Genomic DNA, 115,343 nt, shown 5'->3' with positions numbered 1-115,343 from the left:
ACCCAGGCGACCTTCGCGACCTTCGAGAGCCGCGGATTCGACACCACTCCCTGAATCGCGAACAGCAGCAGCACGATGTTCAGCACGACCAGCAGGGACTGCGGATTCATCGGGTGCTCCACGGGATTGTGCGCCGCGGTCGACCGGCGCCGAAGCGCCCGACCGGGCAGGACGTCCCACGACGTTTCGCGGGACAGGGCATTGTCGCACGCGGCGTAGGATGGAGGGCTCATGTCAGACGTGCTCAGCATCCGCTACCCGCCCGAACTGCCCGTGTCGGCGCGGCGCGAGGACATTGCCGCGGCAATCCGCGACCACCAGGTGGTCATCGTCGCCGGAGCCACCGGATCCGGCAAGACGACCCAGCTGCCCAAGATCTGCCTCGAGCTCGGGCGCGAGAGCATCGCGCACACCCAGCCGCGCCGCATCGCGGCCCGCACCATCGCCGAGCGTATCGCGGAGGAACTCGACGACGAGGTCGGCGGGCTGGTCGGCTATCAGGTCCGGTTCACCGATAAGGCGTCCGCGTCGACCCGGATCAAGCTGATGACGGACGGCATCCTGCTCAATGAGATGAACCACGACCGGATGCTCAGCCGGTACGACACGATCATCATCGATGAGGCGCACGAGCGCAGCCTGAACATCGACTTCCTCCTGGGCTACCTGCACCGCCTGCTGCCGCAACGACCCGACCTCAAGGTGATCATCACCTCCGCGACGATCGACCCGCAGAGCTTCGCGGCTCACTTCGCCGACGCCGCGGGCGAGCCGGCTCCGATCATCGAGGTGTCCGGCCGCACCTACCCGGTCGAGGTCCGCTACCGGCCGCTGGTCGCCGAGGAGCCGGAGGAGGACGACGACACCGACGTCCCGGACGCGACGAGCGGCAGCCGCGACCTGATGACCGGCATCACTGACGCCCTGGCCGAACTGGCCCGCGAGGATCCGGGCGACGTGCTGGTGTTCCTCTCGGGCGAGAACGAGATCCGCGACGCCGAGGACGCGATCCGCGGGCGGAACCTGCCCGGCACGGAGGTGCTCCCCCTCTACGGCCGGCTCTCCGCCGCCGATCAGCACCGCGTCTTCGAGAAGGGGCGCACCCCTGGCGTCCGGCGCCGCGTCGTCCTCGCGACCAACGTGGCGGAGACAAGCCTCACGGTCCCCGGGATCCGCTACGTGATCGACGGCGGCACGGCCCGTATCTCCCGTTACAGCGCGCGATCGAAGGTGCAGCGGCTACCGATCGAGGCCGTCTCGCAGGCGTCGGCGAATCAGCGCTCGGGCCGCTCGGGTCGCACCAGCGCGGGCATCGCGATCCGCCTCTACTCCGAGGAGGACTACCTCCGCCGCCCCGAGTACACCGACCCCGAGATCCTGCGCACGGGCCTGGCCGCCGTCATCCTGCAGATGATCTCGCTCGGCCTCGGCGACATCGCCTCGTTCCCCTTCCTCACGCCTCCCGACTCCCGCGGTATCAAGGACGGCCTCGACCTGCTCACGGAACTCGGCGCCCTCCGCACCCCCACCTCCCCCTCCCTTCCGCGAGATGCCACTTCGGTACGCGACACGCCGCAGAAGGCGTACCCAAGTGGCATCTCGCGGAAGGGGGACGAGGCGGCGGCGCCGCAGCTCACGCGGATCGGGCGGGATCTCGCGCGGCTCCCGATCGATCCGCGCTTCGGGCGGATGGTCATCGAGTCGCGCCGGCACGGCGTCAGCCGCGAGGTGATGGCGATCGTCGCGGGTCTCACGATCCAGGACGTCCGCGAGCGCCCGCTCGAGCGCCGAGCGCAGGCCGACCAGCAGCACGCGCGCTTCGTCGATCCGACCAGCGACTTCCTCACCCTCCTGAACCTCTGGAACTACCTTGAGGAGAAGCAGGACGAGCTCTCCTCCAGCGCCTTCCGCCGCCTGTGCAAGGCCGAGTACCTCAACTACCTGCGCGTGCGCGAGTGGCAGGACGTGTTCCGTCAGCTGCGCCAGCTCGCGCGTCCGCTCAAGCTCGAGCTCGGTGAGCCGAAGGTCGACCCCGACGGGATCCACCGGAGCCTGTTGGCCGGCCTGCTCTCGCACCTGGGCATCAAGGACACCACGTCGCAGCAGGCGCAGCGTGCGGCGAAGAACCGCGAGCGCCAGAACGTGCAGTACCTCGGCGCCCGCAACGCGAAGTTCTCGATCTTCCCCGGGAGCGCCCTGGCCAAGAAGCTGCCCGACGCGGTGATGAGCGCCGAGCTGGTCGAGACGAGCCGCCTCTTCGCGCGCTCGAACGCGGCGATCGACCCCGCCTGGGTCGAGGCGATCGCCGGTGACCTGGTGAAGCGGCAGTTCAGCGAGCCGCACTGGGAGAAGTCGCAGGGCGCTGCCGTCGCCTACGAGAAGGTCACGCTCTACGGAGTGCCGATCATCGCGCGCCGCCGCGTCCAGTTCTCGCGGATCGACGCCTCCTACGCCCGAGAGCTCTTCATCCGGCACGCCCTCGTCGATGGCGAATGGGAGTCACGGCACGCGTTCGACAAGAAGAACCGGGCCCTGCGCGCCGAACTCGAGCGCCTCGAGGAGCGCACCCGCCGCCGCGACCTGCTCGTCGACGACGAGGCGGTCTTCGACTTCTACGACCGCCGCCTCCCGCGCGACATCACCTCCGTGCGCTCCTTCGACTCCTGGTGGCGCACTACTCAGCACGACGAGCCCGACCTGCTGACGATGACGCAGGAGACTCTGCTGCCCGAGGACGCGGAGCAGGTCGATGAGACCGCGTTCCCGACGCAGTGGCGCCAGGCAGACCAGCGCCTACGGCTCTCGTACCGGTTCGAGCCGGGGACGGAGGAGGACGGAGTGACGGTGCACGTGCCGCTCGCGCTGCTGCCGCGCGTCACTCCGCTCGGCTTCGACTGGCTGGTGCCGGGGCTCCGCGCCGAGCTGGTGACCGCGATGATCAAGGCGCTGCCCAAGCACCTGCGCCGGAATGTTGTGCCCGCGAACGACTGGGCGCGGAAGCTCACCGCCGCCCTCCCGCACGACGTGCCGAATCCGCCGACGGAGTCGTTCGCCGCGACCCTCGCCGGAGCGATCCGCCGCGAGGCCGGAGTGGTAGTGCAGCCCGAGGACTTCGACCTCGAGCGGATCCCCTCGCACCTGCGCGTCACCTTCGCGGTCGCCGACGAGCGGGGGCGCACGATCGCCGCCGGCAAGGAGCTCGCCCCGCTGGCCGAACGGCTGCGCGGCCGGGTGCGCGACGAGGTCGCGCGCGTCGTCGAGGCCCGCGTGCCCGACGCGCTCGAGCGCCGGGGACTGAAGACGTGGGACATGCCGGAGCTGCCCCGCGTCACCGACACCCGGCAGGGCGGAAACACGATCCGCGCCTACCCGGCCCTGATCGACGACGGCGACTCGGTGTCCATCCGCCTGCTCGCCACCGCCGAGGACCAGGCGCGCGAGCACCCTCGGGGCGTCCGCCGCCTCCTCCTGCTCGGGACGCCGAGCCCCGTCGCCTACGTGCAGCAGCACCTCACCTCGAACGAGAAGCTCGTGCTCGCGCAGAGCCCGTACCAGAACACCACAGCGCTCTTCAGCGACTGCTTGCTCGCCTGCGTCGACGCGGTGCTCTGGCGGATGAAGCCCGACGGCATGCTCTTCCTGCGCGCCGAGTTCGATGCCGTGCGCGACCGCGTCTCGGCGAGCGTGATGGATGCGATGTTCGAGACCGTGAAGACCGTCACTACGATCCTGACCACCGCCCGCGGCGTCGAGAAGGCGCTCAAGGCCTCGACGAGCATGGCGCTCCTGCCTGCGCTCACCGACGCGCGCGAGCAGCTCTCGGGCCTGGTCTACCCCGGCTTCGTCTCGGCGACCGGAGTGGAGCGGCTGCGGCACCTCCCGCGCTACCTCGCGGCGATCACCGAGCGCTTCGGCAAGATCGCCGAGAACGTGGGCCGCGACCGCATCTGGCTGAACGAGGTGCAGGCCGCGCAGGAGCTCTACCGCTCCGCCGGCGGCGGCGTACCGCTGCCCGCGCACGCCCCTGAGCGGATCGAGCGCGCCCGCTGGCTCCTGGAGGAGCTGCGGGTGAGTTTCTTCGCGCAGTCGCTCGGCACCGCCGAGAGCGCCTCTCTCCAACGCATCCGCAAAGTCCTGACCCCCTGACCCCCTCTCCTCCGCCGAGGGAACCCCGACCCGTCGAGGGAGCCCCCTAAAGCAGGCTCCCTCGACTGTGAAGTCTCGGGACATGGGTGACGGTTCTGTCTCAGGACATCGGTGACGGTTTGGCGGATTTGGTGGTGACGGTTCTTTCGGTCGTGATCGTGGGATGGCTGCTGTCACCCCGATCTCCTCGTCCGTTCGTCTCGCTATCGTTCAGTGGCCACAGGACGCTCCGCGGGGCGCGGTGACAGCGTTCTGCGCGGAGTGCGGGATCAGCCGGAAATCGTTTTACGCGATCCGCGCGCATGCTCGGGACGAGGGCCCGGTCCAGGCGCTCGCCCCGCGCTCGCGTCGACCCCGGACATCGCCCACGAGAACAGGGGAAGCTGTGATCGAGCAAGCGATTCGCGTGCGGGCATCGCTGGAGCAGTCAGGGCTGGACCACGGTCCGATCAGCGTCCACGACCGGATGGTGCAGCTGGGTCTTGCAGCGCCGTCGCGGGCAGCCCTCGCGCGAGCGTTCCAGGCGGCCGGAGTGATCGTGCCCGAGCCGAAGAAGAAGCCCCGATCCGCGTATCGCCGATTCGTGTATCCGGCGCCGAACTGCCTCTGGCAACTCGACGCCACCCAATACGCGCTCACGGGCGGCCGGACGTGTGTGATCTTCCAACTCATCGGAGCCTGTCAAGTTGTGTGTGTAAGTGCGTGGTCCTCGGGGGTTTAGAGGTAGCGGTGGATTCGTTCGGGAAACGCGATCGAGAGCTGCTCGAGAGCCTTCTTCCAATTCGTGACGACTTGTCCTTCGACGAGGCGTCCCTCAGCTCGACGTTCGGCGGCGGGGCGTCCTCGGTCGCGGGCTCGGTCGCGGGCGCGTTTGTCTTCGATGTCGCAGATCGCGAGCCAGAGCAGCTTGATCACGGCCGCGTCGTTGGGGAAGTGTCCGCGGTTCTTCGTGACTTTGCGCAGCTGGAAGTTCAGCGACTCGATCGCGTTGGTCGTATAGATCACCCGGCGCACCTCGGGCGGGAACGCGAGGAACGGCGTGAACCGCTCCCACGCGCTCTCGAACACCGCTGCCGCGTGCGGGTTCGCGCGCCCCAGCTCTGACGTCGTGAACGCCTCCAGCGCGGTCCTGGCGGCGTCCGCGGTCGGCGCTTGATAGACCGGCTTCAATGCGGCGGCGACGGCCTTGCGCTGCCCGTAGGCGACGAACCGCACGGCATTGCGGATCAGGTGCACGACGCAGGTCTGGACCATCGAGTCCGGCCAGGTCGCCTCGATCGCTTCCGGGAACCCCGTCAGCCCGTCGCAGCAGACGATGAGCACGTCACGGACGCCGCGGTTCGCGAGTTCCGCGCAGACCGACGCCCAGAACTTCGCGCCCTCGGCCTGCTGGACCCAGATCCCGAGAACATGCTTGATGCCGTCCATGTCAACGCCGACCGCGAGGTGCGCGGCCTTGTTGCGCACGTGCCCGCCGTCGCGGACCTTCACGATCAGAGCGTCGAGGTAGATCACCGGATAGAACGCCTCCAACGGCCGCGACTGCCAGGCGAGGACCTCGTCGGAGATCTCATCGACGATCTTCGAGATCGTCTCGCGCGAGAGCTCCGTGCCCACCGTCGCGGCGAGGTGATGCTCGATATCGCGGACAGTCATCCCACCGGCATACAGCGACACGATCATCTCGTCCAACTGCGACAACCGCCGGCTGCCCGTCGGGACCAGCCGAGGCGTGAACGTTCCCTTGCGATCCCGCGGGATCCGCAGCTCAACGTCGCCGACGTTCGTGGCGACGGTCTTCGGGAACGACCCGTTCCGGGAGTTCTCGTGAAACGCCGCGTCCGGGTCGCCCTTCTCGTATCCGACGTGCTCGGTCAGCTCCGTCTGCAACCCCCGCTCGAGCCCGGACTTGATCAGCTGCTGGATCAGCCCTCCAGCGCCCTCCAACTCGATCTCGCCCGCGTCGATCTTCGCGAACAGGTCATCCATCACGCCCGACTCGACCAAACGCGCAGCGCCCGCCTCCTGGGTCCTGCGCCGCGCTTCACGTGACACCCTATCGATAGCCAACAGAGTCATTCCTTCCATCAGGAGGCCCACTCCTTACACACACGATCTGACACGCTCAGAAGGACCCGACCGATCACCGCCTCGGTCAGAGCTACACCGGACAGACAGCACGCTTCCTCGATCAGCGGGACGATCCGTGACACGGTCGGCTGTGAGACGCAGAACAGGTCACCGACCGCCATCTGGTTCAGGTTCTGCCGCACCAGCACGAGAGTCACGATGATCTGTTCCGCAGATTCAGGATCGCCACTCTTCCCGTCGACGTCGCGCGGGACTGCGTGATCTACCAGATCCGGGAAACGAGTTCCGTGATCTGCTCCGAATCAAGTCCTGTAGTAGAGTTGTAGTGCATCGGCTTCTTGCTCCGAGAAATAGAGATTGTAGGAAATCCTATTCTCTCCCGCGAGAAGCCGATGCCTTCACAGCGACACGCGCCAATCAGAGCTTATGAATAAAGCTCTACGAATGGCGCGACCGGAAAACCTCGAGAACAGCGAAGTGGCAGAGGGAGATCACCTCTCTTATCCCGACAAAGTTCGAGGCGTACGACGGCACTTACGGCTACCGCCGCATCGCCGCACAACTGGCGCGCTGGGGCCGCCCCGCGGCGCACGAAACCGTCCGACGGCTCATGCGCGCCGCAGGACTGGAGCCCTGCCAGCCCAAGCCCTGGCGGCCCACTACGACGATTCCCGGTGATCCGGCTGGCATCCCCGACCTCGTGAAGCGTGACTTCACAGCACAACGACCCGGTTACAAGTGGGTCGGTGATATCACCTATATTCGCACCTGGGAAGGCTGGGTGTACCTCGCGACCGTTCTCGACTGCTATTTGAAGAAAGCCGTCGGATATGCCCTCGCTGACCACATGCGAACCGAGCTGGTCATCGAAGCACTCGAGATGGCTGCCCGCAATCGACCTGACGGGTTCAGCGAAACCATCTTTCACAGCGACCGCGGATCTGTCTACACCTCGGCCGAATACGGACAGGTCGTGAGAAAGCTCAATACCAGACAATTGATGGGTCGAACCGGCGTCTGCTGGGACAACGCGTGGGACGAATCCTTCAACGGCACCCTCAAGAACGAACGATGCAATCGGACCCACTATCCGACGAAGGAGAAAGCGATCCGCGACGTGGCACGATACATTGAACTGCGCTAAATTAACAACGACTTTACCCGGCACTTAACTACCGAACACCGAACGAAGTTGAACAAGAGTGGCATGACATGGATCACGCCGCATAGACAACTATTCATATGGTCCAGAAGACGTTGGGCGGCTCAACTGGGATTCGACGATCACCCTGGAACTGAAGAAGCGCCTGCGCGACTGGGAGCGGTTCTTCCAGGAAAACGCCGACATCGACACCAGCCTCTTCGGCTCGGAGCAGAAACGGCGATGGTTCCAACGAGTGGGCTTCCGCCTCCTCAAGGAGCTGCAGCAGGCCGGAGACGAGTTCGACTTCACCATCGACCTCTGCTTCTGACCCGTGCGGAGGGAGGGCGCGGTCCCTCCCTCCCCCGGCACCGCGTACCGTGGTCGTGCCACACAAAGCGGCCGTGAAGGGTTCGGGATGAAGATCAGCCAGCTGCGTCACTTCGTGGCGGTCACCGAAGGGCTGCACTTCGTGCGCGCCGCCGAGCGCCTCGAGATCTCGCGGCAGAAGCTCGACTCCTCTGTCGCCGCCGTCGAGCTCGACCTCGGCAAGCCGCTGTTCGAGCCCGGAGCGGCCGCCACGGCGCTCACGGCCGCGGGCCGTCAGCGCCTCGATCGTCGAGGGCCAGCCGAATCCCTACAAGTGCCGCCAGTCCCGCTGATGTGATGTAGGCCCTACCGAACTCGAACCGATGACATCCACGGTGTAAAGGACCTTGTCCTCGGACTACACGGGACTCGATGGCAGATATCCGTCGGTATCGATGGCTGCTACCGCGATGCGGTTCGCGGCCATTTGCGGCGCGATGCAGCCCTTCACCGACACCACACCGACCCGAACCTCCGGAGTCTCGGCGTTGAGGTCGTCTCGCGGGCAGACGACATCGTCGGGCTCAGAACCGATCATTTCACCGCCGTGGGGCAGATGCGCGCGGACGCGCGATCCGCAACAGCCGCGCGTCCGCACCTCCATGAACCCGTCACGCCACTACGGCGTCGATCACCCTCCGGCGAGCGCAGTTCGAGGTGAGGCCCGACCGACGGCGCACGTCGCCGACGTTGGGAAGGCGGAGCCAGGGTGTTGACCATGACGCGCGGCCTCTGCACCGGGTCATCCGCTGTCGACTGCACCGGCGCTCATGGATCATGACCAGGGACGGAGCAGGTCGACCACGCCCGCCATCGTCGCCGAGTTCTTCCCGAATCGATTCATCGCCGCCGAGCACGAGAGATCGGGCATGCCATGCCGCATCGCGTTGGCGAACGAGCCGGTGGCGCTGAGGTCTACGAACCGCGTGCCCAGAGAACTGGAAGCGACTCGTCTGAGCGCCTCTTCGTTGTAGGTCGGCCGCCGCAGGGCGTCCCAGAAGAAGGAACCTGACTGCGAAGACTGATCGGGGGCAACTCGACCGTCCCGTGCGAACGAGAACAGAGAGATTCTCGGCATCGACCACGGCACCGACGCTCCCAGCTCGGAGACCGGGCCTCGCAGCCGATCGAGCAGAGAGGAGTGGAACGGGCTCCGAGCAGGCAACTCCACGGTGACCAACCCGTCGTCATCGAGCGCCCGCCGTGCCTCGGCGAGGGCCTGGACGCCACCCGACAGCACAAAGTTGCCCGAGAAGGACACGCTCGCCAACTCCACCGACGGGAACAGGTGTCGACGCGACTCCCACTCGCTGGGTGCAGCGAGGACACTCACCATGCTCCCCTCCGGCCCCGACCCGATCAGGTCCGCCTGTCGCACGAGCATGCCCACCGCATCGTCGAGATTCAGTGCTCCCGCCACGACAGCCGCGACATACTCACCCAGGCTGTGCCCCATCACCGCGTCGGGGCACACGCCTCGCCCCGCGAGCGCCTCGGTCAGCGCAAAGCCCAGGGTGAACAGGGCCGCATGACTGGCCGACGGGTCGATCAGCTCCCCGGCGCCCACGGCCGGGTCGTAAAGCTCGGCGACGACGGACGGGCCGCCCCGTGCGACGAACAGTTCGCTGACCCGGTCGACGGAGTCCCGGAACGCCGTGTCCGACGCGTAGAGTTCGACACCCATCGAACGGTACTGGGTCCCGTAGCCACCGTAGAGGAACACGAGGCGCTCCGCCGCCGGCGACGAGACGGGACGAGGCACCGGAGGAGCCGGTACCACGCGCCTGGACTCCGCGTCCATCGTGACGTCGGTCGACGCGGTGTCCTCGGGCACCGGTGCCGGGTGGCGCTTGATCTGCGTCACCAACTTGGTCAGGACCGTTCCCGGGCCGACTTCCTCGAACTCCTCGTACCCCTGGTGGAGCAGCCACGAGATCGACTCGTGCCATCGAACGGGCTGCGAGATCTGTCGAGAGAGGTACCGGACGAAGTCGTCTCGGGGGTATGGCCGCGCTGTCCAGTTCGAGACCACGGTCGCACCCAGAGGGCCCCACTCCACCCTGCGGAGGTCGGCGGCGAAGGTCGCTTCGACGTCGGCCATCGCACTCGAGTGGAAGGCAGCGCTCACGGCGAGCGGGATGAGTGCACCCCCGTGGCCCTCGACGGCGTCGACGAGTCGTGCCGAGGCCATCTCGTCACGGGGTCCGGACAGGACGATCTGCGAGTTGGAGTTGATGTTAGCCATCTCGACGCCCGAGATGCCGCCATTATCGAGGATCTGCTCGACCTGCTCCACGCTGCACCCGAGCACCGCAGCCATCGAACCCGCGGGTGCTTCACTCATCAGGGCGCCGCGACGCGCGACCAGCCGGAGACCCGTCGCGAAGTCGACCGCACCGGCCGCGAACAGGGCGACGTACTCACCCAAGCTGTGACCGGCGTAGACCTCGGGGGCCACCCCGGCGTCCTCGAGCCGTGCCAGGTGGCCGAGCGCACTGACGGCGTACAGGGCAGGCTGCGTGTACTGCGTGCGTCCGAGGTCTCCGTCAGGATCGTCCAGGCAGAGGTCCCTGAGCGACCAGCCGAGCACGTGATCAGCCTCCGCGACGTGACTCGGGAACCGACCGAAGAGTTCGGCTCCCATGCCCTTGTGCTGGGACCCCTGACCGGGGAACAAGCGGACTGCCGTCATCGTGCGTGCCTTTCAGTGGTCAACCCGTGGCTCGAGCCACTGAGCAGGCGGTCGGCGACGGCGCGCACCGTGCGGGCCCGTCGATCCTCGAGCGACGTGCCCGCAACGGACTCGTTGAACGCACCCATTGCGGGGCCGCAGTGGATCTGGAAGTCGGTGATACGGGTGGCATCACCCTCGCGTGCCAGCCTGGAGGAGAGGACGAAGTACCAGCGCAGGACGTGGCCGAGGCGGCGCTTCGGGCTGTCGGTGATATCATTCAGCGCTTCAGGACGTCTCCGCTGGAGATGGTCGCGAGTCTCCGCCCACACCGATCCGAGGTCACGCCGGAACCATCGTTGTTCGAGGAGGTCCCGAGTCTCGGGTGTCAGGTCATCCAACGACCCGTGCGCGAGGTAGAGTTCGCGCAGGCGTTCGGCTCGGGCGCGGAACAACGTCCCCTTCGTCACGACCTGCATCCGGCCCCCTGTCTCGAAGCCGTCGCCAGCGGGAGCGTACCCGGTGTCGATCGGACTGAGGCCCTGCAGAAGGTCCTTCACGGCGTCGCTCGTCCCCGCCTCGACCGTGCACTGGTTGACCGACCCCGAGAGCACGAAGTCGGCCCCAAGGGCGAAGGCGGCATCGACGGTGGCAGGGGTACCGATGCCACCGGCGGCTCCGACCCTGACGCGCCGCGCCCCCGAAGCCAGGCCCGCCGCGGCGCGTGCCCGCAGGATCGACGGGAGCAGGACGAAGGGGTTGCGCCCGTCGGTGTGCCCCGCCGAGTCCGCCTCGGCGCAGATGTCGGTGGCCAGGGGCACACCGGCGACGGCGACCGCCTGTGCCCAACTGATGAGTCCCCCTTCGAGGAGTCGTGCCACGATGTCCGGCGGTGCCGGCGCCAGGAACCGCTTCGCCACCTCGACCCGCGAGACCTTGGCGATGATCCGGTGGCGCTCCTGGCCGGGAGCCGTGCCGGACAGACCGAGCGCCCGGTACAGGACAAGGGCATCGGTGGGCGCGGTGAACGCCGATGCCTCGATCGCTCCAGCGTCGTGACGGATGGCAGACCGCACCACTGCCTCCTCGTCCCCGGGCGTCTCCGGCGAGTGCAGGACACCGACGGCGAATGACTCACCCCGGGGGAGCCGTCCACGGATGCGACCGACGGCATCGTCGACCTCCTCCGGTGGCAGTCCCCCGCTGCCGAACGACGCCATCAGGCGGTCCTGAGCGAGCGCGACGACCAGGTCGACCGAGGAAATGCCCCTGTACATGGCACCCGCCATGTAGTCGGCCCGCAAACCGTACGCCTCGTGGAACGTGCAGGTGCCGGGTGCTCCAGCCTGGCGCCACTCACGCACTGCCGCTGCTGGCGGGACGACCCGGGGCACGGGTCCGTCGGCCGGGGCGGCCGGTGGTGCTGCCCGGTCGCGCTCCCAGGGGAACACGCCGGACTCGGAGAACCGGCGTATCGCGTCGATGGCGTCGGGGTCGCAGAACGAGGCTCGGTTCGCGGCCAACGCCCGCTGCTCGACGTCCTCCGGGATCGGGAACTGATCGGCCATGTACGACTTGTACCGCGCCAGCGCGGGTGCGGACAGCCTGCGTGCGCGCTGCAGGTGCCGCTGCAGCATCCGCTCGGCATCGGTCGTGACGTCGTCGACGAGTCCCCACTCTGCCGCCCGGGGCGCCGTCACGCTGGTCGCCGTCAACGCGAGGTAGCTCGCCCGCTGCCGTCCCACCCGGCGCACGAGGAACGGGAGCACAACGGCCGGGAGCACGCCGAAGAGCAGTTCCGACAGGCCGAAGGTCGCTCCGGCGTCGGCGATCACGACGTCACACGCGGCGACCAGCCCCACGCCCCCGGCGTTGACACGACCGCGGACGGAGGCGATCGTCATGATCTCCCCCAGGGACAGCAGGCGGAGCAACGCGAAGAACTCTGCCGGGTCGGACACCGTGTCACCCCCGTCGCGCGCGGCGTCCGCGATGACCCCGAAATCGGCGCCCGAGCAGAACACCGACGGCAGCCCCTCGAGAACCAGGACGGACAGTGCGGTGGACGAGACGGCTCGGCGCACCACCTCGGTCAGCTCCCGGACAATCACCGTGTCGAGGGCGTTGTCCGCTTCGGGACGGTGCAACATCACGCGGCACACACCGTCCTCTTCCGTTACGACCAGTGAGCGCAGGCTGCTCAGGTCCATTCGTACTCCCGGTGGTGGTCGGTGATCCCTCGCAGGACCAGTCTCGGCACGGTCGACGCTTGGACGACCTCGGCCAGGAGCGGATGGTCGACACGGGCGGTCCGCGTGCCGAACCGCACAAACTCGGCACGGTCGACGAGATCGTCGTAGTCGGCGACATCGAGACGGAGGCGGCTGTCGAGGTGCTCCGAGATGCTCATCGCCGCGAGCGTCGAGACGGACTCCGGTGAGACGACCCCGCTGTAGAACTCCGAGGCGCACCCTGAGCCGTACGAGAAACACCCAACGCGGCGTGTCGTTGTGATGTCCGCGTTCGCGATCGTGCTGGCGAGTGAGAGGAACACCGTCCCTCCCATGATGTTGCCCACCCGCCGGCACCAAGCCAGTCCCGGCTCGACCCGCCGCTCGAAGTCCGCCGCCGTGAACTCGGGGGACGCCTGGGCGAACTTCCGCATCATCGACCGGTGTGCCCCCTTCACCATCCCGCCGAACGGCGTGTGGAAGGCCAGATGGTCGAACGTCGAGTCGTACCGGACGTCTGCCACGGATCGCGCGTAGTCGCGGTAAGCGTTCTCGCAGCAGTCCAGGTACGACAGCAGCGAGAGGTCCACGTCGCCGAACTCCGTGTCCGGGGCGGGCCGACACGTGTCCATCACCTCAGCCGCGTGCAGACCGCTGGCACCGATGTCGAGGTCGAACACCCGGGGGTCCCTGCCGACGAGCAGTGCCACCGCGCCGGCACCGCCACTCGGTTCTGCGTACGACCAGTCCTCTGCCGCTCCTGCCGCATCGGCGACGGGTGCGTACCGGGAGAGGTCGGTTGCGACGACCAGGGCACGGGTCCCCGGCGCGGCCTGCGAGAGGACGAAGGCCGCGGCCATCTGGAGCCCCGCTGTGCCGGAGTAGCAGGCCTGCTTCACCTCGAAGACCCGACACTGCGACGACAGGCCGAGCACGTCATGTAGGTAGGACGCCGTCGACTTGGAGAAGTCGATGCCGGACTCGGTGCACGTGATGAGCAGTCGGATGCTCTCGACCTCAGCGCGAGTCAGGGCGTCGAGGACCGGCCGTGCGGCGCACGCAGCCAGGGTGACGGCGTCTTCGAACGGCAGGGCCACGGCCTTCTCGTCCATGAGGAGACCGGCCGCGCGCGACGAAGCGAGCCCTCGGCGCTCGGCGAGCTCGTGGACGTCCACGACCGCCGTCCCTCCAAAGACGTTCAGGGCTTCGATGCCGACCCGGTTCACGGTGTCCCCTCTCGTGCCTGTTCCGCTCCCGGGTCGGTGCCGGAGGAGCGACCCGAGGACCGGGACGCGAACGGCGTCGGTGTCGCGAAGCACAGTGCAGTGCTGATCCCACCGAAACCGACGCTGGTGCTGACGCTCGCCCGGAGCTCGGCCGAACGGGCGACCGGCCCGACCCAACGGAGCTCGGGGTCGATGGGCTCCTCGAGGTGGGCGGTGGGATGCAGGAGCCCAGCCTCCATCTGCAGGAGCGTCGCGACGGCCTCTACGGTCCCTGCCGCCGTGAGGCCGTGCCCGGTGATGGCCTTGGTCGCGTTGAGGGCGGCACCCTCCAAGCCGGCACGGCGGATGGCCCCGACTTCGGTGCGGTCGCCGAGTGGCGCACCCGACCCGTGCGTGTTCACGTAGTCGATGTCGTCGGCTTCCAGACCGGCCGCTGCCACAGCGTCGTGCAGCACGCCTGCCTCTCCCTCGAGCGACGGATCCGGTCCTCGATGGGCGTCCGACCGCACAGCCCATCCGGCGAGGCGTGCGTAGCGCTCGCCGGACGGGAGACAGCGCCCCCCCGGTCGTTCCAGCACGATCGCCGCACATGACTCGCCGAACACGAAGCCCCTGCTACCGACGTCGAACGGACGCGGAGCGACGTCGGTGCCGTCCGGCGCCATCGCGCCCATCGACTGCAGCGCGAAGACCTCCCAGTAGGAGATGTCGGCGAGGGCGCCGACTGCGACGCAGATGTCGACACGGCCGCTCTGCACGGCCTCCGCGGCCTCCGCGACCGCAAGCCCCCCGCTCGCAGACGCACCACCGACCGTGTGGGCGAAGCCCCGGATGCCGAAGACCTCACTGCACAGGGCGGACACGTCCGTGTCCCAGACGGACATCCCGTACCTCGGCCGCACGAACCGGGGGTCGGACGCCTGCCGTTCCCTGGCGAGCAGCGATTCTCGCTGCTGCACGTTGCTGCCACCGACGACCAGGCCCATGCGATCGGCGTCCATGGAGTCCAACCGTGCCTCCTGCCAGGCCTCGTCGAGTGTCGCCACGGCGACACGCGCGGTCAGGGAAGCGCTGGACCACGACGGGAGCTCGTCGAAGCGACCCGCCAGTGGGTCGGCCATCTCGGCACCGACCACGGAACTGCCGTGCTGCCGACCGGGACGGGACATCGGCGTGAACGTGCCTCGACCAGCGAAGAGCCCTCGCGCGAAGTCCACCTTGCCCACACCCACCGCCGAACTGACGCCCAGACCGGAGACGACGAGGGAACCACCGTCAACCACGGCGCTGGGCGCTCTGGCCGGACAAGGCGTGCAAGCGGGTCGCCAGCTCGCCGATGTCTCGCGGTCCAAACGTCTCGACGAGCGGGACGCGCAGCTGCATGCCGGCCAGGACGTCCATCACGATGTCGGCACGGTCCATCGAGTCCGCCCCGAGCGCCTCGAGCGAGTCCGAGGCGTCGATCCGGCGCTCGCCGATGCCGGGCACCACCTGACGCACAGCCTGTTCGATGAGTGAGCGGATGTCGTCGACGGTCATGTTCGCTCCTTGTATCGCGGGCTGGGCGCCCGACGTTTCCCCTGGTCCGAAGGAAACCCCCCGGACGACGCATGATCCGAGGCGACTCGTGCCAGCATTCTGTCGTACCTGCCGACGAGGCTCTGCACCGTCGCCCGGGCGAAGAGGTCGCAGCTGTACTCGACGGTGACGGCCAGGCCGGCCGGTCCGGGCAGGAGCGTGACCTGCAGGTCGGACCTGAGGCCCGGACGGGTGGTCTCGACGGGGACGAAGAGCGGTGCCTGCGGTCCGATCAGTTCTCGCTCACCCGGTGTGTCGCGCGACGGGAGGACAGTGAAGACCGTGTGGTGCCTCGTGACGGTCGACTCGGCCTGGCCCGGGACGAAGCGACCGAGCGGAACATCGTCGTTCTCGGTGGCCTCGGCGATCCGGTCGGCGATCACGGCCAGGACGTCCCCGAACGGCGTGCCTGTGCCGATCGGTAGCCGGATCGGGGCCGCCTGGACGAAGTACCCGACGATGTCGTCCGCCTGCTCAGGAGGCCGGTTCGACACCGGGACGCTGATCACCATCTCGTCGTCGTCGCAGACATCGCCCATCGTCACCGCGAACGCCCCGAGCAGCAGGGTCGCCAGACTGACCCCGGAGTCCGAAGCCCGTCGGACGAGCGCCTGCGCCACCGTCTCGTGCACCGTGCACTCGACCATCCCCGATGACTCGGAACGCTCGGCGGGTCGCTCGTAGTCGGAGCGCCAGGCCGGAGCTGCAGGGGCCCCGGCAAGGTGATCACGCCAATGGGCTTCCTGCGCTCGACGTACGGCGGGACCGGTCGATCGGGCCTGTCGGCTCGCGAGTTGCCCCGGCGTCGGACGATCGTGACCGGGTTCAGGTGTCCTGCCGAGTCGTCGATCCCGGTAGAGCTCATCGAGGTCGGCGAGCAGGATGCCGGTCGACCAGCCGTCGAAGACGCCCCACGGTCGTGTCAGGACCGCCACGTGCTCGTCCGGTCCCAGCCGCAGGAGGTGGGACCGCACGAGGAACGGCCCGTCGTGGCGGAACGGCCGGAGCCGCTCTGCTGCCAACCACTCGCCCAGCGCGGCCTCTCCGCCGACCGCTTCGCGGCGCGTCACGAAACCGTCAGCGGGGTTCGTGATCTGCTCCCAGCCCGCTGGCGTCGTTCGGAACGACGTGCGGAGGGCCGCGTGTCGCGCGACGAGGTCGGCCATGGCGGTGACGAAGGCAGCCGCGTCGAGGTCCCCCCACACGCGGTGGGCCATCTGCACGTTGCGGCTCCCGGTCCTGTCGGCGAGGAACCACAGGTCGCTCTGCTGCGCCGACAGCGCGTCCGGCGCGTCGTCGGCGGTCGGGATCGGGGCCGACTGCGTCTGCGGGACAGACGACGACCGTTCGAGCAGGAGCGCCATCTCACGCACGGTGGCGCCACTCAGGACCACGGCGAGCGGCAGCGACGCCCCCGTCCTCGTGCTGACGAGGGAGCTGAGGCGCGCCGCGAGGAGGGACTGCCCCCCGAGATCGAAGAAGCTGTCGTCGAGATCGACGTCGGACCGCTCCAGGACCTCGGACACGAGCGCCGTCAGCAGCACCTCGGTCGGTGTCCGTGCGGGTGACGCCGGAGGGCGCTCCTGGGCGTCGACCGGTGGAAGGGCGCGACGATCCGCCTTGCCCTGCACGGTGATCGGCATCTCGTCGACCACCATCCACAGACTCGGCACCATGTACTCCGGCAGCCGCTCGGTGAGGCGAGGCCGGAACGACTCCGCGGCGAAGGGTCCGAGCCCGGCGAGGTCCGGGATGCTCGCGACCGCACGCCAAGCACCCGCGTGACGGGGTAGCGCCAGCGGCCGACCGTCACGGGCGCAGACGATGTCGACCGATCCGCGACCGTCCCCGCTGCGGGTGACGGCCACGTGGTAGCCCAGTCGGAGGGCGTCGGCGACGACGGCGTCGAGACGCCGCGCGTCTTCGGCGTCCTGCGGCGACGTCCTCGGCTCGACCGAGAGGGGCTCGACCGGGTCGCCGCCACCCGACCGCAGGCGGGACGCCACCACGATGTCCGCGCGGATCCGCGGGTCCGGTAGCCCGCTGAACCCGACGGAGTCCACAGCCTGGTCGGCCAGCACCGCCGAGACGTCGTCGAGTCCCGTGGCGTCCATCCAGACGTTCACGGGCCGGGCGGTCGACGACCCGCGCGTGATGACGACGTCGTAGCGGTACGCGCTGAGTTCGTCGTCGTGCGCTCCTGGTTTCCTGAGCACCTCGACGGAGCCGATCAGCGGATGCCGCCGGGCGAGGGCTGCGAACCACCCGGGGCCGACGAGGAACTCTGACTCGCTGCGTCGACGACGCTCGACCAGGTCGGCAACGACCTCCGGTGCCGTGGCAGTGGTCAGTCCCGACCTGACCACTGCGGTCAGGTGCTCACGGTGCAGATCCGCGTCGCGCACATCACCGATGAGGATCCGACCGTCGTCGGCAAGCGCGCCGAGCCACACGTCCAGCGCCTCCTCGAGGTACACCGCGCCCGGGAAGTACTGCACGACCGAGTTGACGAGAACCAGGTCGAACGGCGCCGTCCCGGAGGAGGGAGCCATCCGCGCGTCCCCCACGCTCGACTCGACGTAGTCCCAGCCGGCCCGGCGGCACGTAGCCCCGAGCACCGCGACCGCGCTTGCCGAGACGTCGGTCGCTACGACCCCGTCGACGTGCGATACGTACCGTTCGAGGAGCACACCAGATCCGCACCCGACTTCCCAGACCCGGCGCGGAGCGAGATCGAGGACGCGGTCGACTATGTTTTGCGCCCAGTCCTCCATGACGTCGTCCGGGATCGGCTCTCCGGTGTAGCTGCTCGTCCAGCCCCGCAGGTCGGGGCCGGCGTCGGCGTCGGCGTCGTACTCGTTGTCGAATACCGTCGCCCACTGCCCGAGTCGGCTGCGCTCGCGGTCCGCGGTGGCCGCAGCGAACCAGCGATCCGTCGGCTGGACGTACGCGACGAGGCGCGATGTCTCCCCGGAGCCCGTCACCGTCACGACGGCGTCCCGGACGTCGGGTTGGGAGACGAGGACAGACTCGACCTCACAGAGCTCGATGCGATGGCCACGGACCTTAACCTGGTCGTCCACCCGTCCGACGAACTCCAACAGCCCGTCCCGACGCCAGCGCACCAGGTCTCCGGTGCGGTAGAGCCGCGCCCCCGGCCGCGGGTCGAACGGATCGGGGACGAACGAACGAGCGGTGCGCTCGGCATCACCGAGGTAGCCGCGCGCGACCCCGCGACCTCCGACGCGCAGCTCACCGACGACGCCCGTCGGAACGAGCCGGCCACGCACGTCGGTCACGTAAACAGTCGTGTTGGACACCGGCCGGCCGATCGGGATGAGGGAGTCGACCGCGGTCCCCGGCGGCATGACGTGGCAGGTCGTGGCGACGCTGTTCTCCGTCGGACCGTACGCGTTGACGACGGTCAGTGCGGGATGGTCGTCCCGCAGGACCTCGACCTGACGCGCTGCGAAGGCCTCGCCGCCGATCCCGATGTACCGCAGCGAACTCGCACGACCCCTGGCGGCGTCGACGAATGCCGGGAGGAAGGCCGCCGACAGGCACATGCTGGTAACGCCAGCCCTGTCGACCTCGCTGACGAGTTCCGACGGATCGCGCGGATCGCCGTCGAGCAGCACCAGGCGCGCGCCGACGGCCAAGGGCCCGAGGAGCTCCTGGACCGCCACGTCGAAGGACCAGGAGCTGTGCTGCAGCATCGCGTCGTCGGGTGTGAGCGGGAAGTACCGCGCATTGCGCACGAGACGGACGAGCCCTCCGTGTTCCACCTCCACGCCCTTGGGCCGTCCTGTCGAGCCGCTCGTGAAGACCACGTAGGCCACGTCGTTCGGGGTGGTACCAACGCGCCGACGTCGGCCGGTCGGGGCCTCGGGCGGACCGTCGGTCGACGTCGCGACGGGCAGAAGCGCGACTTCGACGGGCAGCGGGCTCGGTCCGGGATCGCCGACGAGCACCCGCGGACGTGACTGCCGCAGGATGTCGTGCAGCCGCTCCGCCGGGAGGGCTGGGTCGACCGGCACGAACGCTGCGCCGGTCCGCATGACTCCGAGCAGCGACGCCACAGCTTCCACCGACCGTGGCGCCCGGACGATGACTCGGTCCCCCGGCGTCGTGCCGAGGCGCTCGAGGGCCAGCGCGACGGTATCCGCCGCCGCGTCGAGTTCGGCGTAGGTCCAGCGGCGAGCACCGTGCTCAACGGCCGTCGCGGCGCCGTGCGTGCTGACGACGTCGTCGAACAGGTCGATGTAGGACGCCTCCGACGGGTAAGGATCCACCGTGTCGTTCCACACCGTCACCAGGCGCTCACGCTCGCCGGTGGGCAGGACTGGGACGTCGAGGGCGGCCGTCGATGCCCCGCCGTCCGCGGAAGCGAGCAGCTCCACGATTCCCTGCACTGCCGACTGCATGTAGTCGAGCACAGCATCGCCGTCGACCCGGTCGTCGACTTGGACGTTCATGGAGAACTCGGTACCCGTGTCGTCGACCGACAGGCCCAACGGGTAGTTGGTGCGGTCCGACGATGCGTCCCAACGGATGCCGTAATCCGCGAGGGACCTGCCGTGCGACGCTTCCTGTTCGACGTGCCGCACGTTGATCATCGAACTGAACAGCGCTTCGTCGGCCGCCACGCCGCTGGCCGCCTGCGCCTCGACGAGTGAGTGCTGCTCGTGCACGACGAGCGCCCTGAGATCGGCGTCCACGTGCTCGACGAGTCCGGCGACGCTTAGCCCGCGCAGGTCGACGCGGACGGGCAGGGTGTTGATGAAGTTGCCGACCATGCGGTCGATCCCTGGGACGTCCTGCAGCCGCCCGGAGAGGACGGTCCCGAACACCACGTCGTCCCGGGCCGCAGTCGCGGCGACGACCAGCGCCCAGGCCGCGTGGAGGACGGCCGTCGAGCTACGGCGTCGACGCCGAGCCTGGGCGCGCAGTTCCGCCGACAGTGCGTCAGGGAGCGACCGCCGCAGGTCCACCCGTCCGCCACCGGTGTCGCGGATGTCCGACAACCCGAACGGGGCAGTGGGCTCGGTGACGTCCGCCAGTCGCTCCCGGAAGTAGCGGTCAGCGGGCACTCGAGACGACGCGAGGGTCGTCGCGACGAAGTCGCGGTATGCGGGCGCGGGACCGAGGTCCGTTTCGCCGTCGAGCCTCCGGGTGAGCTCCTCGAGCAACGTCTGGATCGACGTCGCGTCCTCGATCAGGTGATGTGCCCGGAGGACGATGTGGCACTGCGGCGCCTGGTCTGCGGTTACCACCGTCACGTCCATCAAGGGTGCCAGGTCGAGCGACATCGGCCCCGGCGCACGCACGAGCGACGTCGCGTGGTTCCTGGCGGCTCGGGCGGACGCGATGTGGACGCGCCCGACACGCAGGTCGGCTGAGCGGAAAACGACCTGGAGCGGCGACTGGAGGCCATCCCGCAGCACGGCGGTCCGGAGCGCGTCGTGACGGTCGACGGTTGCCCGCAGCGCGGCCAGGAACGCCTCCGCCGACGCCTCGTCGTCGGCGGTCAGGAGGATGGGGATGACGTACGGATCTGCGTCCGGGTCGAGGAGGTGGTGGAACAGGATCCCCTCCTGGGACGGGACGAGGGGGTAGACGTCCTGCAGCGCTCCTCCTGCCCGTTCCACAAACGCGTGCACCACCGATCGGTCGGGTGCGGGCAGCGCGTCGAGCGCCGCCGCCGCACGTCGGTCGGCATGGTCGGCCCACGGAACTGTCGAGTCGGATCTCGGCGGAGCCTTCCCGGTGTCGGCAGCGGCGTCTGCCGATGCCGCCGACTCGGCGACGTCGTCGATGATCGACGCGAGCGCGCCGAGGCCCGACGCGTCGAAGACGGACCGCACGTCGACCGCGCGTCCGGCGTCGCGGAGCCGTGCCACGAGGACCGTGATCAGCAGGGAGTGCCCACCGAGAGCGAAGAAGTCGTCGTCGCTCGAGAGCTCCTGGCCGTCCAGGCCCAAGAGGTCCGTCCAGATCTCCGCGAGGAGCCGTTCCGTCGCGGTCGTAACGGGAGTGGGAGCTGCCCGCGCGAAGGCATCCGGGGAGACCGCGGGCAACGCCGCCCGGTCCAGCTTCCCGTTCGGTGTCGTGGGCAGCTCACGGACCCAGACGTAAGCGGACGGCACCATGTACTGGGGCAGGACCTTCTCGAGTCGTGCCCGGACCACGCTGGGCGCCGGCGGCTCGCCCTCGGCGACCAGGTACGCAACGAGCTGGTCGGCGTCGCGCTCGTCGCGAAGGACCACGACCGCCGCTCCCGCTGTCTCGGGCTGCTCCAGGAGGCGCGTGGCGATCTCGCCAGGCTCGATGCGAAGACCTCGCAACTTGACCTGGTCATCGATCCGCGAGATGTACTCCAGCACACCGTCGGCCCGCCACCTGGCCAGGTCGCCGGTCGCGTAGACCCGCTCCTCCCCGACGGCGGGCGCAGCGCGGAAGACCGCCGACGTCCGCTCGGGGTCGTTGAGGTAACCACGCGCCAGGCCCACCCCGGCGATGTGCAGCTCTCCGACCTGCCCCACGCCGAGCGGCGTCCCCGAGGGACTCAGCACGTGGAGCCGCAGGTTCTGGATGGGGCGACCGATGGGCACCGTCGCGAACTCGCTCGTCGCCGGGCACGACCACGAGGTGACGTCGACGGCCGCCTCCGTGGGCCCGTACAGGTTGACGAGCTCGGCGGCGTGTCGACTCTGGTGCGCGCGCGCGAGTGCTGCGGACAGCACCTCGCCGCTGCAGGCGACCAGCCGGAGCGAGACGCAGTGCTCCCACGCTGCCTGCCGCAGCACGACCGCGAGCATCGACGGAACGAAGTGCACGACCGTCACCTGCTCCGACTGGATCAGAGCGGTCACGTAGTCGGGATCGCGGTGTCCGCCGGGCTCGGCGACGACGAGCCGGGCCCCCGTGGTCAGCGGCCAGAAGAACTCCCAGACCGACACGTCGAAGGTCGACGGTGTCTTCTGGAGCACTGCGTCATCGGACGTGAGACCGTACGTGGCCTGCATCCACTCGACTCGGTTCACCGCGGCGCGGTGTTCCACCGCGACGGCCTTCGGGGTCCCCGTCGAACCCGATGTGAAGATGACGTACGCGAGATCGGTGGGACCGGCGGGACGAGCGGGTCGAGGCGAGGTGCAGACGCTCGGGTCGGTCCGCGCCCGCCCCTCGTCGTCGAGCACCACGACGGATGCACCCAGCAGGGCCGGTGCCGCCTCGTACTCGTTCGTCGTCAGAACCGTTGCCACGCCCGCCTGCCTGAGTTGCGCCCGGATCCGTTCCTCGGGATGCTCGGGGTCGAGCGGCACGTAGGCTCCGCCGGCCTTGAGGATGCCCAGGAGCCCGCTCACCATCTGCCAGGACCGGTCCAGGTGGAGACCCACCGGGGTGTCGGGTCCGATGTCGAGTCCCCGGAGCGTGGCGGCCACCTGGTCCGAGGCGTCATCGAGTTCCCGGTAGGTCCGAGACCGACCGGCGGCGGTCACGGCGGCTGCGTCCGGGTGCAGGCGCGCCGCGGCGCTGACGAGGCCGTGGAGGGTGTCCTCGTCGGAGAACGGGTGTTCCGTGCTGTTCCAGCGTGCGATCTCGAGCCGCTCGGCATCGTCCGTCCCGTTCAGTTCCGAGACCCTGCCGTCGGGTGTGGCGATCATCGCGCGCAGCATGACCTCGAGGTGTCGGACGTAGCGGCGGATCGTGGTGGCGTCGAACAGTGCCGTGTCGTACTCGACGGCCCCGACGACCCCGAGTCCGGTCTCTCGGAGATCGAGGGTGAGATCGAACTTGGACACGTCGAAGGCGAAGTCGACGAGGGAGGTCTTCAGGTCCTCGAACAGGGACTCGCGGTCCTGGTGGCCGTCCTGCAGAACCACCATCGTCTGAAACAGCGGCGCGTGCGCACGGCTGCGCGCCAGGTCGAGCGCCTCCACCACGGCCTCGAAGGGCACGTCCTGGGCGTCGAGGGCAGCCAGCACGGTCGTCCGCACCCGCGTCAACAGCTCGCGAACGGACGGAGCCCCCGACAGGTCGGTCCGGAGGACGAGCGTGTTGGCGAAGAACCCGAGGAGGTCCTCCGTCTCCAGGCGCCGTCGGCCTGCGACTGGTGACCCCACCGCGACGTCGTCGGTTGCCGCGTACCGGTGGAGCAGGACGGTGTGGGCTGCGAGGTAGACCATGTAGGGCGTGGTGTCCGTGGTCCTGGCGAGCGCCCGCACACCGTCTGCGATCATCGCGCCCCAGCGGAACCGCTCGTGCGCGCCCACGTACGAACGGACGGCAGGCCGGGGTCGGTCGATCGGGAGGGTGACGAGCGGGTCGACGCCGTCGAGCGCAGTGACCCAGTGGTCGAGCTGAGCGTCACCGACCGGTCCGTCGAGCCAGCCGCGTTGCCACACTGCGTAGTCCGCGTACTGGATGGGCAACGGAGCCAGCGGCGACGTCCGTCCTGAGCGGTGGGAACCGTACAGTGCGCTGAGTTCATCCAGCAGGAGCTGCATCGACCACCCGTCGGAGATGCTGTGGTGGATCGTGACCAGCAGCGCATGGTCGTCGTCGCCGAGTCGCAGCAGTCGGACGCGCAGCAGCGGACCGTTCGCGAGGTCGAAGGGCTCGAGGGCTTCACGTGCGCAGGTCTCCGCGAGGAGACCGGGGTCGATCGACTCGACCTCTCCGAGCAACGATGGCCCCGCGGGGTGGATCTCCTGACGCGGGACACCGCCCACCACGACGAACGAGGTGCGCAGCACCTCGTGGCGGGCCACAACGTCTCGGAGTGCGAGCGCCAGGGCTCCGACGTCGAGGTCTCCGGAGATCCGGAGTGCCAGCGGGATGTTGTAGTGCGCGCTCGTGCCGTCGAGCTCCGCGACGAACCAGAGCCGCTGCTGCGCCGCTGACAGCGGCACGAGGTCACGGAGATCGAAGGGACGGCGCTCGATGGGTCCGTTGTCGCCCCCCGCGTCCACGATGCCGCCGACTGCCCCGTCGGGCATCGTCTCGTCATCGCCGAGTTCGGGAACGACAGCGCCCAGGTCCGGAACGACAGCGCCCTGCTGGGCCAGCAGGGCCTCGAGTGCTCGTCGCCGCTCGGGCGACAGCCTCCGGATCTCCTGGAGGATCTTCTCCGAGAGCGGAGCTCCGGTCGGTGTGTCGGTACCGGTCATGACACGTCTGCCTCTCGTTCGTTACCCGCCAGGGTGTCGAGCTCGTCGTCCGCAAACGCGGCGAGGGAGTCGAGCGCGCGACGCAGCACGTCGTCATCAGCAACGTCTCTCGCGGTCGGCATCGGTGTCGGCGTCGTCGCGACGTCCGCCGGCACGGTCGTGGCGGACGCGACCTCGGCGAGGGTCGGTCCGTCGAACACTGCCTGGACCCGGAGCGTTCGGCCCGTCGCGCGGTCGAGGCGGTTCACCATGCGCGTGACGAGCAACGAGTTGCCGCCGAGTGCGAAGAAGTCGCTCTCCGGCCGGAGCGACGCCTCGTCGACGTGCAGCACGTCGGACCAGACCGAGGCCACGGCCTGCTCGGTGGCGGTGAGCACTCGCCCGTCGTCGACGTGGCCTGGCACAGCACGCTCGGCCTCCGGCAGAGCCGCTCGATCGAGCTTGCCGTTGCGGGTCAGCGGGAGAGCGGCGATGAAGACGACAGCTGACGGCATCATGTAGTCGGGGAGGGCATCGCGCAGCCGCTCGCGGACGTGAGCGGCGAGCGCGGCGCGCGAACGTCCCGGAGCGGGGGGCGACGGTATCGCCGATCGCCGATCGTTGTCGGCGTCCGCGCGGACCGCGTAAACGGTGAACAGGACGGTGTGCTGGAGCACGGTCGTCCCGCGTTCCCAGGCCACGGTGAACCCGAGGGCCCTCAGGAGCGTCGTCACATGCTCGAGACGTCCGCCGATGTCGTGGACCTCCACCACCACCTGGCGGACACGCGCCCAGTCGGTGGCGGACACCCCCTTGAGGACGTCGTACTCAGCATTCTCCACGTCGATCTTCAGGAGGTCGACCCGGTCGAGGCCGGTCGAGACGAGCGCGTCCGAGACGGTGGTGAGCTCGCAGACGAACTCGTCCGATCCCAGCCGGGCGTCGACGAGACGACCGACCAGGGGCACGTCGTCGACGTCGACCGAGCCCTGGCCGTCCTGGCCGAGCACGTAGGAGGACATGAGTTCGTGGGCCTCCTCCGGTGATGTCCGACTGCTCGAGATCACGGTGTTGTGCCGGTAGAAGGTGAATGTCGCTTCACCGGGCTCCGCGGACACGCCGAGCGGATGCACGACAGCTCGCGGAGCGTGCAGCGCGACGTTCCGCCGCAGGGTGTCGACGAGGGGCGGGATTGGCTCGAATGCGTGGACCACGGCGCCGGGCGCATGGCGCGCCACGAAGAGCGTGAACAGGCCGATGTTCGCGCCGATATCGAGGACCCGGTCGCCGTCTCGGATGGTCACCCCGTGTCGGAGGTACTCCTGCTGCACGAAGACCTCGTCGTAGACGAAGTCGGTCTCTCGCGCGTTGTGGTGGAACACCGTCGTCCCGTCCGGGAGGTCATGCACGTGTACGAGAGCACCGGGGTCGTCGCGTTCGAGGTCGAGGAGAGCGGCCACCGGAGCAGCGACCGTCCGGTCCGGCACGACGTAGGCCACGAGCCGGACGTCGCCGTCGCCGTGGTCGACGGGCACCACGCGAGCGACGTCCACCTCGGCCAGACTGGTGAGCGCCGACTCGATCTCGCCTGGTTCGATGCGGAACCCGCGGACCTTCACCTGGTCGTCCGCACGGCCGACGAACTCGAGCTCGCCGTCCGCACCCTGTCGGACCAGGTCGCCAGAACGGTACATGCGCGCAGCCGGGTCGGCGATGAACGGGTCGCGCAGGAACCGCTCGCGCGTGAGTTCCGGCAGGTTAAGATACCCCCGCGCCACTCCGCGGCCTGCGACGTAGAGTTCACCGACCGCGCCGGGAGGCACCCGAGCGCCGCGGGCGTCCAGGACGTGGACGCGCATGTCGTCGAGCGGGATGCCGATGGGGCTCCCGCCGCGGGCTGTGTCCTCCTGCTCGATGACACGGCGGGTCACGTGCACGGTGGTCTCCGTGATGCCGTACATGTTGACGACCGTCACGTCGCCGTTCTCCTCGAGGCCCATCCAGCTCGCGAGGTCGCCGACGCGCAGGGCCTCACCCCCGAGCACGACGAGACGGAGTGCCCGTTCACGGCGCCGCGAGGTCTGCACGGCCGCCAGCCGGAGGAACGCACCCGGCGTCTGGCTGAGCACGGTCACGCGGTGCTCCTGGAGGAGATCGTCGAAGGCGAAGGGGTCACGTGCGACGTCGGCGGGCACAACGACGAGGCACCCGCCGCTCAGGAGCGCACCCCAGACCTCCCAGACCGAGAAGTCGAATGCAGCGGAGTGGAACATCGTCCACACGTCCTCGCGGCCGGCCCTGGTCCACGAGGACGTCGTGGTCATCAGTCCGGAGACATTCCGGTGCTCCACGACGACGCCCTTGGGAACGCCGGTCGATCCTGACGTGTAGATCACGTACGCCGGGTCCTCCGGAGTGGCGAGCGGCGCGGCCGGCGCAGCGTCGGGGAGCTCCTCGTCGGCGGTCCCCGGGGCGCTGGCCGACTCGCCAGCCGTCCTCGCCTCGACCACGACGCAGCCCCCGGCGACGGCAGCGGGCACGACGCCGTCGACGAGGGCCACGGACGGACGACTGTCCTCGATGACGTGCCGGAGCCGTCCGACGGGGGAATCGGGATCGACGGGGACGTAGGCTGCCCCGCTCTTGAGCACGGCGAGCATCGCAACAACGAGGAACTCGGACCGCGGCGTACACAGCAGCACGAAGTCACCGACGCCGACCCCGAGCGCTCGCAGTCGAGCCGCCAGACGAGACGACCAGGTGTCGAGCTCCCCGTAGGTCAGTCGAGTGCGGCCTGCGATGACCGCCGTCGCATCCGGGTGGGTGGCGGCGGTCAGCGAGAAGCGAACGTGCAGGCACGTCGCCGCGTCGACCGTGTCGACCGACGCGCCCCGCTCCTCGGCCGTGCTGGGTTCCTCTGCCGATCCCGACTGCACGACGGGCAGGAAGGACAGCGCGAGCGCCTCGGGGAGCGCCACCGGTACGGCGTCGACGATGCGGTGGACTGCCGTCTCGAGGTAGTCGACGATGGTGGCGGCATCGTGGCGCGCATCCAACTGCGCCTCCAGCGAGAAGGCTTTTCCCAGATCGTCCACTGACATGGCGACGGGGTAGTTGCTGCGCTCGATCACACCACGGAGCGACGTGACGCCGGCGTCCCGCAACGCCGTCTCGACCACCTGGTCCCCCGAGTCGAAGTGCCGGAAGTTGAAGATGGAGTTGAAGAGGGGCTGACCCGCAGCCAGGCCGGAGGCTCGGTGTGGGACGTCGAGGGGAACGGACTCGTGCATCGCGAGCATCCGGAGCGTGCCGTCCATGTGTCGGATCACCCCATCGACAGCGAGTCCGGCGAGGGCCACTCGAACCGGGACGGTGTTGATGAAGTTGCCCAGCAGACGGGCCATCCCCTCGGGACCGTGCAGACGCCCGGACATCACCGTGCCGAATACGACGTCGTCCCGCCCGCTCAGCGATGCCACCACGAGGGCCCAGGCCGCGTGGAACACGGTCGCTGGACTTACCCGGAGGTGTCGGGCGAGGACACGCACCCGCTCACCGAGCTCGTGATCCAGCTCCCGCCGGGAGGTCAACACGGTCCGACCGTCGCCGTGGACGTCCTGCAGGCCGTAGACCAGGGTGGGTTCGGTGATGCCGTCGAGCAGTTCCGCGAACCAGCGCTCCCGGGCTTCGATCGCGGGTCGAGCCGCCTCGGCGTACGCCCGGTACCGCACCGGCGCGGCGAGCGACGCTGGTCCGTACACCATGTACCGGGTGACCTCGGCGAAGAGGAGCGCGAGCGATGTCGCGTCGTCGACCATGTGGTGGAGGTCGAGCACGGCCAGGTGTTGCCCCAAGCCCGGACGCCGCGCGACACGGAGCCGCAGCAACGGCGCCTCGTCGACGGGGATCGGACCGGAGTCGGCCAGGATCTCGTCGACCTCGTCGTCGAGGGAGGTCCCCGGCGAGACGGTCGTGACCCGGACGCGGAGATCGGCGCTGCGGAGGACGACCTGGACCGGATGCTCCAGCCCGTCCCAGAGGACAGCGGATCGGAGTGCGTCGTGTCGTGCAACGGCGCTCCGCAGGGCCGCCACGAAGCTGTCGAGGACGTCTTCGTCCCGGAGCAGGAACGCGCCCGTGAGCACGTAGGCGTCGTGGTCGTCCTTGAGGTGGTGGAAGAGCATGCCCTCCTGCAGGCTCGTCAACGGGAAGACGTCCTGCAGGTTGTTGAGCCCGCCCGCGACCGTCCGTCCGACCACGTCGAGTTCATCAGCGGCGAGGGACAGGAAGCGCTGACGGTCGTTGCCCTCCTGCGACTGGCCACCTGCTGAAGTCGGCGCAGTGGAGACCGATGCGTCGTCCGGTACCCCGTCGCCGGCGGAGATCGCCCGCGCGAGGTCACCGAGGGACGATGCCGCGAAGACCGTGGCCAGCGCGACCCCGAACCCCGCAGCCTGGAGGTCCGCCACGAACCGCGGTACGAGCAGCGAGTGGCCACCGAGGCCGAAGAAGTCGTCGTCGAGGGCAGCGCTCCCCTGCGGCACAGCGAGCACGGAGCAGCAGATCCGCAGGACTGCCGAAGCTGTCGCGTCGTCGACACCCGTCGACGGTGCCGGATCGAGCACTGGCGTGGACACGCCCCCGGGCATAGGTGTCGAGTCAGGAGCCCCGGCCGATCGGACGAGGGCGGCGCGGTCCAGCTTGCCGTTCACCGTTAGCGGCCACGACGTCACCTGGACCACCGAGCGGGGCACCATCACATCGGGCAACTTCGCGCTCAGCGCTGCTCGTGCCCGGGTCTGGAGATCAGGCTCGAGGTCGTGGCCCGTTCGCGACCGGACGAAGGCCACGACGCGGTGGTCGTCCTCGACGGCGTCGTCGACCAGCACCACGGCTGTCTCGATGCCCGGCAGGGACTCGAGGTGCGTCCGGATCTCTCCGAGTTCGATGCGCTGGCCCCGGATCTTCACCTGGTCGTCCGTCCGCCCGAGGTACTCCAAGACGCCGTCCTGACGACGCCGGACGGAATCGCCCGTCAGGTAGACGCGTGTGCCCGGCAGCGCGACGCGGTCCGTCACGAAGGAGGCGGCGGTGAGGTCGTCCGCGCCCGCGTATCCGCGTGCCAGACAGACGCCTTCGATCGCCAGTGCGCCGACGTCGTCGATGCCGGTCAGGGCACCGTCACCGTCGAGCACGTGGAGCCTGGTGTTCTGGACGGGACGCCCCAACGGGACCGAGCCGCCCGGCTGCGCTCCGGCCTCGGCGGCCAGCCAGCTGCTGACGTCTATCGCCGCCTCCGTCGGCCCGTATAGGTTGTACAGCGGTGCCCCGTGGACCTGGTCGTGGCGTCGCGCGACGTGCTGTGGCAGGGCCTCCCCGCTGCTGAACACGAGCCGCACGCTCGTGCAGGCGGCCCACCCGGGACGTGCGAGCACCGCGTCCAGCATCGACGGGACGAAGTGCAGGCAGGTCACTCGGTGTCGACGGACCAGGTCGACCACGGCTGATGGGTCTCGGTGCGCTGCAGGGTCGAACACGACGAGCCGCGCTCCGACGAGGACGGGCCAGAGGAACTCCCAGACCGACACGTCGAAGCCGAAGGGCGTCTTCTGCGCGACGACGTCGTCGGGCCGGAGACCGTACTCGTGCTGCATCCACTCGATCCGGTTGACCACCGAGCGGTGCTCGACGAGCACGCCCTTCGGCCGTCCAGTGGACCCGGACGTGAAGATCACGTACGCGAGCGAACTCGGCAGTGCGGGGGTGCCGCTCTCACGCTCAGGGCACGGTACGCCGTCGGTGCCGGTGAGGTGTCCGTCATCAGCGACGAGCAGGGTCGGTCGACTCGCCTCGTCGAGCCGCCCTGCGAACGCGGACGAAGTGACGAGCACAGCAGCATCCGCCTGGCGTACCATGTCGACCAGCCGCTCGGACGGCAAGTCGGGGTCCAGGGGTAAGTAGGCTCCTCCGGCGGCCAGGACCGACCAGATCGAGACGACGATCGCGATCGACCGCTCGAGGTGGACCCCGACGACGACGTCCGGACCGACACCTGCTGCCCGCAGCGTCCGGGCGGATCGCTCGACACGGTCGGCGAGTTCGGCGTACGACAGGGTCACCTCGCCGAAGGTGACCGCAGGCCGGTCGGGATGGCGTCGGACACCGTCGGCGAACAGGTCGGCGAGGGTCGCATCAGCAGAGAACGACCGTGCGGTGTCGTTTGCGCGGGTCAGGATGTCGAGTTCGGCCTGCGGGAGGTGCGTCGCACGCCGCACGGGCGCGTCCGGGTCATCGGTCAGGACACCGGCCAGCGTCTCGAACCGCTCCAGGAACCGCTCGGCGGCAGTGGCCGTGAGCCGACGACCGTCGTACCGCGCATGCACGTCGTACCCGTCTGCCCGCTCGACCACTTCGAGCCGGAGGGTGAATTCCCCCGCTTGCGCCACGTCGTCGTCGAACGTCACCCGGGCAGCCAGTCCGCCGGCATCTCGCGGGTCGGCTCCACCCATCAGCGTGCGGTTCTGAAAGGCGAAGGCGAACGACAGCGCCGGTTCGCTCGAGCCCCGGGAGACCGTGAGAGAGTCGCGAACGATGACCGGGAGCGGGACCTCCCGGTGGTCGAGAGCGGACGCGACCGATGCCGAGACGCTCCGGAGCGCCGCAGCGAAGTCCTCGCGGTGGTCGACCACCGCAGGCAGGGGCAGCAGGTTCACGAAGTACCCCACCGCCCGCGCGGACCCGTCGTCGGCCCGCACATCGGTGGGGACACCCACCAGGAACGGCGCCTGAGGGTCGGCTACAGCGCCAGAGCGGTGCAGCAGGACCTCGTAGACCGTCAGGAAGACCGTCGCCGGACTTACTCCAGCCGTCCTCGCCGACGCGAGCACGCGGGTCACCACATCGGGTCCAAGGCGCCGCGTCGCGCTGGCCCCGACGGGTGAGGTCCCCGCTTCGACGGGCGTCTCGACGTCCAGCACGGGCCTCGGTCGGGTGTCTCGGAGAACGCCCTTCCAGTACTCGCGAGCGCTGCGACCCCGATCGCTCCCGAGGAACGCGACCTCGTCCGCAACGAACTCTTCGTGTGCCCACCGCTCCGGCCCGAGCGCCGGTGCCTCGGCCCGCAGCAGGGAGTCGTACGCCCGGAACAGGTCTTTGACCAACACGCGCATCGAAGCCCCGTCGACGACGAGGTGATGCGCTGCGACGACGACGAGAGTGTCGCCGGAAGGCAGGCTGCGCACGGCCACACGGGCAAGCGGGCCACGCTCCAGGTCGAACGGCCGCCGTGACTCGTGCTCGACCCACCGCACCGCGTCGTCCGCGAGTGTCTCCGACGCTCGTGGGACATCGGTCTCAGACGCGACGGAGACCTCGGGCTGGACGCTGGCCGGGACGAGGACAGGGTCACCGTCGCGCCCGTCCACGCGCATCTGCAGGAGCGTATGCGTCGCGACCACCACGCCGAGTGCGTCCCGCAGCACCGTCACCTCGAGCCCGCCACGCACCACGAAGCACACCGGCACCACGAAGACCGACGACAGGGGCTCGAGTGACTGCGCGAGCCAGATGCCCTTCTGCCCCTCGGAGAGCGGCAGCCGGGACCGGTCGGAACGCTCGTAGTACGCAAGGACGTCGTCGACGTCAACACGCCCGAGGGCGAGGTCGGCCAGCAGGGTGTCTTCGTCCGTCATCCGTCGTTCCTCAACAATGTCTTGGCCGTCTCCACGTCGATCTCGCCGTCGCGGAGCGCCCGCAGGGTGCGGAGGCGCCCCTCGCGAGGAGCGACGGACGGGTCCGCCGGACCGCACGCCTCCTCCGTCGGTGCCCCGCTGCCGTCCGGCAGGGTCGCGAGCATCTGGGAGAGCGTGCGGTGTCGCGCAATCTCCCGTGCTGAAAGCTCCACGCCGAAGCGTTTCCGGAGACCGCGTTGGAGGCGCGACCACACGATCGAGTCCACGCCCCATGCGCGGGCATCGCCGTCAGCCGACAGCTCGCTGACAGTGGTCCCGAGCGCATCGGCCAGGAGGTCCAGGGCGAAGGCTAGGACCGATGCGCGGTCTGCGGGGACCGCCCCTGGGCCGGTCGGGCGCTCCGACGTGTTCGGCTCGCGCTCGTCCACGGTTCGGTCCGGGGTGGCACTCGCTCCCGTGACGTCCTCGACGTCGATCCAGTGGCGCCGACGGAGCAGCGGCGTCGTTGGCAGATCGATCCGCCGTGCATGCTCGTTCGAGGCGAGGTGCTCCCAGGGGACGACGGCCCCCCGGACCCACGCCTCAGCGAGTGTCCCTGGGTCGTGCTCGTCGAGCAACGTCTCCACGAGCGCTCGACCGGCGGCGCCGGTGAAGACGTGGCTCAAGGGATTGGAGCCCTCGGGACCGGTCGCGAACACCCCTCCGAGCCCCGCCGCGAGGACTGTCTCGACACCGCCCGGACCCGCAGCCACCAGGTCGCGCCAGGCTTGCAGCAGCTCGGCGCGTGACGACGCGACGATGGCGAGACGGTGCGCGGTGTGCTCCCGCGCGGTCTGGAGCGTGAACGCGACGTCGGCGAGCAGTGCGTCCGGGCGTGCCTCGAGCCCACGAATGGCTGATCCCACGGCAAGCCGGAGGTGCTCGGGGGTCAGGCCCGAGAGCACGACCACGCTCGGCACCGAGGAACTCGGCATACGACGGGGCGCGCGGACCGGCGGGGACTCGACCACGAGCGCCACGGAGGTACCGCCTGCCCCCACCGAGTTGACGAGGGCCCGGAGCGGCGTGCCCTGCACCTTCCCCGCGGGGGCCTCCCAGACCTCGTCGGACTCGACGAGTTTGAGCATCGTGCCCTGCCGGTCGATGTGCGGGTTGTCGTCGCCGGCCGTCGTCAACGGGACCAGACGACGGTGGCGCAGCTGCAGCAGCACCTTCGTCAGCTGAGCGATCCCAGACGCCCCTTCCGGGTGCCCGAGCGCTGACTTGACCGTGCCGACCGCGACACGGTGCTGGACCCCCTCGAAGACCTCGCGCAGTGCTCCGAACTCGACGGCGTCGGCCAGGGCGGCGCCGTTAGCCGCGGCCTCGACGTACCCGATGTCCTCCGCTGTCAGCCCTGCCATCACCAGGGCCTGGTCGAGCGTCGAGACCTGCGCCGCGCGGCTCGGGGTCATGAAACCCGAGGCTCGCCCGCCGTGCCGAGTCGCGCTCCCCGTCACCAGGGCGAGGACGTCGTCATCGTCCTGCTCGGCTTCGGAGGCGCGCTTCAGCAGGACAGCGCCGACGGCCTCACCTGGGAGGTACCCGTCACCGTCGCGGAAGCTCCGACTGTCCGGCGAGCTCGCCAGCATCTGCGCCTGGGAGAGCGAGACGAACTTGTCGGAGTCGAGGGTCAGGTTCACGCCGCCCGCGATGGCCAGGTCGCATTCGCCCGCGCGGAGCGCCGCGCAGGCCAGGTGGATCGCGAGGGCCGATGACGAGCACATGCTGTCGACGGCGGTGCTCGGTCCCTCCAACCCGAAGTGGTGAGACACGCGGTTCGCGATCATGTTCAACGACGAGCTCGACACCAGCGCGCGTCGTGCGAGGTCGGTGTCTCCGCGCCCGTACATGCGGTACATCGAACCCACAAAGACCCCGACGCGGCGCGCGTAGCGGTCCTCGAGGACTGCCTGCGTGACCCCGGCGAACTCTAGGAGGCGGAGGCTCGTCTCCAGGAAGAGCCGCTGCTGCGGATCCATCGCTGCTGCCTCGCGAGGCGATGTACCGAAGGTCACGGCGTCGAAGCGGTCCACGTCGATGAGGAACGACCCCCACTTGCCGACAGATGTCCCTCGGCCGTCGCGATCGGCGTCGTGGAGCGCATCGGCGTCCCAGCGGTCAGCCGGTACCTCCGTGATCGCGTCGCCGCCGCTGCTGAGCATCTCCCACAGCCCGTCCACGCCCCCGGGGCCCGGGTAGTCGCCGCTCACAGCGATCACCGCGACCGGTTCCGCCGCCGCTGTCCGACGCGGAGGCGCAACCGGATGCGTGGTGACGCCGCCGGAGTCCTCGGCGTCCGATGCATCGGGCTCCGGCGTCGCGGCGGGTGCAGACTGCGTGGCGGGGTGGAGCGATGTCCCGGCCGCAGGCTCTGCGACCACCCCGGCGCGCCGGATGATGTGGCGTGCAACGGCCCGCGCCGTCGTCGCCTCGAAGAAGAGCGTCGCCGGCAGCGGCCAGAAACGACGTCCGAGGTCGCTCGTCACCTTCGCCGCGACAACCGACTCGAGCCCGTAGCGCTCGAGGGGGACGTCGGCCTCGATCCGGCGAACGTCGAGCTTGAGTGCCGCTCCAATGCGCTCCCGCACGGCCCCCAGGACGACGTCCTCCGAGAGGACCCGGGAGGGCGTCGCGGGGCTCGTCGCCTCGGGCGCGGCGGCGCGGTCGATGGACACCGGTGGTGTCGCGGAGGGCCCCTCGACCCAGGCGCCTGGCGCATCGACGAGTCGGTCGCGCAGGACGTCGAGGTCACCGACCAGGACGACAACGTGTGACACCGTCGGCAGGTGGACGAGGTCCCGGAGCACGTCGAAGCCCTCGTCCGTCGTCAGCCTGCGCTGACCCGACCTCGTCAACCAGGCGTCCACGCTGTCGGGTACCGCCATGCCTCCGTCCGCCCAGAGCGGCCAGTCGACGGCCAAGGTCCGCCCCTGCCGCTCGCCACGGTGGACGAGCGCCGCCCGCTGCGACGCGAAGTCCGAGACGAACCGGTTCGCAGCTGCGTAGGAGGTCTGGCCCGCGTTGCCGAAGCTGCCCGAGGAGGACGAGAAGGCGAGGAACAGCCGCAGGGGATCTGCCCGGGTTGCCTCGTCGAACGCCACCACCGCGGTGACCTTCGGGGCGAACACCTCGGCGAGATCAGCGGGGTCGGATCGCACGAGGAGGGCGTCACGCAGCACCCCTGCTGCGAGGACGACGCCCGTGATGGGCCCGTGGGCAGCGCGGACGGCATCGCAGACGTGCTCGACCTCGTGGGCCCGGCCGACGTCTGCGCGTCGGTACTCGACGACGAGTCCGGGCCTGCGCACCGTCGCGATCGCGTCCTGGACGGCGGAGGACGGTCCGGACCGGCCGACGAGGACGACGACGGCTCGCTCGACGTCGGCGGCGATCCGGCGCAGGACCTCCAGCCCAAGCGCCCCTGCGCCCCCTGCAACCACGTACAGTCCGTCGTCGTGCCATGCGGACGCGTCGGAGGTCGGGATATCGATCGCTCTTCGTCGACGGACGTAACGGCGACCGCCGCCGCGGTGGACGATCTCTGCCGCGGTTGACCCCGCGTCGGCCAGCAGGCGCTCGGCGAGCTCGCCACCCGTGGCTCCGTCCGTCGAGGTGACGCACTGGACGCGCAGGTCGTCACGCTCCTGTTGTGCCGACAGGAGCATCGCCGCGAGGGCGGATCCGGGCACGAAGTCGGCTTCGACCGACGCCACCGTGAGCACCTGGACGAGGTCCGGCGCTGTGGCGGACGAGGAGTGCTGGAGTGACTGCAGCAGGAGCACGAGGGCGTCCGCCGCGCGGCGGAACTCGACGTCCACAGGGCCGCCGCGTGGACGGACCCGTTCGATCCGCACACCACGCGGCGACGCGGCGACCAGCTCGGCGAAGCCATCGTCGTCGAGCTGGCCGACGACCAGGACGATGCGCTCGGCGGCAGCCAGTGCACGATCGGGATCAGCGGTGACCGCCTCGGGCACGAGGACCGGGGCGAGCACCAGTGGGGCAACCGGCGGGCGTGCGCCGAGGGTGTGGGAGCCGATGCCCGTCCCGTGGGCGGCATCCATGCCGCGGTCCGTCGCCAGCGCCGGACCGGTGTCCGTGCCGTCGTCGGTGTACCAGTACCGCTCACGTGCGAAGGGATACCCGGGCAGGCTCACGCGCGCTCGAAGGGAGGAGGACGGCAGCTCGTGCCAGGCCACGGTCGCACCCGATGCCCATGCTCGGGCGAGACGCAGCAGGGCGCTCGGCGAACCGTCGAGCTGGACGGCGGCGACGGCAGCGACGCCGTTCTGGACCGCGTCGCTGGTCTGGACCTCGCCGCACGCCGCGCGACCGGCGACGACGGTCGCCGGTGTGACGCCGTCTCCGAGGTCGGCGAGCACGGCGCGCGCTTCGGTGAGTGAGGACGCGACGAAGGCCCGACGGTGTTCGAGGGCGGCCCGTCCGTCCTGCAAGGTCCACGCGACGTCGGCCAGGGCCGACTCGGGCAGTTCCTGCAACCGTGCCGCAAGCCTGCGCGCGACGTGGACCAGCTCTTGCGGCGTCCGGGCAGAGACGACGAAGAGCTCAGGCTCCGGCCGCTCGGCGGTCAGCGCTCGCTCGGGAGCGTCAGCTTCCGAGACCACCATGTGCGTGTTCGAGCCACCGGCACCGAAGCTCGACAACCCCGCCACACGCCCGGCCGTCCGGCCCGGCGCTGCATGCCACACGTCCAGACGCCGCTGGATCTCGAGCGGGTTCCCGTCGAGGTCCAGGAAGGGGTTCGGTTCGTCCGAGTGGAGGCTCGGGACCAGCTCGTGGTGCTGGAGCTGAAGCAGGACCTTCGTCAGCCCCGCGACACCGGCGGCGCTCTCAGTGTGGCCAATGTTCGACTTCACGGAGCCGACGGCACAGCGGTCAGGGGCTCCGCCCGCCGCACGGGAGAACGCCCGAGCGAGTCCTGCGATCTCGATGGGGTCCCCCAGCGCGGTGCCCGTGCCGTGCGCCTCGACGTAGTCGATCTCGCGAGCGTCGATGCCCGCATCCTCCCAGGCACGGAGGAGGACGTCGCCCTGCGCCACGGGATCAGGGACCGAGAAGCCGTGAGTCCGACCGCCGTGACCGACGGCCGAGCCCTCGATCACCCCGTAGACATGGTCTCCGTCATGACGAGCCTGGTCGAGTCGTTTCAGCACGACGGCGCCCACCGCCTCGCCCGGTACGTAGCCGTCACCGCCTGCTCCGAAGCTGCGGCAGTGGCCGTCACTCGACGCGAAGCCGCCCTGGTCGAGCAACAAGTACTTGTTCGGGTGCACGGACACGTTGACACCGCCAGCGAGGGCAGCATCGATCTCCCCACGCCGGAGGGCTTCGCAGGCCAGGTGGATCGCCGTCGACGAGGACGAGCACATGGTGTCGACCGCCAGGCTGGGGCCGGAGAGACCAAAGGTGTACGAGACGCGGTTCGCGATCGACGCGGCGCTGCCGGACAGCGCGATCGGCCGCCCTCGCTCCTGGGCCTGCGCGCCGTAGAGCTGGTACTCCTCGTACATCACGCCCACGTACACGCCGGTCTGCTGGTGGACCCGGCTGAGCGAGGTCGCGCTGTACCCGGCGTCCTCGACGGCGTGGTGGGCGCACTGCAGGAACAGACGCTCCTGGGGGTCCAGGAACTCCGCCTCGCGCGGCGAGATGCCGAAGTGGAGCGGGTCAAACTCGTCGACTCCGTCGAGGAAGCCGCCGGACACACCACCCGGTGTGCCCGAGGGCGCGGTCAGCCCGCCGCGCAGGAGGCGCCACCGGTCTCCTGACACGCGGCTGACGCTGTCGCGTCCTGCTCGGAGGTTGTCCCAGAACGCCGCCACGTCATCCGCCGCGGGGTACCGGCCCGCGAGACCGACGACCGCGATCCGCTCCCGATCCGGTCGCCGCCCAGGGGAGGCCGCCGCCGCCGACGACACCGCCGTGGACCGTGCGGCCATCGAGTCCTGCACACGGGTCACACCGGTCGGCGTCGCCGCCTCCGTGGAGACGACCTCCTGCAGGGCCGTCCCAGGCCGGTTCTCGACCAACCACTCATGCAGACCCCGGATGTTCTTCACCTCGAAGAGCAGCGTCTTCGGCAGGGTGCCGTAGGCCCGCTCGAGCACACGTGTCAGGGACATGGCAAGCATCGAGTCCATGCCGTAGCGGTCGAACGTCGCGTCTGTCTCGACGCGAGCAGGGTCGATCCCGGCGGCGTCGGCCACCATCGTCCGGAGTCGGGTGAGCAGTCCGGGTGATGCGTCGCGCCGGGTCAGCGGCTGCGGTCTCCGGCGCGCGGTGAGGCCGAGCAACTCGGTCGTCAGACGTCCACGGTCGTCCCAGATCGACACGTCGACCACTGCGAGGTCGGGGGTGACGGCACCTCCGCCGAGCCTGACCGTGACGGTGGAACGCTCGGACGACGGCGCATGGACGCGCACGTGCCGCAGCGCGAAGGGCAGCGCGGACTCCCCTCCGACACCGGCGCCACCCCGCCACGTCATCATCAGGGTCGACTGGAGTGCTCCGTCCACCAGACCCGGATCGAGGACAGCACCGCCGCCTGCATGCTGTCGGACGAGGTCCGCCACCACGGTCGGTGGACCGCCTGCGGCCTCCGACAGACCCGCCCGGCGTACGGTACGGTGCGTCGTTCCGTAGCCCATGCCGCGTGCGGCGTAGGCGTCGTAGAACGCCGTGTCGTCGACTTGCAACGTGGTGTCGGCCCAGAGCGCCGCCACGTCGATCGTCTCCGACGGGGTCGTCGGGGCCCGGCCGACCGTTGCGGAACAGCGGCTGCTCTCCATGGTCACTCCATCGACGACCGTGCTGATGCTGACCGAGAAGCGGTCCGTCTCGACGAGCTGCACCTCGACCACGACGTCGAGGCCGGTGCTGACCTGCGCAGCCGGGCGGAGCCACGAGAAGTCGTGGAGCTCGACCGCCGACGGCGAAGTCCGTTCGGCGACCCACGCGACGGCTCGGCGCGCGACCTCGAGGTGCGCCGACGCCGGGAGCACGGCGGTACCCCCGATCCTGTGGTCCCGCAGGAACGGCTCGGAGCCGTCGAAGGCGTGCAGGAAGGCGATGCCTCCCGCACCCGCGGTCGTCCGCTGCCCGTCCAACGGGTCGTGCGGAGCGCCCGCTCCACCGGTGTCGGGCTGGGCACCACCACGTCGTGGCCAGTAGGACTCGTCGGCCAGGACCGATGGCGGCAGGCTGGTCCGGCGTGGTCGGTCACCCGCCGGGTGGAGTTCGTACCAGTCGACGTCCTCGCCGGCGCACCAGGCGGCGGCGAGTCCCTCAATGTCGCCGCCGGGCTCGAGGACCCCCCGCCACCGCGACGTAGTCGTCGAAAGGTCGCGGATCGCGCCGATCGGCACGTGTGCGGCCACGCCGCGCTGCCAGCGAGGACCGCCAGGGGAACCGGCTGAGGCTTCACCGTCGGCGAGGCGCCCGAGTGCGCCGAGCAGCTCGGCGCGGTCGGACACCACGATGGCGGCCCGGGATGACCTGTGGTCGCGACCGACCTGGAGCGTGAACGCGACGTCGCCGAGCGCTGGAGCGTCGTCACCGGCCCGCGCGAGGACCTGCTCCAGCCTGGAGGCCGTGGCTCGCAACCGGACGTCGTCGTCCGCGGACAGGACCACCAGGACCGCTCGACCGGCGTCGCTGCTGGGAACGCTGTCGTCGACGTACTCCTCCAGGACGGCATGCGCGTTGACGCCACCGAAGCCGAAGGAGCTGACACCTGCCCGCCGCGGGACGTCACGCCCGTCAGGCCCGCTCAGCCGTGTCCATGGGCGCAACTCCCCCGCCACGGTGAACGGCGTCTCCGCGAGCCGGAGGTGCTCGTTCACCGGCGAGCTGTTGAGCGACGGGACGATGATCCTGGACTGGAGCTGACGGACCACCTTGACGACGCTTGCGACACCCGCCGCCAGTTCAAGGTGCCCGATGTTGCTCTTGACCGATCCCAGCACGCACCATGGCTGCTCTGGCGCATCCGAACCACCGAGAAAGGCCTTGCTGAGCGCTGCGACCTCGATCGGATCGCCCAGCACCGTGCCCGTACCGTGCGTCTCGACGTACCCGATCGACTCGGCATCCACATCCGCATCGTCGAGGGCAGCTCGCACGACGTCCGTCTGAGCGGCGGGGTTGGGCGCCGTCAGTGAGTGGGACCGACCGCCGTGGTTCTCGGCCGTCCCACGGATCACGCAGAGGATGCGATCGTGGTCTTGCTCGGCGTCGGCGAGCGGCCTAAGGACCAGCACGGCGGCACCTTCGCCACGCACGTAGCCGTCGGCTCGCGATGAGAAGACCTTGCAGCGGCCGTCTTCGGCCAGCATCCCCGCGCGACCGTACGCGCTGTGCAGGCTGTCGTCCACCATCGTGTTGACGCCGCCGACCAGTGCGAACCGCGACCGTCCCGAACGGAGGGCCGTCACGGCACGGTGCAGCGCGACAAGCGAACTCGAACAGGCGGTCTCGACGGGCTCGCTCGGGCCGTGGAGGTCGAGCAGGTAACTCACTCGGTTGGGACCGATGGAGCCGGACAACCCGGTGGCCGGATGGCCGCCGTCGCTGGTGGAAAAGTCGAGCAGCGCGGCGTAACCGCTGGGAGCCGTACCCGCGAACACGGCCGTGTCGCTGCCCGCGAGGGTGGACGGTGCGTGACCGGCATCCTCCAGGGCCTGCCACGCGTGGGTCAGCAGGAGCCGCTGCTGCGGATCCATGCTGCGTGCTTCCCGGGGCGAGATGCCGAAGAACAGGGGGTCGAAGCGATCGATGCCGTCGATAAACCCGCCCCACCGCTGATGGTCAGGAACGGTGTCGGTGCCGATCGATCCCGCGCGCCAGTCCCATCGCTCAGCGGGTACCTCGGTCACCGAGTCCTGGCCGGCGACCAGGCCCCTCCAGAAACCGTCGATGTCGTCCGCGCCGGGGAAGACTCCGCTCATGCCGATGACAGCGATGTCCTCGGGGCGGGTTGCCGGACGGGACGACCTGGACGACCCCACTGCCGGCTGCGGCGCGTCTTGTTCGCCGAGCCCGGTGTGCGGAGGCGCCGGCGGACCTGGGGCGGGGACCACCGAGGCCGGCGGGGTCGGGTTCGGGGTGCTGCCTGTCGGGAGCGAACCGCTCGCGGCGAGATGCGCCGAGAGGCTGCGGATCGTGCGGAACTCGAAGAACACCGTCGGCAACAGCGACGTGCCGTGGATGCCGTTCAGGGTGTCCGCCAGCTCCGTGAGGCTGATGGAGTCGAAGCCGAAGGCACCGAGTTCGTCGTCCGTGGTGAGGTCGTCCGGCGAGACGGCGAGCTGGGCTGAGACGGCCGCGGTGACCGCGGCTGCCCAGACCTCGGTCGCATCGGGGCCGGGCGTCGTGGAAGCAGTCGACTGCGCTGCGGTCGCGGTCTGCGCGGACCAGCGCTCCAGGAGGGCGGTGGGATCCCCAGCCACGACGACGGTTCCCGGGCGCCCCGAGCGCACCGCCGAGTCGAGTGCACGCAGGACGTCATCGACACCGAGCGGACGGAGCCCGAGCGCTGCAAGCGCCGCACCGGCGCCGTCCGACGCGGTCATGCCGCCGCCGTCCACGAGCGACAGCGCGAGGGCGCAGGAGACGCCTGCGCTGCCGCCAACCGCCGTGCGCTCGGCTCTGCCCCTCATGTAGGCGTCGACGAAGGCGTTGGCCGAGGCATAGTCGGCTTGGCCGACGCTGCCCCACGTCCCCGCGGTCGACGTAATGCCCACAAAGAAGTCGAGGGGCTGGTCCCGTGTCGCCGCATCGAGTGCGGTCGTGCCTGCGACCTTGCTCTCCAGGACGGTCCGGATGTCTGCGGGACCCTTGGTCGTCAGGAAGCCGTCTCGGAGCTCCCCCGCGCAGTTGATGACACCTGTAATCGGCCCGTGCGCGGCAACGAGGCGTTCGACGAGCCGAGCGACGCTGAGCGGATCCGCGAGGTCGGCGGTCTCGAAGACGATCCGACTGCCGACGGCGGTGGGCGTGCTGTCGGGCGCGGCCGTCCGGCTCACCGCGACGACGACACCGTCCGGCATCGCCGCAGCGAGGTGCTCGGCCACAGCCCTCCCGATCCCTCCCGTGCCTCCTGCGACGAGGACGACGCCGTTGCGCCGCCACGGGAGCGCCCGACCGGCGGCCTCGCTGTCTGCGACCGCAGCCAGGCGGAGCTCCTCTATCCGTGGGCCGTCGATGCGGACCCTCGCCGTTCCTCCGATCTGACAGCCCACGACGTCGGCGATCTCGCGCGCCGACGGCGTCCCGGTGAACTCCGTCGTGCGGCAGCGGAGCGTGGGGTGTTCGAGCGACGCGGAGCGGAGGAGGGCGTCGAGTCCGGCGAAGGCGCGAACGGGTGCTTCCGATGCTCCGACGACCACGAGCTGGGCCGTGACGTCGGCAGCGTCACCTCGTGCCACCAGCGCGGCGAGGTCGTCGTGCATCTCGACAACGGCGTCGGCGTAGCCTTCTCCGAGCGCGCCGACGGAACGGAGCGTGCGGACGCGTGAGCCCGGTGGCAGGAGTGCGGCGACGTCGTCCGCCTGCTGCAGCGTCGTGCCGGCCAGCCACAGGAAGGTCCTCCTGGGACGCTGCACCCGGTCACCGACGACGGGCTCCCACTGCGGCTGCAGCGACACGACGTCGGTGGCGGCACCTCCGACGGGCTCCGAGCGTCGACCAGTTGGGTCGACGAGCCAGTACTCTTCGCGAGCGAACGGGTAGCTCGGCAAGGCCACCCGCTGCGGCTCGGATCCCGCGAACAGGGTATCTGCATCGACCTCCTGACCGACGGCCCATGCACGCGCGGCCCCGACCGGCACCGTCGTCATCACGACAGGGCCCGGCGTGGGCACCCGTGGGGCGACACCGGTGATGACGGCCGGGTGGCTCCCCGTCCTCGTCCAGGCGTCGAGCACGGAGGCCGCGACGCCGGCATCGGCCGCGGTGAATGCGAGCCGATGGGCGAAGTGCGCGCGGCCCACGAGGAGCGTGAACGCCACGTCGCGCACGCGCTGCTCCGACGTGCGCAGATGGTCGCGGAGCTGCTCGGCTCGACGCCGCAGCTGTTCCGGGGTACGGGCCGACAGCACGATCGCGACGTCGCCGGCATCGTCGTCCGGCCGCTCCGTCGCGACCGGCGACTCCTCGAGCACGAGGTGCGCGTTCGTCCCGCTGTAGCCGAACGCGTTCACCGCCGCGGTGCGGGTGCCCTCGACGACCCATGGGCGCGCGACGGTGTTCACGAAGAACGGCGTTCCCGAGAGGTCGATGTGCGGGTTCAGTTCGGAGAACTCGACGGTCGGCGGCAAAACGGCGTGTTCGAGGGCCGACACGGCCTTGATCAGCCCGGCGACACCCGCGGCACTGGCCGTGTGGCCGATGTTGCTCTTCACGGACCCAAGGGCGCACCTTGCGTCGTCCGTGGGTGGGATGGCGAACCCTGCCACGAGCCCCTCGATCTCGACCGGGTCCCCGAGTGCCGTGCCGGTTCCGTGCGCCTCGACCAAGCCGATCGTCGCCGGGTCGATGCCGAAGCGCAAGTGCGTCCGCGACACGAGGTCCGCCTGCGCTTCCGACCGCGGCGCCGTGATGCCGTTGGACCGGCCGTCCTGGCCCGTGCCCCAAGCGGTGATGACCGCACGGACGCGGTCGCCGTCGCGGATCGCGTCGTCGAGGCGCTTGAGCAGCACCACGCCGACTCCTTCCCCTGGGACGAACCCGTCGGCGCGAGCGTCGAATGCGGAACAGTGCCCTCGTGGCGACAACGCCCGGAGCTGGCTCATGGCGACGTGCACGCCGGGTCCCGGGAGCACCATGACGCCGCCGGCGATCGCGGTCTCGCTCGCCCCCGTCAGGAGGCTGTCGCAGGCGGTGGCGATCGCGACGAGCGACGACGAGCACGACGTGTCGATCGCCTGGCACGGACCGCGGAGATCGAAGGTGTAGGAGACGCGCCCGGCGAGGACGGCGTTGCTCATGCCGAGGTTCTGATGTGCACTGAGCCGGTCCGGATAGACCGGGCCGCCGTAGCCGTTCGCGGTGCATCCGACGAAGACGCCTGTCTGGGTCCCGGCGAGGTCCCGGGGGGAGCGCCCCGCGTCCTCGAGGCACCGCCAGGTCTCGCGGAGGAGGAGGCGCTGCTGCGGATCCATCTGTTCTGCTTCTGCCGGGGAAATCCCGAAGAAGAGCGGGTCGAACTCAGCCGCGCTGCTGAGCACGCCCATCCACTTGCTCGACGAGCGACCGCGGACCCCGGGCTGCGGGTCGTAGAGGTCGTCCACGCTCCATCGGGAGAGCGGCACCTCGCTGACGGAGTCGCGGCCGTCGACAATGTTGCGCCAGTACTGGTCGACATCGTCGGCGCCGGCGAAGGCCCCAGCCATCCCGACGATCGCGATGCGGACCGACTGCCCCGCGGCGGCGGCCGATGTTGTCCGTGCGAGCAGGGGCTCGTGAGCCTGTGCAGTCTGCGGCTGCGTCTCCGCTGCCGGGGGGGCGGCTTCCTGGGCGGGTGCTTCCTCGACGGTCGGCGCATCAATGGTCGGTGGACCGACGGTCGTCGACTCGGCGACGGCCCCGTTGCCTCCGTCGCCGACGGCAGCGGCCAGGTCGGCGAGCGTCGAGTGCGAGTAGACCGACGTCGCGGTTAGGGAGAGACCGAACGAGCGGTTGATCGCTCGGGTCCAGGTCACACCCGTCACGGAGTCGACGCCGAGTTCGACGAACGGCACATCCACGTCGAGGTCATCAGAGTCGACCTCGAGTTCCCGAGCGAGACTGTCGCGCAGCCGGATGAGGAACGGGTCCAGAGGACGGGGCGACGAGTCCGGCGCTGACGAGTCCTCGGGCAGCGAGTCCGATCCCGAGACGACCTCCTCGGACGGCAGTGCCGAGAGGATGCTCGCGGTGAGACCAGCAACGGTGGGATGGCTGTATACGTCCCCGACGGTGAACGACGTGCCGAGGTCCGCGTTCAGACGCCGGATCCAGATCACGCCGGCGATGGAGTCCAGTCCGAGTTCGACGAAGGGAGCGTCGACGTCGAGTTCTTCGGGCGACAACTCGAGCTCGCGCGCGAGCGTGTCACGGACGTGGCGGAGCATCCGCGCCACACGATCGGCGTCGGTACTGTTCGTGATTGTGATCCTCCCGGAAGATCGTGACGTGACGAGGATGCCTCCGAGCGACGGTGACCTGTCCTGCTTCGGAGACATGTTTAGCATTCCTCACTCTCAGATGACAAAGCGCCCACCGACCGCCGCACGTGTCGTCGAAGGATCTCGGCGAAGCGGGTGGGCGACTCGAGCATCGGGAAGTGACCGACGTCGTCCATCAGGTCGACGACGACCCCGCGGCGTCGGGCGGCGTGGCTGTCGGTCGGCGCAAACGCCGACGAGTTGATGATCGACACTGGTGTGCCGAGGACGACGGGGAACGGTCCGGCCGTCGCGAGCAACTCCCGGAAGGCGGGGACGATCACGCCCTCCCCCACTCGCGCTCGCTCGTGGTCGATCTGCTCCACGAGGGCCGGCGCCGCGGGTGCCTTCACCAACTCCACGGCGCGGGCCGGCTCCCGGGCGAGGGACCCCGCCAGACGCTCGACCTGTCGCTGGGACAGCGCTGACCCGTCCATGTCATGGAACGCCTCGACACCGATGACAGCGACCACACGAGCATGGTCTCGCTCCGCCACCCGCTGCGAGACAGGCCCGCCCAGCGAGTGCCCGACGAGCACGACCCGCTCGGCGCCGATCCTGTCGAGGACGGCGATGACGTCATCGGCGAACGCATCGACGCTCCATCGCTTGCGCGACGCCGACCCGGCTGCGGGTCCGTGGCCCGCGAGGTCGAGGGTCACGACGGTGTGTTCGTCGCGGAGCGCCGCGATGGTCTCGCCCCAGAAGGTCGACCGACAGCCGAGACCGTGGACCAGCACGACGGTCGTCGGTGCGGAACCGACGACGTCGAACGGGATGACCTCGCCGTCAGCGCTCGCGACGGCTCGTGGACCGGGGTCTGACAGGGGCTTCCGGGCGATGACTCCCACGTGCTCCATCCCCGGTCCTGGTGCGCCTTCGGCCCGCGGTCCGGGTCCGACGGCACCGAACCAGCCGGCCTGTTCGATCTCGAGGCCGACCGATCGACACTCCCGGACCGCGACCTCGGGGTCCCAGGGGTTGATGACGCTGGGGCCTCCCTCCACCAGGGCTGCGTCGAACGCGGTGTGGACGTCGGGCACGTACCCGGGCCAGGGGTGACCAGCCGCACGACGGTGTTCGTACTCGTGTGCCGCCGAGGCCCAGTAACCGAAGTACGGCGAATCGGTGCTCAGGAAGAGCCGACCACCCGGCTCCAACCAGGTCACCATCTTTTGGAGGGCCGTGCGCAGGTCGTCAGGGCTCAGGAAGTGCAGTACCCGACTCGCGTGCACAGCGGAGAACCGTCCCGGGGCGAAGTCGACGTCCGGGAGCATGCCACGTACCAGACTGAGCCGGTCCGCGGCCTCGTCGGTAACGCGCTCCCACAGGATGTCGAGGTGCCGTTGCTCCATGTCGAGAGCGACGACGCGGGCACCCGCTTCCAGCGCAGCGACGGTGGCGACGCCGTACGCACACCCGAGGTCGAGGACCTCGCCGCGAACCGATCCGGCGTACTCCGCGAACTCCTCGGAGTAGGGGATGAGGTCCTCCACCATGACACCGGTGCGGTTGAGCGTCACCACAAGACCATCGTCTCCGAACCCACTCGCGGCCTTGAGGTCGGTGAGGACGTCGTGCTCGACGGTGGCCCGCGGTCGGCCGACCGAGCGCAGGTGGACCGGGCCGCCGTCAAGATCGACGCTGGCCGGACGCTGCGGCACCTCGGCGCCGCCGACGGGGCGCAACCGTATCGGGGAGCTCGCCGACTCCGGCATCACTCCGGATACTGGCGTCGGTTGTGCGACGGGGTCGCCGTCGGCTCGTGGCTGCATGCCCACCCAGTATCGCGTCGCCTCGAACCGGTACGTGGGCAGTCGCACCCGACGGCGTTCCGCAGATGGCAGACGGGGCCCTGCCGTCAGACCCTCGCGACCGGCGACCCAAGCGGCAGCCGCGCGCTCGAGGGCGCTCCGACGCTCGTCCAGCGACACGCGGGGATCATCCAGGAGCGCCTGGATGTCGTTCAGGTCCTTCGTCGCTCCGGGGTCGACGGTGCGACTGCGCTCCAGCGTCCCCTCCCAGATGGTCGCATCGTGTGCTCCGATCCCGCGGTCGGCCCAGGCGCGGGCCGCCTCGGTGATGGAGGTGGCGACGACAGACGTGCGGTGGCGATGGTGGTGACGCCCACGGCCCAGCGTCTGAGCGACGTCGGAGCTCGCGACTCCACGCAGTTCGTCGGTCTCGGCCGCCGCGACGAAGGCAGCGACCGCGCGGTCCAGCGCCGCGGGCGTCTTCGCCGACAGCACGTAGAGCTCTGCGCCGCCGTCCATCGTCGGTGTCCGGGTGTCCGGGACCGGGTGCTCGCGGACGACCGCGTGCGCGTTCGATCCGCTGATGCCGAACGCACTGACGGCTCCGACCCGCAACCCTCCGTCCGGCACGGTCCAGGCCTCGGTGGTCCGCGGCAACCGGAGCGCAGCAGCGTCCCAGTCGAACGCGCGGGTCGGCTCGTCCACGTGGACGGCCTTCGGGATGATCCCTCGGCGGACGGACTCCGACAGGACGACGAGTCCCGCCAGGCCCGCAGCTGCGAACATGTGGCCCGCGTTCGCCTTGATCGACGTCACCGCACAGGAGGTGCCGTCTGGTCGTGGGACGCCCACGAGTTCTGCCAACGCTGAGAGTTCGACCGGGTCCCCGAGGGGAGTGCCCGTTCCGTGGGCCACGACGTGGCCCAGATCCGCACCACGCAGACCGGCACGGTGACGGACGTCGGTCATGAGTCTGGCCTGGGCAGCGCCTGACGGTGCCGTGATGCCGTTGGTTCTCCCGTCGTGACCGATGCCGCTGGCCACCACGACACTGTGGATCGTGTCGCCTGCTGCGATCGCGGCGTCGACCGGGCGCACGACCACGGCGAGCGCAGCCTCCCCCGGCACCATGCCGTCTGCGTCGGTGTCGAACGGGCGCGACACCCCGGAGACGGACGTCATCCCAGCAGCATCGAGGGCATCGAAGGTGTCCGGAGCCGTGACGAGGTTCACGGCCGCCACCACGGCGACGTCGCATTCGCCGGCACGGAGGCTCGCCCCGGCCAGGTGCAGCGCCGTCAGCCCCGAGGAGCAGGCCGTGTTGACCGTGAGCACGGGCCCGTCGAGGTCGAGGAAGTACGACAAGCGGGCGGCTAGGACCGAGTCGCTGTTGCTCGTCACGCCGCCCGCGCTCCCGTCGAGCAGGGCGTAGTCGCCGTGCTCGGCCCCGACGAAGACGCCGACCGTCAACTCGGCGAGGTCGTCCAGACCGATCCCGGCGTCCTCGAGGGCTCGCCAGGACTCCTGCAGCAGGAGCCGCTGGCGCGGATCAGTCCGGCGTGCCTCCTTGGGAGCAATCTCGAAGAAGGCTGCATCGAACGCGTCGACGTCATCGACAGCGCCCAGCACTCGCGGACGCTCCCCCGACCGCGAGTCCGACGCGGGGAACCGCGACGCGGGGAGCGTCGTCACCAGGTCTTCGCCGTCCACGAGGGCGTCCCAGAACGCATCGACACTCCCGCGCCCGGGGAAGACCCCGCTCGCGCCGATCACGGCGATGCCCGAGCTGACGTCTGCAGCGGTCCCGAGTACCGCTGCCCGGTGTGGCAGCTCCGACTCGAGCGTGCCCGTGCGCGCACGTGAGCACTCAGCTGCCGCGGACGCAGGCACCTCGTGGTCCCCGACGGGACCCTCGGCAACGTGCTCGATCAGTCGTGCGAGTGTCGGGTGGTCGAAGAGCTCCGTGGTCGTGACCGCCCGCCGAAGCGCCGCGGACAGCCGGTTGCTGGCCTGCGTCAACCGGATCGAGTCGAGTCCAAGGTCGACGAAGGGACTGTGGTCGTCCAGGTCATCGATCGACGTGCCGAGCACGTCCGCCACCACGCTGCGGACGACTGCTGCCGGGTCGTCGACGGCGGGCTCCGACCGCGCGACCGGGACGTCGTCGACGAGGGCGAGGAAACGGGCCGTCTGAGCCGAGTGACCAGCCAGCACGAGCGGGGCGACGCCCTCCTGCACCACGAGCTGCTCCAACAAGTCCAGACCCGTCCGGAGGCTTAGAGGCGCTTCGTCGGCTGCCACTGCCCGGGTTCCGGCGCCGAGGGCGCCGTCCTGCCAGAGGGGCCACTGAATCGCACGCCACCGGAGCCATGAGCCGGCGCGCCGCCGAGTCCGCGCCAACGCAGCCTGGAAACGGTTCGCAGCGGCGTACGTCCCCCCGGTGAGGTCGCCGACTACGGCCGAACTCGACGAGAACGCGCTCAGGAGCGCCGGTGGTCCGTCGAAGCAGCGGGTGAGCGCGGCTTCGAGCGCGAGCGTCCCCGCGACCTTCGGGGCGAGGACGCCCCGCGCCGTCTCGATCGTCTGCTCGGCCGCGGGCATGGGATCGCCGGATCCGGCGAGGTGGAACACCCCGTCGAGGCGTGGGAACTCCGCAGCGACGACGCCGAGCGCGGCGACCAGCGCCTCCCTGTTCGTGATGTCGACGGTGATCGTACGACCGTCGCCGCCGAGCGCCCGCAGCCTGTCGATGAACGGACCGCCGTCGCGTCCGGCACGACGGCCGAGCAGGAGGAGCGTCGCGCCGTGCCGTCGAGCCAGGTGCTCGGCAAGGCCTCGTCCGAGTCCGCCGAGACCACCGGTGATCAGGTAGACGCCGCCCTGGACGAACGCCGGTCGGGTCGGCTCAGCAGCGTGCTGGTCGGTTCCGCCCTGGCGTTCCCGGCGACACAACGCCATGCGGGTCTCCGAGCGCCACAGGACCGCCTCATGTTCCGAGCCGAGTTCGTCCAGCAGCATGCGGGCCCACCCGTCCGCATCGAGTTGGTCCTCGCTCGCGACGATCTGCACCCTCGTGCCCGGGAGCACCGTCCTGCTCGAACGCGCGAACGCCACCGCCGCATCCGCGACCGCCGCGGACACCTCGTCGCCGGCAGACGCAGCGACCACCAACGACGGAGTGACGACCCCGGATCGCGCCAGCGCACGTTCCACCGCCGCGATGGACGCCAGTGCCGCCGCGGGATCCGATGCAGCGTCGTGCACGAGACCACAGTGGATCACCGCCGAGACCCGTTCGCGCCGCAGGCGGATCGACGAGAACGCTCCGACCCACGACGGGGTGTCGGGCTGGGACACTGCGACCACGCGGGCAGCGCGCCCGGACGAACGAACCGCGTCGGCGATCCGGCTGTCGTCCCCCACGACGACGACGACGTCGAGCGACCGGTCGCGGCCCATTAGCGCGCCGGAAGCCGCAACTGGTTCCCAGTCCTCGTCGAAGACCCGGACGTGCGGGGGCGCATCGCGGACGCCCTGGAGACCGAGGTCGTCATCGCTCCTGCGGTTTTCGGGGCCCGCCCGGTTAAAGCCAGACCCATCAGAGCCAAGTTCGTCGTGGCCGGGCTCGTCGTACCGCCGGCGAGCGAACGGGTACCCCGGCAGATGGATCCGGCGGCCGCCCACCGCAGACCCCGCTGCAGCCCAGTCCACATCGGCACCGTCTGCCCACGCGCGGGCGAGCTGCTCGACGCCGTCATCGGCACCGGATCTGGCGCCGACCGAGACGAGACCCCCGGTCGAGGCGGCCCGGACGTCCGCTGCGAGTCCACGGAGTACCTCGACGAGCTCGTCGAGGGACGACGCGACGACGGCGGCGCGCACACGGAACGGGGACCGGGCGTTCTGGAACGTGAACGCGACGTCGGCCAGCCGCATCTCCGAGTCGACGGCCCGTCCCGCCAAGCGGTCGGCGAGCGACGTAGCGTACTGCGCCAGCGAGCCTCCCTCCCGGACCGAGATCGGCACGATCTCGCGCCGCTCTGCCGTCGCGGGCCGGACAGCTCGGGGAGGTGCCTCCTCCAGCACCGCGTGCACGTTCGTCCCTCCGATGCCGAAGGAGTCCACTCCGGCCCGCAGGGGACCTCCGTCCGGAATGAGGGGTGTCACAGCGGTCAGCAGGCGGAAGGGTGACGTCGCGAAGTCGATCAGGGGGTTCGGTGTCGAGACGTTGATCGTCGGCGGCACGACGCGATGGTGCAGGACGAACGCCGTCTTGACCAGGCCGATGAGTCCCGCGGCAGCATCGAGGTGGCCGATGTTCGACTTTACCGACCCGATGCCACAGAACCCGCGATCGTCGGTCCAGCCGCGGTACGCCTCGCTGAGCGACATGACCTCGATGGGGTCGCCCAGCGTGGTCCCCGTGCCGTGCGCCTCGACGTACGAGACCGACCGAGCGTCCACACGTGCGCTGCGGAGGGCTGCTGCGATGACCTCGGCTTGCCCTGCCGCGCTGGGTGCGTGGTAGCCGGCCTTGCGGTCGCCGTCATTGTTCATCTCCACCGAACGGATCAGCGCGTAGACGTCGTCACCGTCACGGATGGCGGCGACGGCGTCCTTGAGCACGACCGCGACGACGCCCTCGCCGCCGAGCATGCCGGTGGCATCGGCGGAGAACGCCCGGCAGCTGCCGTCGGACGACAGCGTCATCCCCTGCTCGTAGTGGTGGCCCACGGCATCGGGTCCGAACATGCCGCTCCCCCCCACGATGGCGTGTGTGGTGGCACCGGACCGGATGCCCTGGACTGCGAGCGCCAGCCCCGCCAAGGATGACGAACAGTTGCTCTGCACATGCAGACTCGGGCCTCGCAGCCCCATTCGGTGCGACAGCATCGTGGGTGTGGTCCCTGGCTGGGCCTGCAAGAACGCCACGAGGGCGTCCGAGTCCCGACGTCGGTGTTCCCGACCGACGTGGTGCGACGTCGTCGAGGTCGACACGTAGACCGCAGCATCGACGATATCAGCAGGGAGGCGGGCACTGTCCTCGACCGCGAGCCACGCCTGCTCCAGCAGCAGACGCGCCTGCGGGTCCATCAGTCGCGCGTCGCGGTCGGACACGGCAAAGAACGGCGCGTCGAACGACGTCGGGTCAGCCAGGCCAGCCCGTGCGGGGACGAACGAGGCCTCGCGGAGCTCGTCCGGGTCGACACCGCGCTCGATCAGCTCGGCTTCGGAGAGCCGCTGGACGCTCTCGACGCCGTCCAGCAGGTTCTGCCAGAACGCCGGGGCGTCCGCCGCACCCGGCACGCGGCACGCGACGCCGATGACGGCGACACACCCGGTTCCAGGCGGCCCTTCGTCGGGATCGGGCACGGCGGGGAGTGCTGGCGCCGGATCCGCGGCCGCTCCGACAGAATGCTCCCTCGCGGTCGCGGAGGAGCGCTGCGCGCTCGATGACCCGACCGCCGTTCCCGTCACGCGGCGCGCCGCGAGCTCAGCGGCACCCGAGGCGTCGACCGTCGCGTAGACGTCGGCTGCGGTGAAGGGGACGCCGAGCACAGTCCGCAGCTGCTGCGCGAGGACTGCGGCGAGCACCGAGGTGCCTCCGGACTCCGCGAACCGGTCGTGTTCGTCGAGGTCGGCCACGCCCAGCACTTCTCGCCAGAGGTGAAGGACGGTTGCCGGGTCGACGGTGGCGGCTGGCGCCTCCGTCGCCACGGCCTCGGCAGGTTCCGTCGAGCTGGCAGGCGCTCGCAATGCTATCGGACGAGCGGCGAGCGCGCGCCGGTCGACCTTGCCGTTCGCTGTGGTGGGGAATCCGGCGACGACGATAGTGAAGTCGGGCACCATGTAGTCGGGCAGTCGAGTCGAGGTCCATCGGGCGACGTCGCGCGGTTCGACGTCGTGCCCATCGACAGCGACAACGTAGGCGACGATCTGCTGGCTCCCGGACTGCTGACGCGCCACGACGACGGCCGAGGCGATGGTCGGCACCGTCTCCAGGACGTGCTCGATCTCAGCGAGCTCCACCCGGTGTCCCCGCACCTTGACCTGGCTGTCGACCCTGCCCAGGTACTCGATCGACCCGTCTTCGTGCCGTCGGGCGAGGTCCCCAGTCCGGTGTACGGTCTCGCCAGCTGCGAACGGCATTCGGACGAACCGGTCCGCCGTCAGGCTCGGCTGGTCCCGGTAGCCGAGAGCCAGGCCCGCGCCGCCGATCCAGAGCTCGGCGATCTCCCCGTCCCGAGCCCGCCGGCCGTCGGCGTGCGCCACGTGGAGCTGCGTGTTGGCGATCGGGCGACCGATGCGGACGGGGCGACCCGGATCGAGACGTTCCGCGCTCGACCACACCGTCGTCTCCGTCGGCCCGAAGAGGTTCCACACCTCGGTCGAGATCGCGGTCAGCGACGCGGCGAGCGACGGCGGGAGCGCCTCGCCGCCGACGAGGAGCCGAGCCCGCTCGGGATTGGCCCAGCCTGACGTCAGGAGCATGGCCCACGTCGACGGAGTCGCCTGCACGACGGTCGGCTGGACACGCTCCAGCTCGGCTGCGAGGAGCACGGGGTCCGTCGTTGCCTGCGCAGCGACGAGGTGGGTGGATGCGCCGACGGCGACGGGCACGAGCAGCTCCAGGACCGAGATGTCGAAGCTCGGTGTGGTCAGGGCCAGCACCCGGTCCGACGGGCCGATCCCCGGCCGGTCCGCCATCGAGCCGACGAAGTTCTGAAGTGCACGATGTGGGATGACGACACCCTTCGGCTCGCCAGTGCTTCCGGAGGTGTAGATGACGTAGGCCGGGTCGTCTAGGCCGACGGCCGGGAAGGCTTCGGGGGACGGGTCGGTTGCCGTGGCGTCACGCAGGTCGACGATGACTGTGTGGTCCGGTACCGCTCGCTGGGCGATCGCGCGGGTGGCCCCGTCGACCACGATCGCATCGCACCCCGAGCGCTTGAGGACGGCCGCCAGGCGCTCGGCCGGAAGTGCAGGGTCGAGCGGCACGTAGGCGGCTCCTGCCCGGAGACTGCCGATCAGCGCAGGGACCAGGTCGAGGGTGCGGTCGAGCAGGACGGCCACGGTGCTGCCCCGACCGATCCCGACGTCACGGAGGCGGGAGGCCACGGTGGACGACCTGCGGTTGAGTTGCCCTCGGTCGAGCGAGCCGTCCGGCGCCGCGACCGCCAGCGCCGAAGGATCGGCCGCCGCGCGCAGTGACACCGCGGCTGACACCGTCATCCCCGGGTCGGTCGCGACCGACCCGATCTCCGGGTCGATGCTGGTCGCCGCCACACCGAGTTCGTGCTCGAGGGTCCCGACGAGGCTCGCGATCAGCAGTCTCGCCGATGGAGCATCCAGGACCCTCGTGTCGAACTTCAGTGTCATGCCGAACGTGCGGCTCGCACCCCGCGGGGGTGTCACTTCGAGGACGACCTCGTACTCGCCTTCCTGACGGACACCGTCCACGTGGACGAACGCGTCGTCACCAGCTGCAGACGACGCGTCCCAGTCCTGGTACATGAACGCGTGGCGGAAGAGGGGGCGCGCGTCCGCGTCGTGTCCGAGGTCAGCCACGATGGTGGCGAGCGGGACGGCGTGTCCGAGCGCCTCCAGCAGGACGTTCTGGACCTCCCTGGCTTGCTCGCGAAGAGCGGGAGCAGGAGTGCTCGGCAGCCGGAGCGGGACCATCGTCACGAAGTGTCCGACGGTCCCGGCGAACCGTCGGGTACGAGAACCGCCGGAGGGGACCCCGATCACGATCTCGTCGGCACCGACCCTGCTGCCGATGTCGCGGGCGAACAGGGACAGGAACAGGGCGCCGGGACGGACTCCCCAGTCGGACGCGGTCGTTGCGATCGCGGCCGAGAGCGCCGGCGACAGCCGGGACGAGATGCTCAGGGATGCGGGCGCGGATGCCGACGCCGATGCCATCGCCTCGACGGCATCGGCTCGCACCGGAGGGAGTCCCGGCACGCGGGGAGCGTCCATCAGCTGTGTCCGCCACCAGGCTCGGTCACCGAGTCCGGCCGGACTCGACGAGTTCGCCGCCTCCTCTGCCACGAAGTCGTCGAAGGGCACTGGACGAGCGAGCGGACTCGGCGTGCTCTGACCGGTGAGCTGACGGTAGGCGGCGAAGACCTCGCCGACCACGAGGACGGCTGACACGGCATCGAAGACGATGTGGTGCCCCTCCACGAGGACCCAGGAGGTGTCGGCTGCGCCGCGGAACACGGTGATCCTGAAGAGCGGACCAGCGGCGAGGTCGAACGGGCGACGACAGGACGCCCGGAGATGGGTCACGGGCACGACACCGGCGGGGAGGTCGGAGACGTGGAACCAGGGCTGCTCACGTTCGGGCGCGACGAACACCAGACGTCCGTTCCGCACCGTGACGACGCGGCTCAGGAGGTCGTGACGACGACGGACGGTCCCTGCTGCCTCCTCGAGGACCACCACGTCGAGACCGTCGACCATGAAGGCGAGGGGCACGGTGTAGGCAGAGCCTCCGGGGGCAGCCTCGTGCAGTGCCCAGAGCCCGCGCTGACCCGTCGATAACTCGCAGCACTGCTGACCACTCGCGTCCGCGGGAACCTCGCCGGGCCGGTCGTCGTCAGCTCTCGCCTCCAGGCGGCCGACGGATGCGCGCGACGTTGCCGTCAGGTGCTCGGCGACCCGCCGAGCCGTCCGGTGCTCGAACAGGGCGCTCGCTGAGAGCGTTGGGTAGGTCCGACGGATCGCCGAGGTCGCCTGCACGATCAGGATGGAGTCGAGACCGAGGGACACCAGGTCGTCATCGGGCCCGACGGAACCCGGCGCCAGTCTCACCGACGCGGTGACAGCGGCGGTGACGGCTTCGACGGCAGCTGCTTCCACGCCTGCGCCGACGGGTTCCTCCTGCGCAGGCCCGTCTGCCGGGAGACGCGCCGCGCGGAGGTCATCGGCGTCATCGATGGCGGCGGCGATGCCACGGACCGTGCGCTGATCGAGCAGCATGCCCGCGTCCACGCGGAACCCCGCACGCTGGAGAGCGGCCCGCAGGCTGACGACCAGGAGGGAGTCGAGGCCGAGTTCGAACAGGTCGCGGTCCGAGGCGACGGCGGACTCGTCGAGCCGGAGCACCTCCGCCACGGTGCGGCGCACAAGGTCATCGGTCGCGGTGCGGACCTGGCTGTCGCCCTGGACGTCAGCCGCGACGATCGTTCCGGTCGTGGACGCCTCCGGAGCGGCGGGAGGACCGGACACCCGACGATGTCCCCCGGACGCCTCTGCGATCACGAGGTCCTGCCCGAGGGCGGGCTCAGCCCCCTCCACCGGTCCGAGCGTCCTGAAGCCCTCGGCGCTGAGGACCTCGCGCCAGCGGTCCGGCGCGACGACCGGGCTGCCCGGCAGCCGGACCTCGGGATCGAGGTGGCCCCACCAACCGGGGAGCAGTCCGACGGTGAGGTTCGCAGACCACGTGCCGCGGGTCATCTCGTTGAGCAGCAGCAGACCGTTCCTGGTGAGGACCGTGCCCACGGCACGCACAGCACGCGTCACGTCGGGCAGAGCGTGCAAGACGTTTGTCGCGATCACGACGTCGTAGGGCGCTCCCGCGGCACCCGACTCGGCGGGCCGCAGGAGGTCCAGGGTCTCGCAGCGGAAGTACTCGTGGCGGCCGAACCGTTCCTCTGCGCGCTGCAGGAACGCGGGCGAGACGTCTGAGAAGACGTACTCGTCGGGTTGCAGACCGGCGGCGTCCAGCGCGTCGAGGACGGCCGCGGTGGTTGCCCCGGTCCCTGCTCCGACTTCGAGGATGCGTCCGGGCCGCGATGTCCTCCCGGCCCGGAGACGGACGGCTGCCACCACGGCAGCCGCGACACGGTCGTTGACGTGTCGTGCGACCAGGTCATCGGCGTAGACCGCGTCGAGTGCACCCATCGAGCCGCCGGGGAACAGCACGGCGTGCGCGGTCGACCTGCCGGCGAGCACGTCGGGCAGGGAACGGAGGACCCGTTCGACGAGCGCCACGTGGCCCGGGCGCTCGAGGAAGCTCCTCAAGTCCTGCCGCTGCTCGTCCCACCGGCGCCAGAGTCCGTCGAGGTCTGCGGCACGAGGCCGCTCGGCGCCGAGGACGCCTGACTGGAGCCAAGCGACCGTCGCAGCACGCCAGGGCGCGAGCACGGGATCACCGTCGTCCTCCGCGTCGAGGACAGCTGCGACGATCCGAGCCGCTGCCGTCACGAACTCGTGGTCGTCCTCCGGCTCGACGACGACCGCACGAGCGGCCAGACGGTCCAGGTCAGACCGGTGCACCGCGGCGAGGATCGAGTCGGATCCGCTCACTGCCGGCACGAACGCATCCGTCGACGTGATCGCGGCGAGCGGGGTGCCGGAGGTGTGCGCGAGCACGACGCGCGGTTCCGACGTCGCGAGGAACTGCTCGAGGGCATCGAGCGCCGCCGTGGGATCGAGCGACACGGCTCCCCTGCGCATCATCGAGGTCCGATGTCCGTCGCCGCTCGCCACGCCGAGCGTGCCCCACCACCCCCAGTGCACGGCTCGGACCACGGGAGGCGCCGAAGGAGCGTCCGCGGACGCATCGCGGTCGTGCGGGTGCTCGCGCAGGGAGTCGACCAACGCCTCTTCGAAGGCGCAGCCGGCGGCGTAGTTCGCCTGTCCCGGCTCTCGGAGCAGGCTCTGGACCGATGAGAACGACAACATCAGCTCGGGCTTCGCGGGTGCGAAGACCTCGAAGGAGGCGAGCGCCACGTCGGCCTTGGCCGCGTACGCCGCGGAGAACGTCGCTTCGTCCATGCCGCCGAGGGCACGATCGGCCAGGACGATGGTCGAGTTTACGACGCCGTCGATGCGGCCGAACCGCTCGAGCACGGCGTCTCGGGCCCGAGCGAGCTCCTCCGTGTCGGTCGCATCGGCCTGCAGGTAGATCGGTGTGGGCGCGCCGTGTGCCGCGGCAAGCCCGGCCAGCCGCAGGAGGTCCTCCTCCGTCTCAGTGGCCGGTCGGCGGCCGATCCAGACGACGGCCGCGCCGGCGCGTGAGATGACCCGCTCGCTCCAGGCGCGGCCGATGCCGCCGGCTCCGCCAAGGACGACGTAGACCCCGCCGGACCGGTAGACGGGAGGCACGGGGTCGGCGAACCGCGTCTGCACCAGCTCCGTCGCGAACCAGCGCCCGCGACGGCGTGCGAGGGTCGCACCGCCGTGTCCCTCCGGAATCCCGTGCGCGGCATAGACCGCGTCGGTGACGGCGCGGCTGTCGCTTCCGGGTTCGAGGTCGATGACCCGGACGGACCACGCGGGCGCTTCCTTCGCGGCGCAGCCGACGAGGCCGTGCACCGCGGCGTCGTCAGGCAGCACCTGGTCGCCCGGATGGACCAGCGCGGCACCGAACGTGACGATGGTGACCGTCAGGCGGTCGGCTCCGAGCCCCGTCATTAACGCCGAGACGAGGTGCAGGGCACGTGTCACCTCGGCGCGGCGGGCAGGACCGACCAGCTCCTCTCGCGACGTTCCAGACGGGGTCGCCACGACCCAGACGACGTCGGATGCCCCGGCGAGTTCAGCCCCTTCGAGGCCGACGCTGGTGCAGTCGTCTGCTCCGAGTCGTCGCAGGTCCTCCGCGAGGAGTCGGTTCGACGGGTCGATGACCAGCGTCCGGCCGCCTCGGCGGACCGGGTCGGCGTGGGTCGCCGGTTCGTGCAGGGCCCTCCACCGGGGCAACCAGACCTCGGGCGGCGACGTGGGGACCTGCTGGTGCGCCAGGGCACGCCGAGCACGCAGTCGCAGACCGCGCAGTGACATCGTCGGACGGCCCTGGGTGTCGAGGACGTCGAGGTCGACGGTTGTCTCGTCGTCCGCGACGACCGGACGGACCCAGGCGACCGAGCCCGGCACGATCCCTCCGGCGAACACCACCTCGTCGACCGAGAAGGGCATCCTGGCCCCGGCATCTCCCCGGTCGGCGCGGGCGCCACCCGCAGCTGCGGCGTGCACCGCTGCATCCAGGACCGACGTCTCGAAGGCTTCGTCGTCCGCATCAACCCACAGGGCGGCGAGGGTCTCACCCGTGGCGTTTCCGGGTGTCAGTCGAGCCTCGAGGACGCGGCGGAACCGCCGACCGTAGTCCACGCCGTTCGCTCGGACGCGCGCGTAGAGCACCTCCGGCGTGACGGTGTCCCCGCCGAATCGCGCTCGGAGCCCGTCGAGGTCGACGGTCTCGGCGTCGGCAGCACGAGGGTCGACCGAGACCGAACCCGCGACGGCTCCCTCCGACTCCGCAGCTCCCTGCACCGCAACCGCGAAGCGGAGTCGCCCTCCCGGGGCGTCGCGCTCCACGACGAGGTCGAGGTCGATCCCCTCCGGCCCGATGACGACGGGTCGCGACCACACGACGTCCTCGAACCGCAGACGGTCGTCGGCTGTGGCCTCGCCGGAGCGACGGAGCTCGGACGAGACGAAGGACAGGGTCGCGACGGCGGGCAGGATGCAACGGCCGTTAACGACGTGGCCATCGACGGCGGAATCGTCGGCCGCGACGTGCCAACGGACGCGGAGTCCCTCGACGCCCGAGATGTTCTCGCGACGCTGCTCCGCGCTGTCTCCAGGACGGGGTGCGACGGCGGCTTGGCTCGTCCGTGCGGGACGAGACGCTGCCAGCCGGCCGCGGGGCGTCGAGGCGAAGTGGTAGGTCGGCAGGCTGACACGCCGCGCTCCCGCGTCGTGGAGCACGCTCCAGTCGACGTCCTGTCCCGCGGTCCACGCCTTCGCCAGCTTGCGCAGACGAGGTCGTCTGAGCCATTCGGCCACGGTTGACGGATCCACTCGGGCGCACTCCGAGTGGTCGTTGCTCCCGGTGCGGCGCCGAGACGCGGTACCGGCGCAGAACGCATCGAGTTCGCTGACGAGCTCAGCGATGTCGCGCACGACGAACGCAACGCGGACGTCGAACCCGACGCGACCCACGGCGAGCGTGAACGCGACGTCGGAGAGCGAGAATGGGCCACGGTCCTGCAGGGTGTGCCTCAGGGCGCCGGCAGCGCCGAGCAGGTCGTCATCGGTCCGAGCCGACAGCACGACGACCGCCTTGTGTGACGGTTCAGGCACCCTGCGCTCCTCGTACGATTCGTAGACCACGTGCGCGTTGCTGCCCCCGAGACCGAAGGCGCTCTGCGCTGCTCGACGCGGACCGTCGTGCGTCGGCCAGTCCTGCGGCACGTCGACCACGAAGAACGGAGACTCATCGAGGGCCAGTCGCGGGTTGGGCGCCTCGAACGCCCCGTTCACGGGCAGACGGTGCTCGTGCAGCGCCATGAGCACGGCGATCGCGCCGACGACGCCTGCAGCCGTGTCGAGGTGACCGAGAGTGGACTTGACGGAGCCCACCCCGCAGATCCTCTCGGTGTCCGATCGGTAGGCACGGCTGAGCGCCGCGAGTTCGATGGGATCGCCGAGGAGGGTGCCCGTCCCGTGCGCCTCGACGTACCCGATCGTGCCCGCGTCGACGCCCGCGCGGTCCAGGACGGATCGGATCAACCGGTTCTGGCCGTCCTCGCTCGGACTGTAGAACCCCGACGGCCTGGCTCCGTCGCTGCCCGTGCCGGACGCACGGACCAGTCCGTAGACGTGGTCACGATCCACCACTGCGTCGGTCGCGCGCCGGAGGAGCAGCGCGCCGGCGCCCTCGCCGGGCGCCATGCCGTCTGCGCGTCCGTCGAACGCGCGCAGACGGCCGTCGCTCGAGAGGTTCAGGCCGGTCTGGTGCACGTACCCGTGCGTCGCCGTGGGCGAAGCCGACGCAGCAGCGACCACGGCGAAGTCGACGTCGCCCCGCTGGAGCGCACCGACGGCGAGGTCGAGTGCAGAGAGCGATGACGAGCAGTTCGAGTGGACGGCGAGACTCGGGCCCTCGAACCCGAGCTGGTAGGAGACCATCGCAGCCACGGTGCCGGGCTGGGCCATGACCCAGCCGAGGTACTCTTCCGGGTCGCGCAGGACCCCGTGCTCCGTCGCCGCGGCTGGCGACGCCCCCGCGGACGACGGGACCGACACGTAGACGCCCGTCGCGGGCATGGTCCTGTGGTCGTGGCCTGCGTCCTCCACCACGCGCCAGGCGTGTGCGAGGACCAGTCGGAAGGCGGGGTCCATCAAGTCGACGTGCGCAGGCGAGAGCCGGAAGAAGTCGCCGTCGAAGGCGTCCGCGCCCTCCATGTCGGTGCGGAGCGGGACGAACGCCGGGTCCTCCAGGACGTCGGCGGGGACACCCGCGGCCCGGAGCTCGGTCGATGTCCAGAACCGCGAGGTCGACCGCCCCTCCTGCAAGGCCTCCCAGAGTGCCCAGTGATCGGCGATGCCCGGGAACTGGGCAGAGATCCCGACGACCGCGACCGCGTTCTCCGGCAGCTCCGGCAACGACGACGCGGCCTCCTCATCCCGTGCCGGAGCCGAGCGGGGACAGTCTCCGCCCGGGACGCTGCCGGAAAGGCCGCCCGACAGGTGGTCCGCGATCGCCCCGACGCTGGGCAGCCGGAAGAGGTCAGTGACAGAGAAGTCCGCGCGAGTCCGGCGCGCGATCTCGTCGGCGAGCAACACGGCGGTGAGCGAGTCCCCGCCGGCGTCGAAGAACGTGACGCCCTCGTCGACGGTCTCCAACCCGAGCACGTCCCGCCAGCACGCCTCGACGACGTCCGCCACGGGTCGTCCGCTGGGCTCGACGGACGCGACCGCACCGGATGCCCGGATCGGACGCGCCGCCAGCGAGGCACGATCGACCTTGCCGTTGGCGGTCAGGGGGATCGAATCGATCTGCACGACGTGCTCCGGCACCATGTAGTCCGGCAGACCGTCCGCGAGCGCATGCCGCAGCTCGCGGCCGTCGACGGGCACTCCCTGAGCCACCACGTAGGCGACGAGCTGCACGCTGTCGGCGAGCGGACGCGCCACGACGACGCAGGCCGTGACCCCGTCGAGCCGGGTGAGCGCCCACTCGACCTCGTCGAGTTCGACCCTGTTGCCCCGCACCTTGACCTGGAGGTCACGGCGCCCCAGATACTCGATCTCCCTGTCGGGCAGCAGCCGTGCGAGGTCGCCGGTCCGGTAGAGACGTCCGCCGGAGGCGCCGGGCAGCTCGACGAACCTCCCTGCGGTCAGCTCGGGCCTCCCCACGTAGCCCGCGGCTACCCCTGCGCCGGCTACGCACAACTCACCGACCGCCCCCGGTGCGACCTCCGTCAGCGACTCGTCCATGATAAGCACCTCCACCCCGTCGATGGGGGTCCCGATGGTGATCGGCCCCGAAGCCGGTACGAGTCCACCAGTGGCGTAGACGGTGACCTCCGTGGGGCCGTAAAAGTTCCAGCACTCGGTCCCGGTCGTCGCGAAGAAGTCCTGCAGGCTCCTGGGCAGGGCCTCACCACCGCTGACCACCCGCACGCCCTCCTCGTTCCGCCAGCCGGACCGGGAGAGCATCGACCACACGGCAGGGGTCGCCTGCATGATCGTGGGCTGCAGATCCGCGATGAGTCGGGCCAGGGCGCCCGGGTCGGTGACCTCGGAACGGGACGCCACGTGGCACCGAGCGCCGTTGACGAGTGGGAGGAACACCTCGAGCTGCGCCATGTCGAAGCCGACCGTCGTGACCGCGAGGAGGCAGTCCTCCGGCCCGATCCCGGGCCTCACGCCCATGGCCGCGAGGAGGTTCGCGAACCCGCCTTGGGTGATGATCACACCTTTCGGCACGCCGGTGCTGCCGGACGTGTAGATCACGTAGGCGGGGTCGTCGGCGGCCGGGCGGACCGCGCGCCCTGCCTCTGTCAGCCGTGACGACCAGTCGCTGACGACGGTGACGCCGTCGCCGGCGGCCGTCCGCGCCACCGGCTCGCCGCTCGGCTCCGTGACGACGATCGATGCCCCGCTGTCCTGCAGCACTGCGGCGACGCGTTCGGCAGGCAGTGACGGGTCGAGGGGCACGTACGCGGCCCCGGAGCGCAACACCGCGAGGAGCGCCACGACGTTCTCGACAGAGCGTTCCACGAGGACGGCGACGAGTACCCCGGGGCGAGCGCCCGCTGACACCAACACGTTGCTCAGGCGCTCGCTCCGCTGAAGCAGGTCCGCGTACGAGATGCCGCTCCCTCCCGAGCTGACGGCGACGGCGGACGGTGTCTCGTCCGCACGGGCGGCCACCTGCTCGTGGACCAACCGCTGACCGGCGTCGACGGGTCCGAGGTCAGCCCCCGCGATGACCTGCACCAGGGCGTCGTGCACCTGACGTGCCTGTCTCGTCGTCGCCCCGCGGTGCTTCCAGACCAGCGAAAGCGACTCGCCCCGCGGCCACACCTCCAGGGAGAAGTCGTACTCCCCCTCTTGACGCACGTCGCGGACCAGGCGGACACCCGGCGCGGGCTCGTCGAGTCCGCGCAGGACGTCCTGGTACACGAAGGCGTTCTCGACCAGTCGACGGACGGGCGCGCCGGAGGACGTCCGGGGCAGCAGGGCAGCGACGTCGCTGAGCGGCATCCGGTGCCGCATCCCGGCAACGACTGCGGACTGCACGGACGCGAGCATGTCGACGAACGGGGCGGCGGTGGCCCGCACACGGACCGGGACCACCGTCACGAGCATCCCGACCGCATCGGATTCAGCCGAGCCGCGGCGCTCGTTGAAGGGCACACCGACGATCAGCTCGTCGGTTCCGGAGACCCGCAGCAGCGCCACCGCGTACGCCGTCAGCAGCACCATAGACCTCGACGTCCTCCCACGCCTCGCGAGGACATCCACCGCTCCCACGACCGAGGGCGGCAGGTCGACTTCGAACGCAGCGCGACCGCGGGCAGTCCGCGCAGCCCCGGCGAGCGACGACGAGGAGGACGCGGGGACGCCGGCCGGGAACACGGTGCGCCAGTGCGCGGCCGACTCGTCGATGCGCCCGGCGACCTCGAGCTCGAGGCGCTCCGCGATCGCGGGAGCCAGCAGTTCGGGAGTCTCGTCACCAGTCGGATCGTCGAGCGGACTGCGGGGAGCTCGGAACAGCGTGCGTGCGATGACCGCCGCTGATCGTCCGTCGCAGACGAGGTGGTGCGCCACGACGAGGACGACGGCACCACCGGTACTGCGCGGGAAGACCGTGACGCGGACCAGGGGCTCGCCGTCCATCGAGAACGGCCGGGCCACTTCGCGGTCGACCTCCGCCCCGATGCTCCGGCCGGAGCCGTCCGTGGCGACGTCGACGACCTCGATCCGACCACTCGGTCCGACGGTGAGGCACGGCCGCGCTCCGGTCCCGTCGACGACGCTGCCGAGTACGGGGTGGATGGTCACGAGTCTGTCGACGGCTGCCTGGAGCTCGGTCGGATCGAACACCTGGACCTCGAAACAGAGCGGCACGGAGTACGCGGTCGACGCGGCTTCGATCCGCTGCTCGGCCCAGAGCTCCATCTGGGCCGTTGACATCGCGATGGTCCGAGGTCCGACTCGAGCAGACCGCGCTGCCCGCAGCTGCTCGATCAGGCTCGCTCGGTCGAGGGTCCCGCCGTCGAGCTGGCTAAGGAGGGAGGTTACGTCGAGGGTCATGCGTTGCTGTCCGTTCCGTGCCGGTCCGACTCCGGCGGGTCTGATTCCAAGAGCGCGATGGCGTCGTCAACGTCCAGGCGGCCGTCCGCCAGCGATCCGACGATCCCCTGCAGTGACATGGGCTCCTGCAGGCCCGGAGCCCGTGCGGTCGACTCGACGAGGTGCGCCACCAACTCGTCGACGGTGAGGTGTTCGAAGAGCAGCGTTGGCGAGAGTACGAGACCGGAAGCCTCCTCGAGGCGGGATGCGAGGTGCACCATCCCTGCCGACGACAGGCCGTTGTCGAAGTGCGTCACCCGCGGGTCGACGTGCTCGGGTCCGACCCCGACCTCTGCGGCGATGAGGTCGCTGACCATCTCGACGAAGGACCTCGTCGGCGACGCCGGGGCGTCATTGCCCCGGCGAACCCGCGACCCGCCCGGAGGCGTGGCCTGGGCGCTCCGGGACACCGCGCAGGTCAGACCCGTCAGGCTAGCCGCGAGCCGTCCAGCCGCGTCGAAGTAGTCGAGCGAAAGGGTCACGACGCCGTCGGCGGCGCTCGTCTCGCCGTCGCGGACACGCACGGTGACCTCTTGCCCCAGCGGCCCCCAGCATCGGAGGCGCCGGACGTGGAGGGGCAGCAACGCCCCTTCCGCCAGCAGGTCGGGGACGGTCTCGGCGACCGCTGCCACCGCGCCGGCGTCGAGCACGATGCCGGACGGCACGGTGTTCCCGCTCCGAGAGCCGGAGAGCGTGCCGGGGCCGGAGCCGCCGTCGATCTCGTGGAGGCTGATGCAGAGGCCTCGGGCGTCAACCCCCACCGAACCCGAGACCTTCGCCACGCCGGTGTGGACGACACCGACGGCGCGCCACTGCGCGTAGACCGTGTCGAGGTCCTCCAGGCGGTCGGCTGCTCCCACGACAGACCTGTCCTGAGCTCCTCCTCGCGTGGCGGCCCCGTCGCTGATCGTGACGCGGCCGGTCAGTGCCACCCGAGCCTCAGCCATGACTGTCACGTCCCAGGCGCCCGTCGGCGCGCGGACGAGATCGACCGTCGAGCCCGCGACTGCGCCGAGCTCGATCGGCCGGTGCAACGTCACATCGGTCAGGTCGACAGCATCGGCACTGTGCCCGCGGTCGATGAACACGCGGACCAGGGCCTCGATCGTGACGAGACCGGGCACGATGTCGCGACCACCCACGGCGTGCCCGCCAGCACGGCGCGGGTCGACGGGCAGCGCGGAGCGTTCACGTCGTGGCGGTAGTGGAGGTCTGCCCCTGACCGCGCGCGCCAGCACCACGTGGGCGTTCGTCCCACCGTCTGCGAAGCTGCTGACCGACGCGAAGGGCGCGTCGACGTCCGTGGCCACGTCGGGCAGCACCAGGCCCGAGCCCTGGAGGCGGGCGTGTGCCAGGGGGACGCGACCCGCCGTCGGGGCCAGCGGGAGGACGCGTTGGTGCTGCAGCACCAGGACCGTCTGGATGAGCGCGGCCATCCCCTCAGCGCAGAGCGGGTGCCCGATGACGGGCTTCATCGAGCCGAGGTAGAGCGGCGTGTCGTCGGCATCCCGGTACGCAGCCCTGATCGCCGACAGCTCCAGCAGGTCCGTCGTCGCGCCCCCGGAGGCGTTGGCGGTGAGGTACCGCACCTGATCGGGAGTGCAGGCGGCCGCCTGGAGCGCTTCCGTCATGACTGCGCGCTGAGCACGGAGGTTCGGTGCGGCGGGCCCTGCCGTCCGGCCGTCGTTGTTGACGGCGACTCCGGCGACCAGCGCGTAGACACCGTCGCAGTCACGACGGGCGTCGTCCTCGCGTCGGAGTACGACGACGCCGGCCCCCTCGCCGAGCAACACCCCGGAGGAACCACCGTCGAAGACGGTGGGGTCGTCTTCCGTGAGCAGTCCGCGAGCAGCGAAGGCGCGGTGTTCAGAGGCGTCGGAGAAGAGATGCACCCCAGCGACCACGGCGACGTCCACCCGGCCGCGGGCAAGAGCCTCGACCGCGAGTTGGAGCGCCACCAGCGAGGACGAGCAGGCCGTGTCGACCACGAGCGCGGGTCCGTGCCAGTCGAACGTCCTGGCGATGTTCGCTGCGAGGAAGTTCTGGCCGTCGGCCATGAACGCGTTGGGTGCGTGGCGACGGACGTCCGCATCCTGCTCCGGATGCCGACCACGCGCACCGACGAAGACCCCCGTGCGGGAGCCTGCCCAGTCACCGTGGTGCCCCGCGTCCACGAGGGCCTCGGCAACCTGCTCGAGCAGCAGCAGCGCCTGCGGATCCATGGCCCGTGCGTCGCCGAGGTCGATGCCGAAGCGGGCACCGTCCGGTCGCGGGCCCGCGAGCAACCCCGCCCGCCACGACTCCTCGCCAGGCCACCGACCCACAGGGACGTCCGAGAACGCCGGCCGGCCGTCATGCAGCAGCGACCAGTAGGCCTCGACGTCGGACGCGCCGGCGAAGCGGCACGCCATGCCGACGATCGCGACGCGGGGGTCACCGCCGTGGGACGACTCGATGGAGGCGGCAGACCGGGGATGTGACGCAGCAGACCGCGGGATGTCGGGCTCGTCAGGCCCGTCAGGCTCGTCGGGCGTGGCTCGCGTGACAGCGTCCGCCACGCGCTCGGGGTGCTCAGCGGCCACCCATGCCGCGACAGCGCCGACAGAGTCGTGTTCGAGGAGCAGGGACGGGGGCACGTCGACGCCGAGCCACGCCGAGATCGACCGGCCTGCCTGCGCGAGCAGCACGGAGTCCGCCCCGTACGACGCGAACGGACCATCGGCGTCCATCAGTGCGGGATCCAGACCCAGCGGTCCTGCGACCAGGCGGGCAACGTGCGAGGTCAACTCGACGTCCCCGACCCGAGCCGGCCCGGGGTCGCGGGGTGCGGGAAGTTCCGCCAGGTCACGAGGGTCCGAAGACGAGAGCGCCTCGAGGGCGAACCGGTCCGGGTCGACGATCAGCGGCGTCACGACCGCTCCGTGACGCCCGTCCAGGACCTGGTCGACGACACGGAGTCCCTCTTCGTCGGTGATGGTGAGGAGGCCCAGATCGGCGTAGGCCACACTGCCGACCGCCCCGAATCCAGAGTCCCGCCAGCTGGGCCACCGCACACTCGTAACGATCGCTGGTGATACGGCGTGGGCTTCGGCGACGTGGTCGAGGTGGGCATTCGCTCCGGCGTAGTCGCTCAAGCCAGCACCGAGCCGCGGTACCGCTCCCGCCACCGAGGAGAACAGGAGGGCGAACCGCAGGGTCGCGACGTCCAGCGCGGTGAGGAGCGCCTCCGTCCCGGAGACCTTCGGCGAGAGCACGGTCGCGACGGACTCCTCGGTCTTCTCCACGTACGCCGGGATGTCACTGTCGACGATGCCCGCCGCGTGGACCACACCGGTGACGCGTCCCCAGGAATCCGGCAGGGCGGACACTGCCCGCCGCACGTCGTCGACGTCGTCGAGACGCACCGCGGCGGTGACGACGACCGCTCCCGACCGTTCGAGCTCGAGGACCGTCGCGATCCTCGCGGCCTCGGCGCCGCCGGACGTGGTCCGCTCGGCCCACTCGGAACGCGGTGGCAAGCCCTCGCGGCCGAGCAGGAGGAACCGTCGGACCCCGTGATGGCGTGCGAGGTGCCGCGCCGTGAGCGACCCGAGGCCGCGCGTGCCTCCGGAGACCACGACGACGTCATCCTCGCCGAGCTGTACCCGGCGATCACCGGGGTCCTGCTCGGAGCGGTCGCTCTCGAACGTCGACACGAAGCGGTGTCCTCGGCGGTGACACACGTCGACGTCCTGCCCACGCGCAACGGTCTCGTCGAGCACGCGGGCGGCTGAAGCGGAGAGGGACCGGTCCGCGGGATCGAGATCGACGTGTCGAGCGGTCAGCAGTCGGTACTCGGCAGCGAGAGCGCGCACGACCCCGGCTCCGACCGAACCGACGAGCTCCACGCGGTCGTTCTCGAAGGACTGCAGCCCGCGTGTGACCACGAGCAAGCGCACCGGAGCTCCGCGGCGGAAGCGCAGGAGAGCGCGGAACCATCCATCCGACCGCTCGAACGCGTGGCTGTGAGACATCGTCGTGAGGTCGACGAGGACAGCGCATCCCTCGGGCAGGTCCCCCGCCTCCGCCGAGCCGCTCCGAAGCACGGTGCGCCCGGTCGCCAGACGCTGGACCTCGTGGGCGAGCCGTTCCGTCTCCTCGTCGTGGAGGACGACGACGGTCCCCTCGACGGGCTCCGGGTCGACCGGAGCCGCCCGCCAACCGAGGCGGACCTGGGTGGCGACCCGTTCTGGCTCCGCCGTCTGACGACCGGTGGGAGTGGACGTCTCAGGTACTCCCGCTCGGGCAGGTCCGTCTGCGCTGGTGCGCGCTCGCTCGTGCTCCGGCACCCAGTGACGCTCACGAGCGAACGGGTAGGTCGGCAGGCTGATCCGGCGGCCTCCGGACTCGCTGGTGAGGTCCTCCCAGAGTACCGTCGCCCCCTGCGCCCAGGCATGTGCCCGCTGCGTCATGTCGGCCGTGGGCTCGAGGGCGACATCGGCCCCGGGTGTCCGACGCTGAGCGCGCGCGGAGACCACGCGGTCGTCGACGTCGCCGGACGCGAACGCCAGGAGGCGCGCGGCGAGGTCCGCGGTGTCGTCACCGACGACCGCAACCCGCTCGGCGAACACCTCACGTCCGGTGTGCAGCGTGAACCCCACGTCCCGGAGGTCGACGTCGGGATGCGCATGCAGGAAGCGAGCGAGATCCGCCGCCCGTACCGCGAGCCGGTCGGGTGTCTTCGCCGAGAGCACGAGGGCGACCCTGGGTCGGGCACCGGCGCGCGTGCGCCGCGGCTCGACGTGTTCTCTGACGACCAGGTGAGCGTTCGATCCACCCGCACCGAACGACGATACGCCAGCGCTCCGCGCCACCACGGCACCATCGACGACGGGGCGCTCCCAGGGCGTGAGCTCCTGCGCGACCACGAACCGGGACTGCTCGAAGTCGATGCGGGGATTCAGGGTCGTCGAGTGCAGCGACGGTGCCACCCGATCGTGCTCGAGCTGCAGCAGCACCTTCGTCAGCCCGGCGACTCCGGCGGCACTCTCACCGTGGCCGATGTTCGACTTGACCGATCCCAGGAGCACCGGGGGCCCGTCCTCACGCAGTCCCAGGACCCGCGAGAGCGCCGCGATCTCGATGGGGTCGCCGAGGGCGGTTCCCGTGCCGTGGGCCTCAACGACCTGGAGGGTCGACGGGTCTACCCTGGCTTCCGTCAGCGCCTCGCGGATGACCTGCTCCTGGGCGTCGGGGTTGGGGACGGTGAAACCGCTGGTCCGACCTCCGTGCGCAATCGCGCTGCCTGCGATGACCCCGTACACGTGGTCCCCGTCACGGAGTGCGTCCTCCAGACGCTTCAGGACGACGACGCCGACGCCCTCGCTCGGCACGTAGCCGTCGCCTCCGGAACCGAAGCTCTCGCAGTGGCCTGCGCTGGAGATGAACTGCCCCGTGCTGAGCCCGAGGTACTTGTTGGGGTGCACCGTCAAGTTCACGCCGCCCGCGAGGGCGAGGTTGGTCACGCCGTGGGCGAGGTCACGGCTCGCCAGGTCGATTGCTGTGAGGGAGCTCGAACACATCGTGTCGAGCGTGAGGCTCGGGCCGTGCACGTCGAGCACGAACGAGACCCGGTTCGCAATGCTCGCGAAGCTGCTCCCGAGCGCGCTGGGATTGCCCCGCGTACCGTCGGCCGACTCGAACAGCAGCTGGTACTGCGACCACATCGCCCCCGCGTAGACACCGACCCGCCCGTCGACGGGCCCGCCCCTCGCGAGGTCCTCGCGCCGGTAGCCCGCGTCCTCGAGGGCTGCCCACGACTCTTCGAGGAACAGTCGCTCCTGGGGGTCCATGTGATCGGCCTCGACAGGCGCGATCTCGAAGAACATCGGGTCGAAGCGGTCGACGCCGTCGATGAAGCCGCCCCAGCGACTGTGGTGTCCGCCGGGCTCGTGCCGGTCTGCACTGTAGTGCGCTCTCCAGTCCCACCGGTCAGTCGGCACCGTCTCCACCCGGTCGATGCCGTCCCGGAGGGTCTTCCAGAACCCGTCCATGTCGCGTGAGCCCGGGTACCGACCGGCGAGGCCGATTACCGCGATGTCGAGCGGTCGACCGCCACCGCGTCCGACCGGACGCTGCCCGAGTTGGACGACGTCGTCTCCGGGCAGGTGGGCCTCCGGCTCGCGCGCTGACGACCCGACGTTCGGCGGAGGATCGATCGGCGTCAGCCCGCCACCCGCCGGCGCCCCCAACCTCGCGGTGAGACGCCCGACCAGTGACGCAACGTCCTGGTGTTCGAAGAGGATAGTCTTCGGCAACGGGCCCAGTTGTCGCTCGAGCCGGACGGTCATGTCCGTCGCGAGGATCGAGTCGAGCCCGACGTCGCCGAAGCGTGTGGCCGGGTCGAGATCGTCCTCGGGGATGCCGGTCACGGCCGACAGTGCGGCCACCACGACTGCAGCCACGTCGACGTGTGGTGCTGAGGGACTCGCGACCGCGGGACGGTCCGGCTCGGGCGAGCGGACGCGGTCGAGGTGCCGACCGATCTGATCGGCCCCTGCCGACGCGACGACGACATGGGAGGCGTTCGACGACAGCGCGCCCGCGAGGGCCGCCATCCCGGCCGCCGTCGAGATCGGCGTCAGTCCCGTCCGGCTGCGCAGCTCGTCCTGGGTGCCCGCCGGCATGACCATGCCACCCGATCTCCACAGCGGCCAGTCGACGACGAGCGTCCGACCGTGTCGGTCACCACACGCCCGGCCGGCCGTCCGGTCGAGCGCGAGCTGGTCGACGAGGAGGTTCGCCACGGCATACGACGACTGGCCGCTGTTGCCGACGTGGCCGATGATGGAGGAGAAGACCACAAAGAGGTCGAGTTCGAGGTCTGCCGTGGCCGTGTCCAGGACCCGGCAGGACTCCGCCTTGCTCCGCAGCACCCGGGCGATCTGACCGTCCGTGCTCTTCGCGACCAGTGCGTCCTCGAGGGTCGCAGCGAGGTGGAAGACACCGTGCAACGCTCCGTGGCGGGCGGCGACGTCGTTGACTAGGCGCCGCGTGGCCAGCGGATCAGCACAGTCGACCTGATGGTGCTCCAGGCGAGCACCCGAGTGCCCGAGCTCGCGCTCGCGCTCAGCCCACTCGAGTGATGCAGGCGAACGCCCGGCCACGACGATGACGCACCCTGGAGCTCGACCCGCAAGCTCCGTCATCAGGTGCCGGCCCAGGCCACCTGCTCCCCCGACCAGCAGGTACACACCGCCGGGTCGCCACGGACCGGGGTGGGCGGCATCGGCAGCGGCGACGGGCTGCCACCCCGGCGTGACGGCACCGGTCCGCATCACCGAGACGATGTCGCTCTCCCGCCAGTCGAGGTTGGCGAGGACGGCATCGTCGGGTGTGTCAGGCGCGACGACGACCAGCTGGCCGTCGAACCGCGGCTCCTCGAGTCGGTAGCACCGCAGGAGACCGACGAGGGCGCGCGAGGACCCGGACCCTTCGTCGACGACGACCTGGACGAAGACCCGGTCAGTACCAGTGCCTGCTGCGAGCGCCGTCACGGCGCGGCCGAGTCCCGCGGTCTGGGCCGCGATGCCCTCACCGGCGTCCACGAAGACGATTCGCGTACCCGGCAGACGCTGCTCGAGGAAGACCGCTCTGTCCCGGTCGAAGACCAGCAGCACCCGGGTCTCGTCGGCGGGGTCCGAGACGCCCACGGATGCGTCGCTCCACACTGGCTCGAGCAGGAGCGGGACCTCGACGGAGCGCTCCGGAGGCGTCCGCAGGACGACACCGGTCAGACGAACGCAGACACGACCGTCCCGGTCGGCGACGTCGAGGTCGTACGTCGTGGACGCATCCCCGACACCCGGGGTCGTCCGACCCCACGCGAACGCGTGCTGCGGGGTCGGCGCGAACACCTCGACGCTGGCGGCGCTGAACGGCAGTGGCGCCGGACGCGCCGCGGCGGCGTCCGTGGACCGCTCGAGGAACCCCTCGTAGATGGACTGCAGTGCGCCGTCGACGACTCCGGGGTCGACCGAGCCACAGGGGTCCGCGGGGGCGTCTGCCGGGGACACCAGCTCAGCGAGCCATTCGCCGTGCCCCAGGGATACCGAGTGCACCGTCCGGTGGGACACGCCGTAGGTGAGCCCGGCGTCAGCGAACCGACGGTACCGCTCATCGACGTCCAGCGCCGACGGCGTGGTACGAGCACGGACGCCTCGGATGTCGATGCGTCCGGGGGGTTGCCCGGACGCCTCCGTCGCTCCGGACGCGATGACTCCGTCGCGGTCCGACCGGAGGGTCCATTGCTCGGGGGCAGCGTCACCGCTCCCCGTGACGGGAACGTCCTCACCCGGATCGAAGACGACGTCGACCGTCAGGAGGCCGCGATCTGCTGACGCGGGCCGTACCCACACCACGTCGCGGAGCGCGACGCCGTCGCTGGCCGAGCACCCTGTGCGCGCTGCCACTGCCGAGCCGACCATCGCCACCGTCGCCGCGGCGGGCAGGACCGGTCGGCCGTTGACGACGTGGTCTCGGAGGAACGACTCAGCCCCGGTCAGCGTGCGCGGGAGCATCTCCGGAGCGGCTCCCTCCGGTGCGGAGAACCACCGCCGCGGTCCTCCGAACACGTGCGTCGGCAGCCGGATTCGAGTACCCGCAGGCTGAGCCGGTACGTCGTCGACGTCACGGTCCCGACGCTGCCGGACATCCTGAGGCCGCGCCCGCCGGGACTCTACGAAGTGGTGAAGCGCGTCGACCAGGTCGGCGACCGAGACGGCCTGGACCGTGAGCCGCTCGGGCAGCGCATCGCGTCCGTGCCGCATGGTGTGCGCGATGTCGGCGAGGTGGACCCCGTCGCTGCCATCCCGTCGGAGATGGCCGAGCAGACGGCCGGCCTGTGCGACGAGGAGCTCCTCCGTCATGGCCGAGAGCACCACTGGGACGACACCATCGACTGCTCCGCCGGGCGCAGCAGCGACAAGGGGCGCTTCCTCGAGCACGACGTGCGCGTTGGCCCCGCCGGAGCCGAAGCTGCTCACGCCGGCGATCCTCGCCCGCCCGGCATCAGGTGCCCAGGCTTCAATGCCCCGCACGGGGTACAGGCCAGACGCACCGAGATCGATTTCGGGGTTCACCTCGTCGAGGTGGGCACTCCCTGGTCGGAGACCGCGTCGGAGCGCCTCGATGGCCGTCACGAACCCCGCCAGCCCTGCGGCCGCCTCCAGGTGCCCGATGCTCGTCTTGACCGAACCCAGACCGCACCGTCCGGGCGCCCCGTCGAAGGCATCCACGAGACCAGCGACCTCCAGCGGGTCCCCCAACGCGGTGCCGGTCCCGTGCGCCTGGATGTACCCGACATCTGCGGCGGTCACGCCGGCGTCCTGCCAGGACCTGCGAATCAGGGCCGACTGCGCCCGGGCGGACGGAACGGTGAGGCCCGCGGAACGCCCCCCGTGGCTGACGGCCGAACCCCGGACGACGCCGTGCACGAGGTCGCCGCGTAGCGTCGCTTCGGAACGGCGTCGCAGCAGCAGGGCAACGCCTCCTTCGGCTCGGACGTACCCGTCCGCTCGAGCGTCGAAGGTCCGACACACTGCGTCATGGGACAGCATCCCGGCCTCGTCGTACGCCCGCGTGGCAGGAGCATGCGCCAGCGTGTTCACCCCGATGACGACAGCGGTCGTGCAATCGCCAGAGCGCAACGCCTGGAGGGCGGCGTGCAGGGCCACGAGCGAACTGGAACAGGCGGTGTCGATCTGCATGCTCGGACCCCTGAGGTCGAAGACCCAGGAGATCCGGTTCGCGATCAGCGACGTCGCCGTCCCGAGCCCACTGTGAGTCATCACCGGCACCCCTGCGGCGTCCATCGCACGCTGGTACTCCGAGCCGCTGGCCCCGACGAAGACCCCGGTGTCACTGCCCGCGAGGTCGGACGGGCGGATGCCGGCGTCCTCGGCACAGGCCCAGGCGAGCTCGAGGGCCCATCGCTGTTGCGGGTCCATCCGCTCGGCTTCCCGGGGCGCCACACGGAACAGCGCTTCCTCGAACCGCGCGCCGTCCATGACGAACCCACCTCGTCCGTCCGGCGAACCGGATCCGGCCGAGGCGCGATCGCCGCGGTCGGTGGGCGGTGGCGTGACAGCCAGCCGACCGCTCTCGAGCAGAGCCCAGAGCGACTCGGGATCGTGGATCCCTCCGGGCAGTCGGTAGCTCATGCCGATGACCGCCACCGCGGAGTCGTCGCCCGGGTCCATCGGTGCGGGGTCATGGCGTCCGGACGGCCGTGAACCGGAGCGTAGTCGTCGGATCAACGCCTCGCCCGTGGCGTTCTCGAAGAAGAAGACAGCACTCAGCGACACGCCGTAGCGGTCACGGACCATCGCCCTGATCTCCAGCAGCCCGGCAGACGTCACGCCCACCTCGAAGAACGGCCGCGAGAGCAGGTCCGGCGCGTCCCTCGCGCCTGCTGCCAGCAGCATCGAACGGATGTCCTGCGCGAGGTCGTCCGCATCCTCTGGCACAGGGGGACGTCCCGACTCGCGGCCGTGCGACGCGGCGTCCCCGCGCCGGCGCGACTCCAGGTCGTACTCGACGAGCACCCCGTCTCCGTCGTTCTTCTGGTCGGCGGGGCGGTACCCGGGAACAACGCCGACGACCTCCGCTCCGTGCGCCTGGTGCATCCGCAGCACCGGGTCGACGTACTCGCCACGCTCGTCTCGCGATGTCGCGTACTCCTCGAGACTCGACGTGAGTGAGGAGTCGCGGTGCGAGCACCGGCTCACCCCGACCACCGTCGACACGCTCGGATCGGCAGCGGCCGCGTTCAGGAGGTGCTCCAGGAGCACGTCGCTCGCTCCGGCGCCCCGTGCCGTCGGGAGCACGTTCAGGCTGAGCACGTGGACCGTCCCGCCCCTGGGGTCTCCGGCCTCGTGGACGGTGTCGAACCGACGACCGCGCAACGCGTCAACGCCACTGATCCGATGTGAATAGATGACCGCGACGACGTCTCCGTCGGCTTCCACGACGACGTGGCGACCGCCCGCGGACCGCAGCAACCGGCGCTCGAGCCCCACAGCGTCGAGCTGCAGACCCGCGGCCCAGCTCGCGGATTCGATCCTCATTAGTGCGGGCAGGTCCGCCACCAGAGCATCGCGGACCCGGCTCACGCTCGCACACCGTTCGGTGCCTGCACCCATGAAACCCCCCTCACTGACGAATCGTCGAGAGTCACCCTAGTGGACACGGCATCCGCCGATGGCCGACGGTCGCCCCGACCAGGTCGTCCAGGACCTGCGAGGACATGGCTGCCGCCCTAGAGTTCAGAGTCGAGCCGGCACACCACCCGGCTCGACTCCAGAGACGAGGACGCCGTGCCCAAGGTGCACACACACACGCCCTGGCTCCGTCGGTTCCACGACAGCGCGCCTGCAGTCCCGCGGCTGATCTGCTTCCCGCACGCCGGCGGTTCCGCATCGTCCTACTTCGAGTTCTCCCGGCTTGCCGGCGCCGCCGTCGACGTCGTCGCTGTGCAGTACCCCGGCCGGCAGGACCGCCACCACGAACCGCCCCTGACGTCGATCGACGGTCTCGCCGACGCCGTCGTGTCCGCCGTCGGACCGTTGCTCGACAGGCCCGTCGCCCTGTTCGGCCACAGCATGGGAGCCACGGTGGCCTTCGAGGTCGCTCGTCGCCTCGAAGCAACCGGGAGAAGGCCGTCCGTCCTCTTCGTCTCGGGTCGTCGAGCTGCCTCCCTCCAGCGGCAGAGTGCCCTCCACCTCGAGAGCGACGAGCGACTGGTCGCCGAGGTGGCCAGCCTCGACGGCACGCATGCCGACGTACTGCGCGACCCGTCCCTGATGCGCTACGTCCTCCCGAGCCTACGGGCGGACTACCGAGCGATCGAGCAGTACCACTACGTCCCGACGGTCCCGCTGCGCTGCGACGTCGTCGCCCTCACCGGCGATGCTGACCCGCACGTCGACATCGACGAGGCACGGAAGTGGAGGCGTCACACCGTCGGTCGGTTCGACCTGGTGGTCCACCCCGGTGGGCACTTCTACCTGCAGGCGCGAGCTCAGGCGGTCGTGTCCGACGTGTTCGCGCGCATCCGACCGGGAGCCTCGGTCACGACACCGTGATCGCCGTGCCGAGCAGCGCCCGACCCGCGACGCTCGACGATGCCCACCGCCCCGACATCGTCTGCATCGCGTCGCCGTCCGGGACGAGGAGCGTGGCGAGGAAGGTACCGCGGTTCGGGTCGAACTCGACGGCGCAGTCGGAGAAGTCCAGCCACCGCCGTGTCACGGGGAACCAGGTCTTGAAGACGCTCTCCTTCGCCGAGAACAGGAGGCGGTCCCACGACACGTCGGGACGTCGTACGGCCAGTGCAGCGAGCGGACCGCGCTCCAACGGCACGCTGACGAAGTCGAGCAGCCCGTCCGGGAGCGGCTGATCGGGCTCCGCATCGATCCCGATGCCGACGACCGAGCCGACACGCGCGACAGCGGCAGCCCGCATGCCGTCGCAGTGGGTCATGCTCCCGACGATCCCCGCGGGCCACCGTGGCGCCCGGTCTGCGTCCGGCAGGATCGGCGCGGGTGCCACCCCGAGACGGCCGAGGCACCCGCGGGCGAGACTACGGACGGTGGCGAACTCGCGTCGTCGCTTCTCGACGGCACGGTCGATGACCGCTGCCTCCTCGGGCCAGAGCGGTCGGGCGCCCTCGTCGTCGGAGGACTCCGCGACGACGACCGAGTTCGGCAGGAGCCCCGAGAACAGACCGGGGTGCGCCGTGGTCACCACTGGTCGTCCTCCCGACCGGTCGGGAACACTCGGCGGAGGCCGATGCTCGTCGGCCTCCGGTCACGCCACTCTCGCGGATACCCCACCGATGCCTCGACGTGCGGCACCCCGTCCACGATCATCGTGCGCGGTACGTGCAGGTGACCGTAGACGACCGCCGCGGCGTTGAAGCGGCGCGGCCAGTCAGCCGTGGCCGTCGTGCCGCACCACGGGGCGAACTCCGGGTGGTACAGGATGTCGGTGGGTTCCCGGACGAGGGGCCAGTGCCCGACGAGCAGCGTCCGGCGCTCCACGGGGAGCGCGTAGAGCCGTGCGCGCGTGGACGAGAGACGCTGTCGGCACCAGGCAGCGCGATCAGGGTGGGGATCGGGGTGCAGCACGAACTCGTCGGTGCAGGTGACCCCCGCACTCGCGGCCTGTTCGAGCGCATCACGGACGGTCCTCGCGCCGGGGGGCAGGAACGAGTAGTCGTAGAGCAGAAACAGCGGCACGACCGTGACCGGGCCACCGTCACCGTTCCAGGTCAGGAACGGGTCTTCGGGGGTGGTGATGCCGACGGTCCGCAGCTCGTCGACGAGCGCCCGGTACCGGTCCTCCCCCCGCAGCCGGCAGGGATCACCGGGTAGGGTCCAAAGTTCGTGGTTGCCCGGCGTCCAGATGACGCGGGCGAACCGGCGAGCGAGTGTCGCGAGCGTGTCGACCACGTCCTCGAAGTACTCGGCGACGTCTCCGGCGACGATGAGCCAGTCGCCGTCCCCCGACGGATGGAAGCCGTCCACCACTGTCCTGTTGTCGGCGTGGGACACATGGAGGTCGCTCGTGGCCCAGAGCGTCACGGTGTCATCTGCCGGACGCGGGCGACTGGCAGGGATCGGGGGGGCGCCGTCATGAGGACAGGCTATTGTGTCGCAGGCGCCGGAGCGTGCGCGGCCACCTGCCCCGTAGTCGGTCAAGAACGGCTCCGGTCGAGAGGAGACCTCCTGGACGTCTACGACTACGTCGCATATGACGCGATCGGCCTGCGCGATCTGCTGCGCGCCGGCGACGTGACCATCCGCGAGGTCGAACAGGCCGCGCGGGAGGCGCTTTCCAGCGTCGACGAGACCCTGAACGCCCTTGCGGGACCGCTGTTCGAACCGGCCGCGCACCACGACGCCCGAGGTGACTTCGCGGGCGTGCCCTTCGTCGTCAAGGACTCCGGGCCATTCGTCAGCGGTTCCCCGTTCCACGTCGGCAGTCGCGCTGTGAACGCCGCCGTCGCCCTCGACGACCACGCGCTCATGAAGCTGCTACGACGCTCGGGGTTCGTCGGCCTCGGTCGCAGCACGATGCCGGAGTTCGGGCTCAGCTTCGCGACGGAGTCCCCCCGTCACGGCATTACCCGCAACCCGTGGGATCCGACGCTCGGCGCCGGAGGCTCGAGCGGCGGCGCAGCAGCACTCGTCGCCTCGGGTGCCGTCCCCTTCGCGCACGCCAACGACTCCGGTGGATCGATCCGTGTCCCAGCCTCGTCGTGCGGCGTGATCGGACTTAAGCCGAGCCGCGGACGCACTCCTTGCGGGCCCTTCGTCGGCCAAGCCGGCTTCGGGCAGACATCCGAGTTCGTCATCACGCGGACCATCCGCGACACAGCCCATCTCCTCGACGTCTGCGCCGGCGCAACGGACGGTGACAAGTTCGGTCTCCCCCGACCGAGGCACCCTTTCGTCGACGCCGTCACCAGCGACCCAGGTCGACTCCGGGTGGCGGCACTCGAATCCGCGTGGGGTGGCGGCTCGCTGTCGACCGAGGTCGCCGAGATCACCGGCACCACCGCTGCTCTGCTCGAGTGGATCGGCCACGACGTCACTGGGGCACCGCTGATCCTCGACCTCGACGAGGTCATCGAGGCGTCGATGCTCACAGTCTTCGCGACCGGACTGTCAGTGCTCGAGTCAGCGCCGTCGATCGATCGATCGCTCCTGCAGGCTGTCCCTCGGACGGTTCTCCGAGAGAGCGCGGCGGCATCCGCAGCCGACGTCGCGCGAGCGAGCGCCGCGGAAAACCGTGTGACCCGGCAGGTCGCGGAGTTCTTCGAGGAGCACGATCTGCTCCTCACTCCCACGATGGTCAACCTCCCGCCGGCGCACGGCACCCTCGACTACGACGATCCCGGACACGACGCGAGATCGTGGCTGCGTCGCATCTACGACCTGGCCCCCTTCACGGCCGCGTTCAATGTCTCGGGCAACCCGGCGATCAGCCTGCCGATCGGGCTCTCGCGAGAGGGTGTCCCGATCGGCATCCAACTCGTCGCAGCGAGGGGTCGCGAAGACCTCTTGATCAGCGTCGCCGCTCAGCTCGAGCATGCCGCGCCGTGGGCGGCGCGCACCCCGCGCGTCACGCCGCGCTGACAGCGCCCGGTCACGACCAGTGCGCGGGTCGCTCCAGTCCAGCGGGCAGTAGGGTCGAGAAGTCGCCGTTCGCGGCGTTCACCTGCGTCTGGCTCAGGTAGAGCGCCTCTGACAGGTCGGCGCCGGAGACGTCGGCGTCACGCAGATCCGCACCGAGGACGTCGGCGCCGCGCAGGTCAGATCCCCGGAGATCTGATCCGATGAGGTACGAGCTCCGGAGATCGGCCCCGCGGAGGTCCGTGTCGCGGAACGCAACCCCCAGAAGGTCGGCACCGGGCCGCACGCGCCCGGGAAGGCGGACCTTGCCGCGTTGACGACATGCGATCGCGCGGACGTGGTCGCTCGCGGCCAGGAGGAGGTGGCGGACCTGGTGACGGACGTCGTCGACATCGATGTCGACGATCTCGGTAGCGGACCCGTCCGCAAGGCGCTCGATCCGAGCGGAAGCCTCCGTCAGTTCGGCCGCGAGAGGCTCGAAACCCAGGGTCGCCAGGCGGGCCCCGTTCACGAACCAGAGCACTTCGTGAAGCTGGCGGACGACGGAGAACACCTCGAACATCGACGGCCTCGAACCGGGGTCGACCCGCCAGCTCACCCCCGCGAAGGTGTCCTGAGACACCTTCTGACCTGCACCGAAACAGTCGAAGACGGTGCAGCCCTTGAAGCCGAGCGGACGCAGTCGCTCATGGACGCCGCATCGGTAGTCGTCTTGGAGATTCACGCAGGGCTCCCCTGCTGCCTTTGTGAGGGCGAAGTCTGCGGATCGTTCGAATGACAGAGCAGCACAACAGAGAGCGAAGCAGTCACCGCACTTTGCTCGCAATTCACTCCGACGGTCCCGCAGATCGTCGATGCTCTCCTCCGCTTCCACCGCTACATCCTACGGTGCGCCCTTGGCATGCAGCGACAGCTCGAAAAGAGGACGACGAACGTTGCAGCCGGACGCGCGCGCACCTCCCTGAAACTGCCGCGTGATGGGCGCCAAGGCCTCGGCTAGATCGTTTTTCACGCGTAGCCACTGGGCAGACGGAGCCAGTTCACGCCCAGGACGCGCGGCGACCCGGGCGAACGTCTCACCGCGAGTCAAGAGCCAGCCCCAGACGACCCGCGCCCATGCTGATCTCCGGATGAAGAAGGGCGACGACCCGCTCGCGTCCCTCGGCGACACGATCAAGGAATGGGCTAAGTCCGGTTCGAAGCACGCCGACGTCGCGGCGCACACCAACAACCTCTCCGCGTCGATCGATGCTCGGAAGGCGAAGACGCGCGCAGAGGAGTTCGCTGCCACCGTCGGGTCCGTCGGCGCCCACCAGTCCGGTAAGGCCCGTTGGATCCAGAAGGCCGAGCGGACCGACCCGCGGTTCCGCGCGTGGACGTCCGCGCAGTCCTCCCCCGTGGACGTGTCCGGGAAGCTGCAACGCAACCTCTATGTCCGCCCGGACGAAGACTCAGACGTCGAAGGCGCGACCGTCCCCCTGACCGTCATCGCCGGAAGCCCGCGACCCGCGGCCCGGCCACGGCCTCAGCCAGGCCGCTCTTCTACTCCAGCGACGCCAAAGCGGCGCAGGTCGCCGCGTTGCACCGGATCACCGCGTCATGCGACAGCCCACGGCCGATGACGGGATGACCTGGAGCGAGATTCCCGAGCAGGCGCAGCCGAACGCTGTCCGAAAGATCACCCATGCGTATCTGAGCATGGCGCGCTTCCTCTCTGTCCAAACCGATCGACCAAACCTCACCTGGGTGCTCCGATTCGAGGTCGCCGCGCAGCCCGGTCTGCCGGATCTCACCGACGAACCCGCAAAGACCAGGCAGACCTCCTCCATCTTCGACGCCATGGCCGCGACCTCCATGCCCGATTTCCCTCCCGCGCCGCCGACGATTTGCGCCCTCTCCCCGACCCGAACCCGACCGTCAACGACGGCGCAGACGCAGCCGCAGATACCGCCTCGGTCCCGTGATCTCCGAGGGGACCGACGCACTGGGCGGGTCCGCCGCCCAACGGATCCGCGAGCACCTCACCGCGCGCGGCCTGGAGGAGGCCCCGCTCGACGGCTGCCCTGCCAGCCCACTTCCCTTCGCCGATGGGACCACCCCCGGCGGTCATCCTCGTCAGCACGCTCGACAGCAGTGACCCCCGCGACGCCGTCACCACGCAGCGCATGCGCGAGGTCCGCGCCGAAGTGGTCAGGTGGCTGCGGGAGAACTACCGCACCGACGGCATCAACCTCAGCTTCGACGTCTCCGTCATCAAGAACGAGGCCGCCGGTGGCCGAGTCGGCCACCTCAAGGGTGTCCTCGTCAGCACCGGACACGAGCTGGCCACCGCCTGACTTGGGATGCAGTGCGGCGCCGACGTCGGTGAGCGCCGCACTGCTGTCTTCTCTGAGCCCACCAAGCTGCCGCTCTGATCGTTGGCAGCGGCATCGCTTGTCGCTTCGCCCGCGTACATCCCGGGCATGAAAACTTTCGACGCGTCCCTGCACCCCCGCGGCCACTCCAGCAACGTCGGCGCGTTCACCGACCGCGAGCACACTGCCCCTGAAGCGACCCTCGCCCGCGACTGGGGCGTCGTCAACCTCGAGATCGGGTCGCGCACCCCATGGGGTCCCGCCGACCACGTCGAACACCCCGCACCCGGCATCGCGATCGCCGACACGCCCAGCCACGGCGGCGTGAAACCGTCCGCCGCCCGGAACCGCGCCATCCCCGCCCCGCTGCGCCGGTCCGGCGGCTGGTCCGAGGAGGACTGCGAAGCGCACATCGTCGGCATGTACTTCCCGGACGCGTTCCCGCGCCGGTCCCCGGAGTCCAGCCGCGATGGTGTCATCCGCTGGTTCCCGGACGCTTACGAGGAAGTCACCGGGGAGATGATCGAGCCGGGCCAGTCCCCCGTTCGCGACCGCGCCGTGTGGACCGTAGCGCACACCGATGACTTGATCATCGCCAGCGCCAGTAACGACCCGGACGGCACCGCACAGGCCATCGTCACCGCCCGCCGCGCCAGCGACACGCACGAGGCCGTGTTCCGAGTCCCGAAAGCTGACTACGATTCCCGGCGGACGACGGACGAATTCGGCCGCGATGGACGTTTCATCGTCGACCCGACCCGGTACAACGCGATTCCCCAGAACGAGAGGAGGCAGCCGGTCCCCGCCGTCCGGTACCACTCCCTCCCCGTCGGGAAGACCGACGCCGCAGGGGTCGCGATCGCGAGAGACCTCGACCGGTGCTGGCGGATCGACGACGGGCGGGTCCGCACGCTCCGGCAGATGCTGACCGAAGAAGGTACCTCCGGCCGCACCTTCCTGGTCGACAACGGCAAACGCCGCTTCTACCTCGACAGCAGATGGACGCTGGCAGCAGTTCTGCCGTCATCCTGCAGGTGTCGAAGGCCACCTGGTCCGGCATCGATGAGGCCCCTGACACGCGCTCGGGCGCCACGGTGCTCGCTCAGGACCGTGACATGGCTCAGCACGCGCTCGAAGCATTCCGCGCGAACCATTCCCGGAACTGGGACGAGGAGCGCTCGGCTGAGAGCAGCTGACGAGGCCCTGCGGGATCACGTCGCCCTCCGCCACGTCGAGGGGTGAGCGTCAGCGGGCAGCATGGTCCGCGGCTTCCACGTCCGCAGCGACACGCCCCTTCGGAGAGACCTCGTGCCCATTGGGCGCCGCCCTGTGCCGAATCGCGGCCGACAGCTCTGGCGAGTACATCGTCAGCGCGACCGCCCGCGTTCCCTGAATGACAGTGCCCGTTGAGGTCAGCATCCGCGCCGCAGCGATGAACGGCTCGAGAGCCTCGGCGAGCGCGGCCTTGTTTCCTGGAGCCGGGCGCCCGTGCGGTGTTCGAGTTCACGCTCGACACGATCCCGGCACCCAACAGCCAGATCGAACGGGTGACGATCGCCTACAGCAACGATTAGTTGGAGGCGGTCCCGCTGAACTCCAAGGCGAGAGTATGATGACCGTGGATCGCGCAGTCAGCTAGGTAAAGCCTGGTCAATGGGGGCGCACCAAGAATGTCAGTCGCTCGGGTGGGGGAAGCGTTCGTGTCCCCCCTCGGACACAGTGATCGGGCGACATACCGATCGGATCCCCTCGTCTCTCCTCGGAGAGGCGGGGGGATTCGTCGTTTCGGCGTCGCCCGCGCGCCCTCCTCCATGATCGGGGCAGCGTTCCCGAGCTAGGATTGACTCATTCGTCAACCGGGAGGCCACGATGACGGCAGCACGACTTCTGCGCTCCGCCCGCTGGGGAGCGCGCTTGTCCCAGCGCGAGCTCTCCGAGACGTCGGACGTGGCCGAGGCCACACTCTCGCGCATCGAGAACGCTCGGCGGCAGCCTTCGGTGGACCTGCTGGAGCGGCTGCTCTCCCACACTCAGCACTCGATCGTGCTCGTGCCGACGATCCGAAAAGACGCGGCGACAATCGGGGCGGTCATCTCGGACGCGTTGAACCGTGACGATGTCAGGACCGCCTACCGGCAGCTCATCCAACTCGCCGACAATCTGGCCGACGTGCACTCCGCTCTCCGGGTCGGTCTCACGCTCGCCGAGCCCCCTCCCTTCGCCGACCCGGGCTGGGGTGCGGCACTCGCGGCCGTCGCCGCGTACCGGCTCGACGAGGAAGGCCTCCCTCGCGCCGAGTGGATCGACGATGCATCGCGCTTTCTCCCGGCGCCGTGGCAGCCGCCGACGGGCGGAGTCCGCACCCGGGTGGATGCGACGCGGGTCCCGGCTGAGTTCGCCAGGCGCAACGTCCTCATCGAGGCGGAAACGCTGGTGAGCGCGTAAGGGATCAGCTCAGCCGCGAGGACATCGTCGAGGGGCTGTCCGACGTGGTCGGGATCCTGACGCGATCCCACCGGCCAGCCGGGATCCGAATCGTGGGCGGTGCAGCGATCGCGTTCTGGTTCGGCGACCGCCGACTCACCAACGACGTCGACGCGCGCCTAACCCCGGCCGAGGACATCAGAAGAGCTGCCGCTGTCGTCGCCAGAAAGCGGGGCTGGCCCCTTCTCTGGCTGAACCCGGACGCCTCGATCTTCTTCCCCGACTACGGCGAGACCGTGGAATGGACGACGATCCACTCGGCGAACGACATCGTCGTGGAGATCGCGTCGACTCGCGCGCTCCTGGCGATGAAGCTCCGGGCCAGTCGCCCGGGACGTGATGACGATGATATCGCTCGGCTCCTCGCACTTCACCGCATCGCCTCCGTCGAGGAAGCGGCGGAGGTGCACCGCTCCTTCTATCCAGGCGATGAACTGACCGATCGAGCGCTTCTCCTTCTCGAGGACATCCTCAGCGCAGGGGCCACCTCGTCGGTACTGTCCCGACGCAGCTGGGCCGCGGCCGGCCGAACGCCCTGGAAGACGCCGCCTGAACACCTGCGCTGTGCCTGACGGCGCACCCTCGGCACTCAGTCCTCCGCGGGACGTGAGCCCGGAGAGGCGACGGACCGTCCCTGTTCGATGGTGTTCATGGCGCCGGTGACCTCACTCGATGCCCCCCTTCCCCGTCGGCCGCCCGTCGATTCCATCGGCCCGCCGTGCCCGATCGGCGCGCAAGAAGTGCGTCCATGCACACTCGATCAGCTGACGGTCGTCCCGCTCCGCGCAAACGACGGTTTCCATCCCAGCGCTGGCGCGAATTGACTCGCGACCGCCTCAAAGAGCGATGAATAGTACTCGACACCGAGCTGGTCGCGCATTGCTTGATACACATCAAACTCGACCATCACGCTTCCTCCATGCACCACATGTAGCTGAGGCGCCGAGTGAGAGGTTGAATCTGCGCTGGCGGTGACGGGCCTGAAGGTCCAAGCCCGTGCTAGGTCAGGTTCAACGGGTTTGTTGGCATGGCGACGCTGATCGAGATGCTGATTCCGAACGGGCGCCAGGTCGCCATCGCACCTGTGGTCGTTTTACCTGCGACCATGTGACCTTTCGTCCGGACGATGCGACGCACCCTGAACCACACCCACAGAGGGGGAAGCGGCACGCTCGGGCGTTAGCTAGCGTCTCCGCTACGGCTCTTCGGTGGCCGATGATGGTAAAGTGACAGAGAATCTGTCGAAGGGGAACTTCACGGTACCGGTCAAAGCGTCGATTGAGGATATACAGAAGATTATGGGCTTCCTCAGCCGTCAAATCGGTTGGGTTGAATCGGCTCGTATTGAGAAGGCTTTTGGAGCACTCGATGACCGCAAGGTAGCCGCGATGGTCGAGTTTGGATTGGTTCTGCGTGACGGGAAGAACCTCCGTACCACGGATCGGGGCCAGCTTTTCAATACAGAAACGAAGGCCGCTTTGCGCGAGGTGCTGCTGTCCGTTGATTTGTACAAGTCCACCCTGGACTGGGTTCACTACGGCAAACGAGATGCGGTCACGACAGCTGAAATCGGACAATACTGGGAAGCCTCGCATAAGGACACCATCGGAAACCTCAGTGGAATCACCTTGGGCTCCGGCGCCGTGACCTTTGGTCGCGTCATTGCTGGTGCCGCCGCGGGTAAATTTACTGTCGGTCGCGGTGGCAAGGAAACGCGAATCGAGTTCGATCTTCCCGTTATCGATCTGATGGTGACCGGTCAACCGGACGTTGAAGAGCCTACGCTCTCTGACGAGGTCGACCCTGCCGCCGACGCAACTGAGAAGCAGACTTTGGTGCCAGAGGGTTCGCCTACTCAACCGGCCGCGATAGAGCGCCAGGTTGTTCCACCTGCACCCAGCGTGAACGTCTCAGCGAGCCCGAGCGTTCACGTCAACGTCGAGATCCACATCGCTGCGGACGCGACGGCCGACACGATGCGCGAGATATTCAAGAACATGGCCCGTTACGTGCTGGAAAAGACTATCGATGATGACGACAAGTGAGGGCTGGTCTCGACATCTCGATAGGCTGAGATAGTTTCAAGATGCCTACAGGCTACCGGTCTCGGACATCGCCCGGCAGGCCCCGGCTCAAGCGCTCCATTCATTGAGGGATGCCGCGAAGGCCGCCCCTGATACCTACCGTCAATACCTCGAGGAGGCTATCGATTGCTACGAAACGGCGGCGTACCGTGGAGCTGTGCTTATGGTTTGGGCAGCCACCATCGAACACATCTATTCCGTCATCGAAAATCACCAGAACGGATTTAAGCACGTTCAAGCGGCGAACTTGGCTCGCTTCGACAAGTCCTTTGGCTATCATAAAATCAGCAAGAAGAACGATCTACTCTACCTGAACGACAAGAACTTCTTTCTGCTTTGCGAGGACGCGGGAGTCCTCAACAAGAATGCGCGGGTACTCCTGAATGAGGGCTTGAATGAGGCTTATGCAGAATTGGTTTTTTGCCGAGTGAAAAAGATGAGTCCGCGGACGGCATTGAAGGCGTCTCGGAAAGTGCGCAGTGGCCGCCGGTAGTCGGTGTGGAATATCCGCCAGGTCTTGATGCTAGCAATTGTTCTCTCGATCACGTAGCGGTGGGTGTTCACGAAGCGATTGTGGTGTTTGGCGTAATTTGGCAGATGGTCTTCGCTTGGCCTCTTCTTTATTGGTGTGACCATTCCGGTGCCTTGATAGCCTTTGTCGGCCAGCGTGTTCGAGAGGTTAACGGTGTCGGCCAACCCGGTTTCTCGAAACGCGTGGGCATCGTGATGCTTGCCCGCCATCGGATCCGAAATGTGGATCAACCGGCCGGAGAGGTCGGCGAGGACCTGGCAGTTGTGCCCGGTGGTCTTGTGTTTCCCGGAGTACAGCTCCGGCGCGTCTGCCCAGGACCAGCACGGCAGGAGCGTGCCGTCGATGACGGCCGTCGTCCCGCGGAGCGCGGCGTCAACGTCCGGCTGCTCGTCGTCGACAACGACATTGAGCATCGCCTCAACCACCGCGATCGTTCGCGACACGGTCGACTGACTGATACCGACCACATCAGCGATCAACTGCTCGGTGACATTCTGGCGATAATAGAGGAGAGTGATCTGCAGTGCCCCGGCAAGCGAGAGCGTGCGTGGCCGTCCTCGACGCCGATTCCACGTGAACTCGTTCTCGATCCGTTCGGCGAGGATCGCGTAGTGCTCGGCCGTCATTCCCGTAGTAGTCTGTGTGTGCACCGGCTGGTTCCTTTGCGAAGAGTTTCTGTCGAAGGTTGCTCTTCAAGCACAGCGGACCAGCCGGTGTTAACCGTGAACGACACGCACGAATCCATGTTGATCAATCGGATTTTGCATAAGCCTCCTTGAAGTGGGCGATGCACGTCTCGAATGCGGATCGGGTTCTGGAGATTTCCCGGTTCGATTTCTTGGTGTTGTCGTCGAGGGTGGTGCCGTGGGGTCGTTTGCGGGGAGTGGTCGCGGTGGTGCCGATGTAGCCCGGGTCGGCGATCCAGTCCGTGTCATCGAGGATCGGCTCCCAGCCGCAGAGCGCGAGAGCGACACGATCATGACGGGCGCCGGCGACAGGGTCTGACGCGGCGAGGAGGCCGCCGTCCAGATCTGCGGCGATCTGCACATTGAGGCCTTGTCGGTGCCGCTTCCCGGAGTAATTGGACCGACCCGTTTTCGCGCGGTTCCCGGTGGGAACGTCTGTCCCATCGACCAGGACGACACGGCCTTGGACAGCTTCTTCCAGGGAAATCCCTGAGAAGCAGCAGGCTTGCTCGATCAGCGGAACGATGCGCCGGTAGATCCGCGAGACGGTGGCGTGGGAGACGCCGTGCAGGTCCGCGGCGGCGGCTTGGTTCAGGTTCTGTCGCAACAGCAGCAACGTCAGAATGACCTGCTCCCGCAGGTTGAGAAGCGCGGGGCGGCCAGGCAACGATGGACGCCCGGACAGGACCTGGAATATCCGAGCCACCAACTCCGTGACCTGCCCAGAGGTCAAACCTGTAGTAGAGTCATAGCGCATCGACTTCTCGCTTCAAGAATGGTGTGTAGGAACTTCCATTCTCTCCCGCGAGAAGTCGATGTCTTCACAGCGACACGCGCGAAACAGGCCTTATGAATAACGCTCTTAGTAAAGCGTGCCAAACTAGCTCGTCGTAGGCAGCAATTGTGACCATCGGGCGGTGGTGTTGGTGCGCCGTTACCGAGAACCAGGACGCTTATGTAAAACCTCATTGACTGAAATGAATTCCCGCGTGTCGGTCACGAAGAACACCGGCTGATCCGCTTTGATTGAAGAGCAACTTTCAACCACCACCTAGAACGCCAGGAGGCTTATGCGAACTTCCTCTGCGCGCTCATCGAACAAGCCTGTGACCACGGTTTTTGTAAAGTCCTACCCGAATTTTGGATAAGCCTTCATATGCAATGCTGTCAGCGCGATGACAATTCTGCTCACCGCCATTGTTGGGCTGCTCGTGCAAGCCGGCGCGAGCAGCTTGACACTCGGTTCGCCGGCGATGACGGCGTGTCGACCCGGCGAGACACCCGTGAGCGCGTGGCTCTAGTAGTCGGGGGGCTTTGCTCAAGCTCGAACTTGCGATCTTCGCCACTGCGGCGACAGTGCAGCGATGCGTTTCAAGTGAAATTACTCACTTTCTGTGTTAGTGGTGTCGATTTGCTGCGTGGTCGCTCTTACCGGATTCTCGATCCTAGTCGCCGGCTTAAAGGGATTCGCGGAGTCGGCACCGCCCTCACCTTCATCGGCCTGTCGGTCTTCTACACCGCGGTCTTCGTGGTCCTCGGCATTGTGGAGAGGGCCAGCAATGGGTGGGGCTTCGGCGGCAGCTTCTTCCGCTCGATCTACTTCGGCGGCGACTCCGTGCTCGAGCAGGCCATCGCGGTGCTCTGCACCCTGCTGTTCTTCTTCTTCATCGGAGCGGCGACCGCCGCGGTTTTCGTGCGCTGGCGCCAGCGCGAGATGCTGCTCTTCTTCGGGATCCTCGGCGCCCTGGTGCTGGCCGTGATCGCCCTCCTGTCGCTCACCGGGAGCTGGCCGGCGGTCGGCTCCTTCTTCGCCAGCGTCGGTTACGCGGGCGGCTATGCCCTGTCGCTGATCCCAACCGCCCTCGCCGCAGTCGCGGGCTGGGCGATCCTGCGCCGCGCCACCCCGCGCACCAGCTGACCCGCCGGTCCGGGTCGGAGTGCCACAAGGCCCTTCCGCCCCGGACCCCCGGGTGCCACCGTGAGGACATGCCCGACTCCCCCGCTCCGTCCCTCCTGCCCGTTCCCGAGCACAGCTGGGTGCCCCGACCCTCCGATGCCGAGCTGACCCAGGACACGCTCGACACGGTCGACGCCTGGTGGCGCGCCGCCAACTACCTCGCGGTCGGGCAGATCTACCTTCTGGCGAACCCGCTCCTGACGACCCCGCTGAGCCGAGACGACATCAAACCCCGCCTGCTCGGCCACTGGGGCACGACTCCCGGACTTAACCTGATCTACGCGCACCTCAACCGTGCGATCCGGGAGCGCCGCCAGCCGACCCTGTACATCACCGGTCCCGGCCACGGCGGCCCGGGCATGGTCGCGAACGCCTACCTCGACGGCACCTACAGCGAGATCTACTCCCATATCGATGAGTCGGAGGAGGGGCTGCGCCGCCTGTTCCGCCAGTTCAGCTTCCCCGGCGGCATTCCCAGCCACGCCGCACCCGAGACACCGGGCAGTATCCATGAGGGCGGCGAGCTCGGGTATGCGCTGAGTCACGCGTACGGAGCCGCCTTCGACAACCCGGACCTCCTGGTCGCGGCGGTCGTCGGCGACGGTGAGGCCGAAACCGGCCCGCTCGCCACCAGCTGGCACTCCAACAAATTCGTGAACCCGCTCACCGACGGCGTGGTACTGCCGATCCTGCACCTGAACGGCTGGAAGATCGCGAACCCGACCATCCTCGCCCGCATCCCTCACGAAGAGCTCGACAGCCTCCTCCGCGGCTACGGCCACGAGCCGTTCCTCGTCGAGGGCGGCTTCGACGGCGAGGACCCGATGCGCGTACACGAGCGCTTCGCCGATGTCCTCGACACGGTGCTCGACCGCATCGCCGCGATCAAGGAACGCGCCGCTGCGGGCGACCTCAGCCGACCCGCCTGGCCGATGATCGTGCTGAAGACCCCGAAGGGCTGGACCTGCCCGACCGAGATCGACGGCGTCCAGGTCGAGGGCACCTACCGCGCGCACCAGGTCCCGCTGCCCAACGCCCGCGACACCGAGGCGCACACCCGCCTGCTCGAGGACTGGCTGCGCTCCTACCGACCCGAGGAGCTGTTCACCGAGAGCGGCGGCATCGCGGACCGGGTCCGCTCGCTGGCTCCCGAGGGCGACCTGCGGATGAGCGCCACGCCGCACGCCAACGGCGGGCTCCTGCGGCAGACCCTCGACCTGCCCGACTTCCGCCGCTACGAGGTGGTAGTGGAGCAGCCCGGCGGCACCGTCGCGGAGGCCACGAAGGTGCTGGGCGAGTGGCTCGCCGACGTCATCCGCGCCAACCCGACCACCTTCCGCCTGTTCGGACCCGACGAGGTCGCCAGCAACCGACTCCAGTCTGTCTACGCCGCGACCGACAAGCAGTGGGACGCCGAACTCAGCCCGCTCGACGACCACCTCGCCCGGGCCGGACGCGTCATGGAGGTCCTCTCGGAGCACCAGTGCCAGGGCTGGCTCGAGGGCTACCTGCTCACCGGCCGCCACGGGATCTTCACCTGCTACGAGGCGTTCATCCACATCATCGACTCGATGTTCAACCAACACGCGAAGTGGCTCGACGGGACCCGCGACATCGAGTGGCGCCGCCCGATCGCGAGCCTGAACTACCTGCTCTCCAGCCATGTCTGGCGCCAGGATCACAACGGCTTCAGCCATCAGGACCCGGGCTTCATCGACCACGTCCTGAACAAGAAGCCCGAAGTCGTCCGCGTCTACCTCCCCTTCGACGCGAACACCCTGCTCTCCACGTACGACCACTGCCTCCGCAGCGTCGACTACGTCAACGTGGTCGTCGCCGGCAAGCAGCCCTCGCCCCAGTGGCTCACCATGTCGGAGGCGGTCACCCACTGCACGCGCGGCCTCGGCATCCTGGAGTGGGCGAGCAGCGAGCGGCAGGGCGAGTCCCCGGACGTCGTGCTCGCGTGCGCGGGCGATGTGCCGACGCTCGAGACTCTCGCGGCCGTCAGCATCCTCCGCGAGAAGCTCCCGGACCTCGCGATCCGCACGGTGAACGTGGTCGACCTGATGCGCCTGATGTCGGAGTCGCAGCACCCGCACGGTCTCTCCGATCAGGAGTTCGACGCGATCTTCACCCCCGATCGCCCCGTCGTCTTCGCCTACCACGGCTATCCCTGGCTGATCCACCGCCTGACCTATAAGCGCACCGGCCACGACAACCTGCACGTGCACGGCTACAAAGAAAACGGAACCACTACCACTCCGTTCGACATGGTGATGCTCAACGACCTCGACCGCTATTCGTTGGTGATCGACGTCATCGACCGCACGCCCGGCCTCGGCGCCCGCGCCGCCGGCCTCCGCCAGGACATGCAGGACGCCCGCATCCGCGCCCGCGCCTACACACGCGAGCACGGCGAGGACCTCCCCGAGGTCGCGAACTGGACCTGGTCCGGCGAGCGCCCCGGCAACGCCAGCACCAACACCGGCAACGACAACGAATAGCCCCCGTCACGCACAGCTCCCTGTGCTGACGGATCGCGGTCGTGCCGCTGGCAAGGCGGAGGAGGAAGCGATACCGGCGGTACCGCGCCCGACAACAACACCACCAGCACCTGACGGATCGCGGTCGTGCCGCTGGCAAGGCGGAGGAGGAAGCGATACCGGCGGTACCGCGCCCGACAACAACACCACCAGCACCTGACGGATCGCGGTCGTGCCGCTGGCAAGGCGGAGGAGGAAGCGATACCGGCGGTATCGCGCCCGACGACAACGCCGCCAGCGGTGCGACCGCGACCCGTCAGGCCGCGGGGGCGAGGTAGTCGTCCCAGGCGGGTAGCGTCCGTTCCGCGCCGCGGACGAGCCAGGAGCCGGCGCGCGGCATCCGAGGGACGGTACGCAGCCGCCAGCCCATCTCGTGCGGGGTGCGGTCGCTTTTGAGGTTGTTGCAGCGCTGGCAGCAGGCGACGAGGTTCTCCCAGGTGTCCCGTCCGCCACGCGACTTGGGCTGGATGTGGTCGATCGTCGCCGCGTGCTGCCCGCAGTAGCCGCAGCGGTGGTTGTCGCGGCGCAGCACTCCCCGGCGAGACACCGGCACGTTGCGGCCGCTCGGGATCCGAACGTAGCGCGTCAGCACGATCACCGAGGGCCGCACGTAGTCGCCGCGCGCGCCGTGCACCGGATTGCCCTCGTCCGCGGCGATGACGGTCGCCTTCTCGGTCATCAGCAGAACCAGCGCCCGCTTGAACGACACCACCGCGAGCGGCTCGTAACCGGCGTTGAGAACCAGAGTGCGCATCAGTGACCTCCGTGCTGTCGCACGCCGCCCCGCGGAGCCGCCGCGACCACAAGCAAGGGCGCCGTCGTGAGGACGGCGCCCTGCGGGGCCACGGCGCAGAGCCGCGTGATGGCGTGGAATCGTATCCGCGTGTCGGAGGACTGCACCGTCGCGGCGAGGACCCGCGCGTGTATCGAGTCGGCCGGCTGCACGCGCGAGAGCAGAGCCACGCTGTGGTGCCCGCTCCGCTCGGCCATCCCGGCACTCCGTCCCTCGACGAATGGATCCGTTCGCTGTGCGAGCGGACTGAGGTTCAGGTTAACCCTTCACGCGCGGAACACCAGGGTTCAGTCGAGATTCGTCACGCGGCGTTCACACGCGGGAACGACGAGAGCCCGCCCCTTGGTGAGGGGACGGGCTCTCTCGGCGGATCGACGATCAGCCGTTGATCCGCACGATCCGGTAGTCGGAGGTCCACAGCGGCTGCACGCGGACGCTCGCGCCCTCGTACGGCGCGTGCAGGATGTTGCCGTTGCCGGCGTAGAAGCCGTCGTGGCCGTCCATGATCACGAGATCCCCGGGCTGGGCGTCGGCGAGCGAGACGGGGGTGCCCATAGCGCCCTGGCCTGCTGCCGAGTGCGGCATCGAGATGCCGTACTGCGCGAAGACGTACATCACGAAGCCGGAGCAGTCGAAGCCGTTCGGACGGGCTCCGCCGAAGACGTAGGGCACGCCCTGGTACTGCATCGCGGTAGCGAACACGGCCGAGAGGCTGTAGCTCGTGGTCGGGGCGGCCGCGGCGACCTCGCTCGCGGAGGCTCCGGAGTTGGCGGTGAACTCCTCGGCGGTCTCGGCACGCGCCTCGGCGACATCGGTGGTGTCGACGACGGGCTCCGCGACCACGGCGGGCTCGGGCTCGGGCTCGGGTGCAGGGGGCGGCGGCGGCGCGGCCTCGGCCGAGAAGCCATCGCGCGCAATCGCTGCCTGCACCACTCCGCCGTCGACTGCGACGGTCTGGGCCGAGCCCTGGCGGAGAAGGTCGGCGCGCGAGGCGGCGAACAGGCCGTCGTTCTGGCTGCCGGGGGCGAAGGCGTAGGCGGGAAGAGCCATGGTCGCAACGAGTGCGCCGGCGAAGCCGACCATCACAACTTTGCCGACGACACGGCCTCGGCGCTTGCGGGGAGTCCCGGCCGGCGACGGCACGAAGTCGGTGATGTCCGCGCGGCGAGCGGGGGCTGCGGGCACGGCCCGGCGGGAGACGGGGGCGTCCCCGTGGATCCGGGCGCGGATCACCGGGGGCCGGTTCTCGAAGGTCGCGTCGCCGGAGCGGTCGGGATGGGTGGAGCGGAACCGGTCGGGTGAGCCGGCGCCGTCGTTCGGGGTGACGGAATTGTGGGGCAAGGGGGAGATCCTCCGACGTCCCCTCAGCCCAGGCAGCTGTCCCGTCTCTTGCACGAAGCATCGGTGTGCACGGCATCCGAGACGGGTGTGGGGGCGTCGGATCCCGCGCCCCGTGACCGAGGGTCGGCCGCAGGGCTCCACAGAGCGTAAGCGACCGTTACCGATTTGTCATCTTCTCGGTGGAAAGAGACCGCTCTCCCGTCACCGGATACGGTACAAGCGCGGTCGCGGAGACACAGTCTGCGCAGGCGAGGGGTACAGGACCCGTCAGACGACGACGAAGATGTGCGCGGCGACCTCGTTGGGCAGCTCGATCCCCGCGTCGGCACCATCGATGCGGGCGAGCACGTAACCGTTCACCGCCGAGAACTCACCCTCGGCGCCGGGGACAACGCCCGCCTGTTTAAGCTGCAGAAGCAGCTCCGGATCGACCTGCGCCGGTTCACCCAGGCGTCGCACGACGCCACGGCGCGGCTCGGTCGATCCGGCGACGAACCGCGGCAGGTTGATGACTCCGTCCGCGAAGCGCGAGGCGGGGGTGTCGCCGAGCTCGTCGAGTCCCGGGATCGGGTTCCCGTAGGGCGACTCCGTGGGGTGATCGAGCATCTCCAGGAGGCGACGCTCGACTTGCTCGCTCATCACGTGCTCCCAGCGGCACGCCTCCTCGTGCACGAACTCCCAGTCGAGCTTGATGACGTCGTGCAGCAGACGCTCGGCGAGGCGATGCTTGCGCATCACGTGGATCGCCTTGCGGCGGCCGTCGGAGGTGAGCTCGAGGTGGCGGTCACCCGAGACGACGACGAGGCCGTCGCGCTCCATGCGTCCCACCGTCTGCGACACAGTGGGTCCCGAGTGGCTGAGCCGCTCCGAGATGCGCGCGCGAAGGGGGATGATGTTCTCCTCCTCGAGCTCGAGAATGGTGCGCAGGTACATCTCGGTCGTGTCGATCAGATCCGTCATCTCAGCCTTCCCGTCTCGGCGCGCTCCACCCTAGTAGGCGTGACGTCGCAGCATCGGCGCTGCGGCAGGACGCACACCTCCGTCGCTCGGAGGAGGGGTGCGGGCCGGGAACCCTAGTATTAACGCATGCCGGACCTCACCATTCCTCGCGAGCTGCTCCCGCACGACGGACGGTTCGGCTGCGGCCCGTCCAAGGTGCGGCACGACCAACTCGCCCACCTCGCGACCGAGGGCGCACACCTCCTCGGGACATCGCATCGCCAACCCCCGGTGAAGGACCTCGTCGGCCGCGTGCGCCAGCATCTCGCCACGCTATTCCGCATTCCGGAGGGCTACGAAGTCCTGCTCGGCAACGGCGGTTCGACCGCCTTCTGGGACGCCGCCGCGTTCTCTCTGATCGAGCGCCGCGCCGAGAACCTCACCTTCGGCGAGTTCGGCCAGAAGTTCGCCGCCGCCGCCTCCGCGCCCTTCCTCGAGCCGGCGCACGTCGTCGCCGCCGCCGCGGGTTCGCGAAGCGAGGTCGAGATCGTCGAGGGGATCGATGTCTACGCCTGGCCGCACAACGAGACGAGTACCGGAGTGATGGCGCCCGTGCGCCGGGTCCACGGCGACGAGGGCGCCCTGACCGTCATCGACGCGACCAGCGCGGCCGGCGGGATCGACATCGACATCGCCGAGGCCGACGTCTACTACTTCGCTCCCCAGAAGAACTTCGCCTCTGACGGCGGCCTGTGGTTCGGCCTCTTCTCCCCCGCGGCGATCCAGCGGATCGAGCGGATCGCTGCGAGTGGGCGCTACATTCCCGAGTTCCTGAGCCTCAAGAACGCCGTCGACAACTCGCGCCTGAACCAGACCCTGAACACTCCCGCGCTCTCGACCCTCCTGCTGATGGAGTCGCAGCTCGAGTGGATGAACGCCTCGGGCGGTCTCTCCTGGGCCTCGGCGCGGACGGCCGAGTCCTCCTCCGCGATCTACGACTGGGCGGAGGCGTCGAGCCTCGCGACCCCATTCGTCGAGGTGCCCGAGCACCGCTCGCAGGTTGTTGCGACCGTCGACTTCGATGCCTCCGTCGATGCGGCGCTGGTCGCGAAGATCCTCCGCGCGAACGGGATCGTCGACACAGAGCCGTACCGCAAGCTGGGCCGCAATCAGCTGCGGGTGGCGACCTTCGTCGCGATCGAGCCGGACGACGTCCGCTCCCTCCTCGGCTGCATCGACTACGTCCTCGAACGCCTGGCGGTCTGAGGCCCGAGATGCGGTTCTGGCTGCGCGAGCAGGAGCGGCGGCCTAGCCCGCCGCCCTCCGCGAGCGATGATGCGACCGCGCTGCTCGTCGGCTGCATCGTCTGGGCGAGTGCCCTCGTCGCTGTACTCGTGGCGGCTGCGGTCGGAGTCGTCGTCGAGCCGGTCGCGCTCTCGACCGTCGTGATCGGACTGGTCCTCGGCACGATCGGACTGTTCTACAGCCGCAACAGACGCTGAAGCCGCAACCGACGCTGAAGCGCGGCCGATTCCCTCCGCAGGTCCGTGCCGTCCGCCTCGAGCTCGAGCCGGACCCGCAGTCCGGCGAACTCCGAAAGCCGCTCGACAGGGGTGCCGCAGGCAATCGCCGCGTCCCCGGTGGGGAGCGCACATCACCGGGTGCTGAGGGTGTCGGACTTTCCGTGGCGGTAGCCCCGAGTGGAGCCGAACTCCCGCATCCGCGAGGTGTCGATCACCCCTGGTCGGCATCGGGCTGCCGAGCGCGTCGGTGCGGGTCGGCTTCGCCCAGAACGGGGTCAGCGCGGCGTTCAGGGGCGAGCGAGGCGAGGGGGCACGCATGTGACCGGTGCAGCTCGCCGCCCTGTCACGTCCGCCAGGGCTGTCGGGAGTAACACCTGGCCGAAAGAGCGCGCGGCGCCGCGGAGTAGGCGAAGGGGGTGTCGGAATCGATGCTCCTTGAGCGGGGCCGGACCGGATCAGCGTCGGCGACGGCGGCGACGCGCAGCCGGGGCGGGAGCGGAGTCGGGCTCGTCGTCCTCCTCCGGATCGTCGTCCGAGTCGTCCTCGTCCAGATCGTCGGAGTAGTCCTGGTCCGGAGCGTCGTCGGAGTCGTCGTCCGACTCGTCCTCCTCGGAGTCGTCATCGAGGTCGGGCTCGTCATCGAGGTCGGGCTCGTCATCGAGGTCATCGTCATCCGCGTCCTCGATCTCCTCGCCCAGCACGTCCTGCGCGGCGTGGTAGTCGGCGAGACGCACCGACCACGGCACCCAGTCCGGAGCCAACACCGCCCCCTCGCCGGGCAGCAGCTCGACCTCGAGCACGGTGACGTCCTCGGTCTCGTCGATCCGGGACAGCGTGGCCGTCCACAGCCAGCCCGGATACCCGCGCATGAGGTTGGCGAACTGCAGCGACACGATGTGCTCGCCCTGCACCAGGGTCGTCACCAGCTCTCCGATGGTCCCGGCGGGAGCGATCTCGGCGAGAGCCGTCCGTGCGACGTCGAGCGATGCCGCGAGCACCTGGTCCGCCTCGAACACGGGCTCGGGAACGACCTCGGGAGCGAAGACGACCGCCTCCTCCACCGGCGCGCCCTCGGTATCGGGAACCGCGTCTTCGATGAGATCCTCGACCTCGACGGCGGCCGGCTCCTCCACGCAAGCCTGCTCCTGGATCGGAGCGTCCACCTCGAGCGGTCCGCGCTCGGCGGTCGTGCCGTCGGCGTCAGGCATCGAGCTCATCCGCGACGCGGCGCAGAAGCACCGCGATCGTGCGCCCGTGCGCCTTATCGGGATAGCGGCCGCGCTTGAGGCCGGCGCCGATCCCGTCGAGCAGCTTGACCGTGTCCTCCACGATCACGGACATGTCGTCCGCGGACTTGCGGTTGAGCTTCGCCAGGCTCGGCGGGGCGTCGAGGACCCGCGCCGAGAGCGCCTGTGGACCTCGCTTCCCGTCGGCGATGCCGAACTCGAGCCGGACGCCGGCCTTCACCGCGGTCCCGGCGGGCAGCGCGGACGCGTGCAAGAAAACCTCCTGGCCCTCATCGGTACTGATGAAGCCGAAGCCCTTCTCCTCGTCGTAGAACTTGACCTTGCCGGTAGGCATGCAGACCCCTCCTGGAAATGAAGCAGCCATCAGTTTAGTCGACCGGCCCCGCCCTATCCTTGACGGGTGAAGCCACAGGAGCCGGCGGGCATCGGACGCGCGGAGCGCACGCTCGCCTTCATGTTCATCGCGATCATCGTCGTCTCGGTGCTCGCCTTCCTCGCGGTCCTGGTGGCACCGGCGTTCGGCGTGCGCGACTACGCCGGTCCGCTGTGGAGCTTTGTGATCGCCCTTCCGCTCGTCGGCCTCCCGATCGCGATTCTGCTGATGATCGGAGTGCTCATCGCCGGCGTCCGACGCCGTCGTCGCCAACCCTGATCCGCATTCTGGCGCCTTCAGACGATCTTCGAGCGCCGGACAACCGCTTCCCAGACTCCGTACAGACGACGGCCAGATACTGTCTTGCATGGACGGACCCCGCATTCTCATTGTCGACGACGAGCCCAACATCAGAGACCTGCTCACCACGAGCCTCCGCTTTGCGGGCTTCGCCGTGCGCGCAGTCGGCAACGGAGCGCAGGCGATCTCCGCGGTCCTCGAGGAGGAGCCGGACCTGATCATTCTCGACGTCATGCTCCCCGACATGAACGGCTTCGGGGTGACCAAGCGCCTCCGCTCGGCCGGTTACACCTCCCCCATTCTTTTCCTCACAGCGAAGGACGATACCGAGGACAAGATCACGGGCCTCACCGTGGGCGGTGACGACTACGTCACGAAGCCGTTCAGCCTCGACGAGATCGTTGCGCGGATCAAGGCGATCCTGCGCCGCACCATGCACGCCGAGGAGGATGCGGTTATCCGCGCCGGTGAGCTGACGATGGATCAGGACACTCATGAGGTCCTCGTCGGCGACGAGCCGGTCGAGCTCAGCCCCACCGAGTTCAAGCTGCTGCGCTACCTGATGCTCAATCCCAACCGGGTGCTCAGCAAGGCGCAGATCCTCGACCACGTCTGGGAATACGACTTCAACGGCGATGCGGGCATCGTCGAGTCCTACATCTCGTACCTGCGACGTAAGCTCGATACACATTCGGAGGAATCGCTCATCCAGACCAAGCGAGGATTCGGGTACATGCTGAAGGTCGCGAAGGCTTAGCCTCCGCCGCTTCGGCGTCCGTCTCCAGCACAGACGCGGCGTCGCCGATCCTCGAGGGAGTTCCACCGCCATGCATCAGGGTCTGGCCGAGCGGTGGAACTCCATCTCGCTGCGTACGAAGATCACCGCCGTCACGGTCCTCCTGCTGACACTGGGGCTCCTCGTCTCCGGCATCGGCACGATGACGATGCTCAAGCCCCAACTCGTCGCACAGCTCGACGCACAGCTGGCCGACCAGATCCAGAGAACCGCGAGCGAGCTCTCCGTCCGTGACCTCGCCGCGATCGACGACTCCAAAGCCGACTTCGGCGCCGTGTACGACCAGTACGGCGCTCTGGACAACACCAACGCGTCCAGCGCAGCCGACCCCGCCTTCCCGGAGACGTTCACGCTCGAGCAGGCCCTGCAGGGCGGCGACAAGCCGATGGAGATCTGGAGTTCCAACGGCAAAGTCGAATACCACGTCATGTCCACGGTGTTCACGAGGGGCGCCGAGTACCAGACGCTTCTGTTGGCCGTCTCGACCCGCAGCGTCGACAACATCATGACGATCTACCTCACGATCTTCCTCGGCTTCGGAGTGGCCATCGTCGTGATCGGAGCTCTCCTCACTCGCCTCCTCGTGACGACCACCTTCGCTCCACTGCGCGAGGTTGAGCAGACGGCAGCCGCCATCGCCGACGGCGATTTCAGCCAGCGCCTGGACGGCACGACGCCCAACACCGAGGTCGGGCGCCTCAACCGCTCCCTCAACGCGATGCTCGGACGGATCGACTCCGCCTTCCGCGATCGCGCCCGCACCATCGACCAGATGCGCCGCTTCGTCGGCGACGCGAGCCACGAGTTGCGGACTCCACTCGTCTCAGTCCGCGGATATGCGGAGTTGTACCGGATGGGCGCGCTGCAGACGCCCGAGGCTGTCGGGCAGGCGATGGAGCGGATCGAGAAAGAAGCGATCCGGATGGGCGGCCTGGTCGAAGACCTGCTCGAACTTGCCCGCCTCGACGAGACGAAGCCGCTCGCGCTCGCTCCGGTCGACCTGATGCCGCTCGCGCGAGACGCAGCGATGGACGCGATGGCCTCCTGGCCCGACCGCGACTTCGGCGTCGAGACCCGAGACGACACCCCCGTTGAGACTCCGGCGCTCGAGTCTGGTGACGTCGGTGCCTCCGCCACCCAGACGATGGAGCTGACGAACCCGGGCCTCACCGGCCCGATTGCAGCGGCCGGCGCGCGGCTCGCGCGCTTCCGCCGTCGCCCGCGCTGGGTCAATGCCGAGGAGATCGCCGCCGGTACCGCGGCGCCCCCGGAGGAGCCGGGCGTCCCCGCGATGGTGATGGCCGAGGAGAACAAGATCCGCCAGGTCCTCACCAACTTGATCGGCAACGCTGTCCGCTACACACCCGAGGACACTCCGATCGAAATCGGCGTTGCCGTGGACCGCTCACGGCGCCTCGCGCTCCTCGAGGTCATCGACCACGGCGAGGGCATCCCGCCGCAGATCCGCGAAAAGATCTTCCAGCGCTTCTGGCGCGCGGACACCTCACGGACCCGCGAGACCGGCGGCAGCGGCCTGGGCCTGGCGATCGTGTCCTCGATTGTGGCCGCGCACAAGGGCCGCGTCGATGTCGTCGAGACTCCGGGCGGAGGCGCGACCCTCCGCGTGGCTCTGCCGCTGCTGACCGTCGGCCACAACGGCGAGACCTCCCCCGCCTCCGTCTGACCCGCCTCGTCCGGCGTCCGGCCCGCCGCAACCTCGGGCTCGCGGAAACACCTCCGGCTCGCGGGAATCGACGGATTCCGCGAGCCGAACGCGATCCCGCGAGCCCAAGACTCGCGCACGACCCGCACACGCAAAAGGCGGCTCCCCCGGAGGGGAACCGCCTTCTGCGTGGTGGGGCTGGACTCAGAAGTCCATGCCGCCGGTGGGGTCGCCGCCCGCTGCGACCGGGTTCTTCTCGGGCTTGTCGGCGACGACGGCCTCCGTGGTGAGGAAGAGACCGGCGATCGACGCCGCGTTCTGCAGAGCGGAGCGAGTGACCTTGACCGGGTCGATGATGCCCGCGGCGATCAGGTCGACGTACTCGCCGGTCGCGGCGTTGAGGCCCCAACCGGTCTGCAGCTCACGGACCTTGGCCGCCACGACGCCCGGCTCGAGACCAGCGTTCAGCGCGATCTGCTTGAGCGGAGCGTCGATGGCAACGCGCACGATGTTCGCGCCGGTCGCCTCGTCTCCTGCGAGCTCGAGCTTCTCGAAGGCGAGCTTGCCGGCCTGGATGAGCGCGACGCCACCACCGGCGACGATGCCCTCCTCCACGGCGGCCTTCGCGTTACGGACGGCATCCTCGATGCGGTGCTTGCGCTCCTTGAGCTCGACCTCGGTCGCCGCTCCGGCCTTGATGACCGCGACTCCGCCGGCGAGCTTCGCGAGGCGCTCCTGGAGCTTCTCGCGGTCGTAGTCGCTGTCGGTGTTCTCGATCTCGCCGCGGATCTGCGCGACACGGCCGGCGATGGCCTCGGCGTCGCCGGCACCCTCGACGATCGTGGTCTCGTCCTTGGTGATGACGACCTTGCGGGCCGAACCGAGCAGATCGAGGGTGACGTTCTCGAGCTTGAGACCGACCTCCTCGGAGATGACCTGGCCGCCGGTAAGGATCGCGATGTCCTGGAGCTGCGCCTTGCGACGGTCGCCGAAGCCCGGGGCCTTCACGGCGACGGACTTGAAGATGCCGCGGATCTTGTTGACGACCAGGGTCGCCAGCGCCTCACCATCGACGTCCTCGGCGATGATCAGCAGCTGCTTGCCCGCCTGGATCACCTTGTCGACGACGGGGAGGAGGTCCTTGATGTTCGAGACCTTGGAGTTGACGATGAGGATGTAGGGATCCTCGAACACCGCCTCCTGGCGGTCGGGGTCGGTCACGAAGTACTGCGACAGGTAGCCCTTGTCGAAGCGCATGCCCTCGGTGAGCTCGAGCTCGGTGCCGAAGGTGTTCGACTCCTCGACGGTGACGACGCCTTCCTTGCCGACCTTGTCGATCGCCTCGGCGATGATCGCGCCGATCTCGGGGTCCGCGGCGGAGATGGAGGCGGTCGCCGCGATCTCGTCCTTGGTCTCGATGGCCTTCGCGCCGGCGACGAGCTCGGCTGTGACGGCCTTGACGGCCTTCTCGATCCCCTTCTTCAGGCTGATCGGGTCGGCGCCGGCGGCGACATTGCGAAGGCCCTCGCGCACTAGAGCCTGGGCGAGAACGGTCGCGGTGGTGGTTCCGTCACCGGCGACGTCATCGGTCTTCTTGGCGACCTCCTTGACGAGCTCGGCGCCGATCTTCTCGTACGGCTCGTCGAGCTCGATCTCCTTCGCGATGGAGACGCCGTCGTTCGTGATGGTGGGGGCACCCCACTTCTTCTCGAGGACAACGTTGCGGCCGCGCGGGCCGAGGGTCACCTTGACCGCGTCGGCCAGAGTGTTGAGTCCACGCTCGAGGCCGCGGCGGGCTTCTTCGTCAAAAGCAATGATCTTGGCCATGTGTGTTTCTCGTCCCTCCCGGACGTCGTGAAATGTCTGTGCTGGCACTCGGCTGGGGCGAGTGCCAAGATCGATTCTGGCACTCACGGTGGAGGAGTGCAAGCGACCTGGCGCAGGCTCCGACACGAAGGAGCCGCCGCCCGCGCGAGGCGGACGACGGCTCCCCAGAGGCTCGGCGGCTAGACCGGGCGAACCGATTCGGCCTGCGGACCCTTCGACCCGGTGCCGACCTCGAAGGCGACCTGCTGACCCTCTTCGAGGACCTTGTATCCCGACATGTCGATCGCGGAGTAGTGGACGAAGACGTCCTGTCCGCCGCCGTCGACCGTGATGAAGCCGTAGCCCTTTTCAGCGTTGAACCACTTGACGGTTCCGTTCGCCATCTCTGTACTCCCCAGTGCTGTGATGCCCACGGCACAAGCGACATGCTGGTGCCTGGTCAGGAATACTAATCCGACGATCGCCGCGCTGACGCGCCCACAGGTACCCCGACGGAAAGAGTTGCCCGAGATTCAACACGGAGGAAACGTGCCCGTAACAGTGGGAACGGGTCAGCCCTGTGCGGCGGCGTAATCGGCCCCGAGCACCACGACGACGGCGCCTGTCTCGACGAAGTCCTGCGAGAGCAGGGCGGTGCCGGTGCCCAGCGAGTCGATGATTCCGCGGGCCGCTCCCTCGAGGGCGGGATCCGTGTAATAGACCGTCGTCGTCTCGAGGTCCTCGGTATCAGCGTTGGCGACGGTCGGAACACTCCAGCCCGCGGACGTCAGGGCGTCTCCCGCGCCGGCCGCGAGTCCGACAGCGACCGTACCGTTCAGGACGGCGACGGCGACGTCGGGGTCGGTGGTGGCTGCGACGGTCGGGGTGGCCTCGACTGACGCGCTCGGAGGGGTGAAGACGTCGGTGAACTGAACCCGGTCGTCGATGACCAGCAGCCCGATGAATCCCAGGAGCACGATCACACCGGTCGCCAGCGCCGCCCAGGCGAGAGCGATGGCACGGGCGTGCGGGGCCGGCGGGCGCCGATGAGCGCCGACGCGCGCCTCCGTCGCCGGGATCTCGTCGAAGCGGTCGCTCGGTTTCGTATTCGACATCGGGGGTACGGCCGGCCTTCCGTTGGTGGACTCGAGCAGCTCGTCTACTCGAGGCGCCCGAGGCGTCGCGCGGCGCGAGCGCCGGCACGCTGGTCGCGGATGCGGTGCAGCCGCGTGACGAGCATCGGGTCGTACGCGAGAGCGGCCGGAGAGGCGAGCACTGCACTGAGCACCTGATAGTAGCGGGCGGCCGACAGGCCGAACTGGGAGCGGATAGCGTCGTCCTTATCGCCTGATCGGACGCCCCATTCACGCTCGAACGCAAGCACCCGGAGGTCGCGCTCGTTGAGACCGGTGCCCATCCCCGGATCCGTCGTGCTGCTCATCTCCCCAGGGTAGGGAGGTGCGCGGTCGCTGCCGCGCAGGCGCTCCGATCCGGATCGAGCGTGTCGCGGCACCACCCTCGGGAGTCTTCTGCACAGCCTCCCCGAGGCGGAATGCACCCCCAGTGCCGTGGGTTGGATCAGGAGGAGGGCAGCACCGCCCCCGTACACTGGCGAGAATTCCAAGGGAGACCCATGTCGTCGTATTCCGTGAACAAGACCGACGCCGAATGGCGCGAGGAGCTCGACCGCGAGCAGTACGCGGTCCTGCGCGAAGCAGCCACCGAGCGCCCCTGGACCGGCGAGCTGCTCGACGAGCACCGCTCCGGTCTCTACGCCTGCGCCGCGTGCGACGCTGAGCTCTTCAAGAGCGGCACCAAGTTCGACTCCGGCTGCGGCTGGCCGAGTTTCTACGAGTCGGTGAACCCCGACGCGGTCCAGCTGATCGAGGACAGCACCCTGGGCATGGTCCGCACGGAGGTTCGGTGCGCGAACTGCGGGTCCCACCTGGGACATGTGTTCCCCGATGGCTTCGGCACGCCCACCGGCGACCGCTACTGCATGAACTCGATCGCGCTGAACTTCCAGGCCGAGGGCGAGTGAGCATGCCCTCCTCCCCCGTGCTCGAGGCCGTGCTCGCGCGTCGATCACGCTCGAAGGTGACGCAGGAGGCCCCGGGGCACGACGAGATCGCGGCGTTCGTTTCAGCGGCGTCGCGTCTCGCCGACCACAGCTCGTTGCGGCCGTGGCGGGTCATCGAGATCCGGGGTGCCGCCCGAGACCGGGTGGGCCGCAGCTTCGCTGTCGCCTCCGGAGCGAAGAAGGATGCGCGTCGGTACATCGAGAAGACCCACCGCGCCTCCCTGCTCCTGGCCGTCGTGGTCAGCGTCAAGAAGTCGAAGGTGCCGGCGTGGGAGCAGGAGGCCGTCGCCTCCGGCGTCGCCCACCTCCTGAGCCTCCTGCTGGACGAGGCGGGCTGGGGCGTCTTCTGGCGCACCGGCTCGTACACTCGCGCCACAGCCGTGCGGAAGGCGCACCGCCTCGAGAAGGGCGAGGAGCTGCTCGGCTGGCTCTACGTCGGCCGACCCGACGGCAAGATCGGCGGACCCAAGCGTCCCACTCCCGCCGAGCGGCACCTCAGCGTCCTCGAGCCCTGAGCGTCCGCGTGCCTGAACGTCCGCGTGCCTGAATCTTGGCCGGTCCGGGGGCCGCGGTAGGGTGTCCATGCGCGAGAGCGCACCTGCCGACGTGGCGCAACTGGTAGCGCACCCGACTTGTAATCGGGCGGTTACGGGTTCAAGTCCCGTCGTCGGCTCACGAACAGCGAAGGCCCCGACCGCTCGATGCGGTCGGGGCCTTCGCTTCGGTGCTCAGCCTGCGGCAGCCGGTGCTCATCCCGCGGCAGCCGGGCTCAGCCCGCGGAAGCCGGGGCTCAGCCCGCGGGAGCCGGGGCCGGCTCAGGGGACGCGGGCGCCTCCGTCGATGCCGGATTCTCGCTGGGCGCCGGATTCTCGCTGGGCGCCGGAGCCTCGCTGGGCGCCGGAGCATCGCTGGACGCCGGCGTCTCGCTCGGCGCGGGGCTGTCGGGGGAGGACGGCCCGGGCGACGCCGACGAGTAGGAGTCGGCAGCGGCCGACAGCACGAACGAACTGAACGCGTCGGGGTCGGACAGCGAGCCGGAGTAGGCCTTGCCGTTGACCAGCACCATCGGAGTGGCGGTGACGGCGGGAATGTCGGTTCCGGGCAGCGGGCCGGAGGTGGCGCGCTCGGTCGCGGCACGGACCCAGCTCACGAAGCTCTGGTCGTCGATACAGCTGTTCACGCTCGCCGTGTCTTCGACTCCAGCCTGCGCCGCGTAGTCCTTCATCTGCGCGTCGGAGAGTCCGTCGGTCCCCTCCTGCGGCTGATGGGCGAACATCAGCGAATTAAAGCCGAAGAAGGAGTTCGGCGAACGATCGGCCACGCAGGCCGCCGCGTTCGCCGAGCGCTCCGAGAACTTGGTGCCGTTGGAGCGGGTGGTGAGGATGGCGATCGGGTGGATCTCGACCGTGGCCGCTCCGCTGGTCACCCACTCCTTGATCTGGTCGCCGTTGGTCATCTCGAACTGGCCGCAGTAGGGGCAGAGGTAGTCGAGGTAGACGCGGATGTCGACGGTGCCGGTGGACGTATCGGGGACACTCGGCGTCGGAGTTCCGTCAGCCGCGACGGGCGGGCTGGTCCGGGCGACCATGTTCTCGCCGATGAACACGCCGTCGCTGGTCATGTTGGCCGGTCCGGGTCCCGCGGGGCGGATGCTGGACGTCACGGCGAACACGACGATCGCCACGACGGCGATGACGACGACCGCGAGCCCTCCTTGCAGGGCGAAGCGGCTCACGCGGTCTCGGCGCTTCTGCTGCTCGCGCAGGCGACGCGCCTTCTCTCGGGCGGCCTCTCGTCGCTGATTCTTCGAGAGACGGTCGTTGGCTCCGCCGGTAGTCATGACAAGAACGCTCCGAATGAGAGAGGGGGAAGAGGGAGCCGCCTGGCGCGACTCGCCGGAATCCTACGCGCGAGCCCTGGGAAACCTCCAAACGACGGATACCCGACGGCCGTCCGACGACTGTCGGCCCCGTGGCATACTGTGACGGTTGGTCGATGTCGCCCACGTGGCGATGACCAGCACTTCCATTCACTCGGATCGTCCGGCACGTACCTGCCGGTGAAGGAGCAAGCACAATGGCGTCCGTAACGTTCGACCACGCGTCCCGTGTCTACCCCGGGGCCACGCGCGCCTCGGTCGACAAGCTGAACCTCGAGGTGGGTGACGGCGAGTTCCTCGTCCTTGTCGGTCCCTCCGGCTGCGGCAAGTCCACTTCTCTGCGGATGCTCGCGGGCCTCGAAGAAGTCAATGAGGGCCGCATCCTGATCGGCGACCGCAACGTCACGGACGTTCCGCCCAAGGATCGCGACATCGCGATGGTGTTTCAGAACTACGCGCTGTACCCGCACATGTCGGTCGCCGAGAACATGGGCTTCGCGCTCAAGATCGCGGGCGTCAACAAGGACGAGCGCGCCGCGCGGGTCCTCGAGGCCGCGAAGATGCTCGACCTCGAGCCCTACCTCAACCGCAAGCCGAAGGCCCTCTCGGGTGGTCAGCGCCAGCGCGTCGCGATGGGCCGCGCCATCGTCCGCAAGCCCCAGGTCTTCCTCATGGACGAGCCGCTGTCGAACCTCGACGCCAAGCTCCGCGTATCCACCCGCACCCAGATCGGCACCCTGCAGCGCCGCCTGGGAATCACCACGGTGTACGTCACCCACGACCAGACTGAGGCGCTCACGATGGGCGACCGCATCGCAGTCCTCAAGGACGGCGTCCTCCAGCAGGTCGGCTCGCCCCGCGACCTCTACGAGAACCCGAACAACGTCTTCGTGGCCGGCTTCATCGGCTCACCCGCGATGAACCTGTTCCACGCTGACGTCACCGATGGCGGCGTCAAGTTCGGCGACACTGTCCTGCCGATCGCCCGCGAGGCGCTCGCGAAGACGAGCCAGAAGGTCGTCACGCTCGGCGTTCGCCCCGAGGACGTCACCGTCTCGACCCAGCCCGGCGGCCTGCCCATCGAGGTCGACCTCATCGAGGAGCTCGGCTCGGACGGCTACCTCTACGGCCACACCGAGGTCGAGGGACGCCGCACCGACATCGTCGCGCGCGTCGACGGCCGCGTCCACCCCACCGCGGGCGACCGCGTCTACGTGACCGCGAACCACCGCGTGCACATCTTCGACGCGGAGTCGGGCGAGCGCCTCTCCTGAGCCGCCGCTCGTACCGAGACCTCGCTGCCGCCGTCCTTCGTGGGCGGCGGCAGCGTCGTCTTCGGCTCCACCGTCCGACTCTCGACACGAACGGCGCACCATGTCCGGCTCCTTGAACATCACCTCGGCCACCATCGACCCCGCCCTGCTCGACCTGCCGTGGAACCTGCGGCTCGATGACTGGCCCGACGAGTACATCGCGGCCCTGCCCAAGGGCATCTCGCGGCACACCGTCCGGTTTGCTCACCTCTCCGGGCATGTTGTCGCCGTGAAGGAGACGACCGCCGACATGTCGCGCCGCGAGTACGAGATGCTCAAGACGCTGCAACGCCTCGACGTGCCGTGCGTGGAACCCGGCGCGGTGATCACGAACCGCACGGACGACGAGGGCGACGCCCTGCCCGCGGTGCTGGTCACCCGGCACCTCAAGTTCTCCCTCCCGTATCGGGCGCTCTTCTCGCAGACGCTGCGGCCCGATACGGCGACCCGGCTGGTGGACGCGCTGGCGCTACTCCTGGTGCGCCTGCACGTGATCGGTTTCTTCTGGGGAGACGTGTCGCTCTCGAACACTCTGTTCAGAAGGGACGCGGGCGCATTCGCGGCGTACCTGGTGGACGCGGAGACCGGTCAGCTCTACTCGGGCGGCCTGTCGAACGGCCAGCGCGAGAACGATCTCGAAATCGCGCGAGTCAATATCGCCGGTGAGCTGCTCGACCTCGAAGCGGGCGGGCGCGTCGACGACGACCTCGATCCGATCACCGTGTCCGACGGCATCGTCGCGGCGTACCGCAGTCTGTGGAAGGAGCTGACTGGCGCCGAGTCGTTCGCGACCTCGGAGCGCTGGCGGATCAACGACCGCGTGAACCGGCTGAACGACCTCGGCTTCGACATCGAAGAACTGGCAATCAAGACGGACGAGGCCGGCTCGACGGTGCGGATCCAGCCGAAGGTCGTCGATGCGGGCCACCATCAGCGGCGATTGCTCCGCCTCACCGGGCTGGATGCGCAAGAGAACCAGGCGCGACGGCTCCTGAACGACCTCGATTCGTACACGGCGACGTACGACAAGCAGGATCTGGACGAGGAGATGGTGGCTCACGAATGGCTGGCGCAGGTGTTCGAGCCCGTCATCCGCTCGATTCCGCGGGATCTGAAGGGAAGGCTGGAGCCGGCCGAGATGTTCCACCAGCTGCTCGAGCACCGCTGGTTCATGTCGCAGCAGCAAGCACGGGATGTTCCGCTAGCGGAGGCGGTCACCGCCTACGTGAACGACATCCTGCGCCACCGCCGTGACGAGGCGACTGTCATCGCGCCTCCTACTGAGGCGTTGACGCTGCCGAACCTCGTCCTCGATGCCGCGGGCGACGCCGAGCTCACCGACGAAGACGCCGACGTCGACTGGACGAAGAACGTCTGACCCCGCCACCGCGAGAGGGCCCGTGCTGCACAGTACGGGCCCTCTCGCGTGTTCGGAGTCGTCGCCGGCCGAGCGGTCGGCGCCTACTCGGACGCGGCGCGGAGCTTCGATACCTCGTAGAGCGCCACCGACGCCGCGATTCCCGCGTTGAGGGATTCCGTGGCGGAGCTGATCGGGATGGAGACGACAGCGTCGCACTGCTCGGTGACGAGGCGGGACAGACCCTTCCCCTCGCTGCCGACGACGACGAGGAGCGGGCGGTCGGCCAGTTCAAGGCCGGGCAGCGACACGTCGCCGTCACCGTCGAGGCCGATCACGAAGACGCCGTCGCGCTTGAAATCCTTGATCATTGCCGTGAGATTCGAGGCCATCGCGACGGGGATGCGGGCCGCGGCGCCGGCGGAGGTCTTCCAGGCGGCCGAGTTCAGGCCGACCGAGCGGCGCTGCGGGACGATGACGCCCTGTCCGCCGAACGCGGCGACCGAGCGGATGATCGCCCCGAGATTGCGCGGGTCGGTGATCCCATCGAGAGCGACGAAGAGGGGGACGGCTCCGCGGGAGACGCTGCGCTCGAGCAGGTCGCTCGGGTGCGCGTACTCGTAGGGAGGCACCTTGAGGACGAGGCCCTGGTGCACCGAGTCCGGGCCGGCCAGGCGGTCGAGTTCGGGGCGCATGATCTCGAGCACGGGCAGGCCGCGTGCGGTGGCGATCGTGAGCGCCTCCTTGACCCGGTCGTCCATCTCGATGCGGGTCGCCAGGTACAGGGTTGTCGCCGGGATGCTGGCGCGCAGTGCCTCGAGGACGGAGTTGCGGCCGGTCACCATCTCGAACTCGTCGCCGCTCTTGGGTCGGCGCGAGGGCGCCGGGCGTCCCTGTCCGCGGGCAGCCGCCGAGAGCGCTCCTCCGGGCCTCCCCTTGCCGCCGGCGGCGACGAAGCGCTCGCGTGCGAGCTTCGCCTTACCGGCGGGGTGGTAGGGCCGGTCCTCCGCCTTGGGCGTGGGCTTCTTGCCCTCAAGGGCTTGCCTGCCCTGACCGCCGGATCCGACGGCCTTGCCCTTGCTCTTCTTTCGGACCGCTCCGGGGCGGCCGGGCTTATTCGCCATCGAGACTCCAATGCGCACCCGTCTGGGTGTCTTCGATCGTGATTCCCGCCGCGGCGAGATCGGTTCGGATGCGGTCGGCGCTCGCCCAGTCGCGCTGCTCCCGCGCGGTCTGGCGCTCGGCGACCAGGCGATCGACCAGCACGCTGAGCGCCCGGTACGAGGGTTCGTCGTCAGAGCGCGCCCACTCGGGCGCCTCGGGGTCGATGCCAAGCACGGCCGCCATTGCCAGCACCTGGGTGCGCAGGGCCGACACCGAGCCGAGGTCCTCGGCGTCGAGGGCGGCGTTGCCGGCTCGGACGGTCTCGTGCAGGACGCCGATGGCCTGCGGCACGGACAGGTCGTCGTCCATCGCCGCGGCGAACTCCTCCGGCACTAGCGGCTCGCCGAGTGCGGCGAATCGCGTGCCGTCCAGTCGCCTGCGGGAGCGGTCGAGGAAGCCCTCGATCCGCTCCAGCGCCGCCTCGGCCTCCTCGAGCGCCCCGTCGTGGAACTCGAGGGTGGAGCGGTAGTGGGCCGAGCCAAGGTAGTAGCGGACGACGAGCGGGCGAGCTGCGTCGAGCAGCTCGGAGGCGTAGACGGAGTTACCGAGCGACTTGCTCATTTTTTGGCCGGCGACGGACACCAGCCCGTTGTGCAGCCAGTAGCTGGCGAAGGCGTGGCCGGCGGCACTGGACTGGGCGAGCTCGTTCTCGTGGTGCGGGAAGCGCAGGTCGAGACCGCCGCCGTGAATGTCGAACTGGGTGCCGAGGTACTTCGTCGACATCGCCGAGCACTCGATGTGCCAGCCGGGGCGACCCACTCCCCACGGCGAGGCCCAGGCGGCCGACTCGGGCTCCTGGGGCTTCGCGCCCTTCCAGAGGGCGAAGTCGTGCGGGTCGCGCTTGCCGCGCGGGTCGGCGTCGCTCGCCGCCTCCATGCTCTCCAGACGCTGGTGGGTGAGCGCGCCGTAGTCGGGCCAGGAGCGGGTGTCGAAGTAGACGTCGCCGGAGTCGTCGGGCGCCGGATAGGCGTGGCCGCGCTCGATCAGCGTCTGGATGAGCGTGATCATCTCGGCGATACTCGCGGTCGCGCGTGGCTCGTAGGTGGGCGGAAGAATGCCGAGGGCCGTGTACGCGGCGGTGAAGTCGAGCTCGACGCGGTAGGCGAGCGCCCACCACTGCTCGGACGGGGCACCCTCGGGGACGCGGCGCCGCGACTCCTCGGCGATGGCGAGGATCTTGTCGTCGATGTCGGTGACGTTGCGCACCAGGGTGACCCGGTAGCCACGGTAAACGAGCCAGCGGCGCAGCTGGTCGTAGGCGAGAGCTGAGCGCAGGTGCCCGATGTGGGGCGAGGACTGCACGGTGGGTCCGCAGACGTACATCCCGACCTCGTTTTCGCGGAGGGGGACGAAATCGACGAGGGCCTGGGCCTTCGAGTCATGCAGTCGCAGAGTCACGCGGGCGAGTTTACCGGGAGCTCGGCTCCGGGCCGGGTCGGCGGCATCGCCTGGGGACTACCGGGCGATCGCGGCGCTGGGGAGGACGAGTGCCGTCGCGGTCGCGGCGACCCCCTCGCCTCGCCCGGTGAAGCCCAGCGTGTCGGAGGTAGTGGCGGCGACGCTGACAGGAGCGCCGAGCAGCTCCGACAGCACATGCTGCGCCTCGTCCCGCCGCGGCGAGAACCTCGGTCGGTTGCCGATGAGCTGCACCGAGACGTTCCCGATCCTGAAGCCCGCGGCCTCGACCAGCTCCCGGGTGGCGCGGAGGAAGACCTCGCCGTGGGCGTCGGCGAAGCGGGGATCCGCCGTACCGAAGCGGGAGCCGATGTCGCCCAGGCCCGCTGCGGCGAGCAGTGCGTCGCAGATCGCGTGGGCGACCGGATCCCCGTCGCTGTGCCCGGAGAGGCCCCGCTCCCCCGGCCAGTGCAGCCCGGCGAGCCAGAGTGGCGAAGCGTCGTCGAAAGCGTGGACGTCAGTGCCGATACCCACCCGCGGCACCACGACGGCAGGCGGCGGCGCGAGTACCTGCTCCGCTCGGGCGAGGTCCCAGGGGGTGGTGATCTTGAAGGCGAGGGGGTCGCCGACGACGACAAGGGAGTCGGCGCCCCGGGAGGCCAGCAGCGCCGCGTCGTCGGTGAACTCCTCCTCCGCGGCGGCGTAGGCCTCCTCGAGCAGAGCGCGCGGGAAGCCCTGCGGCGTCTGCACCGCCGCGAGCTCCGAGCGGTCGACGGTGCCGACGACGCCGCCGTCGGCACGGATGCGCTTGATGGTGTCGGTGACCGGCAGGGCGGGAATGACTCCACTGCCTGTCGCGCGGACGGCCGCGATGACCCGCTCGAACTGGTCGACGGGTGTGAGGGCGCGGGCGGCGTCGTGCACGAGCACTGTATCGATCGACGGGGAGAGCGCACGCAGGCCCCGCCCGACCGACTCCTGACGGCTCGCACCGCCCGCCACAACGGTCACGGTCCCGGAGGCGGCCCCAGCGCCGCGGGCCAGAGCGATGGTCTCCTCCACAAGGGCCGCAGGCGCTACGACGATGATCTGCACCGGCTCGGCGAGAAGGAGCACGGTCCGCAGGCTGCGCTCGAGGATCGTCGTGCCCGCGCACTCGACGTAGGCCTTGGGTCGCCCGCGCCCGAGCCGCGTGCCGCTGCCCGCAGCGACCACGACGACGGCCGCAGTGGGGACCGCGGTGGGCGCGGCGGGGACGGCGCCGGGCGTGTTCAGGATGCGAGGACCTCGTCGAGAAGCGCGGATGCTGCGTCCTCGTCGGTCTTCTCGGCGAGAGCCAACTCGGAGACGAGGACCTGCCGTGCCTTCGCGAGCATGCTCTTCTCGCCCGCGGAGAGGCCGCGATCACTGTCTCGGCGGGTGAGGTCGCGGACGACCTCGGAGACCTTCACGACATCGCCTGAGCCGAGCTTCTCGAGGTTGGCCTTGTAGCGGCGCGACCAGTTGGTCGGCTCCTCGACCACCTCGGCGCGCAGTACCTCGAATACGCGGTCGACGCCCTCGCGGCCGATGACGTCACGCACGCCCACCAGATCGACGTTGTCGGCCGGCACTTCGATGACGAGGTCGCCCTGGGCGACTCGGAGCTTCAGGTACGTCTTCTCCTGGCCCTTGATCAAGCGGGTCTTCACCTCGGCGATCGTGGCGGCTCCGTGATGGGGATAGACGACCGTCTCTCCGACCTCGAACTGCATGCGACGTCCTTTCAGCGGCGGAAAGATTATCATGCGCGCCCGGGGGACGGGAGTCCGGACGGGCGGGGCCGCAGTGCTCGCTACGCTAGCCTGGTGTCGGCTCGTGCACAGTGAAGTCGCCCTGTCCGGGGCGTTCGGGGCCGACGATCTGGAGGTTCCTGTGAAGGCGCGTATCGCTGCATCCGTCGTTCTCGCGGTCGGCGTCGCCCTCGCTACCGCCGGCTGCAACCTCGTCGCTGAGCAGGCGACGCGCAAGATCTACGACCCGAGTGACGGCGTGGGTGCGACGATCGGCGATCTCGCCATCCGCAACGCGATGATCGTCTCGGACGACGGCGAGGCCGGCACGCTGATCGTGACGCTCGTCAATTCCACCGATGAGGTACTGAGCGTCGAGGTGCAGTTCGAGGGCTCCGCGGGCCGCACGAGCGACACCGTGGACGCCGTGCCCGGTCGGACCGAGGTCCGCCCCGACAGCACCGAGGCGGTCCAGATGGACGGTATCGACGCCGTCCCGGGCAGCCTCCTCCCCGTCTACTTCCAGTACGGCTCCGAGCAGGGCAAGGAGCTCCTTGTCCCCGTCCTGACCAGCGCCCTCGAGGCCTACTCGACGCTCACTCCCGCGCCCACCCCGACGCCGACTCGCACCCCCACGGCCGACCCCGCCCGGACCGCCCTCCCCACCCAGTCCGCCGAGCCCGGCGCCGACGCTCCCGCCGCGCAGTAGCCCCCCACGTCGAGGGCCGTCCACCCCGGTGTGCTGCCCGCCGTCCGCCCCCGGCTCGTCGCGCAGCGACGGCCCCACCCCGGCTCGTCGCCCAGCGACGCCCCCTCCCGGCTCGTCGCCCAGCGACGCCCCCTCCCGGCTCGTCGCCCAGCGACGGCCCCCCC

At 69.5% G+C, this 115,343-nt stretch carries 58 protein-coding genes, 1 tRNA gene and 3 pseudogenes (1 of these 62 cut by a window edge); 25 read left to right on the top strand and 37 right to left on the bottom strand.

Annotation, left to right across the window (positions count from 1 at the left end; all coding sequences use genetic code 11):
- Positions 1 to 110, bottom strand: partial view of a PLDc N-terminal domain-containing protein gene (locus A6122_RS16925; protein ID WP_068251902.1) — the start only. It extends 142 nt beyond the left edge of the window; 110 of the gene's 252 nt are visible here — the first part of the coding sequence; it begins with the start codon at positions 108 to 110; its stop codon lies beyond the left edge, outside the window.
- Positions 111 to 231: 121 nt separating this feature from the next.
- On the opposite strand from A6122_RS16925, the gene hrpA reads away from it, so the two are divergent.
- The gene (gene hrpA, locus A6122_RS04035; protein WP_068251898.1) at positions 232 to 4,146 is read left to right on the top strand and encodes an ATP-dependent RNA helicase HrpA; all 3,915 of its coding nucleotides are present in this window, start codon (positions 232 to 234) and stop codon (positions 4,144 to 4,146) included.
- 163 nt (positions 4,147 to 4,309) lie between these two features.
- Positions 4,310 to 4,819: pseudogene (locus A6122_RS04030) on the top strand (helix-turn-helix domain-containing protein); the annotation flags it as partial.
- A gap of 44 nt (positions 4,820 to 4,863) precedes the next feature.
- Here the strand turns inward: A6122_RS04030 and A6122_RS04025 are convergent.
- Complete coding sequence (locus A6122_RS04025) at positions 4,864 to 6,135, bottom strand: IS256 family transposase (protein WP_418320007.1); 1,272 nt, start codon at positions 6,133 to 6,135, stop codon at positions 4,864 to 4,866.
- Positions 6,136 to 6,233: 98 nt separating this feature from the next.
- A complete protein-coding gene (locus tag A6122_RS04020; protein WP_257722320.1) occupies positions 6,234 to 6,437 on the bottom strand; it encodes a helix-turn-helix domain-containing protein in 204 nt (67 codons plus the stop codon).
- Between the two features lie 230 nt (positions 6,438 to 6,667).
- Here A6122_RS04020 and A6122_RS04015 point away from each other — a divergent pair, with 230 nt between their 5' ends.
- Positions 6,668 to 7,381, top strand: coding sequence for an IS3 family transposase (locus A6122_RS04015; protein WP_146085114.1), 714 nt, complete (start codon positions 6,668 to 6,670; stop codon positions 7,379 to 7,381).
- A 415-nt stretch (positions 7,382 to 7,796) separates the two neighbouring features.
- Positions 7,797 to 8,045 carry a LysR family transcriptional regulator gene (locus A6122_RS04010; protein ID WP_068251884.1) on the top strand — a complete coding sequence of 83 codons (249 nt, stop codon included), beginning with the start codon at positions 7,797 to 7,799 and terminating at the stop codon, positions 8,043 to 8,045.
- Positions 8,046 to 8,105: 60 nt separating this feature from the next.
- Here A6122_RS04010 and A6122_RS04005 read toward each other — a convergent pair whose 3' ends face one another.
- From A6122_RS04005 to A6122_RS03955, 13 genes and pseudogenes are all read right to left on the bottom strand, one after another.
- Positions 8,106 to 8,285 (bottom strand): hypothetical protein, encoded by a 180-nt coding sequence (locus tag A6122_RS04005; protein WP_068251880.1) that lies wholly within the window; start codon positions 8,283 to 8,285, stop codon positions 8,106 to 8,108.
- A 237-nt stretch (positions 8,286 to 8,522) separates the two neighbouring features.
- Positions 8,523 to 10,439 carry an ACP S-malonyltransferase gene (gene fabD / locus A6122_RS04000; protein ID WP_084415805.1) on the bottom strand — a complete coding sequence of 639 codons (1,917 nt, stop codon included), beginning with the start codon at positions 10,437 to 10,439 and terminating at the stop codon, positions 8,523 to 8,525.
- On the bottom strand, positions 10,436 to 12,628 hold the full coding sequence (locus tag A6122_RS03995) for an enoyl-CoA hydratase/isomerase (protein ID WP_068251877.1): 2,193 nt from the start codon (positions 12,626 to 12,628) through the stop codon (positions 10,436 to 10,438). Before A6122_RS03995 ends, fabD begins: the two co-directional genes overlap by 4 nt.
- Positions 12,619 to 13,875 (bottom strand): hydroxymethylglutaryl-CoA synthase family protein, encoded by a 1,257-nt coding sequence (locus A6122_RS03990; protein ID WP_068251875.1) that lies wholly within the window; start codon positions 13,873 to 13,875, stop codon positions 12,619 to 12,621. The genes A6122_RS03995 and A6122_RS03990 overlap by 10 nt, the downstream gene beginning before the upstream one ends.
- The gene (locus tag A6122_RS03985; RefSeq protein ID WP_068251872.1) at positions 13,872 to 15,158 is read right to left on the bottom strand and encodes a beta-ketoacyl synthase N-terminal-like domain-containing protein; all 1,287 of its coding nucleotides are present in this window, start codon (positions 15,156 to 15,158) and stop codon (positions 13,872 to 13,874) included. Before A6122_RS03985 ends, A6122_RS03990 begins: the two co-directional genes overlap by 4 nt.
- Entirely contained in the window at positions 15,151 to 15,414 is a 264-nt protein-coding gene (locus A6122_RS03980) for a phosphopantetheine-binding protein (protein WP_068251870.1), read from the bottom strand. The genes A6122_RS03985 and A6122_RS03980 overlap by 8 nt, the downstream gene beginning before the upstream one ends.
- Positions 15,411 to 24,626: a non-ribosomal peptide synthetase gene (locus A6122_RS03975; RefSeq protein WP_068251867.1), complete on the bottom strand. Its 9,216-nt coding sequence runs from the start codon at positions 24,624 to 24,626 to the stop codon at positions 15,411 to 15,413. Before A6122_RS03975 ends, A6122_RS03980 begins: the two co-directional genes overlap by 4 nt.
- Positions 24,623 to 29,254 (bottom strand): amino acid adenylation domain-containing protein, encoded by a 4,632-nt coding sequence (locus tag A6122_RS17840; protein ID WP_472511581.1) that lies wholly within the window; start codon positions 29,252 to 29,254, stop codon positions 24,623 to 24,625. Before A6122_RS17840 ends, A6122_RS03975 begins: the two co-directional genes overlap by 4 nt.
- 87 nt (positions 29,255 to 29,341) lie before the next feature.
- Positions 29,342 to 30,712: pseudogene (locus A6122_RS17835) on the bottom strand (amino acid adenylation domain-containing protein); the annotation flags it as partial.
- Positions 30,713 to 30,856: 144 nt separating this feature from the next.
- Positions 30,857 to 32,296, bottom strand: a pseudogene (locus tag A6122_RS17830) (condensation domain-containing protein); the annotation flags it as partial.
- Positions 32,293 to 45,468 carry an SDR family NAD(P)-dependent oxidoreductase gene (locus A6122_RS16395; RefSeq protein WP_167542341.1) on the bottom strand — a complete coding sequence of 4,392 codons (13,176 nt, stop codon included), beginning with the start codon at positions 45,466 to 45,468 and terminating at the stop codon, positions 32,293 to 32,295. The pseudogene A6122_RS17830 and the gene A6122_RS16395, both read right to left, overlap by 4 nt.
- A 113-nt stretch (positions 45,469 to 45,581) precedes the next feature.
- On the bottom strand, positions 45,582 to 64,874 hold the full coding sequence (locus A6122_RS16390; protein WP_068251859.1) for a non-ribosomal peptide synthetase: 19,293 nt from the start codon (positions 64,872 to 64,874) through the stop codon (positions 45,582 to 45,584).
- Positions 64,871 to 76,018 (bottom strand): SDR family NAD(P)-dependent oxidoreductase, encoded by an 11,148-nt coding sequence (locus A6122_RS03955; RefSeq protein ID WP_068251858.1) that lies wholly within the window; start codon positions 76,016 to 76,018, stop codon positions 64,871 to 64,873. Before A6122_RS03955 ends, A6122_RS16390 begins: the two co-directional genes overlap by 4 nt.
- A gap of 249 nt (positions 76,019 to 76,267) precedes the next feature.
- On the opposite strand from A6122_RS03955, the gene A6122_RS03950 reads away from it, so the two are divergent.
- A complete protein-coding gene (locus A6122_RS03950; protein WP_068251857.1) occupies positions 76,268 to 77,035 on the top strand; it encodes a thioesterase II family protein in 768 nt (255 codons plus the stop codon).
- Here the strand turns inward: A6122_RS03950 and A6122_RS03945 are convergent.
- Positions 77,022 to 77,696: a 4'-phosphopantetheinyl transferase family protein gene (locus A6122_RS03945; protein ID WP_208855046.1), complete on the bottom strand. Its 675-nt coding sequence runs from the start codon at positions 77,694 to 77,696 to the stop codon at positions 77,022 to 77,024. The genes A6122_RS03950 and A6122_RS03945 overlap by 14 nt on opposite strands.
- Entirely contained in the window at positions 77,693 to 78,535 is an 843-nt protein-coding gene (locus A6122_RS03940) for a metallophosphoesterase family protein (RefSeq protein WP_068251856.1), read from the bottom strand. Before A6122_RS03940 ends, A6122_RS03945 begins: the two co-directional genes overlap by 4 nt.
- A gap of 51 nt (positions 78,536 to 78,586) precedes the next feature.
- On the opposite strand from A6122_RS03940, the gene A6122_RS03935 reads away from it, so the two are divergent.
- Positions 78,587 to 80,092, top strand: a complete 1,506-nt coding sequence (locus A6122_RS03935) for an amidase (protein WP_084415802.1) — start codon at positions 78,587 to 78,589, stop codon at positions 80,090 to 80,092.
- 10 nt (positions 80,093 to 80,102) lie between these two features.
- On the opposite strand, the gene A6122_RS03930 is transcribed toward A6122_RS03935, so the two are convergent.
- On the bottom strand, positions 80,103 to 80,813 hold the full coding sequence (locus tag A6122_RS03930; RefSeq protein WP_237358230.1) for a pentapeptide repeat-containing protein: 711 nt from the start codon (positions 80,811 to 80,813) through the stop codon (positions 80,103 to 80,105).
- Between the two features lie 406 nt (positions 80,814 to 81,219).
- Between A6122_RS03930 and A6122_RS03925 the strand changes: the two genes are divergently transcribed.
- The 5 genes from A6122_RS03925 (at position 81,220) to A6122_RS03905 (ending at position 85,499) form a co-directional block, all read left to right on the top strand.
- Complete coding sequence (locus tag A6122_RS03925; RefSeq protein WP_068251853.1) at positions 81,220 to 81,711, top strand: hypothetical protein; 492 nt, start codon at positions 81,220 to 81,222, stop codon at positions 81,709 to 81,711.
- Between the two features lie 465 nt (positions 81,712 to 82,176).
- Entirely contained in the window at positions 82,177 to 82,425 is a 249-nt protein-coding gene (locus tag A6122_RS03920; RefSeq protein WP_068251850.1) for a hypothetical protein, read from the top strand.
- A 126-nt stretch (positions 82,426 to 82,551) separates the two neighbouring features.
- Positions 82,552 to 83,685: a DUF7007 domain-containing protein gene (locus A6122_RS03915; protein ID WP_068251847.1), complete on the top strand. Its 1,134-nt coding sequence runs from the start codon at positions 82,552 to 82,554 to the stop codon at positions 83,683 to 83,685.
- A gap of 627 nt (positions 83,686 to 84,312) precedes the next feature.
- Positions 84,313 to 84,888, top strand: a complete 576-nt coding sequence (locus A6122_RS03910; protein ID WP_068251843.1) for a helix-turn-helix domain-containing protein — start codon at positions 84,313 to 84,315, stop codon at positions 84,886 to 84,888.
- Positions 84,889 to 84,980: 92 nt separating this feature from the next.
- Positions 84,981 to 85,499: a hypothetical protein gene (locus A6122_RS03905; protein ID WP_146085117.1), complete on the top strand. Its 519-nt coding sequence runs from the start codon at positions 84,981 to 84,983 to the stop codon at positions 85,497 to 85,499.
- 188 nt (positions 85,500 to 85,687) lie between these two features.
- Here the strand turns inward: A6122_RS03905 and A6122_RS16920 are convergent, their stop codons facing one another.
- Positions 85,688 to 85,834 (bottom strand): hypothetical protein, encoded by a 147-nt coding sequence (locus A6122_RS16920; RefSeq protein WP_167542340.1) that lies wholly within the window; start codon positions 85,832 to 85,834, stop codon positions 85,688 to 85,690.
- A 319-nt stretch (positions 85,835 to 86,153) separates the two neighbouring features.
- On the opposite strand from A6122_RS16920, the gene A6122_RS03900 reads away from it, so the two are divergent.
- Positions 86,154 to 86,972 (top strand): hypothetical protein, encoded by an 819-nt coding sequence (locus tag A6122_RS03900; RefSeq protein ID WP_068251841.1) that lies wholly within the window; start codon positions 86,154 to 86,156, stop codon positions 86,970 to 86,972.
- Between the two features lie 441 nt (positions 86,973 to 87,413).
- Here A6122_RS03900 and A6122_RS03895 read toward each other — a convergent pair whose 3' ends face one another.
- Both A6122_RS03895 and A6122_RS03890 read right to left on the bottom strand, forming a co-directional pair.
- Positions 87,414 to 88,169 (bottom strand): transposase family protein, encoded by a 756-nt coding sequence (locus A6122_RS03895; RefSeq protein WP_084415799.1) that lies wholly within the window; start codon positions 88,167 to 88,169, stop codon positions 87,414 to 87,416.
- Positions 88,170 to 88,293: 124 nt separating this feature from the next.
- Positions 88,294 to 88,986, bottom strand: coding sequence for a transposase family protein (locus A6122_RS03890; RefSeq protein WP_068251840.1), 693 nt, complete (start codon positions 88,984 to 88,986; stop codon positions 88,294 to 88,296).
- 618 nt (positions 88,987 to 89,604) lie between these two features.
- Between A6122_RS03890 and A6122_RS03885 the strand changes: the two genes are divergently transcribed.
- The gene (locus A6122_RS03885) at positions 89,605 to 90,147 is read left to right on the top strand and encodes a hypothetical protein (protein ID WP_146085069.1); all 543 of its coding nucleotides are present in this window, start codon (positions 89,605 to 89,607) and stop codon (positions 90,145 to 90,147) included.
- Positions 90,148 to 90,215: 68 nt separating this feature from the next.
- Positions 90,216 to 92,690, top strand: a complete 2,475-nt coding sequence (locus A6122_RS03880; RefSeq protein WP_068251833.1) for a phosphoketolase family protein — start codon at positions 90,216 to 90,218, stop codon at positions 92,688 to 92,690.
- Between the two features lie 295 nt (positions 92,691 to 92,985).
- On the opposite strand, the gene A6122_RS03875 is transcribed toward A6122_RS03880, so the two are convergent.
- The 4 genes from A6122_RS03875 to A6122_RS03860 all read right to left on the bottom strand — a co-directional run bounded on the left by A6122_RS03875 (position 92,986) and on the right by A6122_RS03860 (position 95,823).
- Positions 92,986 to 93,483 (bottom strand): HNH endonuclease, encoded by a 498-nt coding sequence (locus A6122_RS03875; protein WP_068251831.1) that lies wholly within the window; start codon positions 93,481 to 93,483, stop codon positions 92,986 to 92,988.
- Complete coding sequence (locus A6122_RS03870) at positions 93,483 to 93,719, bottom strand: hypothetical protein (RefSeq protein ID WP_068251830.1); 237 nt, start codon at positions 93,717 to 93,719, stop codon at positions 93,483 to 93,485. Before A6122_RS03870 ends, A6122_RS03875 begins: the two co-directional genes overlap by 1 nt.
- A gap of 181 nt (positions 93,720 to 93,900) precedes the next feature.
- The gene (locus tag A6122_RS03865; protein ID WP_068251829.1) at positions 93,901 to 94,863 is read right to left on the bottom strand and encodes a C40 family peptidase; all 963 of its coding nucleotides are present in this window, start codon (positions 94,861 to 94,863) and stop codon (positions 93,901 to 93,903) included.
- Between the two features lie 267 nt (positions 94,864 to 95,130).
- Entirely contained in the window at positions 95,131 to 95,823 is a 693-nt protein-coding gene (locus A6122_RS03860; RefSeq protein WP_068251827.1) for a metal-dependent transcriptional regulator, read from the bottom strand.
- A 126-nt stretch (positions 95,824 to 95,949) separates the two neighbouring features.
- Here A6122_RS03860 and serC point away from each other — a divergent pair, with 126 nt between their 5' ends.
- Entirely contained in the window at positions 95,950 to 97,068 is a 1,119-nt protein-coding gene (gene serC, locus A6122_RS03855; protein WP_068251825.1) for a phosphoserine transaminase, read from the top strand.
- 8 nt (positions 97,069 to 97,076) lie between these two features.
- Positions 97,077 to 97,304 (top strand): DUF2530 domain-containing protein, encoded by a 228-nt coding sequence (locus tag A6122_RS03850; protein WP_068251822.1) that lies wholly within the window; start codon positions 97,077 to 97,079, stop codon positions 97,302 to 97,304.
- Positions 97,305 to 97,780: 476 nt separating this feature from the next.
- On the opposite strand, the gene A6122_RS03845 is transcribed toward A6122_RS03850, so the two are convergent.
- Both A6122_RS03845 and A6122_RS03840 read right to left on the bottom strand, forming a co-directional pair.
- Positions 97,781 to 98,533 carry a DUF3027 domain-containing protein gene (locus tag A6122_RS03845; protein WP_084415798.1) on the bottom strand — a complete coding sequence of 251 codons (753 nt, stop codon included), beginning with the start codon at positions 98,531 to 98,533 and terminating at the stop codon, positions 97,781 to 97,783.
- Positions 98,526 to 98,906, bottom strand: coding sequence for a cold-shock protein (locus A6122_RS03840; RefSeq protein WP_068251819.1), 381 nt, complete (start codon positions 98,904 to 98,906; stop codon positions 98,526 to 98,528). Before A6122_RS03840 ends, A6122_RS03845 begins: the two co-directional genes overlap by 8 nt.
- Before the next feature lie 66 nt (positions 98,907 to 98,972).
- On the opposite strand from A6122_RS03840, the gene A6122_RS03835 reads away from it, so the two are divergent.
- The 3 genes from A6122_RS03835 to A6122_RS03825 all read left to right on the top strand — a co-directional run bounded on the left by A6122_RS03835 (position 98,973) and on the right by A6122_RS03825 (position 101,725).
- Positions 98,973 to 99,224 carry a hypothetical protein gene (locus tag A6122_RS03835; RefSeq protein ID WP_237358228.1) on the top strand — a complete coding sequence of 84 codons (252 nt, stop codon included), beginning with the start codon at positions 98,973 to 98,975 and terminating at the stop codon, positions 99,222 to 99,224.
- Positions 99,225 to 99,312: 88 nt separating this feature from the next.
- Positions 99,313 to 100,002, top strand: coding sequence for a response regulator transcription factor (locus tag A6122_RS03830; protein WP_055787731.1), 690 nt, complete (start codon positions 99,313 to 99,315; stop codon positions 100,000 to 100,002).
- Positions 100,003 to 100,072: 70 nt separating this feature from the next.
- Positions 100,073 to 101,725 carry a sensor histidine kinase gene (locus tag A6122_RS03825; protein ID WP_068251815.1) on the top strand — a complete coding sequence of 551 codons (1,653 nt, stop codon included), beginning with the start codon at positions 100,073 to 100,075 and terminating at the stop codon, positions 101,723 to 101,725.
- A gap of 183 nt (positions 101,726 to 101,908) precedes the next feature.
- On the opposite strand, the gene groL is transcribed toward A6122_RS03825, so the two are convergent.
- The 4 genes from groL to A6122_RS03805 all read right to left on the bottom strand — a co-directional run bounded on the left by groL (position 101,909) and on the right by A6122_RS03805 (position 104,951).
- A complete protein-coding gene (gene groL, locus A6122_RS03820) occupies positions 101,909 to 103,531 on the bottom strand; it encodes a chaperonin GroEL (protein WP_068251814.1) in 1,623 nt (540 codons plus the stop codon).
- 179 nt (positions 103,532 to 103,710) lie between these two features.
- Positions 103,711 to 103,914 (bottom strand): cold-shock protein, encoded by a 204-nt coding sequence (locus A6122_RS03815; RefSeq protein WP_068210468.1) that lies wholly within the window; start codon positions 103,912 to 103,914, stop codon positions 103,711 to 103,713.
- A gap of 168 nt (positions 103,915 to 104,082) precedes the next feature.
- A complete protein-coding gene (locus A6122_RS03810; RefSeq protein ID WP_068251813.1) occupies positions 104,083 to 104,625 on the bottom strand; it encodes a LytR C-terminal domain-containing protein in 543 nt (180 codons plus the stop codon).
- Between the two features lie 44 nt (positions 104,626 to 104,669).
- Positions 104,670 to 104,951: a DUF3263 domain-containing protein gene (locus tag A6122_RS03805; protein WP_068251812.1), complete on the bottom strand. Its 282-nt coding sequence runs from the start codon at positions 104,949 to 104,951 to the stop codon at positions 104,670 to 104,672.
- Between the two features lie 192 nt (positions 104,952 to 105,143).
- Between A6122_RS03805 and msrB the strand changes: the two genes are divergently transcribed.
- The 3 genes from msrB to A6122_RS03790 all read left to right on the top strand — a co-directional run bounded on the left by msrB (position 105,144) and on the right by A6122_RS03790 (position 106,263).
- Positions 105,144 to 105,551, top strand: a complete 408-nt coding sequence (gene msrB / locus A6122_RS03800) for a peptide-methionine (R)-S-oxide reductase MsrB (protein WP_068251811.1) — start codon at positions 105,144 to 105,146, stop codon at positions 105,549 to 105,551.
- 2 nt (positions 105,552 to 105,553) lie between these two features.
- The gene (locus A6122_RS03795; protein ID WP_068251809.1) at positions 105,554 to 106,105 is read left to right on the top strand and encodes a nitroreductase family protein; all 552 of its coding nucleotides are present in this window, start codon (positions 105,554 to 105,556) and stop codon (positions 106,103 to 106,105) included.
- An 85-nt stretch (positions 106,106 to 106,190) separates the two neighbouring features.
- Positions 106,191 to 106,263: transfer RNA gene (locus A6122_RS03790), tRNA-Thr, on the top strand.
- Positions 106,264 to 106,380: 117 nt separating this feature from the next.
- On the opposite strand, the gene A6122_RS03785 is transcribed toward A6122_RS03790, so the two are convergent.
- The gene (locus A6122_RS03785; RefSeq protein WP_068251806.1) at positions 106,381 to 107,430 is read right to left on the bottom strand and encodes a DsbA family protein; all 1,050 of its coding nucleotides are present in this window, start codon (positions 107,428 to 107,430) and stop codon (positions 106,381 to 106,383) included.
- A gap of 236 nt (positions 107,431 to 107,666) precedes the next feature.
- Here A6122_RS03785 and A6122_RS03780 point away from each other — a divergent pair, with 236 nt between their 5' ends.
- Positions 107,667 to 108,743 (top strand): ABC transporter ATP-binding protein, encoded by a 1,077-nt coding sequence (locus A6122_RS03780; protein WP_068251805.1) that lies wholly within the window; start codon positions 107,667 to 107,669, stop codon positions 108,741 to 108,743.
- A gap of 100 nt (positions 108,744 to 108,843) precedes the next feature.
- Positions 108,844 to 110,160, top strand: coding sequence for a DUF4032 domain-containing protein (locus A6122_RS03775; protein WP_068251804.1), 1,317 nt, complete (start codon positions 108,844 to 108,846; stop codon positions 110,158 to 110,160).
- Positions 110,161 to 110,243: 83 nt separating this feature from the next.
- Here the strand turns inward: A6122_RS03775 and rlmB are convergent, their stop codons facing one another.
- The 4 genes from rlmB to A6122_RS03755 are packed head-to-tail and all read right to left on the bottom strand — an operon-like array spanning position 110,244 to position 114,452.
- Positions 110,244 to 111,263 (bottom strand): 23S rRNA (guanosine(2251)-2'-O)-methyltransferase RlmB, encoded by a 1,020-nt coding sequence (gene rlmB / locus A6122_RS03770; protein WP_068251803.1) that lies wholly within the window; start codon positions 111,261 to 111,263, stop codon positions 110,244 to 110,246.
- Positions 111,253 to 112,701: a cysteine--tRNA ligase gene (cysS, locus tag A6122_RS03765; protein ID WP_068251800.1), complete on the bottom strand. Its 1,449-nt coding sequence runs from the start codon at positions 112,699 to 112,701 to the stop codon at positions 111,253 to 111,255. Before cysS ends, rlmB begins: the two co-directional genes overlap by 11 nt.
- 57 nt (positions 112,702 to 112,758) lie before the next feature.
- Entirely contained in the window at positions 112,759 to 113,973 is a 1,215-nt protein-coding gene (locus A6122_RS03760; protein WP_068251797.1) for a bifunctional 2-C-methyl-D-erythritol 4-phosphate cytidylyltransferase/2-C-methyl-D-erythritol 2,4-cyclodiphosphate synthase, read from the bottom strand.
- Entirely contained in the window at positions 113,970 to 114,452 is a 483-nt protein-coding gene (locus A6122_RS03755; RefSeq protein WP_068251795.1) for a CarD family transcriptional regulator, read from the bottom strand. Before A6122_RS03755 ends, A6122_RS03760 begins: the two co-directional genes overlap by 4 nt.
- A gap of 103 nt (positions 114,453 to 114,555) precedes the next feature.
- Here A6122_RS03755 and A6122_RS03750 point away from each other — a divergent pair, with 103 nt between their 5' ends.
- Positions 114,556 to 115,179, top strand: coding sequence for a DNA modification methylase (locus tag A6122_RS03750; RefSeq protein WP_146085068.1), 624 nt, complete (start codon positions 114,556 to 114,558; stop codon positions 115,177 to 115,179).
- Positions 115,180 to 115,343 lie beyond the last annotated feature (164 nt).

This window comes from Rathayibacter tritici (assembly GCF_001641005.1).
GTDB lineage: Bacteria > Actinomycetota > Actinomycetes > Actinomycetales > Microbacteriaceae > Rathayibacter > Rathayibacter tritici.
Note: the sequence above shows the minus strand (reverse complement) of the source record. Positions and strands in the feature narration are given on the sequence as shown.

Excerpts from the sequence above, each read along its gene's own strand:
- hrpA (WP_068251898.1), top strand. The coding sequence starts at position 232 with ATGTCAGACGTGCTCAGCATCCGCTACCCGCCCGAACTGCCCGTGTCG.
- A6122_RS04025 (WP_418320007.1), bottom strand. The coding sequence starts at position 6,135 with ATGGATGACCTGTTCGCGAAGATCGACGCGGGCGAGATCGAGTTGGAG.
- A6122_RS04010 (WP_068251884.1), top strand. The coding sequence starts at position 7,797 with ATGAAGATCAGCCAGCTGCGTCACTTCGTGGCGGTCACCGAAGGGCTG.
- A6122_RS04005 (WP_068251880.1), bottom strand. The coding sequence starts at position 8,285 with ATGATCGGTTCTGAGCCCGACGATGTCGTCTGCCCGCGAGACGACCTC.
- fabD (WP_084415805.1), bottom strand. The coding sequence starts at position 10,439 with ATGACGGCAGTCCGCTTGTTCCCCGGTCAGGGGTCCCAGCACAAGGGC.
- A6122_RS03995 (WP_068251877.1), bottom strand. The coding sequence starts at position 12,628 with ATGGACCTGAGCAGCCTGCGCTCACTGGTCGTAACGGAAGAGGACGGT.
- A6122_RS03980 (WP_068251870.1), bottom strand. The coding sequence starts at position 15,414 with ATGACCGTCGACGACATCCGCTCACTCATCGAACAGGCTGTGCGTCAG.
- A6122_RS03975 (WP_068251867.1), bottom strand. The coding sequence starts at position 24,626 with ATGACCGGTACCGACACACCGACCGGAGCTCCGCTCTCGGAGAAGATC.
- A6122_RS17840 (WP_472511581.1), bottom strand. The coding sequence starts at position 29,254 with ATGCCCGGGGGCGTGTCCACGCCAGTGCTCGATCCGGCACCGTCGACG.
- A6122_RS16395 (WP_167542341.1), bottom strand. The coding sequence starts at position 45,468 with ATGCTCCGCCACGTCCGTGACACGCTCGCGCGCGAGCTCGAGTTGTCG.
- A6122_RS16390 (WP_068251859.1), bottom strand. The coding sequence starts at position 64,874 with ATGACCCTCGACGTAACCTCCCTCCTTAGCCAGCTCGACGGCGGGACC.
- A6122_RS03955 (WP_068251858.1), bottom strand. The coding sequence starts at position 76,018 with ATGAGGATCGAATCCGCGAGCTGGGCCGCGGGTCTGCAGCTCGACGCT.
- A6122_RS03935 (WP_084415802.1), top strand. The coding sequence starts at position 78,587 with ATGAGGACAGGCTATTGTGTCGCAGGCGCCGGAGCGTGCGCGGCCACC.
- A6122_RS03925 (WP_068251853.1), top strand. The coding sequence starts at position 81,220 with ATGAAGAAGGGCGACGACCCGCTCGCGTCCCTCGGCGACACGATCAAG.
- A6122_RS03920 (WP_068251850.1), top strand. The coding sequence starts at position 82,177 with ATGGGACCACCCCCGGCGGTCATCCTCGTCAGCACGCTCGACAGCAGT.
- A6122_RS03915 (WP_068251847.1), top strand. The coding sequence starts at position 82,552 with ATGAAAACTTTCGACGCGTCCCTGCACCCCCGCGGCCACTCCAGCAAC.
- A6122_RS03910 (WP_068251843.1), top strand. The coding sequence starts at position 84,313 with ATGACGGCAGCACGACTTCTGCGCTCCGCCCGCTGGGGAGCGCGCTTG.
- A6122_RS16920 (WP_167542340.1), bottom strand. The coding sequence starts at position 85,834 with ATGGTCGAGTTTGATGTGTATCAAGCAATGCGCGACCAGCTCGGTGTC.
- A6122_RS03895 (WP_084415799.1), bottom strand. The coding sequence starts at position 88,169 with ATGACGGCCGAGCACTACGCGATCCTCGCCGAACGGATCGAGAACGAG.
- A6122_RS03890 (WP_068251840.1), bottom strand. The coding sequence starts at position 88,986 with ATGCGCTATGACTCTACTACAGGTTTGACCTCTGGGCAGGTCACGGAG.
- A6122_RS03880 (WP_068251833.1), top strand. The coding sequence starts at position 90,216 with ATGCCCGACTCCCCCGCTCCGTCCCTCCTGCCCGTTCCCGAGCACAGC.
- A6122_RS03875 (WP_068251831.1), bottom strand. The coding sequence starts at position 93,483 with ATGCGCACTCTGGTTCTCAACGCCGGTTACGAGCCGCTCGCGGTGGTG.
- A6122_RS03870 (WP_068251830.1), bottom strand. The coding sequence starts at position 93,719 with ATGGCCGAGCGGAGCGGGCACCACAGCGTGGCTCTGCTCTCGCGCGTG.
- A6122_RS03860 (WP_068251827.1), bottom strand. The coding sequence starts at position 95,823 with ATGACGGATCTGATCGACACGACCGAGATGTACCTGCGCACCATTCTC.
- serC (WP_068251825.1), top strand. The coding sequence starts at position 95,950 with ATGCCGGACCTCACCATTCCTCGCGAGCTGCTCCCGCACGACGGACGG.
- A6122_RS03850 (WP_068251822.1), top strand. The coding sequence starts at position 97,077 with ATGCGGTTCTGGCTGCGCGAGCAGGAGCGGCGGCCTAGCCCGCCGCCC.
- A6122_RS03845 (WP_084415798.1), bottom strand. The coding sequence starts at position 98,533 with ATGCCTGACGCCGACGGCACGACCGCCGAGCGCGGACCGCTCGAGGTG.
- A6122_RS03840 (WP_068251819.1), bottom strand. The coding sequence starts at position 98,906 with ATGCCTACCGGCAAGGTCAAGTTCTACGACGAGGAGAAGGGCTTCGGC.
- A6122_RS03830 (WP_055787731.1), top strand. The coding sequence starts at position 99,313 with ATGGACGGACCCCGCATTCTCATTGTCGACGACGAGCCCAACATCAGA.
- A6122_RS03825 (WP_068251815.1), top strand. The coding sequence starts at position 100,073 with ATGCATCAGGGTCTGGCCGAGCGGTGGAACTCCATCTCGCTGCGTACG.
- groL (WP_068251814.1), bottom strand. The coding sequence starts at position 103,531 with ATGGCCAAGATCATTGCTTTTGACGAAGAAGCCCGCCGCGGCCTCGAG.
- A6122_RS03815 (WP_068210468.1), bottom strand. The coding sequence starts at position 103,914 with ATGGCGAACGGAACCGTCAAGTGGTTCAACGCTGAAAAGGGCTACGGC.
- A6122_RS03810 (WP_068251813.1), bottom strand. The coding sequence starts at position 104,625 with ATGTCGAATACGAAACCGAGCGACCGCTTCGACGAGATCCCGGCGACG.
- A6122_RS03805 (WP_068251812.1), bottom strand. The coding sequence starts at position 104,951 with ATGAGCAGCACGACGGATCCGGGGATGGGCACCGGTCTCAACGAGCGC.
- msrB (WP_068251811.1), top strand. The coding sequence starts at position 105,144 with ATGTCGTCGTATTCCGTGAACAAGACCGACGCCGAATGGCGCGAGGAG.
- A6122_RS03795 (WP_068251809.1), top strand. The coding sequence starts at position 105,554 with ATGCCCTCCTCCCCCGTGCTCGAGGCCGTGCTCGCGCGTCGATCACGC.
- A6122_RS03785 (WP_068251806.1), bottom strand. The coding sequence starts at position 107,430 with ATGACTACCGGCGGAGCCAACGACCGTCTCTCGAAGAATCAGCGACGA.
- A6122_RS03780 (WP_068251805.1), top strand. The coding sequence starts at position 107,667 with ATGGCGTCCGTAACGTTCGACCACGCGTCCCGTGTCTACCCCGGGGCC.
- A6122_RS03775 (WP_068251804.1), top strand. The coding sequence starts at position 108,844 with ATGTCCGGCTCCTTGAACATCACCTCGGCCACCATCGACCCCGCCCTG.
- rlmB (WP_068251803.1), bottom strand. The coding sequence starts at position 111,263 with ATGGCGAATAAGCCCGGCCGCCCCGGAGCGGTCCGAAAGAAGAGCAAG.
- A6122_RS03755 (WP_068251795.1), bottom strand. The coding sequence starts at position 114,452 with ATGCAGTTCGAGGTCGGAGAGACGGTCGTCTATCCCCATCACGGAGCC.